The sequence below is a fragment of the Sphaerisporangium album genome (assembly GCF_003323745.1).
Lineage (GTDB): Bacteria > Actinomycetota > Actinomycetes > Streptosporangiales > Streptosporangiaceae > Sphaerisporangium > Sphaerisporangium album.
This window is the reverse complement of record NZ_QOIL01000004.1, coordinates 317,670-428,779: the sequence shown is the minus strand read 5'-3', so window position 1 is coordinate 428,779 and position 111,110 is coordinate 317,670. Positions and strand designations below refer to the sequence as shown.

At 70.3% G+C, this 111,110-nt stretch carries 116 protein-coding genes, 2 tRNA genes and 1 pseudogene (1 of these 119 only partly in view); 45 read left to right on the top strand and 74 right to left on the bottom strand.

The window, feature by feature from the left end:
• The 3 genes from DQ384_RS09675 to DQ384_RS09665 all read right to left on the bottom strand — a co-directional run.
• Positions 1–256 carry the 5' end (the start) of a sensor histidine kinase gene (locus DQ384_RS09675; protein WP_114028361.1) on the bottom strand. It extends 1,169 nt beyond the left edge of the window, so 256 of the gene's 1,425 nt are visible here — the first part of the coding sequence; its start codon is at positions 254–256; the stop codon falls past the left edge of the window.
• A complete protein-coding gene (locus tag DQ384_RS09670; protein WP_114028360.1) occupies positions 256–951 on the bottom strand; it encodes a response regulator transcription factor in 696 nt (231 codons plus the stop codon). Before DQ384_RS09670 ends, DQ384_RS09675 begins: the two co-directional genes overlap by 1 nt.
• A 122-nt stretch (positions 952–1,073) precedes the next feature.
• Positions 1,074–1,946, bottom strand: coding sequence for a LysR family transcriptional regulator (locus DQ384_RS09665; protein WP_114028359.1), 873 nt, complete (start codon positions 1,944–1,946; stop codon positions 1,074–1,076).
• Between the two features lie 82 nt (positions 1,947–2,028).
• Between DQ384_RS09665 and DQ384_RS43610 the strand changes: the two genes are divergently transcribed.
• Together DQ384_RS43610 and DQ384_RS43605 are read left to right on the top strand one after the other, a co-directional pair.
• Positions 2,029–2,544, top strand: a complete 516-nt coding sequence (locus DQ384_RS43610) for an MBL fold metallo-hydrolase (protein WP_220182860.1) — start codon at positions 2,029–2,031, stop codon at positions 2,542–2,544.
• A complete protein-coding gene (locus DQ384_RS43605) occupies positions 2,493–2,921 on the top strand; it encodes an MBL fold metallo-hydrolase (RefSeq protein ID WP_281274029.1) in 429 nt (142 codons plus the stop codon). Before DQ384_RS43610 ends, DQ384_RS43605 begins: the two co-directional genes overlap by 52 nt.
• 255 nt (positions 2,922–3,176) lie before the next feature.
• On the opposite strand, the gene DQ384_RS40350 is transcribed toward DQ384_RS43605, so the two are convergent.
• Positions 3,177–3,698 carry a hypothetical protein gene (locus DQ384_RS40350; protein WP_147268716.1) on the bottom strand — a complete coding sequence of 174 codons (522 nt, stop codon included), beginning with the start codon at positions 3,696–3,698 and terminating at the stop codon, positions 3,177–3,179.
• Between the two features lie 292 nt (positions 3,699–3,990).
• On the bottom strand, positions 3,991–5,061 hold the full coding sequence (locus DQ384_RS09655; RefSeq protein WP_114028358.1) for a saccharopine dehydrogenase NADP-binding domain-containing protein: 1,071 nt from the start codon (positions 5,059–5,061) through the stop codon (positions 3,991–3,993).
• An 82-nt stretch (positions 5,062–5,143) separates the two neighbouring features.
• Here DQ384_RS09655 and DQ384_RS09650 point away from each other — a divergent pair, with 82 nt between their 5' ends.
• Positions 5,144–5,707 (top strand): TetR/AcrR family transcriptional regulator, encoded by a 564-nt coding sequence (locus DQ384_RS09650; RefSeq protein ID WP_114028357.1) that lies wholly within the window; start codon positions 5,144–5,146, stop codon positions 5,705–5,707.
• A gap of 451 nt (positions 5,708–6,158) precedes the next feature.
• Here the strand turns inward: DQ384_RS09650 and DQ384_RS44120 are convergent, their stop codons facing one another.
• The 3 genes from DQ384_RS44120 to DQ384_RS09635 form a co-directional block, all read right to left on the bottom strand.
• Positions 6,159–6,518, bottom strand: coding sequence for a helix-turn-helix domain-containing protein (locus DQ384_RS44120; protein WP_114028356.1), 360 nt, complete (start codon positions 6,516–6,518; stop codon positions 6,159–6,161).
• 59 nt (positions 6,519–6,577) lie between these two features.
• Positions 6,578–7,111, bottom strand: a complete 534-nt coding sequence (locus DQ384_RS09640; RefSeq protein WP_114028355.1) for a hypothetical protein — start codon at positions 7,109–7,111, stop codon at positions 6,578–6,580.
• Between the two features lie 87 nt (positions 7,112–7,198).
• Positions 7,199–9,748, bottom strand: a complete 2,550-nt coding sequence (locus DQ384_RS09635; RefSeq protein ID WP_114028354.1) for a LamG domain-containing protein — start codon at positions 9,746–9,748, stop codon at positions 7,199–7,201.
• 2 nt (positions 9,749–9,750) lie between these two features.
• Here DQ384_RS09635 and DQ384_RS44115 point away from each other — a divergent pair, with 2 nt between their 5' ends.
• On the top strand, positions 9,751–10,182 hold the full coding sequence (locus tag DQ384_RS44115; RefSeq protein ID WP_114028353.1) for a winged helix-turn-helix domain-containing protein: 432 nt from the start codon (positions 9,751–9,753) through the stop codon (positions 10,180–10,182).
• Positions 10,183–10,464: 282 nt separating this feature from the next.
• Here the strand turns inward: DQ384_RS44115 and DQ384_RS09620 are convergent.
• The 3 genes from DQ384_RS09620 to cysS all read right to left on the bottom strand — a co-directional run bounded on the left by DQ384_RS09620 (position 10,465) and on the right by cysS (position 13,014).
• Positions 10,465–10,537, bottom strand: a tRNA-Thr gene (locus tag DQ384_RS09620).
• Between the two features lie 91 nt (positions 10,538–10,628).
• On the bottom strand, positions 10,629–11,597 hold the full coding sequence (gene rlmB, locus DQ384_RS09615) for a 23S rRNA (guanosine(2251)-2'-O)-methyltransferase RlmB (protein WP_114028352.1): 969 nt from the start codon (positions 11,595–11,597) through the stop codon (positions 10,629–10,631).
• Between the two features lie 22 nt (positions 11,598–11,619).
• Positions 11,620–13,014 (bottom strand): cysteine--tRNA ligase, encoded by a 1,395-nt coding sequence (cysS, locus tag DQ384_RS09610; protein WP_114028351.1) that lies wholly within the window; start codon positions 13,012–13,014, stop codon positions 11,620–11,622.
• Positions 13,015–13,442: 428 nt separating this feature from the next.
• Between cysS and DQ384_RS09605 the strand changes: the two genes are divergently transcribed.
• Positions 13,443–14,864: a DUF2637 domain-containing protein gene (locus tag DQ384_RS09605; RefSeq protein WP_114028350.1), complete on the top strand. Its 1,422-nt coding sequence runs from the start codon at positions 13,443–13,445 to the stop codon at positions 14,862–14,864.
• Between the two features lie 318 nt (positions 14,865–15,182).
• Here DQ384_RS09605 and DQ384_RS09600 read toward each other — a convergent pair whose 3' ends face one another.
• The 3 genes from DQ384_RS09600 to DQ384_RS09590 form a co-directional block, all read right to left on the bottom strand.
• The gene (locus tag DQ384_RS09600; RefSeq protein WP_114028349.1) at positions 15,183–15,452 is read right to left on the bottom strand and encodes a GlsB/YeaQ/YmgE family stress response membrane protein; all 270 of its coding nucleotides are present in this window, start codon (positions 15,450–15,452) and stop codon (positions 15,183–15,185) included.
• A gap of 195 nt (positions 15,453–15,647) precedes the next feature.
• Positions 15,648–16,148, bottom strand: a complete 501-nt coding sequence (gene ispF, locus DQ384_RS09595; RefSeq protein WP_114028348.1) for a 2-C-methyl-D-erythritol 2,4-cyclodiphosphate synthase — start codon at positions 16,146–16,148, stop codon at positions 15,648–15,650.
• 17 nt (positions 16,149–16,165) lie between these two features.
• On the bottom strand, positions 16,166–16,648 hold the full coding sequence (locus tag DQ384_RS09590; protein ID WP_114028347.1) for a CarD family transcriptional regulator: 483 nt from the start codon (positions 16,646–16,648) through the stop codon (positions 16,166–16,168).
• A 263-nt stretch (positions 16,649–16,911) separates the two neighbouring features.
• Between DQ384_RS09590 and DQ384_RS09585 the strand changes: the two genes are divergently transcribed.
• Complete coding sequence (locus tag DQ384_RS09585; protein ID WP_245966338.1) at positions 16,912–17,541, top strand: copper chaperone PCu(A)C; 630 nt, start codon at positions 16,912–16,914, stop codon at positions 17,539–17,541.
• 66 nt (positions 17,542–17,607) lie between these two features.
• Here DQ384_RS09585 and DQ384_RS09580 read toward each other — a convergent pair whose 3' ends face one another.
• Together DQ384_RS09580 and DQ384_RS09575 are read right to left on the bottom strand one after the other, a co-directional pair.
• Positions 17,608–18,288 carry a winged helix-turn-helix domain-containing protein gene (locus DQ384_RS09580; RefSeq protein WP_484378255.1) on the bottom strand — a complete coding sequence of 227 codons (681 nt, stop codon included), beginning with the start codon at positions 18,286–18,288 and terminating at the stop codon, positions 17,608–17,610.
• 5 nt (positions 18,289–18,293) lie between these two features.
• Positions 18,294–19,409 carry a sensor histidine kinase gene (locus DQ384_RS09575; RefSeq protein ID WP_114028473.1) on the bottom strand — a complete coding sequence of 372 codons (1,116 nt, stop codon included), beginning with the start codon at positions 19,407–19,409 and terminating at the stop codon, positions 18,294–18,296.
• 175 nt (positions 19,410–19,584) lie between these two features.
• Here DQ384_RS09575 and phoU point away from each other — a divergent pair, with 175 nt between their 5' ends.
• The gene (phoU, locus tag DQ384_RS09570; protein ID WP_114028472.1) at positions 19,585–20,244 is read left to right on the top strand and encodes a phosphate signaling complex protein PhoU; all 660 of its coding nucleotides are present in this window, start codon (positions 19,585–19,587) and stop codon (positions 20,242–20,244) included.
• A gap of 79 nt (positions 20,245–20,323) precedes the next feature.
• Here the strand turns inward: phoU and DQ384_RS09565 are convergent, their stop codons facing one another.
• The 3 genes from DQ384_RS09565 to mshA form a co-directional block, all read right to left on the bottom strand.
• On the bottom strand, positions 20,324–21,067 hold the full coding sequence (locus tag DQ384_RS09565; RefSeq protein ID WP_114028345.1) for a phosphoglyceromutase: 744 nt from the start codon (positions 21,065–21,067) through the stop codon (positions 20,324–20,326).
• A 96-nt stretch (positions 21,068–21,163) separates the two neighbouring features.
• Positions 21,164–21,658, bottom strand: a complete 495-nt coding sequence (locus DQ384_RS09560; protein WP_114028344.1) for a type III secretion system chaperone family protein — start codon at positions 21,656–21,658, stop codon at positions 21,164–21,166.
• A gap of 104 nt (positions 21,659–21,762) precedes the next feature.
• On the bottom strand, positions 21,763–23,055 hold the full coding sequence (gene mshA, locus DQ384_RS09555) for a D-inositol-3-phosphate glycosyltransferase (protein ID WP_281274028.1): 1,293 nt from the start codon (positions 23,053–23,055) through the stop codon (positions 21,763–21,765).
• A 279-nt stretch (positions 23,056–23,334) separates the two neighbouring features.
• Between mshA and DQ384_RS09550 the strand changes: the two genes are divergently transcribed.
• Complete coding sequence (locus DQ384_RS09550) at positions 23,335–24,075, top strand: SDR family NAD(P)-dependent oxidoreductase (RefSeq protein WP_114028342.1); 741 nt, start codon at positions 23,335–23,337, stop codon at positions 24,073–24,075.
• A 13-nt stretch (positions 24,076–24,088) separates the two neighbouring features.
• Positions 24,089–24,928, top strand: coding sequence for a class I SAM-dependent methyltransferase (locus DQ384_RS09545; protein WP_245966337.1), 840 nt, complete (start codon positions 24,089–24,091; stop codon positions 24,926–24,928).
• Here the strand turns inward: DQ384_RS09545 and DQ384_RS09540 are convergent.
• The 7 genes from DQ384_RS09540 to DQ384_RS09510 form a co-directional block, all read right to left on the bottom strand.
• Positions 24,925–25,443, bottom strand: coding sequence for an O-acetyl-ADP-ribose deacetylase (locus DQ384_RS09540; RefSeq protein ID WP_114028341.1), 519 nt, complete (start codon positions 25,441–25,443; stop codon positions 24,925–24,927). The two genes, DQ384_RS09545 and DQ384_RS09540, sit on opposite strands and share 4 nt — an antisense overlap.
• Positions 25,444–25,530: 87 nt before the next feature.
• On the bottom strand, positions 25,531–26,841 hold the full coding sequence (gene melA / locus DQ384_RS09535) for an alpha-glucosidase/alpha-galactosidase (RefSeq protein WP_114028340.1): 1,311 nt from the start codon (positions 26,839–26,841) through the stop codon (positions 25,531–25,533).
• Positions 26,838–27,794 (bottom strand): carbohydrate kinase family protein, encoded by a 957-nt coding sequence (locus DQ384_RS09530; protein ID WP_114028339.1) that lies wholly within the window; start codon positions 27,792–27,794, stop codon positions 26,838–26,840. Before DQ384_RS09530 ends, melA begins: the two co-directional genes overlap by 4 nt.
• Before the next feature lie 34 nt (positions 27,795–27,828).
• Entirely contained in the window at positions 27,829–28,719 is an 891-nt protein-coding gene (locus DQ384_RS09525) for a carbohydrate ABC transporter permease (protein WP_181871114.1), read from the bottom strand.
• Positions 28,716–29,687, bottom strand: coding sequence for a carbohydrate ABC transporter permease (locus DQ384_RS09520; protein WP_114028337.1), 972 nt, complete (start codon positions 29,685–29,687; stop codon positions 28,716–28,718). The genes DQ384_RS09525 and DQ384_RS09520 overlap by 4 nt, the downstream gene beginning before the upstream one ends.
• Positions 29,688–29,705: 18 nt before the next feature.
• The gene (locus DQ384_RS09515) at positions 29,706–31,034 is read right to left on the bottom strand and encodes an ABC transporter substrate-binding protein (RefSeq protein ID WP_114028336.1); all 1,329 of its coding nucleotides are present in this window, start codon (positions 31,032–31,034) and stop codon (positions 29,706–29,708) included.
• 143 nt (positions 31,035–31,177) lie between these two features.
• On the bottom strand, positions 31,178–31,993 hold the full coding sequence (locus DQ384_RS09510) for an endo alpha-1,4 polygalactosaminidase (protein ID WP_114028335.1): 816 nt from the start codon (positions 31,991–31,993) through the stop codon (positions 31,178–31,180).
• A gap of 409 nt (positions 31,994–32,402) precedes the next feature.
• Here DQ384_RS09510 and DQ384_RS09505 point away from each other — a divergent pair, with 409 nt between their 5' ends.
• The 9 genes from DQ384_RS09505 to DQ384_RS09465 all read left to right on the top strand — a co-directional run bounded on the left by DQ384_RS09505 (position 32,403) and on the right by DQ384_RS09465 (position 39,697).
• Positions 32,403–33,287, top strand: a complete 885-nt coding sequence (locus tag DQ384_RS09505; protein ID WP_114028334.1) for an SIS domain-containing protein — start codon at positions 32,403–32,405, stop codon at positions 33,285–33,287.
• A gap of 17 nt (positions 33,288–33,304) precedes the next feature.
• Entirely contained in the window at positions 33,305–34,186 is an 882-nt protein-coding gene (locus tag DQ384_RS09500; RefSeq protein WP_114028470.1) for a 1-phosphofructokinase family hexose kinase, read from the top strand.
• Positions 34,174–34,989, top strand: a complete 816-nt coding sequence (locus tag DQ384_RS09495; RefSeq protein WP_114028333.1) for a class II fructose-bisphosphate aldolase — start codon at positions 34,174–34,176, stop codon at positions 34,987–34,989. Before DQ384_RS09500 ends, DQ384_RS09495 begins: the two co-directional genes overlap by 13 nt.
• Positions 34,990–35,050: 61 nt before the next feature.
• Complete coding sequence (locus DQ384_RS09490; protein ID WP_114028332.1) at positions 35,051–35,407, top strand: BlaI/MecI/CopY family transcriptional regulator; 357 nt, start codon at positions 35,051–35,053, stop codon at positions 35,405–35,407.
• Positions 35,404–36,330, top strand: coding sequence for a M56 family metallopeptidase (locus DQ384_RS09485; RefSeq protein WP_114028331.1), 927 nt, complete (start codon positions 35,404–35,406; stop codon positions 36,328–36,330). Before DQ384_RS09490 ends, DQ384_RS09485 begins: the two co-directional genes overlap by 4 nt.
• 92 nt (positions 36,331–36,422) lie before the next feature.
• Positions 36,423–36,950 carry a helix-turn-helix domain-containing protein gene (locus DQ384_RS43600; protein WP_114028330.1) on the top strand — a complete coding sequence of 176 codons (528 nt, stop codon included), beginning with the start codon at positions 36,423–36,425 and terminating at the stop codon, positions 36,948–36,950.
• Between the two features lie 3 nt (positions 36,951–36,953).
• The gene (locus DQ384_RS09475) at positions 36,954–37,409 is read left to right on the top strand and encodes a hypothetical protein (RefSeq protein WP_114028329.1); all 456 of its coding nucleotides are present in this window, start codon (positions 36,954–36,956) and stop codon (positions 37,407–37,409) included.
• Positions 37,410–37,616: 207 nt separating this feature from the next.
• Positions 37,617–37,943, top strand: coding sequence for a DUF2516 family protein (locus DQ384_RS09470; protein WP_114028469.1), 327 nt, complete (start codon positions 37,617–37,619; stop codon positions 37,941–37,943).
• Positions 37,944–38,056: 113 nt separating this feature from the next.
• The gene (locus DQ384_RS09465; protein ID WP_114028328.1) at positions 38,057–39,697 is read left to right on the top strand and encodes a DUF2207 domain-containing protein; all 1,641 of its coding nucleotides are present in this window, start codon (positions 38,057–38,059) and stop codon (positions 39,695–39,697) included.
• Positions 39,698–39,742: 45 nt separating this feature from the next.
• Here DQ384_RS09465 and DQ384_RS09460 read toward each other — a convergent pair whose 3' ends face one another.
• Positions 39,743–40,678, bottom strand: coding sequence for an asparaginase (locus DQ384_RS09460; RefSeq protein ID WP_245966336.1), 936 nt, complete (start codon positions 40,676–40,678; stop codon positions 39,743–39,745).
• Positions 40,679–40,850: 172 nt separating this feature from the next.
• Between DQ384_RS09460 and dtd the strand changes: the two genes are divergently transcribed.
• Positions 40,851–41,276 carry a D-aminoacyl-tRNA deacylase gene (gene dtd, locus DQ384_RS09455; RefSeq protein WP_114028326.1) on the top strand — a complete coding sequence of 142 codons (426 nt, stop codon included), beginning with the start codon at positions 40,851–40,853 and terminating at the stop codon, positions 41,274–41,276.
• A gap of 33 nt (positions 41,277–41,309) precedes the next feature.
• Here dtd and ygfZ read toward each other — a convergent pair whose 3' ends face one another.
• The 3 genes from ygfZ to DQ384_RS09440 form a co-directional block, all read right to left on the bottom strand.
• On the bottom strand, positions 41,310–42,371 hold the full coding sequence (gene ygfZ, locus DQ384_RS09450) for a CAF17-like 4Fe-4S cluster assembly/insertion protein YgfZ (RefSeq protein WP_114028325.1): 1,062 nt from the start codon (positions 42,369–42,371) through the stop codon (positions 41,310–41,312).
• 134 nt (positions 42,372–42,505) lie between these two features.
• Positions 42,506–42,961 carry a Fur family transcriptional regulator gene (locus DQ384_RS09445; protein ID WP_245966353.1) on the bottom strand — a complete coding sequence of 152 codons (456 nt, stop codon included), beginning with the start codon at positions 42,959–42,961 and terminating at the stop codon, positions 42,506–42,508.
• A gap of 535 nt (positions 42,962–43,496) precedes the next feature.
• A complete protein-coding gene (locus DQ384_RS09440) occupies positions 43,497–43,985 on the bottom strand; it encodes a heme-binding beta-barrel domain-containing protein (RefSeq protein ID WP_114028323.1) in 489 nt (162 codons plus the stop codon).
• A gap of 99 nt (positions 43,986–44,084) precedes the next feature.
• Here DQ384_RS09440 and DQ384_RS09435 point away from each other — a divergent pair, with 99 nt between their 5' ends.
• The gene (locus DQ384_RS09435; protein ID WP_114028322.1) at positions 44,085–44,447 is read left to right on the top strand and encodes a DsrE family protein; all 363 of its coding nucleotides are present in this window, start codon (positions 44,085–44,087) and stop codon (positions 44,445–44,447) included.
• A gap of 91 nt (positions 44,448–44,538) precedes the next feature.
• Here DQ384_RS09435 and DQ384_RS09430 read toward each other — a convergent pair whose 3' ends face one another.
• The 4 genes from DQ384_RS09430 to DQ384_RS09415 all read right to left on the bottom strand — a co-directional run bounded on the left by DQ384_RS09430 (position 44,539) and on the right by DQ384_RS09415 (position 51,621).
• Positions 44,539–45,252, bottom strand: a complete 714-nt coding sequence (locus DQ384_RS09430; protein ID WP_114028321.1) for a type 1 glutamine amidotransferase — start codon at positions 45,250–45,252, stop codon at positions 44,539–44,541.
• Positions 45,242–46,471, bottom strand: coding sequence for a MurT ligase domain-containing protein (locus DQ384_RS09425; RefSeq protein WP_114028320.1), 1,230 nt, complete (start codon positions 46,469–46,471; stop codon positions 45,242–45,244). The genes DQ384_RS09430 and DQ384_RS09425 overlap by 11 nt, the downstream gene beginning before the upstream one ends.
• A gap of 75 nt (positions 46,472–46,546) precedes the next feature.
• Positions 46,547–49,621 (bottom strand): ATP-binding protein, encoded by a 3,075-nt coding sequence (locus tag DQ384_RS09420; RefSeq protein WP_245966335.1) that lies wholly within the window; start codon positions 49,619–49,621, stop codon positions 46,547–46,549.
• A 62-nt stretch (positions 49,622–49,683) separates the two neighbouring features.
• Positions 49,684–51,621: a hypothetical protein gene (locus DQ384_RS09415; protein WP_245966334.1), complete on the bottom strand. Its 1,938-nt coding sequence runs from the start codon at positions 51,619–51,621 to the stop codon at positions 49,684–49,686.
• Between the two features lie 226 nt (positions 51,622–51,847).
• On the opposite strand from DQ384_RS09415, the gene DQ384_RS09410 reads away from it, so the two are divergent.
• From DQ384_RS09410 to DQ384_RS09400, 3 genes are read left to right on the top strand one after another with little or no spacing between them, the layout of a single operon-like run.
• Positions 51,848–52,522 (top strand): hypothetical protein, encoded by a 675-nt coding sequence (locus DQ384_RS09410; RefSeq protein ID WP_114028317.1) that lies wholly within the window; start codon positions 51,848–51,850, stop codon positions 52,520–52,522.
• Positions 52,522–53,217 (top strand): hypothetical protein, encoded by a 696-nt coding sequence (locus DQ384_RS09405; RefSeq protein WP_114028316.1) that lies wholly within the window; start codon positions 52,522–52,524, stop codon positions 53,215–53,217. Before DQ384_RS09410 ends, DQ384_RS09405 begins: the two co-directional genes overlap by 1 nt.
• 4 nt (positions 53,218–53,221) lie before the next feature.
• Positions 53,222–53,893, top strand: coding sequence for a hypothetical protein (locus DQ384_RS09400; protein WP_114028315.1), 672 nt, complete (start codon positions 53,222–53,224; stop codon positions 53,891–53,893).
• Here the strand turns inward: DQ384_RS09400 and DQ384_RS09395 are convergent.
• On the bottom strand, positions 53,857–55,218 hold the full coding sequence (locus DQ384_RS09395) for a hypothetical protein (RefSeq protein WP_147268715.1): 1,362 nt from the start codon (positions 55,216–55,218) through the stop codon (positions 53,857–53,859). The two genes, DQ384_RS09400 and DQ384_RS09395, sit on opposite strands and share 37 nt — an antisense overlap.
• Positions 55,219–55,434: 216 nt before the next feature.
• On the opposite strand from DQ384_RS09395, the gene DQ384_RS09390 reads away from it, so the two are divergent.
• From DQ384_RS09390 to DQ384_RS40345, 3 genes are read left to right on the top strand one after another with little or no spacing between them, the layout of a single operon-like run.
• Positions 55,435–56,109, top strand: a complete 675-nt coding sequence (locus DQ384_RS09390) for a hypothetical protein (protein ID WP_114028313.1) — start codon at positions 55,435–55,437, stop codon at positions 56,107–56,109.
• Positions 56,109–56,765 carry a DUF4843 domain-containing protein gene (locus DQ384_RS09385; protein WP_114028312.1) on the top strand — a complete coding sequence of 219 codons (657 nt, stop codon included), beginning with the start codon at positions 56,109–56,111 and terminating at the stop codon, positions 56,763–56,765. The genes DQ384_RS09390 and DQ384_RS09385 overlap by 1 nt, the downstream gene beginning before the upstream one ends.
• The gene (locus DQ384_RS40345; protein ID WP_147268714.1) at positions 56,765–57,634 is read left to right on the top strand and encodes a hypothetical protein; all 870 of its coding nucleotides are present in this window, start codon (positions 56,765–56,767) and stop codon (positions 57,632–57,634) included. Before DQ384_RS09385 ends, DQ384_RS40345 begins: the two co-directional genes overlap by 1 nt.
• On the opposite strand, the gene DQ384_RS09380 is transcribed toward DQ384_RS40345, so the two are convergent.
• From DQ384_RS09380 to DQ384_RS09340, 9 genes are all read right to left on the bottom strand, one after another.
• Positions 57,519–58,937 carry a hypothetical protein gene (locus DQ384_RS09380; protein ID WP_114028311.1) on the bottom strand — a complete coding sequence of 473 codons (1,419 nt, stop codon included), beginning with the start codon at positions 58,935–58,937 and terminating at the stop codon, positions 57,519–57,521. The two genes, DQ384_RS40345 and DQ384_RS09380, sit on opposite strands and share 116 nt — an antisense overlap.
• 155 nt (positions 58,938–59,092) lie before the next feature.
• Positions 59,093–59,395, bottom strand: coding sequence for a DUF1416 domain-containing protein (locus DQ384_RS09375; RefSeq protein ID WP_114028310.1), 303 nt, complete (start codon positions 59,393–59,395; stop codon positions 59,093–59,095).
• Entirely contained in the window at positions 59,395–60,234 is an 840-nt protein-coding gene (locus DQ384_RS09370; RefSeq protein ID WP_114028309.1) for a sulfurtransferase, read from the bottom strand. Before DQ384_RS09370 ends, DQ384_RS09375 begins: the two co-directional genes overlap by 1 nt.
• A gap of 14 nt (positions 60,235–60,248) precedes the next feature.
• Positions 60,249–60,662, bottom strand: coding sequence for a DUF4395 domain-containing protein (locus tag DQ384_RS09365; RefSeq protein WP_114028308.1), 414 nt, complete (start codon positions 60,660–60,662; stop codon positions 60,249–60,251).
• A gap of 203 nt (positions 60,663–60,865) precedes the next feature.
• A complete protein-coding gene (locus DQ384_RS09360) occupies positions 60,866–61,330 on the bottom strand; it encodes a TlpA family protein disulfide reductase (RefSeq protein WP_245966333.1) in 465 nt (154 codons plus the stop codon).
• A gap of 47 nt (positions 61,331–61,377) precedes the next feature.
• Positions 61,378–62,211, bottom strand: coding sequence for an anti-sigma factor family protein (locus tag DQ384_RS09355; RefSeq protein WP_114028306.1), 834 nt, complete (start codon positions 62,209–62,211; stop codon positions 61,378–61,380).
• Positions 62,208–62,720, bottom strand: a complete 513-nt coding sequence (locus DQ384_RS09350) for a sigma-70 family RNA polymerase sigma factor (RefSeq protein WP_114028305.1) — start codon at positions 62,718–62,720, stop codon at positions 62,208–62,210. Before DQ384_RS09350 ends, DQ384_RS09355 begins: the two co-directional genes overlap by 4 nt.
• A 31-nt stretch (positions 62,721–62,751) precedes the next feature.
• Complete coding sequence (locus DQ384_RS09345) at positions 62,752–63,429, bottom strand: LmeA family phospholipid-binding protein (protein WP_114028304.1); 678 nt, start codon at positions 63,427–63,429, stop codon at positions 62,752–62,754.
• Between the two features lie 124 nt (positions 63,430–63,553).
• Positions 63,554–63,796, bottom strand: a complete 243-nt coding sequence (locus DQ384_RS09340) for a MoaD/ThiS family protein (protein WP_342769388.1) — start codon at positions 63,794–63,796, stop codon at positions 63,554–63,556.
• A gap of 328 nt (positions 63,797–64,124) precedes the next feature.
• Here DQ384_RS09340 and DQ384_RS09335 point away from each other — a divergent pair, with 328 nt between their 5' ends.
• Positions 64,125–64,844 (top strand): response regulator transcription factor, encoded by a 720-nt coding sequence (locus DQ384_RS09335; RefSeq protein ID WP_114028302.1) that lies wholly within the window; start codon positions 64,125–64,127, stop codon positions 64,842–64,844.
• Between the two features lie 76 nt (positions 64,845–64,920).
• Here DQ384_RS09335 and DQ384_RS09330 read toward each other — a convergent pair whose 3' ends face one another.
• Positions 64,921–66,633: a bifunctional metallophosphatase/5'-nucleotidase gene (locus DQ384_RS09330; RefSeq protein ID WP_114028301.1), complete on the bottom strand. Its 1,713-nt coding sequence runs from the start codon at positions 66,631–66,633 to the stop codon at positions 64,921–64,923.
• Positions 66,634–66,733: 100 nt separating this feature from the next.
• Here DQ384_RS09330 and mshD point away from each other — a divergent pair, with 100 nt between their 5' ends.
• Positions 66,734–67,627 carry a mycothiol synthase gene (gene mshD / locus DQ384_RS09325; RefSeq protein WP_114028300.1) on the top strand — a complete coding sequence of 298 codons (894 nt, stop codon included), beginning with the start codon at positions 66,734–66,736 and terminating at the stop codon, positions 67,625–67,627.
• 9 nt (positions 67,628–67,636) lie between these two features.
• Here mshD and DQ384_RS09320 read toward each other — a convergent pair whose 3' ends face one another.
• The 3 genes from DQ384_RS09320 to dcd form a co-directional block, all read right to left on the bottom strand.
• Positions 67,637–68,635: an inorganic phosphate transporter gene (locus tag DQ384_RS09320; protein ID WP_114028299.1), complete on the bottom strand. Its 999-nt coding sequence runs from the start codon at positions 68,633–68,635 to the stop codon at positions 67,637–67,639.
• Positions 68,636–69,253: a DUF47 domain-containing protein gene (locus DQ384_RS09315; RefSeq protein ID WP_114028298.1), complete on the bottom strand. Its 618-nt coding sequence runs from the start codon at positions 69,251–69,253 to the stop codon at positions 68,636–68,638.
• Between the two features lie 446 nt (positions 69,254–69,699).
• Positions 69,700–70,275 (bottom strand): dCTP deaminase, encoded by a 576-nt coding sequence (gene dcd / locus DQ384_RS09310; protein ID WP_114028297.1) that lies wholly within the window; start codon positions 70,273–70,275, stop codon positions 69,700–69,702.
• A 115-nt stretch (positions 70,276–70,390) separates the two neighbouring features.
• Between dcd and DQ384_RS09305 the strand changes: the two genes are divergently transcribed.
• Positions 70,391–70,461 (top strand) — tRNA-Gly (locus DQ384_RS09305).
• 405 nt (positions 70,462–70,866) lie between these two features.
• On the opposite strand, the pseudogene DQ384_RS09295 reads toward DQ384_RS09305, so the two are convergent.
• The 4 genes and pseudogenes from DQ384_RS09295 to DQ384_RS40340 form a co-directional block, all read right to left on the bottom strand.
• Positions 70,867–71,326: pseudogene (locus tag DQ384_RS09295) on the bottom strand (cell division protein FtsK); the annotation flags it as partial.
• A 2-nt stretch (positions 71,327–71,328) separates the two neighbouring features.
• Complete coding sequence (locus tag DQ384_RS09290) at positions 71,329–72,378, bottom strand: pentapeptide repeat-containing protein (RefSeq protein WP_181871112.1); 1,050 nt, start codon at positions 72,376–72,378, stop codon at positions 71,329–71,331.
• Positions 72,379–72,941: 563 nt separating this feature from the next.
• On the bottom strand, positions 72,942–73,367 hold the full coding sequence (locus tag DQ384_RS09285; protein ID WP_114028295.1) for a type II toxin-antitoxin system VapC family toxin: 426 nt from the start codon (positions 73,365–73,367) through the stop codon (positions 72,942–72,944).
• Positions 73,364–73,609 carry a hypothetical protein gene (locus DQ384_RS40340; protein WP_147268713.1) on the bottom strand — a complete coding sequence of 82 codons (246 nt, stop codon included), beginning with the start codon at positions 73,607–73,609 and terminating at the stop codon, positions 73,364–73,366. The genes DQ384_RS09285 and DQ384_RS40340 overlap by 4 nt, the downstream gene beginning before the upstream one ends.
• 752 nt (positions 73,610–74,361) lie before the next feature.
• Between DQ384_RS40340 and DQ384_RS09275 the strand changes: the two genes are divergently transcribed.
• The gene (locus DQ384_RS09275) at positions 74,362–75,813 is read left to right on the top strand and encodes a hypothetical protein (protein WP_114028293.1); all 1,452 of its coding nucleotides are present in this window, start codon (positions 74,362–74,364) and stop codon (positions 75,811–75,813) included.
• 65 nt (positions 75,814–75,878) lie between these two features.
• Here DQ384_RS09275 and DQ384_RS09270 read toward each other — a convergent pair whose 3' ends face one another.
• Positions 75,879–76,088, bottom strand: a complete 210-nt coding sequence (locus tag DQ384_RS09270; protein ID WP_114028292.1) for a hypothetical protein — start codon at positions 76,086–76,088, stop codon at positions 75,879–75,881.
• A 328-nt stretch (positions 76,089–76,416) separates the two neighbouring features.
• On the opposite strand from DQ384_RS09270, the gene DQ384_RS09265 reads away from it, so the two are divergent.
• Complete coding sequence (locus tag DQ384_RS09265; protein WP_114028291.1) at positions 76,417–76,728, top strand: hypothetical protein; 312 nt, start codon at positions 76,417–76,419, stop codon at positions 76,726–76,728.
• Between the two features lie 416 nt (positions 76,729–77,144).
• Here the strand turns inward: DQ384_RS09265 and DQ384_RS09260 are convergent, their stop codons facing one another.
• The 8 genes from DQ384_RS09260 to rpmG form a co-directional block, all read right to left on the bottom strand.
• Positions 77,145–77,612 carry an AAA family ATPase gene (locus DQ384_RS09260; RefSeq protein WP_245966332.1) on the bottom strand — a complete coding sequence of 156 codons (468 nt, stop codon included), beginning with the start codon at positions 77,610–77,612 and terminating at the stop codon, positions 77,145–77,147.
• Between the two features lie 171 nt (positions 77,613–77,783).
• Complete coding sequence (locus DQ384_RS09255; RefSeq protein ID WP_181871111.1) at positions 77,784–79,037, bottom strand: SGNH/GDSL hydrolase family protein; 1,254 nt, start codon at positions 79,035–79,037, stop codon at positions 77,784–77,786.
• 168 nt (positions 79,038–79,205) lie between these two features.
• Positions 79,206–79,709, bottom strand: coding sequence for a class I SAM-dependent methyltransferase (locus tag DQ384_RS09250; protein WP_181871110.1), 504 nt, complete (start codon positions 79,707–79,709; stop codon positions 79,206–79,208).
• Positions 79,710–80,124: 415 nt separating this feature from the next.
• Entirely contained in the window at positions 80,125–80,292 is a 168-nt protein-coding gene (gene rpmF, locus DQ384_RS09245; RefSeq protein WP_114028289.1) for a 50S ribosomal protein L32, read from the bottom strand.
• Positions 80,293–80,294: 2 nt separating this feature from the next.
• The gene (gene rpsN / locus DQ384_RS09240; protein ID WP_114028288.1) at positions 80,295–80,594 is read right to left on the bottom strand and encodes a 30S ribosomal protein S14; all 300 of its coding nucleotides are present in this window, start codon (positions 80,592–80,594) and stop codon (positions 80,295–80,297) included.
• Positions 80,594–80,830 carry a 50S ribosomal protein L28 gene (rpmB, locus tag DQ384_RS09235; RefSeq protein ID WP_114028287.1) on the bottom strand — a complete coding sequence of 79 codons (237 nt, stop codon included), beginning with the start codon at positions 80,828–80,830 and terminating at the stop codon, positions 80,594–80,596. Before rpmB ends, rpsN begins: the two co-directional genes overlap by 1 nt.
• Positions 80,830–81,075, bottom strand: a complete 246-nt coding sequence (locus tag DQ384_RS09230) for a type B 50S ribosomal protein L31 (RefSeq protein WP_114028286.1) — start codon at positions 81,073–81,075, stop codon at positions 80,830–80,832. Before DQ384_RS09230 ends, rpmB begins: the two co-directional genes overlap by 1 nt.
• The gene (gene rpmG / locus DQ384_RS09225; protein ID WP_114028285.1) at positions 81,072–81,236 is read right to left on the bottom strand and encodes a 50S ribosomal protein L33; all 165 of its coding nucleotides are present in this window, start codon (positions 81,234–81,236) and stop codon (positions 81,072–81,074) included. Before rpmG ends, DQ384_RS09230 begins: the two co-directional genes overlap by 4 nt.
• 73 nt (positions 81,237–81,309) lie before the next feature.
• Between rpmG and DQ384_RS09220 the strand changes: the two genes are divergently transcribed.
• Both DQ384_RS09220 and rpsR read left to right on the top strand, forming a co-directional pair.
• A complete protein-coding gene (locus DQ384_RS09220; protein ID WP_245966331.1) occupies positions 81,310–82,431 on the top strand; it encodes a CobW family GTP-binding protein in 1,122 nt (373 codons plus the stop codon).
• On the top strand, positions 82,428–82,655 hold the full coding sequence (gene rpsR, locus DQ384_RS09215; RefSeq protein ID WP_114028283.1) for a 30S ribosomal protein S18: 228 nt from the start codon (positions 82,428–82,430) through the stop codon (positions 82,653–82,655). Before DQ384_RS09220 ends, rpsR begins: the two co-directional genes overlap by 4 nt.
• Before the next feature lie 57 nt (positions 82,656–82,712).
• Here the strand turns inward: rpsR and DQ384_RS09210 are convergent, their stop codons facing one another.
• The 4 genes from DQ384_RS09210 to DQ384_RS09195 all read right to left on the bottom strand — a co-directional run bounded on the left by DQ384_RS09210 (position 82,713) and on the right by DQ384_RS09195 (position 86,534).
• Positions 82,713–83,927, bottom strand: coding sequence for a calcium:cation antiporter (locus tag DQ384_RS09210; protein ID WP_114028282.1), 1,215 nt, complete (start codon positions 83,925–83,927; stop codon positions 82,713–82,715).
• A gap of 79 nt (positions 83,928–84,006) precedes the next feature.
• Positions 84,007–84,663 carry a response regulator gene (locus DQ384_RS09205; RefSeq protein WP_114028281.1) on the bottom strand — a complete coding sequence of 219 codons (657 nt, stop codon included), beginning with the start codon at positions 84,661–84,663 and terminating at the stop codon, positions 84,007–84,009.
• 6 nt (positions 84,664–84,669) lie between these two features.
• Complete coding sequence (locus tag DQ384_RS09200) at positions 84,670–85,707, bottom strand: HAMP domain-containing sensor histidine kinase (protein WP_114028280.1); 1,038 nt, start codon at positions 85,705–85,707, stop codon at positions 84,670–84,672.
• Between the two features lie 329 nt (positions 85,708–86,036).
• On the bottom strand, positions 86,037–86,534 hold the full coding sequence (locus tag DQ384_RS09195) for a hypothetical protein (protein WP_114028279.1): 498 nt from the start codon (positions 86,532–86,534) through the stop codon (positions 86,037–86,039).
• Positions 86,535–86,881: 347 nt separating this feature from the next.
• Here DQ384_RS09195 and DQ384_RS09190 point away from each other — a divergent pair, with 347 nt between their 5' ends.
• The gene (locus DQ384_RS09190) at positions 86,882–87,100 is read left to right on the top strand and encodes a hypothetical protein (RefSeq protein ID WP_147268712.1); all 219 of its coding nucleotides are present in this window, start codon (positions 86,882–86,884) and stop codon (positions 87,098–87,100) included.
• Between the two features lie 50 nt (positions 87,101–87,150).
• Here the strand turns inward: DQ384_RS09190 and DQ384_RS09185 are convergent, their stop codons facing one another.
• Entirely contained in the window at positions 87,151–88,365 is a 1,215-nt protein-coding gene (locus tag DQ384_RS09185; protein ID WP_114028277.1) for a cytochrome P450, read from the bottom strand.
• A 765-nt stretch (positions 88,366–89,130) separates the two neighbouring features.
• On the opposite strand from DQ384_RS09185, the gene DQ384_RS09180 reads away from it, so the two are divergent.
• A complete protein-coding gene (locus DQ384_RS09180; protein WP_114028276.1) occupies positions 89,131–89,358 on the top strand; it encodes a hypothetical protein in 228 nt (75 codons plus the stop codon).
• Between the two features lie 305 nt (positions 89,359–89,663).
• On the opposite strand, the gene DQ384_RS09175 is transcribed toward DQ384_RS09180, so the two are convergent.
• The 5 genes from DQ384_RS09175 to DQ384_RS09155 form a co-directional block, all read right to left on the bottom strand.
• Positions 89,664–90,134 carry a hypothetical protein gene (locus DQ384_RS09175; RefSeq protein ID WP_220182857.1) on the bottom strand — a complete coding sequence of 157 codons (471 nt, stop codon included), beginning with the start codon at positions 90,132–90,134 and terminating at the stop codon, positions 89,664–89,666.
• A gap of 230 nt (positions 90,135–90,364) precedes the next feature.
• The gene (locus DQ384_RS09170; RefSeq protein WP_220182856.1) at positions 90,365–91,999 is read right to left on the bottom strand and encodes a multicopper oxidase family protein; all 1,635 of its coding nucleotides are present in this window, start codon (positions 91,997–91,999) and stop codon (positions 90,365–90,367) included.
• A gap of 1 nt (position 92,000) precedes the next feature.
• A complete protein-coding gene (locus DQ384_RS09165) occupies positions 92,001–92,471 on the bottom strand; it encodes a hypothetical protein (protein WP_114028274.1) in 471 nt (156 codons plus the stop codon).
• A gap of 206 nt (positions 92,472–92,677) precedes the next feature.
• Positions 92,678–93,736 carry an LLM class flavin-dependent oxidoreductase gene (locus tag DQ384_RS09160; protein ID WP_114028273.1) on the bottom strand — a complete coding sequence of 353 codons (1,059 nt, stop codon included), beginning with the start codon at positions 93,734–93,736 and terminating at the stop codon, positions 92,678–92,680.
• 102 nt (positions 93,737–93,838) lie between these two features.
• Positions 93,839–95,632 (bottom strand): discoidin domain-containing protein, encoded by a 1,794-nt coding sequence (locus DQ384_RS09155; RefSeq protein WP_114028272.1) that lies wholly within the window; start codon positions 95,630–95,632, stop codon positions 93,839–93,841.
• Positions 95,633–96,077: 445 nt separating this feature from the next.
• Here DQ384_RS09155 and DQ384_RS09150 point away from each other — a divergent pair, with 445 nt between their 5' ends.
• Positions 96,078–97,493, top strand: coding sequence for an alkaline phosphatase PhoX (locus DQ384_RS09150; protein WP_114028466.1), 1,416 nt, complete (start codon positions 96,078–96,080; stop codon positions 97,491–97,493).
• 43 nt (positions 97,494–97,536) lie between these two features.
• Complete coding sequence (locus DQ384_RS09145) at positions 97,537–97,965, top strand: RidA family protein (RefSeq protein ID WP_114028271.1); 429 nt, start codon at positions 97,537–97,539, stop codon at positions 97,963–97,965.
• Here DQ384_RS09145 and DQ384_RS09140 read toward each other — a convergent pair.
• Positions 97,962–98,207 carry a hypothetical protein gene (locus tag DQ384_RS09140; protein ID WP_114028270.1) on the bottom strand — a complete coding sequence of 82 codons (246 nt, stop codon included), beginning with the start codon at positions 98,205–98,207 and terminating at the stop codon, positions 97,962–97,964. The genes DQ384_RS09145 and DQ384_RS09140 overlap by 4 nt on opposite strands.
• Positions 98,208–98,535: 328 nt before the next feature.
• On the opposite strand from DQ384_RS09140, the gene DQ384_RS09135 reads away from it, so the two are divergent.
• The 4 genes from DQ384_RS09135 (at position 98,536) to DQ384_RS09120 (ending at position 103,297) form a co-directional block, all read left to right on the top strand.
• Positions 98,536–99,585 (top strand): methyltransferase domain-containing protein, encoded by a 1,050-nt coding sequence (locus tag DQ384_RS09135; RefSeq protein ID WP_114028269.1) that lies wholly within the window; start codon positions 98,536–98,538, stop codon positions 99,583–99,585.
• 451 nt (positions 99,586–100,036) lie between these two features.
• Positions 100,037–101,029 carry an alpha/beta fold hydrolase gene (locus DQ384_RS09130; protein ID WP_220182855.1) on the top strand — a complete coding sequence of 331 codons (993 nt, stop codon included), beginning with the start codon at positions 100,037–100,039 and terminating at the stop codon, positions 101,027–101,029.
• Positions 101,030–101,402: 373 nt separating this feature from the next.
• Positions 101,403–102,167, top strand: coding sequence for a ribonuclease HII (locus tag DQ384_RS09125; RefSeq protein ID WP_245966352.1), 765 nt, complete (start codon positions 101,403–101,405; stop codon positions 102,165–102,167).
• Positions 102,168–102,307: 140 nt separating this feature from the next.
• Complete coding sequence (locus DQ384_RS09120) at positions 102,308–103,297, top strand: sulfite exporter TauE/SafE family protein (protein WP_114028464.1); 990 nt, start codon at positions 102,308–102,310, stop codon at positions 103,295–103,297.
• Here the strand turns inward: DQ384_RS09120 and recQ are convergent.
• A complete protein-coding gene (gene recQ, locus DQ384_RS09115) occupies positions 103,244–105,118 on the bottom strand; it encodes a DNA helicase RecQ (protein ID WP_114028267.1) in 1,875 nt (624 codons plus the stop codon). The two genes, DQ384_RS09120 and recQ, sit on opposite strands and share 54 nt — an antisense overlap.
• A 166-nt stretch (positions 105,119–105,284) precedes the next feature.
• On the opposite strand from recQ, the gene DQ384_RS09110 reads away from it, so the two are divergent.
• Complete coding sequence (locus DQ384_RS09110; RefSeq protein ID WP_114028266.1) at positions 105,285–105,599, top strand: hypothetical protein; 315 nt, start codon at positions 105,285–105,287, stop codon at positions 105,597–105,599.
• Between the two features lie 153 nt (positions 105,600–105,752).
• A complete protein-coding gene (locus DQ384_RS09105) occupies positions 105,753–107,723 on the top strand; it encodes a Xaa-Pro dipeptidyl-peptidase (RefSeq protein WP_114028463.1) in 1,971 nt (656 codons plus the stop codon).
• A gap of 84 nt (positions 107,724–107,807) precedes the next feature.
• On the opposite strand, the gene DQ384_RS09100 is transcribed toward DQ384_RS09105, so the two are convergent.
• A complete protein-coding gene (locus tag DQ384_RS09100) occupies positions 107,808–108,101 on the bottom strand; it encodes a hypothetical protein (RefSeq protein ID WP_114028265.1) in 294 nt (97 codons plus the stop codon).
• A 717-nt stretch (positions 108,102–108,818) separates the two neighbouring features.
• On the opposite strand from DQ384_RS09100, the gene aspS reads away from it, so the two are divergent.
• Together aspS and DQ384_RS09090 are read left to right on the top strand one after the other, a co-directional pair.
• A complete protein-coding gene (gene aspS, locus DQ384_RS09095) occupies positions 108,819–110,108 on the top strand; it encodes an aspartate--tRNA(Asn) ligase (RefSeq protein ID WP_114028264.1) in 1,290 nt (429 codons plus the stop codon).
• Positions 110,109–110,153: 45 nt separating this feature from the next.
• The gene (locus DQ384_RS09090) at positions 110,154–111,071 is read left to right on the top strand and encodes an aldose 1-epimerase family protein (protein WP_114028263.1); all 918 of its coding nucleotides are present in this window, start codon (positions 110,154–110,156) and stop codon (positions 111,069–111,071) included.
• The last annotated feature ends 39 nt before the right edge of the window (positions 111,072–111,110 follow it).

The following is a 111,110-nucleotide window of genomic DNA, read 5'->3' as shown; positions in this document are numbered from 1 at the left end:
TGAGGACCTGCGTGACCTGCTCGGATTCGGAGAACTCGCCTCGGTAGTCGCCCCTCTGATCACCGCCGTCCGGGCGTGCGGTCGGCTGGGTCGCGGCGAGCCGGGTCGTCACGGCGTCCCCCCGGGCGCGGAGCGTCTCGTCCAAGGCGGAGTTCAAGCCGGACTGGAGCTGGGCCAGGAAGACCATCCCGGCGATGCCGATCGCGATCGCGATCCCCAGAGTGAACAGCAGCGAGAGCCGCAGCCGCAGCGACATCACCGCTCACCGGACGCCGGGGGAACGGCGACTCGGAGCCGGTAGCCGGCACCACGGACCGTCTCCAGGTGCTTCACGCCGAACGGCCGGTCGATCTTGCGTCGAAGGTAGGCGATGTACTGGTCCACCACATTGGAGACGCCGTCATAGGCGAAGTCCCATACGTGCTCCAGGATGTGGGTGCGGGTGAGCACCTGTCCCGGGTGGCGGAGGAACAACTCCAGCAGCGCGAACTCCTTCGGCGACAGGTCCAGCTCGGTGTCCCCGCGCCAGGCTCTGCGGCTCGCCGGGTCCAGCCGCAGGTCACCGGCCTGCAACGATGTCGGCCGCTCGCGTGCCCCACGGCGGATCAACGCCCGGAGGCGCGCGGACAGCTCGGTGAAGCTGAAGGGCTTGGTCAGATAGTCGTCCGCGCCCGCGTCCAGACCGCGTACCCGATCCGGGACCGCGTCCAGAGCGGTCAGCATCAGCACCGGAGCCCAGCAGCCTTCCGCGCGAAGGCGACGGCACACCTCGAACCCGTCCAGGTCCGGGAGCAGCACGTCAAGGACCACGACGTCGTAACCGAACTCCGTGGCCCGCCACACCGCGCCCTGCCCGTCGGCGGCCACATCGACGGCGTACCCCTCCTCGGCCAGCCCCCGCTGAAGCAGCGCCGACGTCCGAACCTCGTCCTCGACCACCAGCACGCGCACACACACCAAGCTAGACGAACATCTGGCCAGGGTGCGTCCGGCCGACGGCCCGGCCCCCCATGCCGTCGCCCGCGGCGGACGGTCACGATCTTCCGCTGCGACGTAGGGATGCACGATGCCGACTACGTTCGCGCCGATCGGTACGCGTGAACGGCGATGTGGGCGAACGACCTCGTCAGGGGGCTTTCATTCCCGGTCGCCCAGGCGACGACGAGTGAGCTCGGGGGCATGTCGGTCAGAAGCGCCCAGGTCAGCCCATCGGGCAGGGCGTGGGTGAACGGCGCGATGCCGATCATGCCGTTCCAGAGGACGGCCTGCATGCATTCGTTGACGGTGCGCACCACCGGGCCAGCACGCCGCTCGCCGACGGGCCTCGCCCCGTTCCAGTAGGCGCTCCAGACAGGGTCCGTGCCTTCCGGCAGCTGGAACCAGGGACGGTCGGCGACGTCGGCCAGGCACAGGGAGTCGCGACCGGCCAACGGGTCGTCCGCGCGCAGGACCACCCCGACCGGGTCCGACCGCAGCACGCGCATGCTGATTCCGATGTCGTCGAAGGGGGTCCGGGTGAGCGCCACGTCGACCAGGCCGTTGCGCAGTCCCGTGGTCGGGTCGGTGAAGTCCGCCTCACGGATCCGAATCGAGACCTTGGGATGGTGGCGGCGGAAGGTAGCGGCCAGCCGCGTGCTGAATTCTCCGGCGCTGTCAGCCAGCGTGCCGATGGTCAGCGTCGCGGCGCCAACCGTCGCCGTCACCCGCGCGCGTGCCTGCTCGGCCTGTTCCAGCAACGTACGCGCCTCCACGTACAGCACGCTCCCGGCGGGAGTGAGCTCCACGCCGGTGGCCGAACGATGCAACAGCGCGACGCCCAGGTCGGTCTCCAGTTGCTTGATGGCCCGGCTCAGCGGCGGCTGCGTCATGTGCAGCCGGGCGGCGGCCCGCCCGAAATGTCTCTCCTCGGCGATGGCCACGAAGTAGCGCAGCAGGCGAAGCTCCATCACCGGCAAAGATACCCATGCGGTATCGGGACTGCGCAAGCGGTGTTGGACGCCGGGCGGGCGCCGCCGGGAGAGTCGGAGCATGTCTTCCGAAGCCCTCACCCACGAACCGATCGTCGAGATCACCCAGGTCCGGGAACTCGCCCGCGACCTGGTGGTGATCCCCAACCGCAGCGTCGAGCTCGTGCCCAACATCGGCGTCATCGGCGGCAGCCACTCCGTGCTGGTCGTCGAGACCGGCATGGGCCCGCGTAACGCCGAGAAGGTGCTCGCCTTCGCGACCGAGTACGCCAGGGGGCGCAGGCTCTACCTGACCACGACCCACTTTCACCCGGAGCACGCGTTCGGCGCGCAGGCGTTCGCGGGCGAGGCGACGTACCTCGTCAACGGCGCGCAGGCCGCGGACCTGACCGGCAAGGGGCCGGCCTACCTCGAGATGTTCCGCGGCCTCGGCGCGCCGATCGCGCGGCAGTTGGAAGGCGTTGAGCTGGTCACGCCGGACACGGTCTACGAGACGCGTACGAGCTCGACCTGGGCGGCCGGGTCGTGCAGTTGCGTGCCACGGGGCGCGCCCACAGCAAGGGCGACCAGGTGGTGACCGTTCCTGACGCGGGTGTGCTGTTCACTGGTGACCTGGTCGACGCCGGGCAGTTCTCGATCTTCCCATGGTTCCCGCCACACGACACCGACGTCTCGGGACTGCGCTGGATCGAGGTGATGCGCCGCCTGGTCGCCACCGCCCCGGACGTGGTGGTACCCGGCCACGGCGACATCTCCGGCCCGCAGTTGCTGGCCGATGTCCGCGACTATCTCGAGCTCCTGCGCGATGAGACCTGGGTGCGGCGCGACTCGGCCATGCCCCAGGAGACGATCGTCGCAGAGGTCAAGGCCCTGATGATCGAGCGACACCCGGAGTGGGCCGGCCAGAACTGGATCGAACAGGGCGTCGGCTGCTTCTGCGCAGAACACGCCTGACACACGGGAGCACGGCACGCTCGATCATCTTCCGTGAGCGTCTCCACCCGTCTCGCGACGCAGCCGGCATCCGCGTCAGCGAGATCTCGGCCTTCCCACCCCTTCGGTGCGACCTGCGGGCGGGGCCAACGTCAATGCCTCATCGACCTGCTCAGGGGTGTGTCGACAGCTGATCGCGTACGCCCTTGAAGGCTGTGATGCTGTTCAGGCCACCGGTCGAACGCCGCCGCATCCGTCAGCACCAACGATCGCGCTTCACTGTTGAGCCGACTTCTCTCCATCCCCCGCCTCACCCTGTTGACCTTCCACCGGCAACGGCGGCCGTGCCGCCAGACGCGACACTGGCTCGCGTTGATCAGCCAGTTGGCGACGCGCATGATTGATGAAGCTGAGACGCGCATTTTCAAGGGCACTGCGCACCAGAGCCCAGTCCTCCTCCGAGGTGATCTCCCGTGCGCTTATCTTACGGTTGGTCTCCCAGAAGACCTGATCGATCTGTTGAGCTGCCGAGACCATGTCGGGCCCGGTGACCAGCGTGAGAACTGTTAGCGCTTCGTTCCAGGGGACCCAGTCTGGCCTGGTCCCGTCTCGCCAGGCAGACCGTAGAGCGAATTGCACCCTGTTCGATTCGCGCATGATGCCCAAACACGCATCTACTTGGTGATCACGCAGCCAGTGCTGCACCTGGGCACGTCTCGTGAGCATCCCACCCATCACCACCCCGAGCACCGTCGCACAAATTCCGCCGAGCACCGGAACAATCACACTGAGCTGCATAGGCCCTCCCCGTGACTATGTCCACGAGTCCTACGTGAGGATCTCGCATTCAGCAATGCCTAAGGAAGAGCTCTAAGAGCACCGCTATGAGGAGAGTCCCGCATCATGAGAGCGACTGCTGTATGGCTTACGCGGTATCAAGCATCAATGCTCTGCTCAGCTACCATCGCTCACAGAATTATCCCTGCATGTCTGCACCCCCTGAATCAGGGGATGCGTCCGCTCGCCGGCGGGCAGCGGGACGCCTCCCGCGAACGGCTCGTGGTCCTCGAATGCGTACAGCGCCATACCGTCAAACTACGTATTCGGCCCCGCACGCCTGGGCCAAGGACGGGCCGAACAGCGCGGCGGGGGTGAACGCGCCCGGCTTGCCCTCGCCCGCCAGCAGGCGCCGCACCACCTCGGCAGGCACCGCGCCGGTCCACTCCTGGGCCTCGCCGAGCCGCAGCCAGCCCTCGCGCGTCGTGCCGTCGGGCCAGCGCACGACCGCGTGCCCCCACGAGTGCTCGCGCGGCTTCGGCTTGGCTGCGACCTTCACCGCGGCCAGCCGCCGGATCGCGAACTCCCGCACCGGGCGGATGCCCAGCACCGCCGTGGCCACCGGCAGGATCGCCCGGACCACCGGCGAGGACGGCGCCTCGCTCGACGCCGCGACGACATTCGGCGCGCCGCTCGCGCGCTGGGCCGCGATCAGCTCGCCGAGCGGCATGCCGGCCGTGGTGACCACGCCGCCGTCGGGCAGTGTCAGCCGCACCGGGTCACCGCCGATCGGTGCCGCCACCAGCCGTCCGTCGCGGTATCGCCGCCCCTGGAACCGGCCGCCGCCCGCGACGCCCGGGATCCCGTCGAGGATGGTGGCGGCGAGGGCCTCGCCGAGCACCCCCGCCTGGGTTTCGAGCGACGGCACCATGTCGACCCTCACCTGCTCGGGCGCGGCGCGCCCTTCGCAGAGCTTCACGACCACGCTTTCCGTTGCGGTCACGCCGAACCCGGCGCCGGTCACGACCGTACGCCCGGAAGCCGCGACCGAATCGCCCAGCGCTAACGTCGTGGCCACTGCGGAGAGGTCGTTGGCCAGATCGAGGTAGTCGCTGCCCCCGTCGAGGCAGGCCCGGATCGTCGGCGTCGCGGTGCGGGTGAACGGGCCGACCGTGTTGACGACCGCGGCCGGGCGCTGCCGGCGAATCTCGGCCGCCATCGCCTCGGCCGAACCGGCCACCACCGTGCGGTCGCCCTCGGCCACCGCGACCAGGCGCGCGGCGTCCCGCCCGACCAGCACCGGCCGGATGCCCTGCGCGCGCAACTGGGCAGCGATTGCCCGGCCGCTGCGACCGGTCCCGCCCAGGATCCATACGTCTGTCATGTCCGCGCTCCGCCCTGTGATGACACGTCGTGTCATCACCATAACCGACGACGACATGACATGTCATCACTAGACTGGGGACGTGAGCAGATGGCGGCCCGACGCGCGTGAGCGCCTTCAGCAGGCTGCGCTGGATCTCTTCGCCGAACAGGGCTTCGCCGCCACAACCGTTCCCGAGATCACCGCCCGGGCCGGGCTGACCACGCGCACGTTCTTCCGGCACTTCGCCGACAAGCGGGAGGTCCTCTACGCCGACGACGCCGAGGTGCCGGCCATGGTCGCCACGATGATGGCCGAGGCTCCCCCGTCGGCCGAGCCGCTGGCCCTGATCGTCGAGGGCCTGCGGACGGTCGCCGAGACCCGCTTCGAGCCCCGCAAGGCGGCCCTGCTGGCCCGGCGCGAGCTGGTGCGCACCGACGCCGGCCTGCAGGAACGCGACCTGCGCAAGCGAGCGGTCATGTCCGAGGCGATCCGGGAGGGCTTCCAGGCCCGAGGCGTCGACCCGGCCCGGGCGGCACTGCTCGCCGAGACGTCGGTGACCCTGATCAACGTCTCCCTGGCCGAGTGGCTCGACGCCCCCGACGACCGCAAGCTCTACGACATCATCCTCGAGACCCTGGCGACGCTGCGGAGCGCGCTCGGCTGATCAGTCGACCGGCGTGAAGCTCTCGTAGAGCTCGACCTGATTGCGGCTGAAATCGAACATGCTCGACGCGTATTCCCCGGTCAGTGGCATGTCTTCCCAATCCTGTTCGACGCTCTGAACCAGTCAGCCATTCCGCTTAACGCCTTGTGACGTTTGCGTAGTGGCTTCAGGTGGTTCGGGCGTGGTCGGTGTGGAGGACGACCAGTGCCGCGGCGACGGGGCGGAGCCCCGGGGAGAAACAGCCCTGAGCGGAGCGAAGGACAATATCGACGACCGGGCCGTTCAGCTGGACAGCAGCAGAACGCTCGTTGACAAGAGGCCTCTCATGATCAAGGCGAGGGGCCTTGAGGCTGAAGCTGGAGCCGACGAGGGGAATCGAACCCCTGACCTTCGGTTTACAAGCCGGAAGAGGATCGTCTCCCCACGTCCCTCGCTGTCTCTGCGCTGCTGGTCAAAAGCCTATTTTCTTGATCCTCTTCCACCGATGTCTACGGCCGTCTCGGGACGCATTTAGCATCCGCGTTAGCAAGATCCTCGCCTCCCCTTCGATGCGTAGTTCCTGTTCCAGCGCGGCGAGTTGCCGTTCGCCGAGCCGGGGCAGGGAGGCAGGCCCGTGCGAGCGCAGCGCTCCGTCCCCGCCGGCTCGCCAGTCCCTCTTCCAACGCTGAACGGACCGCAGGCTGATTCGCAGGTCCCGGGCGATGGCCGTGCTGGATTCATCACGGGCGAACCGCTCGGCCGCCTGCAGCCGGAGTCGTTCGCGGAACGCTCTTCGCTCGGCGGACAACCCTCCGCCTTGTGCGTACCTCATGACGTCGGTCTACCCGGTAATCAAGGCTCATCAGGAGCTATGACACCACCAGTTCAACCTCAGTAACCGAGAGGTCGGGCAGCCGGCCAGAACTGGATGCGGAACTCCTCCAAACCCTCCGGGTAGCCACTGTCGTCATCGTCCTCGTCGTCATATGCCTCATCCGATGAGAAGTAGACAACGGCCTGGCTCGCCTTCTTGATCCGCTGGGCGCGGACCGACCACAGGGCGGCCGGCTCTCCCAGGTCGAGGACCGGGCCGCCGTTGCCCATGGAGTTGCCCGCCCGAACCCGGCCCGAACTGCTGCGCATCGGCTCAGCGGCGGTCCCCGCCTGACCCTCCGGGTCGGCAGGCGGCTCGCCGTCCCACAGTTCGAGCGCGACGTCCGCTATGTGGTGGTAACCCTGGCGGCTGCACACGATTGCCATGTTCTCCGTGACGGCGAACCAGGGGTCACCCTGTCTCACCAGCTCGTACAGCTCTTCCGGGGCGAGCGCGACGGACGAGAAGGAGAGCCCGTCGAGGTCCATGACGGTGAATGAGCCATACATCACTAGGAATGGACCCGCGACGCGGGCAATGAGCTTTGACATGGTTCTCCGTAAACGTCGCGCCGACACAGCTTGACGCAAGGATAGGCCGAGCGCCCAGCGGTGATCCGCCGGGCGCTCAGTTTTCCGCTATGGCCCCGGGTTCACGAGGTTCCCCGCGGCGTTGTAGAGATGCAGGATGAAGTTCTCGTTGTAGAGGATCCGGTCGTTCATGTAGAAGCGCCCGAGCCCCGCGAGATGGTAGGTCGCCCCCCAGTTGGTGTTCTGCTGCTTGGGGATCAGTGACACCGAGACCGCCACTCCCGGCTTGTAGGGCGCGCCCTTGTCAGCGGGCTTGTTCGCCTGCCAGCTCACCCAGGAACCCTGGTAGGTGCTCTGGAAGGGATACTCGTCGCACTCCTTCAGCGAAGTGTCCCAGGGAGCGGCGCCACCCTTCCAGCTGGACTTGTAGTCGATCGCGCATATTCTGAAGGATCGATAGTAGTTCCGCGATGCCCGGTTCTTGATGACGTTCGGATCGCTGTCCTTCTTGTTGAGCCGAGTCAGCGGCGTGTTGGTGCTGAATCCGGGGAACTCCTTGCCGGTTCCGAAGGGGACATGTTTCGGCCACAACCTCGGGTTCGTCGTGGTCGTTTCCGGAGTGGTGAGGTTAGGAGTTTTGTAGGCCTTGTAGATGTGCGCGTAGGCGTCCGGGAAGGTGTTTTCATGCAGTTCGACAGCGCGCATCTTGTGGTCGAAGATGCAGCCACGCGGGAAGAGTTGGTTCTCCCTCGCGGAGTCACATCGAACCACTCCCTTCGCCATGGCGCCCTTGTACATCAACGGAAGATCCCGCACAGTCAGCTTCAACTGGATGGTGCACTGGGACAGCCATTGCGAAGTGTCGGCCGGTGTCCACCCGCTCTCCGGTGATTCGATCTTGAAGGCGACCTTCCTGTTGTTCCAGTAGCTCTCGTTCCCGGCATAGACCGAGAGGTGGCTGGAGTCGACCACCTGCCGGCACGAGAAAGCGGGGGAACCCTGCACGTCGAGGCCGAGGGCGAAGACCTGGCCGTCGAAGACCGATCCCTGCACGGTGTCGTCCAACTGCAGGTTGATCACTTCGATCTCGGCGGTCCGGGAGTCGTTGAAGACCCGCCCGATCGTCATGAGCACCATGCTCGCCTCGTCGGTCACCCGCGACCGCAACGTGCGCGGATTGGTGACCTCGACAGTGAATCTGGGCTTCTGAGACACGCACCAGTCGTGCGGGCCGGGGTTCCAGCCCTTCGGGTTCCTGACCGGGACCGGGAATCTGGGTGGGAAGTAGAAGCTGGAGTTCTCCTTGATGCAGTCCTCGGGAGCGATCCGATGGTAGGTAGGAGTCGCGGACGCGGCCGCAGCGGCCTTCACCGAGCTCTTGACGCGCGCAGCCGATGCCGTCACCCCCGCCGCGACCGCCGCCTCCTCCGCGGTAATGGCCTTGTCGTAGATCCAGATGTCGTCGAGGGACCCATTCAGCCTGGTGCCCAGCGTGGTCACGCCGTCGGCGCGCCAGGTGGTGAAGCCGAGCGTGGCCGACTCGATCGCGACCCCGTTGAGGTATAGGGTCGCTCGCTTCGTGGCCGCGTCGTACGCGCCCGCCAGGTGGAACCACTGGTTGACCGGCGGCTCCACCTGCGAGAGCACACCGCCGGTGCTCGCCTCGCGCGTGTCCGCGCTTGCGAAGGTGAAGACCAACCCGTCTTCGGCGGTGTTGCCCAGCCGGAAGGCGGCTTGATGCGTGCCTCGCTGCTCGATGACGGTGTAGTCACCGTCCTTGTCCGCCCAGCGAACCCACGCGCCGACGGTGAAGCTCGACTCCGAAGGGACAAGGGCCGTCGTGGCCTCCGCCAGCGGCTCCTCGCCTGGCAGGATGAGGTCAACCTTGACCGTCAGCCAGGATGACCAGCCCGCGGAGACACCTCCGGCCACGGCGCGGGCACGCCACCGGATCAGCCAGCCATCGGTCAGCTTCCCTGCCGGGATGGTCAGGGCCGCCGGGCCTCCCGAGGCGATGTCGTCCACGCCACCGGTCCAGATCTGCCCGCTCCCTTGGTTCTCGGGAGCGGCCGGGTCGTGCTCGACCTGGAACTCGACTCGTGAGACCGCCGCCTGCGGATGGGTGGCGATCGCGCTCAAGGTGGGGGTGAGGGATTCGGTGGCGGTTACCCCGTCCACCGTCCTGGCCGGTGTGAGCTGCAGTCCAGCCACGTCCGGCTTGGGAAGGTCGACCGTGAACAGCCGCCAGTCCGACCAGTCAGAAGCCGCGGTCTCCGAGGTCGCGCGGACTCGCCACCGGACCTGCCAGCCGTCGATCAGCTTTCCGCTGGGTACGGCGAGCACAGCCCGGCTGTTCACGGCGATGCCGTGCACGCTCCCAGCCCAGATCTGCCCGCTCCCTTGGTTCTCGGGGGCGGCCGGATCGTGCTCGACCTCGAACTCGGCGGTGAGCGCGTCACCGCGCGGGTCGGTCAGCGTCGCGCGCAACTCGGGGGTCAACGACAGGGCGAGAGTCTTGCCACCGACCGTCTGCGCGGGTGTGACCTGCGGGTCGTTCACTTCTGGCGCTGAGGCTGGTCGCTTGACGGTGAGCTGCTGCCAGGCCGACCACGGAGAGGTGAGCGTCCCGGCGATCGAACGGGCGCGCCAGCGCACCACCCATCGCCCGGGACCTGCGAATCAGCCTGCGGTCCGTTCAGCGTTGGAAGAGGGACTGGCGAGCCGGCGGGGACGGAGCGCTGCGCTCGCACGGGCCTGCCTCCCTGCCCCGGCTCGGCGAACGGCAACTCGCCGCGCTGGAACAGGAACTACGCAAGGAACCCGTCTGGCACGGCTGGTCCGACCAGCGCTGGACCCTGTCTCGGGTCAAGACCGTGATCGGCGGGCGCTTCCATCTGACCTACACCCTGCAAGGAGTGCGTAAGCTGCTGCTCCGCAACGGCTACTCCTGCCAGGTCCCGGCCCGCCGCGCCCTGGAGCGAGATGAAGCGGCGGTGACAGGGTGGGTGAAGGAGGCCTGGCCGAGCGTGGAAGATCCGCGGCGGCGCTCGGCGCCGGTCTCGTCTTCGAAGACGAGACCGGCCTGTCGATGATGCCGCCCCGTCGCGCGCACCTGGGCACCCCGAGGCCATACCCCGGTCATCACCGTGCGGGGCCGTTCTCGGCGCCGGATCTCGATCGCGGCGCTGGCGGAGCGTGATCGCAGGGTCAGCGTGCCCCAGCCGGGCCGTGTACGCGCACGTGATCAATGAGCAGATGGCGACGGCGGCCGACATCTTCGCCACCGCGGTCAAGGAAGTCGTCGCATAGCGCGTGTTAGCAAGTCTGTTAGCAAAAGGCCCCTTGTGATCATGGCGAGGGGCCTTTGAGCTGGGAGCCGACGAGGGGAATCGAACCCCTGACCTACGGTTTACAAGACCGTTGCTCTGCCGATTGAGCTACGTCGGCGGGTGGTGCTCTACGAGTTTAGTGGCATGGGGTGGGGCCTGGCACCGGCGTTGTGGTGTCAGGCCCGTTGAGGAATTGTCCAGGGCCGGCGTCAGCGGCGGCGAAGGCGGGAGATCTCGTAGAGGGCTATGCCCGTGGCCACGCCGGCGTTCAGGGACTCGGCGGCGGCTCGCATGGGGATGCGGGCGACCACGTCGCAGGACTCGCGGACGAGGCGGGACAGGCCCTTGCCCTCGGAGCCGATGACGATGACGAGGGGCTCGGTGGCGAGGTCGACGTCGCCGATCTCGACGGGGCCCTCACCGTCGAGGCCGATGACGAACAGGCCCCGCTCGCGGTACTCGCGCAGGCTGTTCGTGAGGTTGGCGGCCCGGGCCACGGGCATGTGGGCCAGGGTGCCCGCGGAGGTCTTCCAGGCCCCGGCGGTGACGCCGGCCGAGCGGCGGGAGGGGACGAGGATGCCGTGGGCGCCGAAGGCGGTGGCGGAGCGGGCGATGGCGCCGAGGTTGCGCGGGTCGGTGACGCCGTCGAGGGCGACGATGAGCGGGACCTCGGCGGCGTCCTGCGCCTGCTCGACCAGGTCGTCGGGGTGGGCGTAGTCGTAGGGCGGGAGCTGGAGGCCGATGCCCTGGTGGATGGTGCCCTCGGTGAGCCGGTCGAGCTTGTCGCGGCTGATCTCGAGCAGGGCGATGCCGCGGTTGGAGGCTATCTTGATGGCCTCGCGGGTGCGGTCGTCGTGGTCGATGCGCTGGGCGACGTACAGCGTGTTCGCCGGCACCTCGGCGCGCAGGGCCTCGACGACGGGGTTGCGGCCGCCGATGACCTCCGGGGCGTCGTCCCGCCGGGGGCCGCGCGCCGGGCGGGCCGGGGCGGTGCCCTCCTTGGGGCGGGCCGCCGCCGCGCCTGCGGCGCGCTGGCGGTCCTTGAACCAGTGCCGCTCGCTCGCCGGAGGCGTCGCTCCCCGGCCCGCGAGCGTCTTGCGGCCCTGACCGCCGGTGCCTCGCGTGGCGCCTTGCCGCTTACCGCCGGATCTACCGGACCCTTTACCCGCACCTGCCATGTCTGCAAGCCTACCGGCGCGATCAGCGCGCCAGTTCCCATCGAGGGCCCTGGGGGGTGTCCTCGACGATCACGCCGGCGGCCGCGAGCTGGTCGCGGATGGCGTCGGCGGCGGCGTAGTCCTTGCGGGCGCGGGCGGCCTGGCGCTGCTCCAGGGCGACCTTGACCAGCGCGTCCACCGTCTCATGCAGGCCGGCGTCGGCGGCGGAGCCCCGCCACTGCGGCGAGCGCGGGTCGAGGCCGAGGACGTCGAGCATGTTCTGGGTCTCGGCGAGAAGGCGGGCGACCTGCTCCTTGTTGCCGTGGGCCAGGGCGACGTTGCCCTCGCGGACGACCTCATGGACGACGGCGAGCGCCTGGGGCACCCCGAGGTCGTCGTCGAGCGCGTCGACGAACGCCTGCGGAAGGGGGGCGGCGGCGTCGACGTCGTGGATGACCTCGGCGGCGCGGGTGACGAAGCCCTCGATGCGCTGGTAGCCGGCGGCGGCCTCGGCCAGGGCCTCCTCGGAGTAGTCGATCGAGGAGCGGTAGTGGGCGGCGACGAGGTAGTAGCGCAGCTCGACGGCGCGGACCTTGGTGAGCATCGCGGGGACGAGCAGCGAGTTGCCGAGCGACTTGCTCATCTTCTCGGCGCCGACCTTGAGCATGCCGTTGTGCAGCCAGTAGCGGGCGAAGCCGTCGCCGGCGGCCTGGGACTGGGCGACCTCGTTCTCGTGGTGCGGGAAGATCAGGTCGACCCCGCCGCCGTGGATGTCGAAGGTCTCGCCGAGGTACTTCGTGGCCATGGCCGAGCATTCGATGTGCCAGCCGGGACGGCCGGAACCCCACGGGGTGGGCCAGGTGGGCTCGCCGGGCTTGGCGCCCTTCCACAGGGCGAAGTCGCGGGGGTCGCGCTTGCAGTCGGCGTCGGTGTCGGCCGCGGCGCGCATGTTCTCGGGGCGCTGGTTGGAGAGCCTGCCGTAGCGCTCGGCGTAGGACATGACGTCGAAGTACACGTCGCCGCCCGCGGCGTAGGCGTGGCCCTTGTCGATCAGCCGTTGGATCAGCTCGACCATCTCGGGGATGTGGCCCATCGCCCGGGGCTCGACGGTGGGCGGCAGGCACCCGAGGGCCTCGTACGCCCACGTGAAGGCGCGCTGGTTGCGCTCGGAGACGACGAACCACGGGACGCCTTCCTCGGCGGCCACACGGAGGATCTTGTCGTCGAGGTCGGTGACGTTGCGGCAGAACGACACGTCGTAGCCCGAGCGTGTCAGCCAGCGGCGCATGACGTCGAAGTTGACGCCGGACCGAATGTGCCCGATATGGGGCGGAGCCTGCACAGTAGCCCCGCACAGGTAGATCGAGACCCGCCCGGGCTGGATGGGGACGAAGTCGCGGACCGCACGGGTGCTGGTGTCGTATAGGCGCAGACTCACGAACGCAAGGCTAATGCCTCGCAGGCCCTGACAGGACTGGTTGCCCGACCTCACTCGCCGCCAATGCGAATGTGAACCGGACGGCGTTTCCGGACGTCCGGCGTGAGCAGCCAAGTCCTCCCATATGGCGGCCGTTGTCCGGAATGATTTGTACAGGTCCAAGGCATGACATCCCCATGCGCACGTAAATCGGAGACCATGCGGCGTGCCCGTATCGGCGATTGAGGACCGGTAAGTGTCCTGTAAGGCCGCGGAGTCGGACGGCCGTCACTTCACATGACAACCGCACCGCCGTTTCGCGCCGTCACAATTGCCGCACCACGCCCCTCCCGGCCCTCGCGGTGACCGCGGACGCAGGGCGGTCGCGTGGCGTGGCGCGGCCGCGCCGACCGGTTATCGGAACGCCGATTCTGTAGGCTCGAACCGCCATGGACGTGACTCCCCCGCTGCCGGCAGGCCGCTCCGCCCGCCGGTTCGAGCTCCCACCACCCCCAGCCGCCCAGCCGACCGGGGCGGCCCTCGTGCTGCGCCGCCTGGGCACCGCCGTAGCGGCGCTCGCGGTCACCGGGCTGGCCGCCGCCGCCTGCGTGCTGTCCTTCGACGCCCTGCGCTTCCTCGCTCTGGCGGGAGGCGCCCGCGCCGACTTCGCCTACCTGTACCCCGCCGGGTTCGACGCGCTGCTGGCCATCGCGCTGATCAGCGTTTTGCTCCTGCGCCCTGCGCGGTTTCTGATACGTCTCCAGGCCGTGATCGTCCTGGCGTTGCTGATCGTGGTCGCCGCCGCCGCGAACGTCGTCGTCGCCACGGACACGGCCGTCTCGGCCGACCAGGCGACCGTGGGCATCGCCGTGACGCCCTGGGTGATGCTGGTCGTCGGCCTGTGGCTCTTCCTGCTCCCCGCGCGGCGCTTCCCCGCGTACGCCACGACGGACGCGGCGTCGCCGGCCGAGCGCGACATCGTGCCCTTCGGGGGCGAGGAGCGCGACCCGGACCTGGCGCCGCCGCTCGAAGCCCTCCCCCACGGCCCGCACAGCGTCGCCGTACGCCACCACGAGCGGGACGCTCCGGCGGCGGACCCGACCGAGCCCGAGATCACGCCTGTGGTCCCTCCGACTCCCGCCCCGGAGACTCCCACCGTGGACGAGCTTCCGCCGCTGGAGACGGCCGATCAGGGGCGCGCCGACCCCGAGCGGGACGTCCAGCCGCCCGCCGCGTCCACGACCGGCCAGGCCGCGGCCGCGGAGGAACCCCTCACGGCCACGACCGGTCAGGCCGCCGCGACCGGACACACGGGTGTGGTTCAGGAGCACGCGGTTCCCGAGCCGGAGCCCGAGCAGCGCCTCGTGCCACAACCGCGTCCCGGGACACCGGCCGCGCCGCCCCGCCGCGACCCCGACCGTCCGCTCCGCTGGGGCGACCTCGTACGGCCCGCCAGCGGCGACGTGCTGGTCCACCCGCTGCCCAAGCCCGCCGCCGGACGGGAGTTGGGCGACACGCAGCCTTACCCGAACATCACCGACCCTGTGTCCGATCGGGACGAGCCCGGCGAGACGCATGGTCAGGTGGAGGAGTCCGCCGAGACGCATGGCCATGCGGACGAGCCCGGCGACGCGACGCCGGTGGAGACGGACACCCAGCCGTACCCGCACCTGCGCGAGGATGCCTCCGCGCTGCCGGAGACGCGGACCTCCGCCGAGCCCTCCTCGGACGCGCCGAACGACACTCCGGGGCACGAGGGCGACGTCCCCGCAGGCGAGGAGCAGGCCGGGCCTCAGGCCTACGGCCGCGGGGAGATCGCGGCCCCGCCGTCGGGGCGCATGCGCAGCACGCCGCTCCCGCCAGAGGAGTGACGCCGGAGCGATGAGGCCCGAGCGATGAGGCCGGAGCGATGAGGCCCGAGCGATGAACTCGCGATCAAGAGGTCGCAGGTCGCTCGGACGCCCCGGCGCCGAGAAGCCCCCGGGTCCCAGAACGGATGTCGACAGACGAGAAGACCCGCCCGGTCCGGGGAGGATCGGGCGGGTCTTCTCGTCTATCCGGGGCGCAGTCACCGCTCCCTGCACGTGACCGCCGTGCCCGCGGGCCGACCTTGGTCAGGCCGCTGCCGCCACCGGGTCGCCGCCGCCGTCGTGGGGGCGGGCGAGGGTCACGGTGCGCTCCGCCCGAGGTCAGACCCTCGTGCGGCCGCGGAGCCCGGCGACCAGGGCGACACCGATGATGGCGACGACCACCTGGAGTACGAGTTCGATCCAGTCGATGCCATCGGTGGTGGCGACGCCGAGCACCTGGGCGATGGCGGTACCGATCAGGGCGGCGACGATGCCGACGATGATCGTGACGAGCCACCCGATGGGCTGACGGCCGGGAAGGACGAGGCGTCCGAGGGCACCGATGATCGCACCGATGACGATCGCGCCGAGGATGGTCTGGATGGTCATATTGAGCCTCCACTTGAGGGTCAAGCCTTCACGCTGAAATGACGGCTACCCACACGTGGACGGCTAATCATAAAGAGTAAAAGTGCCTGGTCAGAGGCACGAAAGGGAGGACGACGCCCCGCGCCGCGCCGGTCAGCGGGGCGCCGTCCTCCGGTTTCGCGAGCAGTTGGACCAACTCGCCTTGGGATCCCGCTATTAAGACGTACGCGAGGCCCGTTCGGTTGGCGCGGGCGGCGTGTCGGCCGGGAAGACGAGCGCGGTGGCGATGGCCGCGACGCCCTCGCCCCGCCCGGTGAGGCCGAGCCCGTCGGTCGTGGTGGCGCTGACGCTCACCGGCGCGGCGACGGCCTCGCCGAGGACCTTCTCGGCCTCGGCGCGCCGCGGCGCGAGTTTGGGACGGTTGCCGATGATCTGCACGGCGATGTTGCCGACCTCGAAACCGGCCGCGCGGACGTGCCGTGCGGCCTCTTCGAGGAGCGTGACGCCCGAGGCGCCGGCCCATCGGGGGTCGGACGTGCCGAAAAGCCCTCCGATGTCGCCGAGGCCCGCGGCGGACAGCAGGGCGTCGCAGCACGCGTGCGCCGCGGCGTCGCCGTCGGAGTGGCCCGCGAGCCCGGTCTCGCCCGGCCAGTGCAGACCGGCCAGGTGGAGATCACGGCCCGATGCGAACGGGTGGACGTCGACCCCGACGCCCACCCGTGGATGTATAGATTTCAGGAGTTGAGAACCTCGTCGAGTAGAGCCTCGGCCTTGTCCTCGTTGGTCTTCTCGGCCAGAGCGAGCTCGCTGACCAGAATCTGCCTGGCCTTGGCGAGCATGCGCTTCTCGCCCGCGGACAGGCCGCGCTCCTTGTCGCGCCGCCAGAGATCGCGCACCACTTCGGCCACCTTGTTGACGTCGCCGGACGCCAGTTTTTCGAGGTTGGCCTTGTAGCGGCGGGACCAGTTGGTGGGCTCTTCCGTGTGCGGCATGCGCAGAACATCGAAGACACGCTCTAGGCCTTCCTGGCCTACAACGTCACGCACACCAACGAGTTCGGCGTTTTCCGCCGGCACCTGAACGGTAAGGTCGCCCTTGTCGACCTTCAGCACCAGATAGGTTCTGTCCTCGCCCTTAATCGTGCGGGTTGTGATGGCTTCGATTCGAGCAGCCCCGTGGTGGGGGTAGACGACAGTGTCGCCGACCTGGAAAGTCATGTGACAAGTACCCCTTCCGCTGTCCTCCAGGATACCACGCGCCAGTCCCCTCCCGGAACAGTGAAATCAACATAACTGCAGGTCAAAGCCTCGATTTGGGACTTGACAACTGCTGGACCCTATGAATCGCAATCTCTTACATGCGCAATGACCTGCGGCTGAGGGGGCGCTCCGGTGATCACCGGCCCGGCTCGGTGAGGGGTGCGGGGCACGGATAAGGTTGCCGTTGGCCCTGTCCATGTGTATCAAGGAGAGCTCGAACTGTGACCAGCACCAGCCGTCGCAGGGTGATCATCGCCACCGCGCTGCTCGCAGCCGGCCCGGCGCTGGCCGCGTGCGGAGCGGGAAGCGACGCCAACACCAGCAACGCGTACGCGCCGACCGAGGCCAACGTGCTGATCGACGGCGCCGACTCGGGCAAGACCTACGGCCGCAACGGCATCAAGATCGCCCAGGCGTTCGCCCTCGGCCCCGCCTCGGGGCAGCAGATCGCACCGGGCGGCTCCGTCCCGCTGTACCTCTCGATGGTCAACTACGGCACCAACTCCGACACCCTGGAGGGCGTGGCCGTCAACGACCGCAGCGCCACCTCGGTCAAGTCGGGCGGCCCGATCACGCTGCCCCCGGGGCAGCTGGTCAACACCGGCAGGCCAGCCTCCCAGGTCGTCCTGGAAGGCACTCAGAAGGCCCTGCGCGGCGGCGAGAGCCTCTCCCTGACCCTCCGGTTCACCAACGCCGGAGACATCGCCATGACGATCCCCGTGATCACCCGCAGCCGCGAGTACGCGAGCCTTTCCCCCGCGCCCAGCCCGTCGCCGTCGGCCACCCCCTCGGCCGTCCCGTCGGCGTCCCAGACCGCTACCCCCGCCGCGAGCCCCACGGCGAACGGCTAGAACGCACGCCTGAGGCCCGGTGGCGCCACCAGCGCACCACCGGGCCTCGTCAGCTGAGAAACCGGCTCAGACCTCGGCGGGGTCGAACTTGTAGCCGAGCCCGCGGACGGTGAGGATGCACCGGGGGTTGGACGGGTCCGCCTCGATCTTGGCGCGCAGCCGCTTGACGTGGACGTCGAGCGTCTTGGTGTCGCCCACGTAGTCGGCGCCCCACACACGGTCGATCAGCTGCCCCCGGGTGAGCACGCGGCCCGCGTTGCGCAGCAGGACCTCCAGCAGCTCGAACTCCTTCAACGGGAGCTGCACCTGCCGCCCGCGGACCGCGACGATGTGCCGGTCGACGTCCATGCGCACCGGGCCGGCGGTGAGGACGGCGGGCTCGATCTCCTCGACGTCGCCCTGCCGGCGCAGCACCGCGCGAATGCGGGCCACCAGCTCGCGCGACGAGAACGGCTTGGTGACATAGTCGTCGGCGCCGAGTTCGAGCCCGACCACCTTGTCGATCTCGCTGTCCTTGGCGGTCAGCATGATCACCGGGACCTTGGACCGCTGGCGCAGCGACCGGCAGACCTCCGTGCCGGGCAGCCCGGGAAGCATCAGGTCGAGCAGGACGAGGTCGGCTCCGTTACGGTCGAAGGTGTCGAGCGCCTCGGGGCCGGTGGCCGCGACCGCGACCTCGAAGCCTTCCTTGCGAAGCATGTAGGACAGGGCGTCGGAGAACGACTCCTCGTCCTCGACGACGAGCACGCGGGTCACTTCGCGGCCTCCAGGGGGATCGATGTGGTGCTGGGTACGGCTATCGCCGTTCCGCCGAAGGCCGGCAGACGGAGGGTGAAGGTGGAGCCGGAGCCTTCTTTGCTCCAGACCGCCACCTCGCCGCCGTGGGCGACGGCGACGTGCTTGACGATGGCGAGGCCCAGGCCGGTGCCGCCGGTGGCCCGCGAGCGGGCGGCGTCGACGCGGAAGAACCTCTCGAAGATGCGCTCCAGGGAGCTCTCGGGGATGCCGATGCCCTGGTCGCTGACGCTGACCTCGACGACCTCGCCGGCCGGCCGGGCGCTGACCACGACGCGCGTGCTCTCGGGGCTGTAGGCGACGGCGTTGTCGATCAGGTTGCGCAGCGCGGTGACGAGCAGCTCGTCGTCGCCCCACACGCGCAGGCCCTCGGTGCCGCCCGCGACCAGGACGATCTCCTTGGCGGCGGCCTTGGTGTTGCAGCGGTCGATGGCCTCGTGGACGACCTCGTCCACGGGCACGCAGCCGGGGGTGGGGATCGGCTCGCCGCCCTGGATGCGCGACAGCGTGATCAGGTCCTGGACGAGGTAGGTGAGGCGCGCGGCCTCGTGCTGCATGCGCCCGGCGAAGCGGGTGACCGCGACGGGGTCCTCGGCGGCGTCCTGGATGGTCTCCGCGAGCAGGCTGAGCGCCCCGACGGGCGTCTTGAGCTCGTGGCTGACGTTGGCGACGAAGTCGCGGCGCACGGCCTCGACCCGGCGGCGCTCGGTCTGGTCCTCGGCGAGGACGAGCACCTGGCCGTGGCTGCCGAGCGGGGCGACCCGGACGGCGAAGGTGGTGGCCTCCATGCCGAACTTGTGGCCCGCGACCTCGAACTCGCTCTCGCGGATCTCGCCGTCCCTGCGCACCTGGCGCGCCAGGGCGAGCAGCTCTGCCGCCATCAGGTGGTCGCCCTTGACCAGCCCGAACGCGCGCGCGGCCGAGCTGGCGCGCAGCACGCGGTCGTCGCGGTCGAGGACGACCGCGGAGGAGGGCAGCACGGCGAGGACGGACGCCACCCCCTGCGGCAAGGTGGAGTCAGAATTCTCAGGAATGTCGGTGCGACGTCTGTCCCGTGGGCGCACCGCCACCATGACGATCGCCCCGACAACAAACCCCGCCAGTGCGGCCAGGCTCGTCACGATCTCACTCACGCCTCCCAGAGTAGGTGGCTCTCTTCGCCGGTCAGACCCCCCGAGGTGCCTCTTTCCGGCAGAGTTCATCTGACGGACGTGGTTCGTTCACGAACGCGCGCGTAGCGTGATCCGCATGCGCGATGCCTTCCACGACGAACTCAACGCCCTCAACGACCGGCTGATGCAGATGACCAACCTGGTCCGCTCGGCCATCTCGCGGGCGACCACCGCGCTGCTGGACGCCGACCTGCAGCTGGCCGAGAGCGTGATCTCCCAGGACGCCGAGGTCAACCGGCTTTACGCGGAGATCGAGACGTCCATCTACGAGCTGATGGCGACGCAGCAGCCCGTCGCCGTCGACCTGCGCACGGCGATCACCGCGCTGCGCATGGGCGCCGACCTGGAGCGCATGGGCGACCTCGCCGAGCACGTGGCGAAGATCGCCCGGATGCGCCACCCCGTCTCGGCCATCCCGGTGGAGGTCCGCGACACGATCGTGGAGATGGGCCAGATCGCCGAGCGCCTGGTCACCAAGACCGGGAGCTGCATCGCCACGCGGGACGTCGACCTGGCCAAGGAGCTGGAGGACGACGACGACGCGATGGACCGGCTGCACCGCCGGCTGTTCCGCGTGCTGCTGTCGAAGGACTGGCCGCACGGCATCGAGCCCGCCGTGGACATCACGCTCATCGGCCGCTACTACGAGCGGTACGCCGACCACGCCGTCCGGGTCGCCCGGGACGTGGTCTACCTGGTGACCGGCAGCCGCGAGTTCGACGACTCGGCGTCCTGACCGGCCTGATCCTCCGCACACGAGAAAGCCCCGGACCGCGAAGTCCGGGGCTTTCTCGTGTCCATGAGCCTGCGGGGTGTTACCTGCCCTGGTTGGCGACGGCCTCGATCGCGGCCTCGGCGGCGGCCGGGTCGAGGTATTCGCCGCCCGCCTTGACCGGCTTGAAGGCGGAGTCCAGCTCGTAGCGCAGGGGGATGCCGGTCGGGATGTTCAGCTTGGCGATCTCGGCGTCGCCGATGCCGTCCAGGTGCTTGACCAGCGCGCGCAGCGAGTTGCCGTGGGCCACCACCAGGACGGTGCGGCCGGCGGCGAGGTCGGGGACGATCGAGTCGTACCAGTACGGGAGCATGCGCTGGACGACGTCCTTGAGGCATTCGGTCCGCGGCATGAGCTCGGGGGGCAGCAGGTCGTACCGGAGGTCGCCCACCTGCGAGTACTCGTCATCGTCCGCCAGCGGGGGCGGCGGCACGTCGTACGAGCGGCGCCACAGCGTGAACTGCTCGTCGCCGAACTCCTCGCGGGTCTGCGCCTTGTTCTTGCCCTGGAGGGCGCCGTAGTGGCGCTCGTTGAGCCTCCAGGACCGGGAGACGGGGAGCCACAACAGCCCGGCCGCCCCCAGGGCGTGGTCGGCGGTCTGGATCGCGCGGGTGAGGACGGAGGTGTGCACCACGTCGGGCCGCACGCCAGCCTCCACCATGAGCCTGCCGCCGCGCCGGGCCTCCTCTTCGCCCGTGGGCGAGAGGGTGACGTCGACCCAGCCGGTGAACAGGCCCTTCGCGTTCCACTCACTCTCACCGTGCCGCAATAGCACCAAAGTAGCCATGCGCCCAAGCTTAGGGTCTGCGGCGCGAGGCCCGCAGCGCGCGAACACCAGGTGAGACGCGCCCCGCTGCGCCTGCCACAGCGCCTGTCGCGGGGCTCAGTCCTCGCGCCTGCCGCGCTCGACGATGCCCTGGAAGGCCCGCAGGTTGGCCAGCGACTCCCCGCGCTTGACCCGCCAGTCCCACTCGCGGCGGATCGACGAGGCGAAGCCCAGTTCCAGGGCGCGGTCGAACCACTCGTCGGCGTACGTCAGGACGCAGCCGAGCAGGCGGTCGATCTCGTCCTCACGGACCGAGGACAACGGCAGGTGCCCGACGAGGTGGACGTCGCCGACGCCGTCGAGGGCGAAGTGGACGCCGTACATGGACCCGTTCTTGGACAGGAGCCACCGGTAGAACTCCAGGTGGTTCTCGTCTGGTTTGCGGCAGAAGAACGCCTCGACGTGCAGGGCCTGGTCGGACAGGGTGAGCCAGGTCATGGTGGCCAGCTTGTGATGGCCGGGCAGTTTGACCAGGAAAGCCCCCGGCCGGGGCCGTTCGTAGCTGACGTCGGACGCCTTCAGCGCCGCCTCGACGACCGTCTCGTGATCCATGGCAGCGCTCACCCTGCCCACCTCGCCCACCTCGTGCTCACCTCGTGCCCACTTCCCGCTCGATCCCGGCTCAGTCCCCGGCCACACCTTATGTGTCAGGTCTGTCAGGCGGTGATCAGAAGCCCTCCGTGATGGCCTCCGGTGCGCCGCCGGGCGACGGCCGCCCCGTACACGTCCATCAGGCGCGTGGCGGTGGCCGACCAGCCGAAGCCGGCGGCGTGCTCCCGGGCCCCCGTAGCCATCGCGTCGCGCCAGCCAGGCAGGTCGACGAAGCGGCGCAGGGCGGCGGCCCAGGCGGGCGGCTCGTGCCCGTCGACGAGCAGCCCGGACACGCCGTGCCGAACGGCCGTACGGAGCCCGCCCACGGAGGCGGCGGCCACCGGGGTGCCGCACGCCTGCGACTCCAGGGCGACCAGGCCGAAGGACTCGTTGTAGGACGGGACCACGGTGACGTCGGCGGCGCGGTACCAGTCGGCCAGCTCCTCCTGCGGGGCGGGCGGGGCGAGGCGGACGACGTCGGAGATGCCGAGCTGGGCCGCGAGGTCGGTGAGGTAGGACGGACGGGCGAGGCCGTTTCCGCTCGGGCCGCCCACGCAGGCGATGACCAGCCGGGACCGCAGCGAGGGGTCCTCGGCGAGCATCCGGGCGGCTGCCCTGAGCAGGACGTCCGGCGCCTTGAGCGGCTGGATGCGCCCGACGAAGAGCATGACGTGGCCGTCCTGGGGGAGGCCGAGCCGGCGGCGGGCGGCCCCCTTGGAGGCCGGCTGGAACACCTGGAGGTTGACCCCGGGGTTCACCACGGCCACGCGGGCGGCCGGGGCGCCGTAGAGGTCGATCAGCTCGCGGGCCTCCGCGTCGGTGTTGGCGACCAGGCGGTCGGCGACCTCGACGACGTGCTCCTCGCCGACCACGCGGGCCACGGGCTCGGGCCTGTCGCCCTCGGCGAGCAGGTAGTTCTTGACCTTGGCCATGGTGTGCATGGTGTGCACCAGCGGGACGCCCCAGCGCTCCTTGGCCAGCCATCCGACCTGGCCCGACAGCCAGTAGTGCGAGTGGATCAGGTCGTAGTGCCCCGGGTCGTACATCGCCTCGGTGCGCAGCACGCCGTGGAGGAACGCGCACAACTGCCCGGGAAGGTCGCCCTTGTCGAGCTCCTCGTACGGCCCGGCGGTGACGTGGCGTACGGTGACGCCCGGCGTCAGCTCGACGGCGGGGGGAAGGTCGCGGGCGGTCTGGCGGGTGAAGATCTCGATCTCGACGCCGAGGGCGGCGAGCCGTTTGGCGACCTCGACGATGTACACGTTCATGCCACCGGCGTCGCCGGTGCCCGGCTGGTCCAGCGGGGACGTGTGCATGCTGATCGTCGCGATCCGGTTGATCCGGCGTGCGACCGGCACTCCCGGCACCTGACACCACCTCCAGAGGGGATATAACCGCCAGAAACCACACGAGATTCCCAGCCGTCGCGCCATGGGGTCCCCGCTACCCCCGCCCGCGCGCGCTGGCAGGATGACGGGCGGGCGCCCGCGCGCGGGATCAGGGACGCGTCGTGGGCCTTGGGGACCGGCGTGGACCCTGCGTACCGAACGGATGACCGGGCCCTGGGCGACACTGGCCGGGGCACAACGGTCAGAAAGCAAGAACAGAGCACTAAAAGGCGAACATAAGGACGGCGAATGAGCAAGACAGCGGTGGTGACGGGAGCGAGCAGCGGCATCGGCGAGGCGACGGCGCGCAGGCTCGCGGCGGAGGGGTACGAGGTCGTGGCCGCCGCCCGGCGCCGCGACCGCCTGGACAAGCTCGCCACCGAGGTGCCCGCGATCCGTCCCGTCACGCTGGATGTCACCTCCGACGAGTCCGTGGCGGAGCTCGCGGCCTCGCTGGACCGGTGCGACGTGCTGATCAACAACGCGGGCGGCGCGGTGGGCCTGGAGCCGGTGGCCGAGGGCCTGGTGGACGACTGGCAGCGCATGTACGAGGTCAACGTGCTCGGCTCGCTGCGGATGACGCGGGCGCTGCTGCCCAAGCTGATCGAGTCGGGCGACGGCGTGCTGCTCATGCTGACCTCGGTGGCCGGGCTGGTCTCCTACGAGGGGGGCGGCGGCTACTGCGCGGCCAAGCACGCGCAGACGTCCATGACCGAGACGCTGCGCCTGGAGCTGGTCGGCGAGCCGGTGCGGATCATCGAGGTCGCCCCCGGCATGGTGCACACCGAGGAGTTCTCGCTCACCCGCTTCCGGGGCGACGCCGACCGCGCCGAGAAGGTGTACGAGGGCGTGCCGGACCCGCTGACGGCCGACGACGTCGCCGACGCGATCGCCTGGTGCGTCACCCGGCCCGCCCACGTCAACGTCGACCGGCTGGTGATCCGCCCGCGCGCCCAGGCGGCGCAGCACAAGGTGCACCGGGTCTCGTGATCACCGATCTGCTTTGACCGGCGGCGCGGCGGGCATGGACGGGCGGGCCGCGCGGGCCCGGCGTCCCGTGGGCGAGATCACCCGGGGCACGACCGGGCACAACCGGCTGCGGCGGTCCGACCGCTGGGTCGCCGAGGTCTGCCGCCCGTTGCTGCTGTCCGCCGACCGGCCGCTGGTGGTTGACCTCGGGTACGGGGCGTCGCCGGTCACGACGTCCGAGATGTTCGCCCGGCTGCGCCGCGTCCGGCCGGACGTCGAGGTGGTGGGCGTCGAGATCGACCCGGTCCGCGTCGCGGCGGCCAGGCCGCACGAGCGGCAGGGGCTGTCGTTCGTGCGGGGCGGCTTCGAGCTGCCGGTGGGCGGGCGGCCGCTGATCGTGCGGGCGTTCAACGTGCTGCGGCAGTATGGCGAGGCGCAGGCGTGGGAGGCGTGGGACCTGCTGCGCTCGCGCCTGGCCCCCGGCGGGGTGATCGTCGAGGGCACGTGCTCGGAGATCGGCCACCGCGCCGCCTGGGTTGCCCTGGACGCGCGGGGCCCGCGCACGCTGACCCTGTCCACGCGCCTTTCGGGGTTCGAGCGCCCGTCCGACCTCGCTGAACGGCTGCCGAAGACGCTGATCCACCGCAACGTGCCCGGCGAGCGCGTGCACGCCTTCCTGCGCGACTTCGACCACGCCTGGGACGTGTCGGCGCCCTACGGCGCGTACGGCATGCGTCCCCGGTGGATCGCGTCGGTGGAGCGGCTGGCCGGGCGCTGGCCCGTGGCCACGACTCCCCCGCTCGGCGGGCGGCGGCGCTGGCGGCTCGGCGAGCTGACGATCCCCTGGCAGGCGCTGGCCCCGGACCGGCCCTAGGCGGTCAGCCGCGTGAGCGCCTCGTCGAAGACGGCGTACGCCGTCGCGTCGAACAGGACGAAACGGGCCTCGGCCACGCGGGTGGACGCGCCGCGCACGGCCGACAGGGCGATGCGGGCGCCGTCGTCCATGGGCCAGCCGTAGACGCCCGTGGAGACGGCGGGGAAGGCGACGGTCGCGGCGCCGAGCTCGTCGGCGACCTTGAGCGACTCGGTGTAGCAGGAGGCCAGCAGGGAGGATCGGTCCTCCTTCCTGGCGTACACCGGCCCGACCGTGTGGATCACCCAGCGCGCCGGCAGCCTCCCGGCCGTGGTGGCCACCGCCTGGCCGGTGGGCAGCCCGCCGCCGTACCGGGAGGCCCGCAGGACCCGGCATTCCTCGAGGATCTGCGGCCCACCGCGCCGGTGGATCGCGCCGTCCACGCCTCCGCCGCCCAGCAGCGAGGAGTTGGCGGCGTTCACGATCGCGTCCACGGCCTGCTCGGTGATGTCGCCCCGCACCAGCGTTATCTCCACGCGCTCCGACCTCCCACGGCGATCGCCCCCTTCCCGTCGAAGGCGGCCCCGCCACCCACGGTAAGCCGCCCCGCGAGCCCGCGGACGTCAGGTGCCGAGGACGGCGCGCAGGGAGGGTTGGAGGCGGTCGGCGTGGGCCCGCACCATGTCGTCGCAGAGCGCCCAGATGCTCTCGACCGGCAGGGCCGCGGCGGTCGCGGGGTCGGCCATGGCGGCGTGGCGGATGTGGCGGGGGTCGTCCTCGATCGCGGCGCGTACGACGAGGTCGTTCATGCTGAGGTAGGCGCGGTTGAGCGCGGCCAGTTGCGGAGGCAGCGCGCCGACGTGCGTGGGCTGGACGCCGAGGGCGTCGACGAGGCAGGGCACCTCGACCACGCCGTGCGCGGGCAGGTTGTCGATCAGGCCGTGGTTGGGGACGTTGCCGTAGACGGTGCGCGGGGTGCCGGTGACGACGCTGTGGATGATCTGGGGGGCGTACTCCAGGGTGCCCTCGACGTGCAGCGGGGCTCCGGCGGCCAGAGCCTCGCGGGTCTTCTCGTACTCGCGCACGTTCTCCTCGACGATGCCGAGATAGGCCCCCACGGGCAGCCGCAGCCGCTCGATCTCGCCGTCGTGGTGCAGGTACCACGGCACGTACTCGGAGGAGTGCTCGCTGGTCTCCGTCGGGTAGTAGCCCAGGCGGCGGTACATGTCGACGCGGACCCTGCGGCGCAGCTGCTCGTCCTCGGCGATCAGGGCGTCGAGACGCGGGTACAGGTCGGCGCCGTCGTGCTCGAAGCGCAGCACCCACGCCTGGTGGTTGACCCCCGCCGCGCGGTAGGTGACCTCCTCGTACGGCACCTGGAGCAGGTCGGAGAGACCGCGCATGGTCCAGTACACCGAGTGGCACAGGCCCACGACGCGCGTCAGGCCGGTGGCCTGCGTGAGGTACTGGACGTTCATCGCCATGGGATTGGTGTAGTTGAGCAGCCACGCCTCGGGGCAGACGGCGGCGATGTCCTCTCCCAGCGCCTTGAGCAGTGGGAAGGTGCGCAGCGCGCGGAAGATGCCGCCGACGCCGAGGGTGTCGCCGATCGTCTGGCGCAGGCCGTGGCGGGCGGGGACGTCGAAGTCCATGCGGGTCGCCTCGCCCATGCCGACCTGCACGATGTTGATCACGAAGTCGGCGTCCACGAGCGATTCACGCCGGTCGAGGTGGGCGGTGACGCGCGGGCTCGCCCCGAGGCGGGACGCGATGTGGAGGGCGGCGGCCGCCGCTGTGGCGAGCCGTTCCGCGTCGATGTCGTGCAGCGAGATGTGGGCGTTCCTCAACTCGGGGAAGGCGAAGAGATCCGCGAGCAGACCTTGGGTGAAGACGACGCTCCCGGCGCCGATGAAGGTGATCTTGGGGCTGGTCATCTGCGGTTCTCTCCGTTGCGGGTGATATGGGCGGCGGCCTCGTCCCAGGTGGGCTGGGCCGTTGTGCCGCCGTGGGCGCGGGTCGACAGGGCGCCGCAGACGGCGGCGAACTCCAGGGCGCCTTCGACGGGCATCCCGTTCAGGGTCGCGGCGACGAAGCCGGCGTCGAAGCTGTCCCCGGCGCCGACGGTGTCGGCGGGTGTCACGGCGATACCGGCGGTGGTGACGAGGGTGTGGCCGTCGTGGCAGAGAGCGCCGTCGGCGCCGTTCTTGACGGCCACCAGCGGCCCGCGCGCCGCCAGGTCGGCCGCGGCCGTCTCCAGCGCCCCGGCGGCACCCGTGGCGAGGTGGCGCGCCTCGTGGGCGTTCGGCAGCAGGATGTCGGTCTCGGCGAGGACCGCGGCGAGCCCGGCGGGGTCCCATCGGCCGGTGGGGTCGTCGTTGGTGTCGAGGGACGTGGTGGCGCCGTGGGCGCGCGCGGCGCGGAACAGGCCGGGCAGGGCGCCGGCGAGCCGCGGCATCAGGAAGTACGAGGCGGCGTGCACGTGCCGGCTGCCGCTCAGCAGCCGCTCGGGAACGACCCCGGCGGTGGTGGCCGCGAGCGTGCCGGGGGCGGTCAGGATCGCGCGGTCGCCCTCGCGTGTGATCACCACGGTGAGCGGGGTCGGCAGGCCGGGGTCCATGCGCAGGGCGGCGACGTCGACGCCGCATGCGGCCAGGGTGTCGCGCACGTAGCGGCCGGCGTCGTCGTCGCCCACCAGCCCGGCGAAGGCGACCCTGAGGCCCAGGCGCGCCGCGCCGCAGGCCATGATCGCCCCGGATCCGCCGAGCGTGAGCGCGCCGGTGCCGACGAGCTGTTCGCGCTGGCCGAAGGCCAGGGGGGCGTCCAGCGGGCCGAGGATCACGTCGGGGTTGGCGTCCCCGATGACGAGCAGGTCGAAAGTGGGCGGCATCCGGTTTCCTCTGGATCGTGCGCGTACGGAGCGGTCAGCCCTTGAGGCCGCTGGAGGTGATGGACTGGATGAACGCCTTCTGCGCGCCGAGGAAGGCGAGCAGCACCGGCACCACCGTGATGACGTTGCCCGCCATCACGGCGGCCCACTTCGTGTGGTGCCGGCCCTGGAAGGTCGCCAGTCCCAGCTGGAGGGTGTACTGGGTGTCGTGGTTGATGGCGATCAGCGGCCAGGTCAGGTCGTTCCAGGTGGCCAGGAACGTCAGGACCGCGACCGTGCTCAGCGCCGGGCGTGACAGCGGCAGCACCACGCGGACCAGCACCCGTAGCCGCGAGCAGCCGTCGATCCAGGCGGCCTCCTCCAGTTCCCTGGGCAGGGAGAGGAAGAACTGCCGCAACAGGAAGACGGCGAACGGCGTGACCAGCGAGGGGATGATCAGCGCGCCCAGCGTGTCGATGAGCCCGAGGCGCTTCATGACGAGAAACGTCGGGATCATGGTGAGCTGGAAGGGGATCACCATCGTGGCCAGGATCAGCACCAGGAGCACGCGGGAGCCGGCGAACCGCATACGGGCGAACGCGTAGCCTCCGAGCGCGCCGAACACCAGGTTGGCCACGACGGCGGTGACCGAGACGATCAGCGAGTTGGCGAACCAGCGGGGGAACCCGGCGTTGTTCAGCACGTACTGGTATCCGCCGAGGTCGATGCCGGAGGGCCAGAGCGCGGGAGGGAAGCGGTTGATCTCCGCGTCGCTCATGACGGAGCTGAGCAGCAGCCAGATCAGCGGAATCGCAAATATCAGCGCCAGCGGGGCGAGAAGGAGGTGCCAGGCGCTGAACGGCGGCCTGATGCCGCCTCGCCGGGGCCCGGAGGCCGGGGCCGCCTGGCGGTGCGTGCGCTGGGACACGCCTGCCGTCGTGATCAAGATGTCGCTCCTTCGAGGCGGCGGCGCTCACGGCCGCGGACCACCCGCAGGCCGACGCCGACCACGAGCAGGGCCAGCGCCAGGACGTAGGCCGCCGCGGCGCCGTATCCGGCGGAGAAGTTCTTGAACGCCTGCTCCCAGATGAAGTAGACGATCACGGTGGTGGCGCCGAGCGGCCCTCCCTTGGTCGTCACGTACACCAGGTCGAAGACCTGCAGGGCGTTGATGGTCTGCCAGAGCACCAGGAACACGCTGACCGGCGCGAGTGTGGGCAGGGTGATGTGGCGCAGCAGGCGCACCCGGCCTGCCCCGTCGAGCCGCGCCGCCTCGATCAGGGACGGCGACACGTCCTGCAGGGCCGCGAGGTACACGACCACGCAGAATCCCGTGCCGCTCCACAAGGTGATCCCCACCAGGACGAGCAGGGCCTGGGCGGGGTCGGTGAGGAACCCCTGGGGGGAGACGCCGAGGGAGTGCAGCACGGAGTTGGCCGCGCCGAACTCGGGGTCCAGGATGAACGAGAACAGCGTGCCCTGAGCCGTGGGCGAGATGACGAACGGCACGAAGATCAATGTGCGGTACAGCCCGACCAGCTTGACGGGCCGGTTCAGCGCGAGGGCCAGCCCCAGCCCGAGGCCGATGCTGAGCGGCACGTACATCGCGGTGTACAGCAGGGTGTTGCGCACGGCCTGGCCGAAGTTCGGGTCCTCGGCCAGGGCCCGGTAGTTGTCCAGCCCGACCCAGACGCTCGGCGTGACCAGGTCGTCAGCCTGGAAGGACAGCAGCAGCGACCACACCACGGGCACGACGCTGAGCCCGATGATGATCAGGACGGCGGGAGAGATGAACGCCCAGGCGGTCGTGGCCTCCTGGCGGCGCTGGGAGTACCAGGGCCCGGTCGGCCGGCGCGGGGTGGATCGTTCCTTGGCACGGTCGGCGATGGTGATCGGCGTGGGCAGGCTAGGCATGGAGGCTCCTCGGCATGCTCAGCGCGGGACGCGCAGCGCGGTGTTGGCCTTGTCCACGCAGTCACGCAGAGCGTCGGCGGGGGTGCTCCTGCCGAGCAGCACGGCGACGATGGCCTGGGCGAGCGCGCTGGAGATCTGCGGGTAGCCGGGATGGTTGGGCCGCACGCGCGCCGTCTCCAGTGTCTTGGTGAACACCGCCAGCCCTTCGGTGCCCGCGACCTTCTCGCGCCAGGCGGGCAGGTTCTCGGTCCGCTTGCTCAGCGGCAGGCTGCCCGCCTCCACGTCCCACCGCACGTCCTGCTCGGGCTGCGTCAGCCAGGTCAGGAAGGTGCCGGCGGCGCGCACCCGCGCCGGGCCGTTGTCGAACACCGTCCAGGTGTCGGGCCCCGAGATCGTGACCGGCCGCCCGCTGAAGCTCGGCAGCGGCACCACGTGATAGTCGATCTTGGCGTCGGCGATGTCCGGGAGCTGCCAGGGGCCGGTGACCACCATGCCCATACGGCCGGAGTTGAACACCTGGTACATCTGCTCGCTGCCCGGCTTGGGGTCGATGTAGACGCTCGCGTCCTGGGCCAGCGTCCGCACCACTCCGAGCGCCCGCTCACCCGCGCCCGCGAACCCGACCTCGCGTCCGTCCGCGGTGACCACGTCGCCGCCGAGGTCCCAGAGCAGCGGCCACAGCCGCCACACCGTGTCCTCGTCGCCCGCCCCCGGCCAGCCGGTGCCGAAGGTGCCACGCTTCGCGTCGGTCAGCCGCTTGGCCGTGTCCGTGAACTCCTGCCACGTCCAGCCCTCCTTGGGCAGCGGGACTCCGGCCGCGCGGAACAGCTTCTTGTTGCAGACCACGGCGAGCGAGTCGAGCAGGGCGGGAACCGCCTTGACCCGGCCTTTGACGGTGACGGCCTCGCGCGCGGGCGCCCAGTAGTCAGTCCATGGCGTGGGGCCGGAGTTCACCAGCTCGGTCAGGTCCGCCACCTGGGGACTGCGGGCGACGTTGGCGAGGTCCGACCCGAAGATGTAGGCGATGTCCGGGTAGGAACCGGCGGCGAGCCCGGCCGTCACCTTCTGCAGCATCGCGTCGGCGAGCACTCCCCCGCCCGTGTCGATGCGGATGCCGGGATGGGTGCGCTCGAAGTCCTTCACCAGCCGTTCGATGGCCTTGCGGCCGGTGTCGGTCTGCCCGTGCCAGAGCTCGATCGTGACCGGCCCGCCGGTGTCGGCGGCGTCGTCGGAGCCCGAGGCGCACCCGGACAGCGACGCGCTGGCGATCGCGGCCAGCGTGAGCGCTCCGCCGCGCAGGACGCCGCGCCGCGAAGGAAGTGAGGCGTTGTGATGGACTGCACCCATCTTTACTCCAAGAACAGATAAGACACGGACGAGCCGGTTCGGGCTCGGCGGGTGGCGATGCCGTGGCCGGTGAGTGAGGGACGCCACCCGCCGTCGCCGGTGCGCTCAGGGCCGCCTGGACGGCGGCCCTGATCGGCGGGTGCTCAGCAGGTACGGCGGACGTATCCGCCACTGCCGATGGGAGAGACGTCCACGTCGCGGCGGACGATGCTCAGCGTGGTGCCCCAGCCCGAGCAGGCCCTCGACAGGCCCGTCGCGTTGTACTCGATCACGATCACGTTGTCGCCGAACGCCGCGGTGTAGTCGCCGCACTCCCTGTAGTAGCCGCACTCCTCGGCGACCGCGAAGTCGAGCCCGTTCGCCACACGTGAGCCGGCCAGCTCCACGGTGTTCTTCTGGGCTATCGCCAGGCCCTCGCCGTGTGCGTGCGCGGAGAGCAGCTTGATGTACGCCTGGGCGTTCGCCGCCGTCAGCAACTTCTTGGAACGGCTGTAGCTGTCGTAGTTGTCGGGCTCCACCGCCTGGAACCCCTTGCTCCTGCAGCCGTCGATCCAGCCGTTCACCTTGGCGGCGATCCGCCGCCGCTTGGCGTCGGTACGCAGGTCGAGCAGCGCCTCCCCCCACCCCTCGTCGATGACGACGTTACCGGCGGCGTCGCGCAGCAGCAGGTCGGAGTCCCACGTCCCCTCCTCGCCCGGCTGCACCTGGAAGGCGTTGACGTAGCAGATGTTGTACAGCCCGGCGGCGGGACTCGCCGTGCGGTCGCGGCTGACGACCGTGACTCCGGCGGGCGGGGCGTAGGCGCCGCCGATCTGGTAGTCGAACCCGGCGTGCGCCGGGGGCGGGGTGACGGTGGCCGCCGAAGCGGCGGGCGTCGCGAGCAGGGGGGCGACCAGCGCCGCGGCGAGGAGGGCCGCCGCGCTGAGACACGTACGGATGCGGATACGACCGGGGATCATTCTCGCACTCCAGACGATAGAGGGTACGGCCCCGCCTCGGACGCTGACGTGCGGTCCTGGCGACTCAGGCCGGGCTGGTGGCGGGGCCACTTACCGGCTAGGCGTACCTCTGACACCGAAGCTCGTAGTCGGCGTTCCCCGGAGTAAATCGAGCAGAAGTGGTCATGTCAAGAGTGCGTATTTGCACAGTAACGCTCGCATTCACGGCGTTGCGGGCTGAAAAAATCATCGATGGCGGCACACGGCCGGAGCCGCGCGCCCGCCGTCGCGCGGACGACGAGGACCGGAGGAGGCTGACCAGGGCCGACCTCCGGGCGCAAGGATCACCTGCGCGAACCTTGCCGACGACTGAGCGTTCTTGTACGTTCAGTGCACAGATCGAGCAAGTTTGTGCACCAGGGAGTGTGAGATGACGTTCGTATCGGACGAGATCGCGAGCCAGCCGTCCTGCTGGGAGCGGGCGATCGAGCTGGCGGGTGACGTCTCGGGGCTGCCCTCGACGGGAGAGCGGGTCGCGGTCGTCGGCTGCGGGACGTCCCTGTTCATCGCCCAGGCGTACGCCGGGTTGCGCGAGTCCGCCGGGCTGGGCGAGACCGACGCGTTCGCGGCCTCGGAGTTTCCGCACCGGCGCGCGTACGACCGGGTGGTGGCTATCTGCCGCTCCGGCACCACGACCGAGGTGCTGTCGCTGCTGAGGGCCTGCTCGACGCCCACCGTCGCGCTGACCGGCGACCCGTCCACGCCGATCTCGCAGGTGACCGACGTGCTCGTCGGCCTGGAGTTCGCCGACGAGGTGTCGGTCGTGCAGACGCGGTTCGCGACCACCGCCCTGACCCTGCTGCGCGCCCATCTGGCGCTGGCCGAGCCGTCGCTGCTGCCCGCCGATCTGGTGGCCCAGGCCGCCGCGGCGGTGGGCGCGCCGCTGCCGTCCGGCGCCGCCGAGCGCGGGCAGTTCACGTTCCTCGGCGCGGGATGGACCAACGGGCTCGCGAACGAGGCGGCGCTGAAGGTGCGCGAGGCGTCCGGATCGTGGACCGAGTCGTACCCGGCGATGGAGTACCGGCACGGGCCGATCAGCGTGACGGACGAGAACAGCGTCACGTGGTTCTTCGGCGAGCCCCCGGCCGGGCTGGCCGCCGACGTGGAGCGGACCGGCGCGGTGGTCTCCGTATCGGACCTCGACCCCGTCGCGGACCTGATCCGGGCGCAGCGGCTGGCGGTCGCGCTGGCCGAGCGCAAGGGCCTCAATCCGGACGAGCCTCGCAACCTGACCCGCTCGGTCATCCTGACCTGATCGCGGTGCCGGCCGGCATGATCCTCACCGTCACGCTGAACCTCGCCCTCGACGTCACCTACGAGGTCCCGGCCCTCGCCCGCCACACCACCCACCGCATCCGGGCCACGCGCTCCCGGGCCGGCGGCAAGGGCGTCAACGTGACCCGCGTGCTCACGACGCTCGGCCATCAGGCGCTCGCCACCGGGTTGTGCGGGGGGCCGACCGGTGCGATGGTCTCGCGCGAGCTGGCGGGCGCGGCCGTGCCGCACGACTTCGTCCCGATCGGCGGCGACACCCGCCGGGTGGTGACGGTCACCGACACCGACGCCACGGTCTTCTCCGAACCCGGCCCGGCCGTCACCCCCGGCGAGTGGCACGACTTCCAGGCACGCTTCGCCGCCCACGCCTCGCGGGCCAGAGTGGTCGTCCTGTCGGGCAGCCTTCCCCGGGGGCTGCCGGACGACGCCTACGCCGTGCTCGTCCGCCTGGCCCGCGAGGCGGGGGCGAAGGTGCTCCTGGACAGCAGCGGACCGGCGCTGCGCTCGGGTTCGGCGGCCCGTCCCGACCTCGTCAAGCCGAACGCCGCCGAGCTCGCGGAGGCGGCGCTCGACCCGCGCGCCGTGCCCCTGGTCGTCTCACGCGGGCCGGCGGGCATGCTCGCCCGCACCCCCGGCGGGTGCTGGGAGGCCGCGCCGCCGGAGGTGCTGCGCGGCAACCCCACCGGGGCGGGCGACGCGGCGGCGGCGGCCCTCGCCGTGGCGCTCCGCGACGACGTCCCATGGCCCGCCGCCCTGGCCGACGCCGTCGCCCTTTCGGCCTCGGCGGTCGTCACACCGGTCGCCGGCGAGGTGGACCTGGCCACCTACCACCGACTCAAGCAGCACGTGACCGTGAAGGAAGTCCCATGCCCCTGGTGAGAACCGCCGACCTCGTGACCTTCGGCCGCGGCGTCGCCGCCTTCAACGTGATCACCCTGGAACACGCCGAGGCCGTCATCGCGGGCGCGGAGACGGCCGGCGCCGCGGTCATCTGCCAGATCAGCGAGAACGCGGTCAAGTTCCACCACGGCCGCCTCGGCCCCATCGCCGCCGCGACCGTCGCGCTCGCCGAGAACTCCTCCGTCCCGGTCGGCCTCCATCTGGACCACGTCACCGACGTCGCCCTGCTCCACCAGGCGGCCGGCCACGGCTTCGGCTCGGTCATGTACGACGGCTCGCACCACGACTACGCGGAGAACGTGGCCCGCACGGCCGAGGCCGCCGCCTGGGCGCACGCGCACGGCCTCTGGCTGGAGGCCGAGCTCGGCGAGGTCGGCGGCAAGGACGGCGCTCACGCCCATGGCGCGCGCACCGACCCCGGTGAGGCCACGGCCTTCGTCGCGGCCACCGGTGTGGACGCCCTGGCCGTCGCCGTCGGCAGCTCCCACGCCATGACCGACAGGACCGCCACCCTCGACCACGCCCTCATCCGGGAGCTACGTGCCGCCCTTCCCGTCCCGCTGGTCCTGCACGGCTCCTCCGGCGTGCCCGACGACGAGCTCCGCCAGGCCGTCCTCGGCGGCATGGCGAAGATCAACATCGGCACGGCGCTCAACGTCGCCTTCACCGGCGCCGTCCGCGAATCCGTCCAGGCCCACGTGGACCCCCGCAAGTACCTCGCCCCGGCTCGCGACGCCATGTCGGCCGTCGTGGCCCACCTGCTCAAGGTCATCGCAGGCTAGCGCGGACGACACCCACGGAGCCTCTACACGACGTAGTACTACTCAAGGTAGGCTGACCTGCGTGAAGGGTCTCGGCGAGCTTGAACGCAGCATCATGGACATCCTCTGGGCACACGAAGGCCCTCTGACCGCCAGGGAGGTCGGCCGTCTCATCGCCGATCGGGATCTCGCCCCGACCACGGTGATGACCGTTCTCGACCGATTGACCCGGAAAAGCTTCCTCACCCGCACCCGTGACGGCCGCGCCTGGCGTTACGAACCGGCCGCAAGCCGTGACGCGTACGTCGCGGAGCTTATGCTGGAAGCGCTCGACATGACCGGGGACCGCTCGGCCGCGCTCACGCGCTTCGCTCAGACGGTCTCGGGCTCTGAGGCCGAAATCCTGCGTAAAGCACTCACGGAGCTGGAAGAAGAGTGATCACAGCCGCTGTCCTGACCGCGCTCGCCGTCGCGTGCGCCGTCGGTGCATGGCGACTCACGTCGGCGCGCTGGCCGTGGCGGGCTCCGCGCGCCGCCATCCTGCTCTGGCAGTCCCTGGGCGTCACCTGGGGCCTGGCCACCGTCGGCGCGATGCTCGCGTACGCGCTGGAGCCGTACGGCGCCGGCGTCGTGTACGGCCTGCACGCCTTCGCCGACTCGGCGATCTCGTTCGGCATGGGCTTCGGCCTGCTCCAGCCGTACGACCTGCCCCGCGTCGCCGCCCTCGTGGCCGGGCTGACGCTGCTGGCGGTGCTGGTCACGGTGCTGCTCGCGGCCGGTGCGCTGACGCTGCGCGCCCGGCGGCGCCACCGCGTGCTGCTGTCCCTGATCGCCCGCGACGACCCGGGCGTGCCCGGCGTGCGCGTGGTCGACCACCCGGGCGCGGCGGCGTACTGCCTGCCGGGCCTGCGGTCGGAGGTCGTGGTGAGCGCGGGCACGCTGTCCTTGCTGCATCCGGACGAGCTGACCGCCGTCCTCGCCCACGAGGTGGCCCACGCGCGCGAGCGGCACGATCTCGTGCTGCTGCCGTTCAGCGCGCTCACCTGGATGCTCCCCTGGCTGCGCGTCGTGCGCGACGCGCACTCCTCGGTCGCCCTGCTGGTCGAGATGGCCGCCGACGACCGCGCCCGCCGCTACTGCTCGCCGCGCCGCCTGGCGACCGCGCTCCTGCGGTTCGGCACGGCGGGGGCCGTCCCCGCCCCGAACGGCGCGCTGGGCGCGGGGGGCGAGCAGGTGATGGCCCGGGTGAACCGCCTGATCAAGCCCGGCGCCACGCTGCCGAGGCGCTTCCGCTACAGCCTGGTCACGTTCTCGGTCCTGCTGTCGGCCTCCGCACCGCTGCTCTGGATCTACCCGGGCTGAACCGTCCCGCGTCGATCGGGCCACCGACACGGCGCTTGCTGGTGTTAGCTGATGAGTTTGCAACTGCAAGCACCATGATGCAGACTGGAGTCATGGAACTACCGAAGGTCGGCTCGATCGGCGAGTACATCCGCGATCAGCGGAAGCAGGCGAAGATCTCGCTGCGCCAGCTCGCCACTCAGGCGGGGGTCTCCAACCCCTACCTGAGCCAGATCGAGCGGGGGCTGCGCAAGCCGAGCGCGGAGATCCTCAACCAGATCGCCAAGGGGCTGCGCATCTCGTCGCAGGCGCTGTACGTGCAGGCGGGGCTCATCGAGGACCGCGAGCCCGACAGCGACGTGCTCGCCGCGATCCGGGCCGACCGCGGCCTGACCGAACGGCAACGTCAGGTGCTGATCGACATCTACGAGTCGTTCCGCAAGGAGAACCTCGTCGAGGCCCCGACCCGGGCCGAGCAGACCGACGCCGGGCACACCGGCACCGGGCACACCGACGCCTGGCCCGCGAACGAGGGCGCTCAGGCCGGGCCGGAGCCTCACAGGGTCGACGCGGTTCCCGCGGAGGAGGGTGCGACCTCCTCGCCGAACGGCCGCATTCAACCGGAACCCAAGGAAGGTTAACCCATGCCTATCAATGACGAGGTCAAGAAGCTCGCCGAGTCCAAGCCGTTCTACGCCGTCGCCGGCGCGGGCGACTTCGCGATGGAGAAGCTGCGCGAGCTGCCCGGGCAGTTCCAGCGCCTGCAGTCCCGCCGGACCGAGGTGGGCGAGGTCGCCCGCGACCTCCCGACCATGGCCCGCAGGTACGCCGGGAACGTCCAGGTCAAGGCCGAGGCCGTGGCCCGCGACCTGCCCGGCAAGGCCCGCGAGTACGCCGACACGCTGGGCAGCAAGGCCTCCGAGCTGTACGACGACTTCGCGAACCGCGGCCGCAAGGTCGTCAGCCGGGTGACCGGCGAGGCCGCGCTGGAGCTCGAAGAGGTCTCCTCCAGCGCCCAGCCCGCGACCGCCGATCGTCCGCAGGCCCGCAAGACCGGGGCCCGCAGCACCACCGGCGGCACCACCGCCACCAAGCGCTGACACCTTCGCCGGCGCGGTCGTGACGTGCGGGTGCGGCCCGTCCCGGAACCCGGGGCGGGCCGTGTGCGTTGTCTGGGGGACGGCTCGGCGACGAATCCCCCGCGCCGCCGCGTTCAGATGAGGTCACGATGATCGTCGAGGCCCTCCGAGCGCCTTCCTATCCGGGCTAGGCTGAACCTGGCCGAACACATGACCCTGGGAGAGGCGATGTTCGAGGTTCACGGCGTCCTGGATCTCATATTCTGGCTGCTCGCCGTCGCGGCGCTCGTCATGTGCGTCTGGGCCCTGGTGCACGCGGTCGCCACGCCCGCCCGGGCGTTCGCGGTCGCCGGCAAGCTGAGCAAGCAGCTCTGGCTGCTGATCCTGGGGTTCGCCACCTTGTTCGCGTTCGCCGCGGCCGTGCGCTACCTCTCGGTGCTGAGCATCTTCACGATCGCGTCGGTCATCGGCTCGGGCATCTACCTTGCCGACGTGAAGCCGGCCGTGAAGGACATCGGCAAGGGCGGCAACAGCGGCCCGTACGGGCCCTGGTGAGCCGCTGATCCGGTCAGGGCGGCCCCAGGGATTTCCGGGGCTGTCCTGTTCGTGTGGGTTCGGCCGGTGGTGCGCACCTCCCGAGGCTTCGTGGACCGCTAGGCTCACACGCCATGGTTGATCTCGCCCGTCGGCTGACGCTCGCCATCGCGCTGAGCGTCCTCGCCGCCGCCCCGGCCCACGCCGAGGCGGACAGCGTGAACAGAACGGACGTCACCGTAGAGCTGCGCCCGGACGGCGTGCTGCACGTCAAGGAGCAGATCTCCTATACCGGACAGGTCCGGCGCACGCTGCTCACCCGCACCCGCCACGACGACGCCAACGACCGCCTCTACCGCGTCACCGGCTTCAAGGGCGACGGCGCCCTGTCCGGCGACACCATCACAGTGACGGGCTCGGCGAAGGGCGCCGGCGAGGCCACCATCGAGTACGACGTGGCGGGCGCCGTCACGCCGCTCAGCGACGGCACCGAGGAACTGCGCTGGTACGTCGTCAACGGCTGGTCGGCCCCCGTCAAGGACGCCGTCGTCAAGCTGTCCGGCCCGGCACCCATGATCAACCTCTCCTGCTTCGCCGGGGACATCACCTCGGCCACCGGCTGCACCTCGGCCGCGATGCTGGACGAGACCGGCGGCAGCGCGGAGTTCCAGCAGCAGAACCTCGGCGCCGGGCAGGCGTTCACCATCGTCGCCGGCTTCCCCAAGGGGACGAGCCGCGGCGTGCCCATCCTGGAACGGCGGTTCGAGCTCGCCGGCGCCTTCACGCTCAGCCCGGTCACCGGCGGCGCGCTCGCCGGGCTGCTGGTGCTCATGCTCGGCGGTCTCGCGCTGCTGTACCGCACGCGGGGCAGGGACGCCCGCATCATCGACAGCGAGTCCGGCGGGGCGGTCACCCCGCTGCGCGACGGCCGGTTCGCCCCGCCCGACGGCGTCCGCCCGGGGCAGATCGGCACGCTGATCGACGAGCAGGCCGACGTCGTGGACGTCACCGCGAGCATCGTGGACCTGGCCGTACGCGGGTACATCCGCATCGACGAGCAGCCGCGCGGCGCGTACGACGCCCCCGACTGGCTGCTGGTCCGGGTGCCGGACGCCCCCCTGGAGGACCTGCTCGACTACGAGCGGGCGCTGCACCAGGCCATCTTCGACGGGCGCGACGCCGTCCTGCTGTCGCACCTGCACGGCTCGTTCGCCTCGCGGCTCGGCAAGGTGCGCGACGCGCTGTACCGCGACGTCGTGGCGCAGGGCTGGTTCGCGCGGCGCCCCGACTCCGTCCGGACCCGCTGGACCACGCTCGGGGTGATCCTCGTCGGCGTGGGCGTGCTGGCCACCGTGCTGCTGGCCTGGTTCACGACGTACGGGCTGCTCGGGCTGGCGGTGATCATCGCGGGCGCGGCGCTGTCGGTGGGCGGGCAGTACATGCCGGCCAAGACCGTGCGCGGCTCCACGGCCCTGGCCCACACGCTCGGCTTCCGCGACTACCTCGCGGCGGGCGAGATCGGCGACGTGCCCGCGGCGCAGCGCATCGAGCTGTTCTCGCGCTACCTGCCCTACGCCGTGGTCTTCGACAACGTGGACCGGTGGGCGCGCGTGGTCTCCTCGATCGACGGCAACGGGCACCGCGCCGACCACCTGTACTGGTACCAGGGCCCCGCCGAATGGGACCTGTCCAAGTTCGCCGACTCGATGCGCACCTTCACCCTGACCACCTCGGGCGCGATCTCGGCCTCCCGCCCGTTCCGCCGCTCGGTCTGACCCTCATGGACTTCGGCGGGTCGCCGGCCCGGGTGTCCGGACGGCTCACACCTCGCCGCGCACGCGGACCTCGCCGACGGGGCGTCCGCCGCCGAACTGCGGCGGGGTGGCGAGGGCCTCAAGCTCGGCGGAGTCGACTCCGAGGCCGAGGGCCCGCAGGGCGGCGACCGTCACCGGCACGCGCGCCCGCTGGCCGCCGTCCACGATCTTGACGGTGGCCGCGCGGCCGTCCTCGTAGGCGAAGGCGTCGAACGCCTCGGCGCCCGCCTTCAGCATCAGCCCGGGGACGGCCCGCATGAGCGCCGCCTCGGGCCGGGAGGTCCCGGACGTCCACGCGGGGTGGGCGCGCATGGCGTCGGCGATCCGCCGCTCGGGGGTGCCCGGCGCGGCGAGGGTGAACGTCCGGAACGCCCGGGCGACCCCCGCCATGGACGCGAAGAACAGCGGCGCCCCGCACCCGTCCACACCGGTCGCGGCGACCCGCTCGCCGGTCAGCTCCTCGACGGTGGCGCGGATGGCGCGCTGGAGGGGATGGCGGGGGTGGAGGTAGTCGCCGGTCGGCCAGTCGTTGACCACGCAGGTGGCGAGCATGGCGGCGTGCTTGCCGGAGCAGTTCATGGTGACGCGGGCCGGCCCGCCGCCCGCGCGGAGCACCCGGTGCGCGGTCGCGGTGTCGCCGGGAAGGTCCTCGGGACACAGCAGCGCGCTCTCGTCGAGCCCGGCGTCCACGAGGATCTTGGAGACCCCCGCGACGTGGAAGTCCTCGCCCGCGTGGCTGGCGCAGGCCAGCGCCAGCAGCTCGTCCTCCAGGCCGAGACCCGCGCGGAGCATGCCGAGCGCCTGCAAAGGCTTCATCGAGGACCTGGGCGAGGCCGCTGCGGCGACGTCACCGTGAACCGCGACCGGCGCCCCCTCGGCGTCCACGGCGAACACCCACGCCTGGTGGACGGATTCCACAAATCCGGAACGGACGACTTCCACGACCAAAGGCTCAAAGGACAACTCATTTCTCCTTTCGCCCCCGAGTGTACGGACGCCCTCAACCCCGGTCGCACCGCCACGGCCCCAGGAACGCGCACCCCGCCTACTGCCCGGCGACGACCACGGCCCGCCGTACCCGCGCCACTCCACGACGGTGGAAGAATCAGGGACCATGCGTGCCGTGGTTCAGCGGGTGACGTCCGCGTCGGTGGTGGTCGACGGGCGGACGGTCGGGGCGATCGACGAGCCCGGTCTGCTCGTCCTCGTGGGCGTCACCCACGACGACGGCCCCGGCGAGGCCGCGCGGCTCGCCGCCAAGCTGTGGGGGCTGCGCATCCTCTCCGGCGAGAAGTCCTGCTCGGACATCGGCGCGCCGCTGCTCGTCGTCAGCCAGTTCACGCTCTACGGCGACGCCAGGAAGGGCCGGCGCCCCACCTGGCAGGCGGCGGCGCCCGGCCCGGTGGCCGAGCCGCTGGTCGAGGCCGTGATCGCCGAGCTACGCGCCCTCGGCGCCCGCGTCGAGACCGGCGTGTTCGGCGCGGACATGAAGGTCCACCTCGTCAACGACGGCCCGATCACGCTGATCATCGACATCTGACCCGCCTCGCCGGTGGTCGGCCCGTCGGGTGCCTCAGCGGATGCGGCGGCGGAGGGCGGGGTCGATCGTCACGTTCCGGCCGGCGTCCGGGGGCACGATGACCTCCTGGGACGCCGCGACGCCGCCCGCCGTCAGGACCGCGTCGACCGGAACCGTCCGCTTGACCACCGCCAGGGCGATGGGGCCGAGCTCGTGGTGGCGGGCCGAAGTGCCGACGAAGCCGATCTGCCCCGGCTGCCCGCCGTCCTCCCCGTCCCCCTCGCTCGACGCCCCGGCGCCGAGCGTGACCGGCGCGCCGTGCGGCGGCAGGGTGTCCACGCTGCCGTCCAGATGCAGGAACACCAGGCGGCGCGGCGGGTGACCGAGGTTGTGCACCCGGGCCACCGTCTCCTGCCCCCGGTAGCAGCCCTTGGTCAGGTGAACGGCCGCGCCGATCCAGCCGACCTCGTGCGGGATGGCCTTGTGATCGGTCTCGAACCCGGCCCGCGGCAGGTGGGCCTCGACCCGCAGCGCCTCGTACGCCCACAACCCGGCCGGCCGCAGCTCGAGCTCCTCGGGAAGCCCCGCCAGCCGCTCACGCGGCACCAGCACGTCCCCCCCGATCGCGATGGCCCCCTCCGGAACCGTGAGCGTGGCGGGCTGTTCCGGCGACCCGGCGGGGCGCGGCGGCGCGACCGTCACCACGGCGTACGCGGAGGTCTCGTCGGCGACCTCGACGCGCAGCATGAACCGCATCTTCTCCAGATACGCGATCAGCGCGGCGGACGACCCCGGCTCGACATGCCCCCAGACCGACGTACCGTCGTCCACGAGCGTCAGATGGTGCTCCACCCGCCCCTGCGGATCCAGGAACAAGGTCTGCGTCGCCACCCCGGGCGCCAGCGTGTCGAGCTTCTGCGAGCTCAGATCGTTCAGCCACTTCAGCCGATCGGGCCCCGTGATCCTGACGACCTCGCGGTCACTCCGGTCGACCATGGCCTGCCCGGCCACCAGCGCACGCTGCTCGGCGTACGGCTCCCCGTAGTGCGCCGCGACGGTCTCATCGGGCGCCTCCGCGACCACCGCACCCGACCTGTCCAACAAAGGGCTTCGCATGCCTCAAGGCTAAGCCTCTCAAGCCACTCCTGAGAGGCGCTGCCCGACGTGGTCCACGAGAGTGCGACTAGGGTGTGTCAGCCGCCAGCGCCTTGCGCTCCACGAGCGTGACGCTGCGGCGGCGGGACCCGTGGTCAGGAGCGGCAGGTGTGGCAGCGGCCGAAGATCGTTAGGTGTTGGACGTCGGTTTCGAAGCCGAGTCTTTCGTCCAGGGTGGAGACCAGGCCGTCGACCAGGTCGGGGCTGACCTCGGTGATCTGGCCGCAGTCGCGGCAGACCAGGTGGACGTGGTCGGCCTCGCTGGCCAGGTGGTAGGTGGGGGCGCCGTGGCCGAGGTGGGTGTGGGTGACCATGCCGAGCTGTTCGAGCAGTTCGAGCGTGCGGTAGACGGTCGAGATGTTGACGCCTCTGGCGGTCTCCTGGACCTCGCCGCAGATGTCCTCGGGGGTGGCGTGGCCGAGCTTGGTCACCGCCTCCAGTACGAGCTGCCGCTGCGGCGTGACGCGGTACCCGCGCGCGCGGAGCTCCTCGTGCCAGGTCGACGGCGTGGGCGACGCCGGCGGCCCGGAGGACGCCGACGCCGGCGACAACCCCGGGGACGCGGACGGCCCCGAGGAGGCTGACGGTGTCGGCGGGGTTCGCGATGGCTGCCGGGTCCCGGTCATGGCTCCGAGTCTACGAGCATCGACCCGGCCGCGAGATCCCTTACACGGGTGTGGTGGGGCCGGGGTGGCCGGCTGGGGGTGGGCAGGGCGCGGGAGGGGGGTGGGGTTATTCGCTTGCCTCGCCTAGAACGCTCGCATAATCTGCGAAGCACGCAGAAGGGAGGTGGTCCAAACAATGGTTGATCATTATTGGGCTAGCGAGGTGGCTGTCCGCTAGGGCATCGCCAGGTCAGGACCTTCCGTCCAGACGTCGTGCCCCCCTCGGGGCACCGGCGACGTCCGGCGAATCCAAGACAGACACCGGAACCCCGGGCAGCCGGCGGGGGCAGAGGATTTCCCCTTTCCCCCTTGGTCCAGCCGGCCCGTCTCACCGTGAGACGGAGCACGCCCGGGGTTCTTTTTCGCCCGGAAACTCCCGGGCCTTCCGACCTCGCGGACGACGACTTCGCGGGCCGACGGGTCAGCCGACCTTCCTCAGTTCCGCGGACAGGTGTGAGGTCAGCGGGTGGCCTTCGGCGGCCATGTCGTAGGCGTACATCAGGTTGCCGTTGACCAGGCCGTAGAGCCGGTGGCCCGCCGTGTACTCCTTGGCGCTCTCCGTACGGGCGACGACGTCCGTACGCAGCTCGATCTTGTGGAACACGACCTCGCCGAGGTAGATCTCGACGATGCCGGTCGGGTGGGACAGCAGCACTTCGAGCTGGCGCTCCGGCCGCGCCCGCCAGTACCCCGACTCGGTGGCGAGCGGGCGCACCATGTTGCCCTCGTCGTCGAGCAGCCAGGTCTTGCTGAGGTAGCTCAGGAACGGCTTGCCGTTGTGCTCGAAGGTGATCTCCTGACCGAACCGGAAGCTCTCGATCGTCGGGTAGCCGCCGACGCCGGCGCCCTCCCACCTGCCGAGGAGGAAGGCGATCGGTTCGAGGTCGGGATGTATTGACTGGGAGTCCATGGCACATGAGCCTAAATGCCCGGAGCGGAACGCGGTGCGCCGACACCTGGCATGACGATGACCTGGTGGATCGGCGTCGGCGCCGCATAGGCTCAGATCATGGCACGATCAATGGTGATAAAAGTGACGGCCGGTTCTGATGCCCCCGAACGTTGCAATCAGGCTTTCACCGTGGCCGCCGCCGCGCTCGCGAGCGGCGTGCCCGTCTCCCTGTGGCTCACCGGCGAGTCGGCGTGGTACGGCCTGCCCGGGCGGGCGAAGGAGTTCACCCTTCCGGAGGCCGTCCCCCTGACCGACCTGCTGGACGCCGTGCTCGCGGGGGGCACGGTGACGGTGTGCACCCAGTGCGCGGCGCGCCGCGGCATCAGGCGGGAGGACCTGATCGAGGGCGTTCGCATCGCCGGCGCCTCGACGTTCGTGGAGGAGGCGCTCGGCGAGGGCGTCCAGGCCCTCGTCTACTGAGCACCTGCCTGCTGAGATCGGTCCGCTGCCCGGACCGAGCCGCAGTCCCGCATGGGGGACACGGCCCGGACGACGGGTCATGGGGGTCGGGTCAGCGGGGCAGGACGGCCTTCAGGCGTTCGTCGCGGAGCCGGTCGTACCAGGCGTCCTCGATCGGCGCGAGCCGGCCCACCGTCCAGCCCAGGAACACGTCCGCGAGCCAGGGGTTGCGGGCCAGCGCCGGCCCGTGCAGGTACGTCCCCACGATCTTGCCGGCGTGGCAGCCCTCGGTGCCGTCGCCGTTGCCCGTGCCGACCACCGTGCGTGACAGGGGACGCACGCCCGGCCCGAGCCGCGTCACGCCCATGTGGTTCTCGAAGCCGGTGAGCATGTGCCCGCCGAGGCCGGTGTCGACCTCGGCGGCGAGCTCGCCGACCGCGCGGGCGGGGCCGCGGGAGCTCTGGATGTCGAGCAGGCCGATACCGGCCACCGGCTGGCCTTCCTCGCCGCCGAACACCGAGCCCATGATCTGGTAGCCCGCGCAGACGGCCAGCAGGGACGCCCCGCGGTCGATGGCCCGGGCGAGCCCGCCGTCGCGGCGCAGGCGCTCGGCGGCGAGGATCTGCGGACGGTCCTCGCCGCCGCCGATGAGGTAGATGTCCCCCGAGTCGGGCACCGGGTCGGCCGACCGGACGTACACCGTCTCGACCGGGATGCCGCGCTTGCGGGCTCGCTGTTCGAGGATCAGGACGTTGCCCTGGTCACCGTACGTGCTGAGCAGGTCGGGGTAGATCCAAACGATGCGCAGGGCGCTGTCAGACGGCACGGCCGAACTCCGCTCGAATCTGCTGGAAGGCTGTGTAGTTGGCGATCACGTCGATGCCGCCCGGCGCCTGGCGCACCACGGCGTCGTCGAACGTCTCGCAGAGCTGGAAGGGCACCTCGGCGACGTGGAGCCGCAGCGCCAGGTCGAGCCGCCTCTCGCCGGTGACGTACACCGGGCGGCCGCGCAGGATGCGGTAGTCGACGTCCCACAGCCACGAGGTGTCGCGGCCGTCGGGCCCCTGCGCGTTGACCGACAGGATGATGGGCAGCCCGGCGTCGGAGACCTCGAACGCCTCCAGCCACCCGGCGGGGTTCTTGGCGAGCAGCAGCCGCAGCGACCGCCCGTCCCGCTCCACCGTGGTGTAGCGGCCGGCGACCGAGCGGACCTCGCGCAGCCTCGGCAGCGCCCGCTCGACGGGCAGGCCGAACGTCTCGGCGGTGGCCAGGGCGATGGCGGCGTTGGCGCGGTTGGCCCGGCCGGGCAGTTGCAGGTCGAGCACCCAGCGCTGCCGCCGGGGGTCGATCACCGCGTCGTCGTCCAGTACCCACGCGGGCTCGGGGCGCCGGAAGGAGCACTCGCGGCACGCCCAGTCGTCGCCCTTGCGGTCGAGCGGTCCGCCGCAGCGGGGGCAGCACCAGGAATCTTCCTTCCAGGGCTGCCCGCACGACACCCACGTCACCCGCGTGGCGGTCGAGGCGCCCCAGGTGACCAGCGGGTCGTCGCAGTTGGCGATCACGTGCGTGTCCGTGCCGGTGAGGGCGCGTTGCCATTTCTGGGCCAGCAGCCAGATCTCGGCCGCGCGGTCCATCTGGTCGCGGCTGAGGTTCATCAGGCAGACGACCGAGGCGCCGGTGGTGTCGAGGACCTCGGGGAGGTACTTCTCGTCGACCTCCAGGACCGCGAGCGGCGCCTGCTTGGCCTGGGAGAGCGCGGACACGTGCCCGGCGGGCATGTTGGCGCCGAACGCGTTCGTGGCGACCTCCCCGACCTCCTGCAGCGCCGAGGTGATCAGCCGGGTGGTCGTGGTCTTGCCGTTGGTGGCGCTGACCAGCACGAGCTTGCGGTCGGCGGCCAGCTTGCGCAGCAGGTCCGGCTCCAGCATGAGCCCGACGCGCCCACCGATCACCGATCCGTCGCCACGCCCGGTCACCCGGGACAGGGTGGCAGCCGTACGCCCGAGGGCGGTCGCGAGCTGAGCCCGCAGCGGTAGCTGGGTCATGCCCGAGATCCTAGTGCGGCCCGCCCGATGAACACCCAACCCAATCCCAAAGCACCCCTTTTCCCACGGGAAGAGTCAGTCGATGAAGGACAGTTTCGCGTCCTTCTCGCCGCCCTCCTCGAACGTCATGACGAACCGTTCTGGCCACGACAGGACGGTCTCCAGCCAGGCGGCGCCCATCGTTTGGGCGATGTGGCGCACCCGGTCGCGGGGGTCGACGCCGAGGGCGACGGTGGCGAAGTCCTTCTCGATGCCCTCGTGCTCGTCGTCGCCGAGCAGCACCCGCCAGGCGAGCGCGCGGTTGCGCTCGATCTCCATCGACAGCGGGTGGTGGCGCAGCGCCTTGGCGCGGTGGCCGAGCAGCTCGGTGCGGGCCTGGGCGGCCTGCCCGTCGCCCTCGGGACGCGGGGACGGACGCCCGGCCGGGTCGGTGCCGAACAGGCCGTACTCCATGGCCGGGGCGGGGCTGCGCAGGTTCGGCGCCTGGTGCCCGTACGGGAACAGCCGGTCGACCTCGTGCAGCCAGCGGACCTGCGGGATCACCCACGCGGCGCCCATGCGCTCCCCCGCCGGCGACCGGGTGCCGGCCGCAGGGTCGAGCAGCGCCGCCGCGACCTCGGCGGCCTTCACCGTGAGCAGGGACGGGTCGTAGAACGTGCGCAGCGACCACGCCCGGACGGCCACCGCGCGTTCGACGAGCGTGGCCAGCAGGCATTCGCGGCGGCGCGGCGGCAGCTCGGCCCAGAGGTCGGCGAGCACGCGCGGCACGCCGGGCAGTGACCGGTTCGCGCAGAAGGCCAGCACCACGGTGTCGGTCCAGATGCGCAGCCACGCCCACTCGGGGGCGTCGGCGAGCAGGTCGGCCTCCCGCAGCTCGAACAGCGTGCACGCCTTGCCCTCGGTGCACTCGTGCCCGCACGCGGCCGAGCGGCGGCCGCGGATGGGCGGAGTGGGGCCGAGCAGCGTGTGCTCGCGGTCCTCGCCGAGGGGCACCTGGATGCGCAGCGGGCGGTCCATGCCGTCGGCGAAGACGGCGGCGATGCCGGGCTGGAGGGACACGACCTGGCGGGACTGCTCCTCGCTCAGGTTGATGGCGGCGCCGACCAGCCTGCGGTCGTCCTCGGCCGGCAGACGGTGGACGACCTTGAGCGCGGTGTTCTTCACGACGTCGGCGATGAGCTTGGTGGGGATCTGCTCGGCGACGACGATGCCCTCGCCGTAGGCGCGGATCTCGGCCAGCATCCCGGCGAGCAGCTCGACGGCGTGGGTGGCGGCCCGCTGGGAGCCCCGGTCTCGCAGAAGCCGGTGGGCCTCCTCGATCACGATGACGTGCTGGAGCCCCTTGGCCTTCTCCTGGCGGGCGCGCATCCGCAGGTGCTCGACGATTCGGATGATCAGCGTGCCCATGAGGAACGCCTTGTCCTCGTCGTTGGCGACGTCCTCGATCGCGAAGACGACGTTGCGCTGTAACAGGCCCCCGATGTCGGCGGGGTGGCCGCCCTCGAAGAACCGTCCCGCCGAGCCGACGCGCAGGCTCCTGAGCCGCAGGCTGATGAAGCCCTCGACGTCGGCCTGCACCTCGTTGCCGTACCCGATCTCCTGGATCACCTCCAGGGCGTGGGTCTGTAACTGCGCGAGCGTCGGGACGGCCGGCTGGACGGCGGCGCCGGGGACGCCGCCGCCGGTGACGACGTCCCACCCGTTGGCCTCGTACACCCGCTGGAGCGCCAGCGACATGATCTGCGGGAACGGCTCCTCGGCGTCGAAGGCCGCCATGAACAGGGCCCTGACCATGTCGATGTGCGCCTGCACCGGGTACCCGGGCTCGGGGGCCAGCGGGTTGACGCTGAACGGCACGTTGTCGGGCGCGGAGGGGTTGATCACCGTCAGCGGCGCCCGGTGGCCGACGCGCCCGGCCATGGCGGCGTACTCGGACTTGGCGGGCTCGATCGCCAGCCACGGGATGCCGGCGTCGGTGAGCTGTTCGAGCAGGTGGCGGACGGTCTGCGACTTGCCCGAGCCGGTCGCGCCGGTGACGAAGGCGTGCCGGTTGAGCGTGGCCAGCGGGACGCGGAACTTGCCGACCGCGCGGTCCTGCCCATCGATGATCGCGCCGAGGTCGAGGACCGGCTCGCCGGTGTTGCGGACGTCGGCCTCGCTGGTCACGTCGAAGAACCCGGCGTCGAGCACGCGGACGCCCGGCACCTCGCGGCGGGGCAGCCCGGCCAGGGCGGCGAGCGCCCCCGCGGTGGCGGCGAACGGGGCCGCCGCGCCGTCGGAGGGGTCCTGCAGGGTCACGCCCAGCACCTCGGCGAAGCCGTACAGCGGCTCCACGGTGGTGGAGCGCCCGAAGCCGGCGAGGATCGGCAGCGACAGGGCGCTGCGCAGCCGGTAGGGGTGGTGGCTCATCTCGACCGAGCCGACCAGCACGGGCGCGATCTGCCGCAGCTCGTCGGGGCCCGCCGCGCCGGCCAGGACGCGGACGTTCCACAGGCCCGCCTCGCGGAAGGCGTCGAGCTCCTGCATGCGCCGCTCGGCCCGCTCGGCGTCGTACCGGCTGCGCTCGGAGGCGTCGCCGTACTGGCGCAGCACGTTGAGCTGGGTGCGCAGGTGGGCGACCTCGGCGTCGAGCAGGTCGGTGGGCTCGGCCACGACCAGCCAGGCGAACGGGCGGGACATCAGCGTGACCAGCGTCGACTCGAACAGGGTGGGCCGCAGCAGATCGTCGGGGCCCGGTTCCCTTCGCCCGCCGAGCGGCGGCGCCTGGCGGCCGGGGCACGGCGTCCAGGTGAGGTCGGCGAGGTCGGCCAGCCAGTCGTCGCCGATCTCGACGCCGCGCGCGCCGCCGGGGAACAGCAGCGGCTGCGGGCCCTGCGGCGGCTCCTCGACGGTGGCGGTGGACGCGCGGCGGGGCGGGCGCGGCGGCGTGAGCGGACCGGCGTTGGTGATGAGTTCGAGCGGCGCGCCGGAACCCCGGGAGAGCCAGCCGATGACGAAGGGCCGGTTGCGCTGGGCGGCGGAGAGCACGGCGGGCAGGACGGTGACGAAGTCCCACTCGGCCGACGAGCTGCGCGAGGGCGCCGTGATCGCCTGGATGCGATACCACGGACCACTCAGCGGGAACGGCGCGCTGGGCGCTGCGGAGGACACGCTTGCCTGCATATCAAGCTCAAATCCCTTATGCCACCGGCGTTTGCCAGGGGATTACCTGTTCAATGCGTTTTCCTCCAGTCCAGCCGCTCGGGCGGCGGACCGAGGTTGGGGGCGAACGAGTCCTCCTCGGGGTCCGGCTCGGGCTGCGGGGCCGGGGTGAGCATGACCCGGCGCACCTCCTCGAACTCCCCCAAAGTGGTCTTGGGGAAGGTGAGGATGGCCGGGTTGGCGTCGGCGAGCCTTACCTGGCGTCCCTCGACGGTGGCGTGGGTGACGATCACCGACGTGGTGGGCAACTGCTGCAACTGGTGCGGCTCGACCAGGAACTCGCGGCTGCGGTGCAGCACGCGCTCCTCGCCCATGGCCTTCCTGGCGCTGCGCCCCCACTCGGTGGACTCGGTGATGCTCTCCTTCAGGTCGCCCTCGGCCTTCTCGTGGCCGCCGGCGCCGCCCCGGCCCGCGCCGTCGCCGACGGTGGAGGTGTAGGAGCCGTTCAGGCCGTCCACGGTGGGGCTGATGGACTCGGTGAGCTGGGCCAGCTCCAGGCGGTGCTCGGTGCCCATGTGCTCGCTGGCGACCCGGGCGTCCTCGGCGTTGCCGAGGCGCATGAACGCGACGGCGGCGTGGCCCCGCCCGAGGCGCTCCCGGACGGTCGGCGTGAGGGAGCGGTAGGTGAGCACGAGGCCCGTCTGGGAGGTCTCACAGGCGTCCATGAGCCGGTCCAGGACGTCGCCGCGCAGCTTGTCCGCGCCCGCGACGATGATCGTGTGGTACCAGGGCCGCTCGGAGGCCGGGGACTGGCGCAGGATGTGCGTGAGCGCGGTCGCGACGTACGTGCCGAGGACGCGGTTGCCGAAGACCCCGGCCTGGCGGTCCATCGACACCACGCGCAGCCGCGCGGGCGGCAGCCGTACCGCCTCCGAGCCCAGGGTCTCCAGCTTGCGGAGCTGGGACTCCAGGGCCCAGGCGCGCTCGATGACGACGCGGTCGGTGACGCCCCGGCCGAACAGCGTGCCGATGCGTTCGAGCTGGGTGGCGGTGAGCAGGCCGTACCGCAGGTCGTCGCGCGGGTCGCCGACCTGGGCGAGGGCGCGCAGGGCGGCGGTGACCTGGTTGATCGTGGCGTTCTCGCCGAGGACTTCGAGCACCCGCTCCAGGATCGCGTTGTCGAAGCTCAGGTCGCGGGTGGTGCGGTGCTCCTCGCTGACGCTGACGACGTGCGCGAGGACGTCGGCGAACGCCTCCGGCGGCAGCGTGGCGCCGAGGTCGAGCCTCGGCAGGTCGGTGGGCAGCACCCACACCAGCGGGTCGTCGCCGCCGCGCCGGGCCAGCTCGATCAGGTCCTTGGCGATGGCGCCCTCGGACAGGTCCAGGACGGTGAGGTGGCCGCCGCTGTACAGCCGCGTGGCGCCGAGCAGCGTGATGAGGGCCGACCAGCCGGGCAGGGTGCCGCCGGCGACGTCGATGCGGTCGATCTCGTCGGGGACCGCGACGGCGTACCAGGTGAGCTGCCGGTCGTACTGCTCCTTCTTGGCGGCCCACGCGCGGTAGCGCTCGGCGTGCCGCTCCTGGGCGTCGAACAGGTCGCGCTCTCGGCGCCTGCGCCGGTCGTCGGCGCGCGCCTCCTGCTCCTTGATGCGGGAGCGCAGCGCGCGCTCGCCCTGGTGGACGGCGTACCAGCAGATCGCCGCGACGCCGCAGGTGACGACGAGCCCGGCGGTCACGAACGTCCAGTCCATGGTCTCGGTGACGCCGAGGACGACCATGACGAGCGCGAGGACGACCATGAAGACGCCGACGATCTTCATGGGACGGTTGAGCAGGTCCTCCTTGAGGCGCTCGCGGCGCACCCAGGCGGGGTCGACCTCCGCGGGCTCCTCGGGGACGTCCTCGGGCGAGGGACGTTTGGGCGGCGGGCCGGGCTCTGGATACAGCATCGCGTACTGCCAGCCCAGATAGATCCGATCAGCTTGCAGCTGCGCATGCTCTGGGTGCACGTCCGCCACCGGACCTCCACCTGTCAATGGTCGCGCTCGCCGGGGAGCCACGACCGTCTCGTGCCGCTCTTGCCGCTTGGTCGGCTCTCCAACTGTGACAGCGTATGAGGTGTCCCTCGCATTCGGGCACGGTTCTCGTCATTCGGCCCGAATTCCTCACCCTCAGCCCCTGTTAATGGGACAAACGAGGCGGATGGGATAGGGCAACCTATTACGATCGTGGAACATGACGTCCCCCGCCCCGCGCGGCAGCCGTCGCCGGCGTCCGGTCCTCGTCCCGGTCACCGCGCTGCTCGCCACCGCCGCCGTCGCCGTCACCGCGGCCTTCGGCGGGCTCGGCGAGGCCCCTTCCGAGGGGCCCGAGCGGCGTCAGGCGGGCCAGGAGGTCGACCAGGACCTGTTCCGCACCCGGATCGCGGACGCCGTCACCCGGACCCTGCCCGGCGACGACCGGCCCTTCGTCGAGATGACCCTGAAGGTCTACAACGAGGCCGAATCCAGCGTTCCCCTCCCCTACCTCGAAAAATCCCTCCTGCGGATCACCACGCGCGACGGGGAACGGCTCATCGACCCCTCGGTGACCCCCGGCGAGCAGACGTGGGTGTACGAACTGTGGGTGCCGGGCGAAGGCGGGTCGAGCCGGATCCTGCCGCCCAAGCGCACCTCCACCGTGCTGCTGCGCCTCATCCGCAAGGCCACCCCGGAGGAGAGGGCGGCGGGCGCCGGACCGGACGCCGCCTCGGCGAAGCCCGCCCCAAGCCTCCTCGACGTGGACCTCGGCCTGTACGAGAACCACGAGGACGCCCTCACCGGACGGCACCGCGCCCAGCTCGTCATCGGCGACGACGGCGAGCCGGAGATCGCCGCCCGGGTCACCGTCCTGATCCGGAAGCAGGTGTGATGTCCCAGGGACCCGCCACCGCACCGGTGCGGGAGGAACCCGCGAGGAGTCCGTGGCGGCGGGCCGGCAGCGCGCTGGTGGCCCTCGCGGTCGGCGCCGCGGCCGTGTACGCGCACACCTTCGTCATGAACAAGGACCAGCTCGACGCACCGCTCACCACCACGGCCGCCCCGGGGGCGGTCGCCGAGACGGGAAGGTTCAGCGTGCGCCTGGACGACGTCGTCGCGGCCTCGTCCCTGAGCCTGATCACCACCGGAACCGACCCGGACACCGGAGGCACGACCATCGAGAACTCCACCGCGATCCGCACCCACGACCTGTTCGTCGTCGCCACCGTCAGCGCGACCTCGCCCAAGGACCCGACGTGGCTGCCGGACGCGTGGCTGCGCACGCGCGACGGGATCGAGTACGCGGCCACCGACCGCACCGGCCAGGCGTTCACGCCGCCGCGCCCCGTGCAGAACGGCTGGTGGACGAGCCTGGAGTACGTCTTCGAGGTCCCCAGGGAGGCCGTCGCGGGCGCGTCGATCGTGGTGTCGGCGCCGTCTACCAACGGCATCTACGACGACATCTACCCGGGCCGCTACGACCAGCTCCTCCCCGAGGCCAGGCTGGCGCTGACCGCCGACGACGCGGCCGCCCGGCGGCTGCTCCAGGACGTGAAGCCGAGCTGGCGCGTGACGGCGCGGGGGTGAGGATGTGAGCGAGCACGACACCGGCTCCTGGGACGCGTTCACTCCCCGGGACGGCGACACGGGCACCTCGGAGGCGTTCACCCCCCGGGACGGCGACACGGGGACCTGGGACGCGTTCACCCCGGTGAACCGCGCCGAGCCCGCGCCGGCCGCCCTCGCACCCGCTCCCGCCGAGACCCGCCGCCCGCTGCGCCGGGCCGTACGAGGGCTCGCGCTCGCCGTGGCGGCGGTCGCGGTGACCGGGGCGGCGGTGGGCGTGCAGTGGCAGGACCGGCAGCGGTGGATCGCCGACCGGTACCCGGCCGAGGTGGTCAAGGACGTCGCGCACGGCGCGAGCGCCACGCTGCACGGCATGAGCTGGCAGGTCGTCACGGTCGTCCCTCGCCAGGTGGAGGGCGGCGGCGAGTCCGGCACCGCCCCCCTGCGCGCGACCGTCCAGGTGACACCGGTCTCCGCGCAGGCGATCGGCGGCTACCTCACCCCGGACTTCGCGATGCGCGACCGCGCCGGGCACAGCTGGCAGGCGCTGCCCGTCGACACGCCGATCCCCTCCGACCTGAAGCCGGGCAGGGCCACACGGTTCGACGTGGAGACCGCCGTGCCGGGAAGCCTCTCCGGCACGGCCGAACTGGTGCTCTCCTACGCGCCCGGCGAGACGCTGCGCTTCGCCCGCTGACGGGCCGCCGCGAGGTCGAAGGTCGCGGCGAACAGGCAGAGGGTCAGGGTGGTGAACAGCAGGTCCCTGCCGAAGTGGACGGGGATCTGGTAGGCCTCCCAGTCGAGCTGCCGGTGCGCGGTGCCGATCAGGTAGTACGCCCCGCGCTCGGCATAGTCCGCGGCGACGACCAGCGCCGTGTGGCACAGGCACATCACCGCGAACAGCGGGGCGCCGGCGCGCAGCGTCAGGCGCAGGGCGTGCAGCACGGGCGGCCACCGGTCCAGGCCCGCCCGGACGGCGACGATGCCCGCGCCGCGGCGGGTCAGCCGGTGCGTCCGGTTCTGGACGGATCCGGCGGCCGCGTCCAGCCGGGTGCCGCTGATCAGCGCGCGGCCGTCCTCGGAGTAGGCGCCGTAGACCAGGATGGCCAGCGTGAGCCCGACGAGCGGGAGGACCAGGGCGGCGAAGAGGTGCGGGCGGGCCTCTCCCAGCCACTCCATCGCGGTACGCCAGCCGGGCAGCGTCCTCTCCAGCGCCTGCCACCGGTCGTTCCACCACACGGTGACGTTCCGCCCGCTCAACCAGGCCGACCGCTCGTCGGCGAGCCGGAGCAGGAGCACGGCGCCGTAGAAGGTGTAGGCCAGCTCGCAGAACGCGGCGCCGAACGCGAGCCTCGGCCCGCCCCTGCGCTCGTGGAGCGCGGAGAGGACGTAGCGGGCCACCAGCGCCACGGCCGCGAAGGCCAGCGCCACCTTCACGTCCAGCACCAGGTTGGTCCCGGCGTCCGGGCGGACGGGCTGGACGGGCGGGGTGCCGCCGGCGGCCAGCGCGTTTTCGAGACGCGCGGCCACGAACCGGTCGTACTGGACGGCGTAGCGTTCCATGTCCGCGTCCGCGAACTCCCGCGCGTCGGCCGTCTGGAATCCCCAGGCCAGGTATATGGCGACGTAGACGATGATCGCCCGGCCGAGGCCGGTGAGCAGCGTCTCGGGCTCCTCACCCTCGGCGCGCCGGGCGCGGGTGCCGGCCGCCGCGCCGCGCAGGGAGTGCAGCATGCCGACGGTCACGATCATGCCGAGCATCACCATCACGATGAAGATCAGCATGACGCCGGCGAGACGCCAGTCCCGGTGGGAGCCGTGCGACAGCTCCGACCCCGCCACCAGCAGCCCGAACCGGCCCAGCTCGCCGGCGGAGAACCACAGCACGAGCGGGACGAGGCGGCGCGCCCACAGCTCCACCGCGTAGAGCGGCAGGCCGTACGGAGAGCGCCGCCACCAGCGCGGCGACGCCTGCGCGGGTACGGGCCGTGACCCAGCCCCCAAGGCCAACGAATCGGACATCGTGCGCATGCTACCGATCACACGACAGGACCCGCAGGACAACTCCACAACGAGCGGTCAAACCACCAGAAAGGCCTCATCAATGGACTGATCCTTCAGCGTTCATGAAGTGTCCCGTCGGCGATGCCAGCTTTCCTGGGGTTTCTCCGCACGAATCCCGCTCGCATGGGACGAACGAGGCAGAAGGGAAAGAAGCAACGACTACCATCCTGTCCCATGACGTCCGCCGCCCCTACCGACGCCCCGCGCAGACGGCCGATCCTCGTCCCTGTCCTGGCCGTCCTCGCGGCGGCGACCGTAGGAGTGAGCGCCGCCTTCGGCGGCCTGGAGGACGCGCCCGAGCCCAAGGCCGATCAACTCGGCAAGGGCGCGACGTTGGACCAGGGCAAGATGAAGACGGTCTTCGAGGACGCGGTGGTCCGGCCCGGCAAGAACGGGCTCGGCGTCCCGGACAAGCGCTACCTACAGCTCATCCTGAAGGTCACCAACCAGACGGACCGCACCATTCTCGCCCAGGGCATGAACTCCGCGCTGGTCGCCGTTCGCGCCGACGGCAAGACGATCAAGCCGTCGTCCGACCCCGCCGACTTCGGCCCGCGGATCGTGGTGCTCGCCGGGGGCAAGACCTACGGACAGCTCCACCCGAACGTGCCCGAGACGGTCGTGATGGCCTTCGAGCTCCGCTCTGGGGCCCCGGCTCCCAAGACGGTCAGCATCGATGCCGGCACCTTCGAGTGGTACAAGTGGTTCTCCAACCAGACCCACGACTGGGTGCCCGTCGAGGAGCTGGGCCCGCCGACCCCCGAAGACCTCAAGAGGGGCAAGAAGTCGAGCAGCATGCCGGTCGTCGCCGCCCGGATCACCATGCCGGTCAGGGTGGAGGACGCGTGATGGTGACCCATCCCGGCTTCGTCCCGGACGCCCCCGCCCGGCCGTCCCCCCAAGGCGCCCCCCGTGCCCGGGTTCCCGTATGGCGCAGGGTGCTCGGCGCCATCGCCGGCCTGGCGCTGGCGTGCGGCGCGGTGTACGTCCAGTCGCTCGTCCTCACTCCCGATCAGCTGAACGACCCGATCACCACCTCCGGCGGCATGCACGACGAACTCGTCACCGACAGGTTCTCGACCCGCGTGGAAAGGCTGGAGTTCGCCAGAACCGTGCGCGTCAAGCAGACCTACACCACCGACGAAGCCACCACCGACAACATCTTCCTGATCGTCAAGGTGGGGGCCACCACACCGCGCCGTCCCACGCGGCTCGACGCGCACCTGCTCACCGCGGACGGCCTGCGCTTCGAGCCGACGGATCGCGTGGCCGCCACCGCGTCGATGGCAGACAAGTGGGTGCAGCCGGGCTGGTGGCGGTCGGGTTTCTTCTTCTTCGAGGTGCCGAAGCCCGCGGTCGCCGGCCTGCGCCTCGTCGTCGCCGAGCCGGAGACGCTCTTCGGCGACACGTGGGTCGCCGAGACCTCGGCCGATCTCGGGCTGGACGAGACCGAGGCGGAGCGGATGGTCGGCGCGGCCAAGGACGTCTACGAGGTGACCGGCTGATGACGGAGCAGAACCCGGACGACACCGGCGTGTGGCGGCACCCCGCCGCGGGCGAACCCTCGTGGTTCACCCCCTCCAAGCGCGTGCCCCGGCCCGACGCGCGGGTCTGGCCGCCCCCGCCCCCGCCGAGCGAGCCGCCGGGAAGCTCGACGGTGCCGATCCCCGTCGTCCGACACGCGTCGCGCAACCAGCCCTGGCCGCCTCCCGCCCGGCCGATGGCCGTTCCCCCCGCGATGCCGGAGGCGCCCGCTCCCCGGCCGCCGGAGCCGCCCGTCGAGGCGGCCTTCGCCCCCGAGCCCGCCTCCGAGCCCACCCCCGTGCCCGTGGCGGCACGCAGGCGCAGGCGCAGGCGTCCGATGCCGAAGGCCGCGAAGATCGGGATCCAGTTCTCCGGGGCCGTGATCCTTGCGTGCGCGTTCGTGGGGGTGCGGGGCTACGACGCCCTCGGCCAGTATCGGGAGAAGGTGCCCGCCGCTTCCGAACGGCACGTCCCCAAGGGCCGGTCCGCGCCGCTGGGGAATGCCACCTGGCGGCTTGTCGGCATCGCGCTCGCGCCGTCCCAGTTTCAGACCCCGGAGACGCCCGACCGGGAGATGATGCAGATCGAGGTGGAGGCCACCGGGCTGAACGCCGACGCCAAGTACTACACGAGCTCGCTGCCGGGCTTCTACCTGAGCGACAAGGCGGGCCGCATGTGGCTGGCGCTGGCCTCCAAGACCCCGGAGGAGCTCGGGGCGGGGAAGACCGGCCGCTTCACCTTGATGAGCGCCGTCCCGAAGGCACTGGAGGACCAAGTGGAGCTGGTGATGTGGCCGAGCGAGCACGAGGGGAAGGATCAGTCGGGGCCGTCTCTGCGGTTCGCTCGCTGACCGCGGCGGCGCGGCGCCTGCGCTCGGCGCTCGCGGCGATGTCGAACGTCGCCGCCAGGAGGCAGGTGGTCAGCACCGTCACCACCAGGTCGACGGAGAAGTCCAGGGGGACGAAGATCACATCCCAGTACTGCAGGGGGTGATCGGTGCCCGCCAGGTATTCGAGACCCCGCCGCGCGTACCCCTCGCCGAGGTGCAACGCGGCGAAGCACAGCGCGAACAACCCGAACAGGGGCGCGCCGCCCCGGACTGCGAGGCGGACGGTGTGCGCGATCGGCACCCAGTGCCCCCAGCGGCCGAAGAACCTCGACAGGCCGCGGCGGGTCAGCGAGTGCGTCCGCTCGGTGATCGCCGCGCCGGCCTGCGCGGCCGTGGTCTCCAGCCGCGTGCCCTTGATCACCGTGCCGGCGTCCTCGGCGTAGGCGCCGTACATGAGGATGGCGACGGTCAGCCAGACGGCGGGCAGCACGAGCGCGTCCCACGCGTACGGCTTGACCTCGCCGACCAGCCCCCAGAACGTCTCCCACCCGGGGACGCGCAGGTCCAGTTTGCCGAGCAGGTCCTGCCACCAGCCGTAGGCCATCCGGCCGCTCACCCAGTCGCCGCGCGAGACGACCACCTGAACGCCGTAGTAGAAGAAGGAGAGCTCGCAGAAGGCGACGGCGAAGGCCGCGGTGCGGCTCTGGTTCCGCTCGTACCAGACGGTGAAGAAGTAGCGGCCGACGAAGGCGACGATCATGACGGCCAGCGTGGTGGTGTAGCTGAGCCCGATGAGCCCCTGGGCCGTGTCACGGGCCTGCCCGGTGCCGAAGTCGCTGAACGCGCCCAGATAGCCGTACTGCGTGCTCTGCCGCTGAATGTCGATGTTGACGAAGTCGCGCACGTCCTGCTGGTACCAGCCCCAGCTCAGGTACAGCACGACGAACGGGATGATGACCCGCCCGATGCCGTCGACGAAGCCCTCCGGCTCGTCGCCGTCCGCGCGCCTGGCGCGCATCTCCCACAGTGATCCGCGCAGCGAGTAGAACATGCCCGCGCTGACGATCAGGCCGGCCATGACCATGATGATGAAGACGAGCATGGTCAGCGCCAGCCGCACGTCGGGCATGGAGCCGTGGGACATCTCGGTGCCGCCGACGAGCAGCCCGAACCGTACGAGTTGCCCCGCCGAGTACCACATCACCAGCGGCAGGACGCAGCGCCCGGCCAGGCGCAGCGTCTGCCAGGGCAGCGACCATACGGACGGTGCGTAAGGGACGCCTGAGGTGCCGGGGGTGCTCTGTGTACGGAGGGATTCGGACATCCGGTGCATCCTATCGACGGCCTCCCGGAACCCGCAGCAGCATCGGGCCAAGCGGGGGCCCATTTCAGACTGCGTTGGAACGAAGGTCCGGCGGACACGCGAAAGGCCGGCGTCCCCGACGCGGGGACACCGGCCTTCTCGTTGGGTTCAGCGGGTCAGACGGCGACCTGGAGCTGCGAGACCTCGCCGAGGCGGGCCTCCACCGCGATGTCCTTGGTGACACCGCCGCCCGCGATGATGCGGACGGTCCAGGAGCCGGGAGCGGCGAAGAAGCGGAAGATGCCCTCGTCGGACACCACGACCTCGCCGGTGAACTCACCGGAGTGGTCGAGCAGGCGGGCGTAGGCGGTGCCGGCGCCGGTCACGACGCCCTGGATCACGGCCTGGCTCGCCAGGTCGATCCCCGCGGGCAGCGCGATGGTCTGCTCCGGCGCGGCGCATCCCTGGATGGCGGTCATCAGCGGGCCTCCCCCAGCTCGATCGGCACGCCCACGAGCGAGCCGTATTCGGTCCACGAGCCGTCGTAGTTCTTGACGTTCGCCTGGCCGAGGATCTCGTGCAGGACGAACCAGGTGTGCGCGGAACGCTCGCCGATGCGGCAGTAGGCGATGGTGTCCTTGCCGAAGTCGACGCCGGCCTCGCCGTACAGCGTGCGGAGCTCGTCGTCCGAGCGGAACGTGCCATCGTCGTTGGCCGCCTTGGACCACGGGATGTTGCGCGCGGTGGGGATGTGCCCGCCGCGCTGCGCGGCCTCCTGCGGAAGGTGGGCCGGGGCGAGGAGCTTGCCGGTGAACTCGTCGGGCGAGCGGACGTCGACCAGGTTCAGCTTGCCGATCGCGGCGACGACGTCGTCACGGAAGGCGCGCAGCGAGTGGTCCTGGTCCTTGGCGGCGTACTGCGTCTCGGGACGGGACGGCACCTCGGTGACCAGCTCGCGCGAGTCGAGCTCCCATTTCTTACGGCCGCCGTCGAGCAGGCGCACGTTCTCGTGGCCGTAGAGCTTGAAGTACCAGTACGCGTAGGCGGCGAACCAGTTGTTGTTGCCACCGTAGAGGACCACGGTGTCGTCGTTGCCGATGCCCCGAGCCGAGAGAAGGGCCTGGAAGCCCTCGCGGTCCACGAAGTCGCGGCGGACCGGGTCCTGCAGATCCTTCTTCCAGTCGATCTTCACGGCGCCACGGATGTGGCCCTTGTCATAGGCGCTGGCGTCCTCGTCGACTTCGACGAGCACGACGCCAGGAGTGTCGAGGTTGGCCTCGACCCATTCGGCGTCCACCAGTACGGCGGAGCGGCTCATTAGGGAACCTCCCGTTATCGGGTTGCGGCGGGCATTAGACGGCGGATGATCAAGTACATTTCGCAGCCCAGGCAGTAGCCGAAGGCGGCGTTCAGGAAGGCGGCCAGCAGGGCCGCGGCGGTCGCGCCGAGCGCGAGCGGTGTGATCTGCGCGGCGAAACCGGCCACCCCGGCGAGCGCGAAGATCAGGCCCACACCCTGCGCGAAGCGGGGCGGAGCGGCGTCTTCCATCTCTGCCGGCGGGCCGAGCCTCGGCCGCACCAACCGTCTGAAAAGCAACCCGTACGGCGGGGCGCCGGCCAGTCCCAGGGCGAAGACGACCGCCTGGGCGAGCAGCAGCCAGACGTTGCCCGTGAGTAGGACCAGCGCCAAGATGAGCGTCGTGACGGCCGCGGCGAACCGCGTGCTTCTTGGATCTACCTGCTGCATGGCGAGGAGCTCCTGAAGGTTCGTGCCGGAAACGCGTGATCGGGCACTATTCAGATCGGTGCGGCAAGAAAGGCCGCGAGATCGCCCTCAGGCCATACGACAGAGCGCGGTGGCGACGCGGCAGAAATCAACCGCGCGCCGCTTGGTCAGCAGCTCTGCCGAGGGTGTCATGCCCACGACAGTACCCGCCGTCTCGCCGTCTGTCACGTCCCGTCCGTTTCGTGAGATGTGGTGAAACCGAGCGCGGCGATCACATCCGCCTTGCGGGGCTGCCCGGACGCCTTCTTGACCACCCGCCCGTCGTGGTCGAGGACCAGGACGGTCGGTGTGCGCAGGACGTCGAAGCGACGCACCAGGTCGAGCCGGGACTCGGCGTCGATCTCGACGTGCCGCACTCCGTCCACCATGCCGGACACCTCCGACAGGATGCGCCGGGTCGCCCGGCAGGGCTGGCAGAAGGCGGTGGAGAACTGGACGAGCGTGGCGCGCGGGCCGAGGTCGTGGCCGAGGTCGCCGGCCGCCATGACGGGCGTGTCGTCCATGCCCCTCCTTGTCACGCGTGCCGGGCGCACGCGCCCGCCGCGGGCCTTCATCACCACCCCGGCGAGGAGGCCCACGGCGAGCGTGGCGCACAGCACCACCAGTCCTGTCATCGCCTGCGACAACACGCGCCCCCTCCGTGCCATTCCCGCCGCGCCCGCGGAGCCGCGCCCGCCTAGCGGTTGGGGACCGACACCAGCAGACGGCCCGCCGGGGTGCGGAAGTCGAACCTGATGATGCGGTCGATGCTGAGGTCGGTGTGCCCCACGAAGCTGGCGCTGGCGGTCCGGCCACGGGGGTAGTCGGCGGGGTCGATCGTCCAACTCCCGGCCCCGGACTCGGTGCCGTCGGCGGCCACCGCGAACACCCGGCACGAGGTGCCCTGGCTCACCCCGGAGATGCTGATGTTCAGGCTGGTGCCCCCGCCGCTCTGGACCGGCGTGATGCGCGCCTCGACCCCCGCCTTCCTGCCGGTGAGCGGCACGGCGGGGGCCACGAGGGTGTCGGCCCTCTGTTCGGAGGCGACGGGGGGAGCTTCCGAGGGACCACCGGAGGGGGCGAGCGCCCCACCGCTTCCGGACGACCCCGGGGCGTTCTTCAGGGCCTGCGGCCCGGCCTGATCGACCTCCGTGCTGACCGACGGGGCGTTCGCCGCGGTGGTGCGCTGCGGCTCCCCGCTGTCCTGCACGGCCATCAACGCCGCGCCGCCGACCACGACCGCGCCCACTGTGGCCGCGAGGCCCATCAGGAGCCGGTTGACGCGGCGACGCCGGGCCGAGGCGGCGATCAGGCGGTCAAGCACGGCCGTGGGCGGGCTGGCGACCTGCTCGATGTCCTCCTCCGAGACGCGCGAGAGCAGCGCGGTGAGCCCGCGGAGCTCCTCGAACTCGGCCCGGCATTCCGGACATGTCTCCATATGGGTCTCGACCCGGGCGGCCTCGTCCGCCTCGAGAGCTCCCAGCATGTGCGCCCCGAGCGACATCCGTACATCCTCACAACAGCTGCTCATGGCGCGAGTCCCCGCTCCTCCAGCGCCAGCTTCAGCGCGCGAAGCGCGTAGTACGTGCGCGACTTGACCGTGCCGGGCGGAATGCCCAGCACCTCGGCGGTCTCCTTGACCGACCGGCCCCGGTAGTAGGTCTCCAGCAGCACCGCGCGATGCTCCGGCCTGAGGGCCGCGATGGCGTCGGCGACGCCCCAGGACTCCACCGCGCGCTCCAGTTCGTCCTCGGCGGGCAGCACGGCGAGGGCCTCGTCCGTGGTCTCCTGTGGCCTGGACTTGCGGGCGCGGTGATGGTCGACGACGAGATTGCGGGCCACCGTGAACAGCCACGCCCGTATCGGCCGGTCGGCGAGCACGTCAGGATGTTTCCACGCCCGCAGAAGCGTCTCCTGTACCACGTCCTCCGCCTTGCCCGGATCGCCCGTCAATCGCAACACGTACCCATAGAGTGACCCCGCGTGCTCGTCGAAAAGGCTGCGGATCAACTGCTCGTCGGCGGTTCCGGCGGGACTCACATCCTCAAGACGTACGGCCGCGCGCTCCGGTTCAGGCACGCAGGGGTACGTCCCTCCCGAGCCCTTGGACGACGAGACCCTCCGACGTGGTGCGCACGCTCTGGATCCGCAGGTTGAGCGGCAGATCCTTGATGGGGACGGTGAAGCCCAGCGTCTTGGCGGCGTCGGGCACCCGGACGCCGTTGACGTCGGACGGGGTGAGCCGCACGCCGCCGGGGACGATCTGTATCTTCATCCGCGCCGAGACCGGGACCGAGAGGCCCGCGACGGTGAGGTTTCCGGTGACGGTCAGCGAGTTGTCGCCGTTGCCGTGCAGTTTCAGCCCCCGCGGCGCCCGCGCGTCCAGGGTCTCGCGGGAGATCACGATGGTGCCCGTCACCTTGTCGGCGCGGACGTCCGCGGTCGCGGAGTTCTGGATCAGGTCCATGAGCGGGGCGTTCACCCCGTGCAGGACGGCGTCGATGCGGGAGAGCTTGGCGCCGTCGGACGTTGTCATCTCGCCGATGTGGACGCGGATCTCCTCGTACCGCCCGGAGACGGCCTGCGTGAGGAACGGGATGCCCTCCACCTTGACGGTGGGCGGCGAGGACAGGTCGTACCGCGCGGCGATCTGGCGGGCGACCTCTTTCTCGACCCCCGCCACGGCGACGCGGTCCAGGACGGCAAGGAGGATTCCGAGCAGGACGAGGAACACGATGAGCTTGCGCATCCGACTCCTCCTGGGGTCCACCTGCCGTCCAGACTAACCGCGCGCCGACCTACTCCCCCGCGCTATCACTGCAAAACGCCGGTTTGCCGGTATTCGCCTGGACCGCCCGCCACCGCCCCGGACGTCAGCCCCCGGCGAAGGGCGGCAGGACCTCGACCGTCGCCCCCTCGGGAAGCTCGACCGTGCTCGGGTCGCGGGTGCCCGCCGGATGCCCGTCCACGAGGAACGACGACCGCCCGAGAATTCTCGGCAAGTCGGATTTTCCATGGTTTTGCGTGATTTTCGCCACGAGGTCACCAAGGGTATTCGCCTCGAACGTTTCCTCGTCGACCCCCGCGGCCTCCCTGGCCGCGGCCCAGTAGCGCACAGTACCCCTTGCCACCAGGCACCTCCCGTGTTACCCATGAGTACCGCACAGGCTGATGTCACTCACCGCGAGGGAACGGTTACGGTTATTTCCCACGTGATGGAGTGTTCACCCCGCGGACTCCGCTATGGACGCCGGTTTCCTGTGGGCTATCCTCACGTACTGACGGGACCTGGGCGACGTAGCCCCCGGGTCCTTTACGTGTTTGTACGGCTACCGCCGTTACAACGCGGGGAGGAGGCCGATGCGGTGAGTGAGCGAAGCTGTGCCGCCACTGTGTCGCCGTGCCGCCCTCACCCCCTGATCAGCCTCTGGACTAGGAGGTGCTGTGAGTAACCTGCTCTTGCTCACCAATGCTCTGGAACCCTCGGCGGAGGTCTTGCCCGCCCTCGGACTACTACTCCACTCCGTACGTGTCGCGCCCGCGGAGGCATCCGCGCTCATCGACGCCCCACCGGCGGACGCCGTGCTGGTCGACGCGCGAAGGGAGCTCGTCCACGCGAAGAGCCTGTGCCGCCTCCTGCGCACGACCGGCGTCGACTGCCCGCTGATGGTGATCGTCACCGAGGGCGGGCTGGCCGCGATGACCGCCGAGTGGGGGGCCGACGACGTCCTGCTCGACACGGCGGGTCCCGCGGAGGTCGAGGCCCGGCTCCGGCTGGCCGTCGGCAGGCTCTCGATCGCCGCCACGGAGGAGGTGCCGGACGAGATCCGCAGCGGTGACCTGTCGATCGACGAGGCCACCTACACCGCCCGGCTGCGCACCCGCGCCCTGGACCTCACGTTCAAGGAGTTCGAGCTCCTCAAGTACCTCGCGCAGCACCCCGGCCGGGTCTTCACCCGCGCCCAACTGCTGCAGGAGGTCTGGGGCTACGACTACTTCGGCGGCACGCGGACGGTGGACGTCCACGTGCGGCGGCTTCGCGCCAAGCTCGGCGCCGAGTACGAGTCGCTGATCGGCACCGTCCGCAACGTCGGGTACCGCTTCGTGCCCGACCGCGGCGGCGAGCAGATCGACGACCGCGAGCCGGCGCCCGCGCACCACTGACCGGCCCTGACGGGCCAGGGGCCCGCCCCACACCGCTCGGGCGTGGAGCGAGCCCCCGTACGTCAGGCGCGCGCGCCTAGCCGGCGAGCGTGATCCGGTTGACGGCCGGCGGGGCCACCGGCGAGTGGCCGCCGAAGTAGGCGACCAGCGCGTCGATGTCCAGCGGACCGCTCCACAGGTCGGTGCCCTCCTTGAAGACGCTGAAGCCGTCGCCGCCTCCGACGAGGAAGTTGTTGGCGGCGACGCGGATGGTCTGCGCGTCCGTCACCGGCGTCCCGTTGATCTTGATGTTCGAGATCCGCGAGCCGATCGGCTGCGACAGGTTCATCGTGTAGGTCAGCGAGGCGGACGGCTGCAGGATGCGGGTGGTCGCACCGCCGTTCTGCCACTGCTGCTCCAGCAGCGCGTCCAGCTTGGCGCCCGTCAGCGTGACGACCTGCATGAGGTTGTTGAACGGCTGCACGGTGAACGCCTCGCCGTAGGTCACGACGCCCGCGCCCTCGGACCCGCTCGGCGCGTAGGTGAAGTCGGCGCGCACGCCGCCCGGGTTCATCAGCGCGATCTCGGCGTTGCCGCCGGTCTTCGTCGCCTCGAGCTGCGCGTCGGCGATCACGTCGCCGAGGATGGTCTCGCCCGTCGGGCCGCTGCTGCGGGTGAGGTCGGCGGTGATGCTGCCGACCGGCTTGTTGGCGACGGTCGCGACCCGGTCCTTCCACGTCTGCACGTACTGCGTGGTGAACGCGTCCGGGGTGACGTCACGGGTGACGACGTGGTTGTCCGGCGTGACCGAGGAGCGGACGACCTCGCCGGTCTTCTTGTCCACCTGGAAGTCGATCGTGGTCAGCACGCGACCGAAGGACGACCCCTGGGTGTAGTAGCGGTCCTGGCCCGCAGGGTCCTTGGTCTTGCAGATGTAGGCCTGGTGCGAGTGACCCATGACGACCACGTCGAAGTCCGGGCTGAGGCCCTGGGCGATCCGGGTGCCGGCGCCGGGGGTGACCGGGCAGGCGTCCGGGCTCTGGTTCGGGGTGATGCTGTCGCCCTCGTGGACGAGCGCCACGATCGCCTTCACGCCCGCCGCGCGCAGCAGCCGGGCCGCGCGGTTGCCCGCCGCGACCTCTTCGGTGAACTTCAGGCCCGCGATGCCGGAGGCGGTGACGATGGTCGGCGTGGTCTGGGTGACCAGGCCGACGAAGCCCACCTTGACGCCGTTGACCTTCTTGATCGCGACCGGGGGCAGGGCGTACCTGTCGCTCTTCTCCTTCAGGATGTTGGCGCCGACGTAGTCGTAGTCGGAGCCCTTCCACTTGCCCGCCGGGGAGCAGCCGTCGGTCGGGTGGCAGCCGCCGTCCTGGATGCGCTTCAGCTCGGTGATGCCCTCGTCGAACTCGTGGTTGCCGACGGAGGAGACGTCCAGGCCGAGCTTGCCGAGCAGGTCGACGGTGGGCTCGTCGTGGTACGCCGCGGAGATCAGCGGCGTGGCGCCGATGAGGTCACCCGCGGCCACCATGACGGTGTCCTTGTTGGCCAGGGACTTGATGTGGGTGGCCATGTAGGCCGCGCCGCCCGCGGGGACGGACACCCCGCTCTCGTTGACGATCGCGCCGCCGGAGCCGGTCGGGGGCTCCAGGTTGCCGTGGAAGTCGTTGATGGCGAGCAGCCGGACGGGGACGGTCTTGGCCGGCTTCGGCGGTTTAGGATGGGCCAACGCGGGGGCGGCCGCGAATGCGAGACCGGTGGCCGCGACGAGCGAGGCCAGGCCGATCCGCGTGAGGGTAGGTGCACTCATAGCCAACGAGGTTAGAGACACCACCTCAGCACAAAACGACGCGGAGGTAACGATTTACCCCACTAAACAATGGCGTCTTTTGCCAGATTAGAGTTTGACCATGACCATCGCGGTGAAGATCCGGGAGCGCTTGGACGACCAGGAAGTGACCGGCGTGATCGCCCTGGTCGACGCCGCCGCCGAGGCCGACTCCGTGAGCCCGCTCAACGAGCACGTCATGCTCCGGCTCCGCTACGGGGCCGACGCCGGGACGCGTGCCCTGCTCGCCTACGACGGCGACGCACTGGCGGGCTTCGCCCACCTCGACCCGCCCGACTCCGAAGGCGCGACCGGCGAGCTCGTCGTCCACCCCGCCCACCGGCGGCGGGGGGTCGGACGCCGGCTGCTGGAGTCCGCGCTCGCCGAGAGCGGCGGCCGGCTGCGCCTGTGGACGCACGGCGACCACCCCGGCGCCGGGCGGCTCGCCACCGCCCTCGGCTTCACCCGCGCCCGCTCCCTCTGGCGGATGCGCCGCCCGCTCGCCGACCCCCTTCCCCCCGCCGTCCTGCCCGACGGGGTCCGGCTGCGCGCGTTCGAGCCCGGTGCCGACGAGGACGCCTGGCTCGCCGTGAACGCCCGCGCGTTCGCCCACCACCCCGAGCAGGGCGCCTGGACCGCCGACGACCTGCTGCGCCGCGAGCGCGAGCCCTGGTTCGACCCGTCCGGCTTCTTCCTCGCCGTGCGCGGCGACCGGATCGTCGGCTTCCACTGGACCAAGGTGCACGACGACGAGGCCGAGCCGATCGGCGAGGTGTACGTCGTCGGGGTCGATCCGTCCGAGCAGGGCGGCGGCCTCGGCCGGGCGCTCACGATCGCCGGCCTGGAACACCTGCGCTCCCGGGGGCTCGCTCAGGTCATCCTGTACGTCGACGAGGACAACCCCTCGGCCGTCCGCCTGTACGAACGCCTGGGCTTCACACGCTTCGCCGTCGACGTCATGTACCGCCACCCGTAGGGCCGGTGTCTACTCGACGATCCAGTGCAGGAGGTAATAGGACAACGCGGCCACCAGCGCGGCCGCCGGGATCGTCAGCACCCACGCCGTGACGATGCTGCCCGCCACACCCCACCGGACCGCCGAGAGCCGCTTGGTCGCCCCGACCCCCATGATCGCGCTGGTGATGGTGTGGGTGGTCGAGATGGGCGCCTTCGCGGCGATGGCCATCGTGTACAGCACGATGGACGCCGCCGTCTCGGCCGCGAACCCCTGCGCCGGGGACAGGTGGATGATGCGGCGGCCCAGCGTCCGCATGATGCGCCAGCCGCCGGCGTACGTGCCGAGCGAGATCGCCGCGGCCGCGGCCAGGATGACCCACTGCGGGATCGGGTCCTTCGCCGCCACATACCCGCCGGTGTAGAGCGCCAGGAAGATGACGCCCATCGTCTTCTGCGCGTCCTGCAGGCCGTGGCCCAGCGCCATGGCGGCGGCCGAGACCGTCTGCGCGTACCGGAACCCCCGGCCCGCGCGGTGCGGGTTGGCCCGGCGGAAGATCCACAGAATGGCGATCATGATGATCGCGCCGAGAAGGAAACCGACGACCGGTGAGAGGATCATCGGGATGACGACCTTCTGCACCACGCCGGCCCAGTGGATGCCGCTGGACGCGGCCAGCGCGGACCCGACGAGCCCTCCGATCAGCCCGTGGCTGCTCGACGACGGAAGTCCGAAGTACCAGGTGATGAGGTTCCACACGATCGCGCCGATCAGGCCGGCCCCCACGATCACCAGCCCGTGCGCGCCGGACGGCGGCTCGATGATGCCCGTGCCGACCGTCCTCGCGACCTCCGTGCTGATGTGCGCGCCGACGAAGTTCATCGCCGCGGCCATGAACAGCGCGGAGCGGGGAGTGAGGGCGCGGGTCGAGACCGAGGTCGCGATCGCGTTCGCGGCGTCGTGGAAGCCGTTGGTGTAGTCGAACACCAGGGCGATCACGATCACGCCGACGACAAGTGCAAGCTCCACTTAGCTTTCCTTGACCGCGATCGACTCGATCGTGTTCGCCACGTGCTCGAACGCGTCCGCGGCCATCTCCAACTGGTCGATGACCTCTTTCATCTTCATGACCGTGAGCGCGTCGTACTCGCCGCTGAACAACTTGGCGAGCAGACGCCGGTAGACCTGGTCCGCCTGGTTCTCCAGACGGTTGATCTCGATCCAGTACTCGTTCAGGTTGTTCATCGACCGCAGCCGCGGCATGGCCTCGGCGGTCAGCTCGGCGGCACGTTCCAGCACCTCGACCTGCCGCACGACCTCCTTGGGGAGGTGGTCGATCTGGTAGAGGCCGATCAGATCGGCTGCGGCCTCCATGTAGTCCATCACGTCGTCGAGATTCGAGGCGAGACGGTAGATGTCCTCGCGGTCGAAGGGCGTGATGAAGCTCTCGTTGAGACGGTTCATGATCGCGTGAGTACGCTCGTCGCCCGCGTGCTCGCACGCGCGCATCTTTTCGGCCAGGGCCTCCCGGTCCGAACCCTCACTGATGATCTCCACCAGTAGCCGGGATGCGGTGACGAGATTGTTCGCCGAATCGGCGAACAAGTCGTAGTAGCTGTCCTCACGCGGGGTGAGACGCAGGCGCACGTCGTTCTCCAGATGTGCGGGGACTGTCCGCAGAGAAGAGTAAGGGGTACCGGCTGAAATGCGAAGTTCGCTGGTGCAACACCATCTCGTAACCTTCCCTACTCCCCGCCGACACCTTCCGTTCGCCCAACCACACAGACGGCGCCAGGGCTCCCCGAAGGACCTCCCCCGGCACGGGCTTCCCACGCACACCAGGCATTTCGACACCACCCCCGCCCGCCCCAAGACGTGACCGAAACTACCGACCCCGCTCAAACGGCACCGCCCCGGGGTCCCCCCACTTCCGACCCACCACCCCTACGTCCACCCCTAACGGTCCGGCACCCACCGTCCGGCACCCGCCACCGCAGCCACCCCGCCGCGCCGAGAAGCCGTCGTCGGACGATCACCCTCGGCGACACCGGCCGCACCACGCCTACTCCGGGGCGCGATGAAGGAGGACTCGATCACACGGGGGTGCGATGGAAATTCATGAACGAGCGGCTCGGGGTCGGGCCGCGCTGCCCCTGATACCGCGAGCCGTACCGCTCACTGCCATAGGGATGCTCGGCCGGGGCGCTCAGGCGGAACATGCACAACTGCCCGATCTTCATCCCGGGCCACAACTTGATCGGCAACGTGGCGACGTTCGAGAGCTCCAGCGTGACGTGCCCCTCGAACCCCGGATCGATGAACCCCGCCGTCGAATGCGTCAGCAACCCCAGTCGCCCGAGGCTCGACTTGCCCTCCAGCCTGCCGGCGATGTCGTCCGGCAGGCCGATGACCTCGAAGGTGGACGCCAGCACGAACTCCCCCGGATGAAGGATGAACGGCTCCTCCCCGTCCGGCACCACGAGCCGCGTCAGCTCCGCCTGCTCGATCGACGGATCGATGTGCGGGTAACGGTGGTTCTCGAAGACCCGGAAGAACCGGTCCAGCCGGACGTCGACGCTCGACGGCTGGATCATCTCCGCGTCGAACGGGTCGACTTTGACCCTGCCCGACTGTATTTCGGCACGGATGTCACCATCGGATAGCAGCACCTCAGCAACCTACCAACCCCCCACCCCACCCCACGGCCCAACCGACCTCCCTCTCAGGGAGGTGCCACGCGCCAAGTTCCGCTAGAGTTATCTCCGTCGTCAGTCACTGACCGACGCGGGTGTAGTTCAATGGCAGAACATCAGCTTCCCAAGCTGACAGCGCGGGTTCGATTCCCGTCACCCGCTCTACACGCGAAGGCCCAGGTCAGGAAGCAGATTCCGACCCGGGCCTTATTCATTTCCGCCACCTTGTCGATCTTCCGTGCCCGTTACGTGCCCTATGCCCAATGATCTTCGCTCCTGCTCATGATCCGCTCGGCCGGCCTGCCCATGCCGTCAGCGATCAGCTTGTCCCGCTCGTCCTCGGTGTGGAGATAGATCAACGCGGCCCGCGTGGTCGAGTGCCCCATGCGGTTCATGAGCTCGCGGAGGGTCGCGCCCGACTGCGCGGCGAACTTGTTGCCCGTGTGCCGGAGATCGTGAAAGTGGAACCCCGTGAGCCCACTTGATCAGGCGATCTTCTACTGCCGTGTTGAAGATCGTCTTGAGCAGCCGGTACGCCTTCGCCACCGTCACCGCGCCCACCCCTTTGTCGCCGAGCACGAGATCCACCTGGGACGGCTCGTCCAGCCGTAGGGCGATCTTGTCGGGGAACAGGTTGCGGACGTTCAGCACTTCCTTGCGCAGGTCCTGCAACGCCGCCAGCACCCTGACACCGACCGCACGGCCCTGGGTGGTCAAGGTGGCCAGCGCGGCGGTGATGCGCTCTTTGAGCTTGCGGTCGGTCTGGTAGGCGGTCAGGAACGCCACCTCATCCACCACCACCAGCACGAAGGGTCATGGACGGTGGGGACGTGGTTGCGCTGGACGCCGGCGAAGCGGCCCGCGCGTTCCTGCATGACCTTCACGGCCATCTCCAGCAGCTCCGCGCACGCCTCCGGGTGGCGGCGTAGTGGTCGAACAGCGCGCGGCCGTAGGACAGCTCCATCAGCTTGGGGTCCAGCGCCCAGATCTCCACCAGCCCGGCCCGCTCAGCAGGACCCAAGGGCCTGCTCAGAACCGCGTCGTCTCATCGACACGGGCATAGCGCCGTATCTCCTGCTCGGTGACACCGAGCACGCCACGCAAATCCGCGCCACGCAAGTCCGCTCTACTCAGGTTCGCGCCACTCAGATCTGCCCCGCGCAGGTCCACGCTGACCAATGCCGCTTTGCTCAGGTCCACGCTGACCAGGTCCGCGCCGACCATGTAGGCGCCGATCCAATATGAGTTGCTCAGGTTTGCCCCACGCATCGCAGCGGATTCCGTTCGTGCATAGAATAGGCTTGCGCCGCGCAGGTCCGCGCCACGCAAATCCGCGCCAGTCAGGTCTGAACGGTTCAATTGGGCTTGTTTTAGCTTCGCGCCGTCTAAGTAAACACGGCGCAGATCCGCATCCTCTAGGTCAACCGCGTCGAGGTGTGCGCCGGACAAATCCGCGAAAGGAACGATAATGTTCTGTAGCGCGAGTCGATCGAGATCGAGTTCGACGTCGCGTCGGCCGATGACAGTGAGTGCGGCCTGAATATCGGTGGAGGGTCGTGGAATACCTCCCGGGGGCAGCTCAGTCACTCCGACGCCAGTAGGCCTCTCTTTGGGATCATGTTCACGTACGAACGCGGCGAGGACGTTATAGATAGTCTGGTGATCTCGCAAAGAATCCTTTCCTAGGCGTTCTAGCGCGTAGATGCCGCCAAGACGGACGTCCAGGGCAGGTTGGCCTAGTTGTTCGACGGCCTTGGTGTAGCGGTCAGTGATCTGGGTCTGCTGGGCGGTATCCAAAGTTTGAGCGGTGTACCACAGGCCAGCCGCAGTGAAGGCTACGCCGCCGATCACCACCACCCCGGTCGCGGCCTGGATCAGGGTATTTCGAGCGGCGTTGACCGCCTCGACCTGCTCGGTAACGGTCATCTTCTCGCGCTGGGCCGCAGTGAGCGGGCGAGGCAGCCCTACCAGGCGACGGGCGCCGGGGCCGAGCAAGGCGGCGATACCCAGACTCGAGGCTCCGGCCAGAGCAGTGCCAGCCAGCGTCCAGCGCGCCCAGTCCGGCGCTGGTACGATCACCGCCGCCGCCCCCGTGAGTGCGATGATGGCTAGGGCCGGTAATAGCCATAGGAGTCGCCGTAATCGTCGCTGGAGAGAACTCGGCGGGGCCGAGCTCAGATCGGACGGCAATGGGGCCTCAGCAGATGTGGGGATGGACACGGCCTGGACAGCGCGGCGGGCTTTGGCCGCTGCTGCTGATGCAATAACCGCGCGGGCCGATGCCCGCGGATGCCTGCTGCTCGTCATGTCCCCATTGCACCCCACCACCAGGTGCCTGAAAAGACCGTCGGGGTGCTCTAAGCCAGGCTTGAGACCTTGCGCCTCCGAGGGAGCGCTCCGAGCTCCGAAATAGAGGACTGGCATACCGAGTAAGCCCCAATCCTGCCAAGGTCCGACGCCAATCGAGGTCGCGTGCCCGTACGGTCGGCAACCAGCGGGGAACCATGGGGACTCACGGTCTTCGGACCGGCATATGCCCAGCTCAACGTTTCCGCAGCTCATCCGGCATAATCTTGAAAGACCTCCCAAGCTGACAGCGCGGGTTCGATTCCCGTCACCCGCTCCATGCTCGTGAGACCAGGTCAGCCAAGCACTTCCGGTAGAAGTGTGAACGCCCGTACATGCCGAGGTCGGATCAACGTGAAGTCACGTCGGTCCAACGTCGCGATCTGCGTGACGTTCAGCCGTTCCGCGATGGCAACCACGGACACATCAGCTGGGTCCAGCCGAGCGTCTTGGTACATACGGACAAGCTCTGCCATTCGTCGCACATCGACCGGCAGCAGGTCGGCCAGTTCGAACTCCTCGCTCGCCAGATCGAGAAACTGTGCATGCACGCGGGGCCCCATGTGCCTGTTAATGGTCCACCCTGCCTCGATCAGGATGGTCGAAGGCAGGAGGAGTGGACCCTCCAGCTCCTCGAGCAGGCGGACGCACGAGGCATGGTGCTTGTCATCCCGGTCGACTACAGCGATCAAGGGGCCTGTATCCAGGAGCGTGGCAGTCACGTTGACCGATTGAACCGCTCCGCCAGCAGATCTTCGACCCGTTCCGAAAGATTGCCCTCACCGGAGGCGCCGATCCCTGCGATCGACAGGCGACGACGACGAACCGGCTCAGACGGTTCCTCCCCCGCCGCCTCAGCCAAGTCAGGATCCGTCTTCACCAAACGCAGGAGACGACGCGCCTGGTCCGGCGACAGCCGGTCCACCAGGTGGTGAAGCTCCTCATGCGCATGCCCGGCGCTCATAGCCATGAGTCTACGCAAGCGGCCGCGCTTGCGTCAGTGACACGCCCCTGGCCAGCTCTGGGTGTAACACTTCATCCGTCGTAAGGCGTTTGCGTCGAGATTCACGCCGTACTCATCGGCGTAGGCAAGCGCAGGTCATGAGCTGATCCGCGGGCCATTAGCGGGCCAGCCCGCTACGTGCCCGATCCCTCTCGATCTTCGCTCCTGCCCATGATCTCCTCGGCCGGCTTGCCCATGCCCTCAGCGATCAGCTTTTCTCGCTCGCTCCCGGTGGTCAGGTAGATCAACGCGGCCCGAGTAGTCGAGTGGCCCATGACTGGGGACGACTGAGGCGCCCTCCCCCGGCGGTGCCTTGTCATGTCTGGATCACCGCCGACTTTCGGTTGCATGTATCCGAATCCGGCCACGCCACCATTGTGTGCTCTGCGGAGTATGTCGGTATTTCCAGGATGACGTACTCCATCGCTGTCTCATCCACACCTGCATGATGCGCTTCATTCGCGTAGTGGCTGATGGATGGCACAAAGTCTTGTCAAGACGCTAAGGGTATCGCCGAAGCGCCTGGTCATGCCCCCCTTGAGTGCTCTTGTTGCGCTCTCATCCTGACGTTTGGATCTAGGGAGGCTCTTCTGTGGTGCGTCACAAGCGGCGGTTCCGGACGCCTTACCCGTGCTGCCGCCTGTTCTGCCTGGTCCTCTCGTAGTGCGCAGGGCATCGCCCTGCGCTGTTCGCCAAGAGAAGGAGTCTTGAGAATGAGTGCACTGACCTACACCGTCCTCACCGACCCAACGTCGCTGGAGGCGTCAGTGGACGGGCGGACCCCGTCCACAGGGACGGTGTATCTGATGGTCACCAACACCGGAGAGGAGGTGGCCTGGTTGAGGATCGAGGTGAGGGTGCCTGTCGGCGACCGCGCAGGCCACCTGACCCGGGAAATCAGCACCATCAATCTGAAGGGCGAATACACCGACACCCTGGGCACTCAGACGGACTTCCGAATCGAGCCCGACACCCAGCCGGTGAACATCCAGCAGCAGGGCACCAACGTTCTCGAGGTAACCCCCCAGAGCGGTCGCATAGCCGCTTTCGAACCCGGCGACTACATGTTACTGACACTGGAGAACGTCACCGTCGCCCCCACCGCCGGGGTGGCTGTGCTGATAGTGAGAGAAATCCTCAAAACCGATACCGGGTGGGAGACCAAGTACGCGGCGGTGCCGCTGGTGAAGGCGACAGCAAAGGAGATTCCGGCACCGCGCGACTTCCGCCCGGACAAGGCGATGCTGGACACCGGTGAAAACCTCACGCTGAGCTGGGACGGGTCTCCCGACTTCACCTATGAGATCGTGTTCCCGGGCGGGCGGAGCCCCGTCTCGGGGGGTACCTGGTCACCGCCCACCCCGCAGCGGGCTACCACCTACATCCTCGTCGCCACCGACCCCATCACCCGGAAGCAGCACTTCCTCACCACCACCGTGCAGGTGCGCCATCCCGTGCTGGAATCGCTCACCGCCACCGCCGGCATCGACACACCCTGGGTCCAGGGGACGGCCCACAAGGGGCGCGTCACCTTCACCGACACAGGGGCGGAGATCTTCGATAACACGGGCGGGCAGGGTACCGTGACGGCCGACAAGGCCCTCTTGAACGGCGTCAACACCGAATGGGTGCAAGGGCGAAGCGCCGACGACGGAAAGATCACCTTCCCCAAGGATGGGCTCGACGTCCGCCAAGGAAGCGGAGCGTGGGGAAACGTGCACGCCGACAAGGCGGACGTCAACGGCGTCAACACCAAGTGGGTGCAGGGACGGCACAGTGACGACGGATGGATCAGCTTCCCCAAGGAAGGGCTGAACGTGTATCGGGCGGGCACCCATGAATGGGGGACCGTGTTCGCGAAGCACGGCCGAATGGCTTCAGGAAAGACTCGCCCCGGACAGGGCTGGAGGGCTTACGCTCCCGACAGTATCTGCATCGACGTGGACACCAGCGCAGGTGAGTTCACCGGCGACCCCGTCTACCTCACCTCCATCGGAGGCGCCGGCGGCATGCAGTATGACCTGGTCGGCACCAGTGCGGTCTACGACATCACCGCCAACAAGTTCAGCGTCTACCTCAAATGGCGCGACGACCGCGAACTGACTCCCGCCATGGCCCAGCAGTTCGGCTGGTACATCAACTGGATCGGCTACGACACCCCCTGACCTCGCACTGATCCCTGGAGCAGAAGTTCAGCGGCGCCCAGGCTGTCCAATGCTTGACGGGCACCCTAAGAAACATGACCGGCCTTGCGGGGCCGGGCCGCTTTGATGCTGCGGACAGGTTGGGCGGTGGTGCGGCGCACCACGCGGGTGTCGTCGGGGAGTTCGATGGTGAATATGGTGTCGCTGACGCGGATGGTGACGATCGCGCGGGCGTGGATGCGGCCGAGGGTGACCTTCTGCCCTGCCACCATGATCACGCCGATGATGCCGGCCACTCGCTGCACCGTGATCGGCTCGATCAGGGCAGGCGAGGTGCGCGCGGTGCGCCCGAGACCAGCTCCGAGGCTTGATCGTCGTGCAATTAGGCAGGGTGAAGAGGGGGCAACCACGGTCACGCAGGACCGACCTCACGCCCAGGTCAGCGGACCTACGTGGCCGGATCCGCACGATTCCCAAGCTGACAGCGCGGGTTCGATTCCCGTCACCTGCTCCACCTACGAAGGCCCAGGTCAGGACGTCAAGCCAGACCCGGGCCTCGATCGTTTCAGGGGCTGTTCGATCTTCGCGTCCCATTTCAGCACGTCCGAGTGCGATCATGGTCGCGTGGTTGACGTGACGCTGGACGATTCCGATGGCTCCACGGTTGTGGTGAAGCTCCAGACCGAGACGTGGGAACTCAACATCCGGGCGCCTCTAGCGGACTTGGCCCGTCTTCACGACATCAGGCAGGCGGATTGGGCTTCTCGTCGTTCCCTCGCCGTGGGCACCTGTGCCGGTTCTCCCGTCTTCTGGACAGCAAACGAAGACCAGGCGACCATCCTCATCGGGCATGACGACGAGACCTGGGACATCGGGATCAGCCTGCCGATCGAAACCGTAGATGAGATCGTCCGTCTCGCCGGTGAGCGCATCTGACATGCCTTTCCCCCAAGTTGTGATCAACCTGCGGGAACGACGAGACCAGACGGATCGCCCTCGTCGCCGGCCCGCTGATGTGCCGGTCGATGGCATCCGTGATCGCCCTGCCGGCACCACGTAGAGCGTGCTGGTAGATCATTGCCGCCCGGACGTTGTCGTGCTCCATCCGGGCCATGTGGTCCTCGAGGCCCGCGCCGGACTCGGCGACGAGTATGTTCCCGTGTGCCGCAGATCGTGGAAGTGCAGCCCCGGTCCGCCCATGCCCTTGACCACGTCCACCCACCACGTACGGGTGTTGAAGCCGCTCCGCCGCAGCGCACCACCCTTCACACCCGGGAAGAGCAAAGCGCCCGGCCCCATCCCGCAGCTTGCGCACATTGCCGATCGGTCGACGGCCCACGAACGGATTGCAGTCAGGCAAGCCCCTCAAGCTGCTGGACGACCTGCTCTATCGGAGCACGCGCGTCGATCTCCATGGTCGCGGTAGCTCGCAGCAACGGCTCGACAATGCGAAGGTTCTCCAGGATGGCGTCTCGTTCCTCTGGTCGCTTGCCATACGGATTGTTAGTCCGTGCCATGACTCGGGCCAACAGCACGTCAGCAGGCGCGCTCAACAACACGACATGGTCGAACCGCGGATAGAACTTCCCCTGGTTGCTCTTACAGCCGGCCACGAACAAGGCGCCCTCCTTGTGGCCAGCGAGCAGATCAACCATCGCCTCCTCGCGCCATACCCAGTCCGGCGACCCGTCCGGGAGGGTGACCCAGTGGCTCCACTGGCCGTAGTCCGTGTCCACAACCCGGTGCCCTCGTGAGCCCAAAATCTGCAATGCGGTCGATTTGCCAGTCCCCGACATTCCGGTGATCAAGATTTTGGGCACGGCATCACCCTAAGCGGAATCGACGGCCATGCTTCTGCCTCTGAACCGCTTCCGGCGCCCGTGGGTCTGGAGTTCTCTCAAGACCGAGTCCGACGACCTACGGCCGTCGCGGCATGCGGGACGGCGCGCGCCCCGGAGGCAGGGCGCGCTGTCGCGTATCGAGAGGAGACGTCAGGAGATGGTGAGCGTGCCGTTCGCGTTACGGGCGCACGTGACGATCGTGCGGGCGGCGGCGGTGAGGGCGCCGGTCAGGCACTGGCCGAGGACGGCGTGGCCCGCGGCGTTAGGGTGCCAGGACTCCTGGCAGGTCTGGAAGTAGGTGACGCAGGTGTTCGCCAGCCGCTGGATGCCGATCTTTTCCCAGCCGGACAGGCTGGTGATGAAGGTGCCGGACGGCCCGTCCTGCACCCGCAGCGGCGTGGCGAGCGCGCCCGTCGGGCTGCCGGGGTTCTCGCAGAGCCGGGCCCCGTCGAAGGCCCTCTGGACGTCCAGCACGCGCAGGTCGGCCGTGGGACGCTCGGCCGCCAGCGTGGTGTAGGCGTTCTTGACCAGGGAGCCGAGGTTCTGGGAGAACACATGCCCGGGGGCGAGGCTCGCGCGGTGGATCGGGCAGCCGGCGGCGTACCGCTCGGCGCCGAGGGCGCGGAACTTGTCGCGGGTGTCGGTGCGGCCGTCCTCGTCCCAGTACTGCGGGGCGACGTCGAGCGGCAGCGGGTTGGTGTAGGTCTGCAGGACTACTTGGTGGACGCCATCGGCGTCGATTTGGGCGAGAGTGTCGAGGATCTGGCGCAGGGCGGCGGTGGTCTCGGTGGTGGCGGCGGCGACCTCGGCGTCGGTGGCCAGGTCCGAGACGGTGCAGGGCTCCTGCGGCACCGGGCCGTTCAGGTAGGCCCAGAACTCCCACCAGCCCGTCCAGGCGTCGGCGATGAAGCGGTTGGCGCACAGCGTGGCCACGTCGCCGAAGGTGAACTGAGCGTTGTTGGAGCCGAGGCCGATGAGGACGACGTCGATGTCGTGGGTCTGGGCAACGGCGCGCAGCTGGTCGAGTTGCGAGGCGACGGAGCGGCCGTCGGCGCGGGCGCTGGAGGGGCTGGCGATGTCCGCGGGCCGGCCACCGGAGCATGCGAGGTTGAAGCGGTCCTGAATGCCCGGGAGTGACGCCTTGAACAACGAGGCGTTCGCCGACCGGTGGCAGAAGTAGGCGTTGCTGTTGGCCGCGGACCAGCCGGGGAAGGCCTGTGCCGTCCCGGAGGCGTCGAGGACGGGCTGGTAGTCCCCCGCGCCCTCCCCGCTGACGAAGCTGTCGCCGAGCACGACGGCGGCGGTGGGCAGGGCCGCCTGCGCCGCTCCCCCCTGGACGGCTTGGATGCCGACCGCGCCCACCAGGAGCGCGGCGATCGCGGCCACACGCCGGAGAACCCTCACAACTCCCCATTTCCCACTAAATACGTATGGAATAACGGATAGCCCGATCACAACACGCCGCGCCAATGGCGTCAAGATCTCCATGAGGCCCGGCCGCTACACCTAAGAGATCGCGTATCGCCCTGATCGTCAAGCATGCGTTTGCTCGCTCGCAGTGTCCCCCCTCACTCAGGTGAGGTGCCAGGCGAGGAGCCCGTCAGGCGCGTCGGTTTGGGTGAAACCGGCCGCGACCAGTTCCTTCTGGATCACCTCCCACGCGGGGCGGTAGGCGTGGCCGACGATTTCCTCCTCACTGATGACCTTGTCGCCCTCGGTGATTCGGTAGAGGTAACGGGCCTTGCACTCCTCCTCGTCCGACTCAAGGATCTCCGACAGGACCATGTAGGTGTGCCGGCCCACCTGGCGCGATTCCAGCTCCTGAAGAGGACGAGGCGCCGGAGGTCCGCCATCGCGCCAGGTGAAGACCAGGAGGCCGCCGGGCTCCAGATGAGCCGCCAGCACCGGCCAAAGTCGCCTTCGGTAGTCCGGCTCCAAGGCGTACATCACATTGATCATCACCATGGCCTCGACCGGCTCGCCCAGGTCCACGCTCAGCGCGTCACAGGAGAGCACCGTTACCCGCTTCAGCAGTTCCGGGCGCGCGCTCAGCCTCGACAGCAGAATCCCGCGCATGCCGGCCGAGGGTTCCAGCGCGAAGATCTCGGCCGGGGGGCCTCGGTCGGACGCGCGGCGCCGACACCTGTAGCTGACCCAAGAGCACCCACCACCATGGCTCACGGTGATCCCCCACAGCGCACGGCGTCCAGGGGCGGTCGCCTGTGGAAGCTCTGGATGTCCGGGAGGGCCTTCGGTTCCGGCGGTGACCATGCGACGTGTGATCATCACCACGGCGGCAATCCAGACCGTGGCTCCGATCGGTCTCCATGCCGCCGCGAGGGCCGGTCGGCTGGGGGTGACCGCGCGCCGGAGGTGCTGATCGGCGGCGCGTGTGCCTGGCCTGTGGCCGGAACGGCCACCGGGCATCCGGCCGTGCTGCCGCGCCCGGCTTGTTCCATGCGCGACCGAGGTGCCCGGTGGCCGGGGCGCCTCAGTCGGCCATGATGAGTCCTCGCTGGTAGGCCCGGACGAGACGGCGTGGGATCAGCATTTCCCGTCCGTTGACGGTGATGGGGACGAGGTCGGGGGCGGTCGCCTTCCACTGGCTGCGGCGATGGCGGGTGTTGCTGCGTGAGGTCTTGCGTTTGGGCACGGCCATGGCTACCAGCTCGCTTTCGTGATGCCGGGGAGTTCGCCGCGGTGCGCCATCTCGCGGAAGCGAACCCGGGAGAGCCCGAACTTGGTCAGGTGGCCGCGTGGGCGGCCGTCGACCGAGTCGCGGTTACGCACCCGGGTGCGGCTGGCATCGCGCGGCTGACGGGCCAGTTCCCGTACGGCCTCGGCCCGTTCGTCCGGCGTGCCGGTGCGGATGATGTCCTTCAGCTCGGCCCGCCGCGTGGCGTACCGCTGGACGACGACCTTGCGCCGCTCGTTGGCGGCGATCTTGCTTTTCTTGGCCATCAGACCTTGTCTCCCCGGGCCCGGATCCGCGCGACGGCCCTGTCGATGCCGATCTTGTCGATGGTCTTGATCGCACGGGCGCTGAGCGTGAGCCGGACATAGCGGCCCTCGCTCGGCAGCCAGTAGCGGCGTTGCTGGATGTTGGGGTTCCACCGGCGCCGGGTGCGGCGGTGGGAGTGGGAGATGTTGTTGCCGAAGACCGGCTTGACGCCGGTGAGCTGGCAGTGGGCGGACATCAGTTCCTCCCGTAGCGCTGGTTGAACCGCTCGACGCGACCGGCGGTGTCCAGGACGCGGCTGCGGCCGGTGTAGAAGGGGTGGCTTGCCGAGGAGACGTCGACGTCCACCACCGGGTAGGTGTTGCCGTCGGTCCACTCGATCGTCTTGCCGCTGCTGATCGTGGACCGGGTGAGGAAGGCGAAGCCGGCGCCCGGATCGCGGAAGACGACCGGGTGGTAGGCGGGGTGGATTCCCTTCTTCATCGTTCCTCCCGGAAGAGCACGTGCCGGCGGATGGTCGGGTCGTACTTGCGAAGGGTGAGCCTGTCGGGGGTGTTGCGCCGGTTCTTCCTGGTCACGTAGGTGTAGCCGGTCCCGGCGGTCGATCGGAGCTTGATCACCGGCCGGAGCTCATTTCGGGGCAATTCGGGTCCTCCCTGGTCGCGGACATGTGCCATGATAACGATAACGGTTTTCATTACTGCAACTGGAGGCGCCGTGCCCATCCCCGTCGTCCTCGTCGCGGGCCTGCACGCCTCGGCCCGCACGGCCACCGTCGACCGGCTACTGGCCGGGCATCCCGGATCGGTCGCGGTCCACCACGACCTGCGCGACGTCAGCCAGGGGCTCGTCCAGCGCACCGTCCGCGACGCGACGCACGTACTGGACACGGCCGAGGTGCGGCTCGCCCACGGCTGCGTCACCTGCACCGTGCGCGAGGACCTGCTGCCCCAGCTCATCAGGCTGGCGCCCGGCGCGGCGCTGGTGATCGTGGACCTTTGGGACTCGGTGGAACCGAGGTCGGTGGCCGAGGCGATCGACCATCAGGAAGCAAGGGACGTCCTGCGGTTCACCGGCGTTCTCACCGCACTGAACGCAGCGGCCACGCCCGAGGACATCACCCGCGGCGAACGCCTCAGCGAGATCGGCAAGCCCGCCGCCGCGGGCGATCAGCGCTACCTGGCCGAGGTCCTGACCCGGCAGCTCGAGTACGCCACCGGCCTCGTGCTGGACGACGGCGACGAGGAGGACCACGAACTGTCGCGTCTGGTGCTCGCACACCTCGCCCCGCTCACGCCGATCCACACCCTCGACACCCTGCCGCACGTCACCGGGGCCGCCGTGTGCACCGCGGAACTCGCCGAACGTGTGGATCCCGCCACCGCGCAGCTCCCCGCGGACGCGCAGACCGACGAGATCACCACCACGGTGTGGCGCAGCCGCCGCCCGCTGCACCCCGGCCGCCTGTTCGAGGCCGTCGATGAGCTGGTCACCGAGTCCGTACGCTCACGCGGCCGGTTCTGGCTGGCCACCAGGCCCAGCCGTCTGCTGGCCTGGGACGCCGTGGCCGGAATCATCTCCATCGAGGACGCCGGTCCGTGGCTGGCCGCGCTGCCCGAGGCCGCCTGGGATCTGGTCTCCCCCGCCCGCCGCCTGGCCGCCGCCCTCGACTGGGACGGCGAGCGTGGCGACCGCGTCCAGCACCTCGTCTTCACCGGCCCCGACCTCGACACCGACCGCCTGCACACCCTGCTCGACTCCTGCCTGCTGGCCGAGGGCGAACACCCCGGTCACGACGACCCCTTCGCCCCCCTACTCGACCTCAAGGAGATCGCGTGAAGACTCGCCGCGCCCCGCGCAAGAAGCCCAACCCCCTCCTGCACGTCGACCGCATCGACTACAAGGACACCAACCTGCTCCGCAAGTTCGTCTCCGACCGCGGCAAGATCCGCAGCCGTCGCGTCACCGGCGTCACCGTCCAGCAGCAACGTCAGATCGCCAAGGCCGTCAAGAACGCCCGGGAGATGGCCCTGCTCCCCTACGCCTCCCGGCCCTGCGCCTGAACAAGCTGCCGGTGACCGTACCTTCGCGATTCCTCGGCGGCCTGGCCGCTGGTCCGCTCAGGGGTTGGCGGCCAGGAGGAGGTAGGCGGCGCACAGGCACAGGTGGACCGCCGCCTGCAGCAGCGTGGCTCTGCCGGGCATGACGGTGAGGATGCCAACGCCGGCGGTGAGGGCCAGAAGCACGATCTGGGTGGCGCCCAGGCCGAGCAGCAGCGGACCGCCCAGCCAGATCGAGGCGACCGCGATGGCGGGGATGGTCAGGCCGATGCTCGCCATGGCCGAGCCGAGGGCGAGGTTGAGGCTGATCTGGGTGCGGCCACGACGGGCGTTGCGTCCCGCGGCGAGGGTTTCGGGCAGCAGGACCAGCAGGGCGATGACGACACCGACCACTGCCTGCGGCAGGCCGGCGGCGGCGACCGCCCGTTCGATCGTGGCGGATTCGACCTTGGCCAGGCCGACGACGCCGATCAGAGCGGCCAGGAGCAGGCCCAGGCTGGTAAGCGTGCTCTTCAGCGAGGGGATGGGAGCGTGCTCGTCGTCCGTGACGGTGCCGTCGCCGGTCGCGGTGCCGCTCGTGGTGGCGGTGCCGCTCGTGGTGGCGGTGCCGCTCGTGGTGGCGGTGCCGTCGCCGGCCGGGGCGGGCGGGTGGTCGGGTGTGTGGACGGGGAGGAAGTAGTCGCGATGGCGGACGTTCTGCACGAATACGAACAGCCCGTACAGAGCCAGGGACGTCGCGGCGGCGAAGAGCAGTTGAGGGCCGGAGAATTCGGGTCCCGGCGTGCTGGTGGTGAAGGCGGGAAGGACCAGGCCCAGGGTCGCCAGCGTGATCACGGTGGCCAGCGCCGCGCCGGTGCCTTCGGGGTTGAACTGGGCCGTCCGGTCGCGTAGCGCGCTGAGCAGAAGTGACAGGCCGACGATGCCGTTACAGGTGATCATGACGGCCGCGAACACGGTGTCGCGCGCGAGTGAGGCGGCCGAGGAGCCCCCGGAGGTCATGAGACTGATGATGAGGCCGACCTCGATGACGGTGACGGCCACGGCGAGGATGAGGGAGCCGAAGGGCTCGCCGACGCGGTGGGCCACCACCTCGGCGTGGTGCACCGCGGCCAGGACCGAGCAGGTCAGCAGGGCCACGATGAAGATCTCGGCTATGGCGGGCAGGTGGCGCCCCCACAGCGCGGCCAGTACCACCACCGCCAGGACCGGCACGGCGGCCGCGGCCAGTCCGAGGGGAGAACGGATGGACGCCGGAGCCGGGGCGGGGCCGCTCATGTGACCCTCGTGGGGGCGAGGCGGACGTGCGGCGAGGGGCGGGCGGCTGTGTTCATCCTGGCCTCCGTACTGTTGGTGATCATGGTTCGACGAGCCCGGCGCGGATGGCATAGCGGGTCAGTTCCAGCCGGTCGCGCAGGCCCAGCTTGGCCAGAACGTTGGCGCGGTGCCGCTCGACGGTCTTGACGCTGATGACCAGCAGGTCGGCGATGTCCTTGGAGGAGTGACCTTCGGCGACGAGTTTGACGATCTCCTCCTCGCGCGGGGTCAAGATGGCGGCGGGCCCCCGTTCGCCCTGCTCGTCACGGCGCAGGAAGTCGCGGATGAGGGTGGTGACGGCGCCGGGGTAGAGGAAGGGCTCCCCGCGCATCGCGGCCCGGCAGGCTTCCAGAAGGTCGCGGTCGGCGACGGATTTCAGCACGTACCCGCAGGCTCCCGCCTTGAGGGACTCGAACAGGTACTGCTCGTTGTCGTACATCGACAGCATCAGCAGCCGCACCTCGGGCGCGCGTCGGGCGATCTCCCTTGCGGCCTGGATGCCGGTCATGCGCGGCATGGCGATATCCAGGATGGCAAGGTCGATCTCGCCACCGCAGCCCAGTTCGACCGCCGCGGCGCCGTCGGCCGCCTCGGCCACCACGGTCAGGTCGGGTTCGGCGTCCAGGATCAGGCGCAGGCCGTGGCGGACGAGCGCGTGGTCGTCGGCGAGCAGGATGCGGGTCGGTGGGGCAGGCATCGCCGATCACCTTCCTTCCGTGCCGGTGGGTACGGTGAGGCGCACCGTGGTGCCACCCGCGTACGGGTGAGTGATGTCGAGACGGGCGCCGACCAGCAGGGCGCGCTCACGCATACCACGGATGCCGGCGCCCTCGGCGATCGGACCGCCCCGCCCGTCGTCGCCGACCGCCAGCACCACGCTGTCGCCGTCCCGGCCCAGGGTGATCGCGACATGGCGGGCGTCGGCGTGGCGGGCGATGTTGGTCAACGCCTCCTGGGCGATGCGATACAGCACCAGTTCGGCCTGCTCGCTCAGCGGCGGCAGCCGGGCGTCCAGGTGGCGGGTCACCGAGACGCCGCGGAGCTGGGAGATCTCGATGGCCAGGGCGCTCAGGGCGCTGGTCAGGCCGAGGTCCTCCAGTACGCCGGGCCGCAGCCGGCGGGCGACCTGGCCGACCTCGTCCAGGCTCGCGCGAACCGTCTCGGTGATGGTGCGCAACTCCTCGCGCAGGTCGGACGGGGCGCGGTCGGCGGCGCGTTTGAGACCCAGCAGTACCACGGTCAGGCTCTGGCCGATCTCGTCGTGCAGCTCGCGGGCGATGCGCCGGCGTTCGCCTTCCTGGGCCGCCAACGCGTGGGCGGCGGCGGTGCCGCGTTCGGCCTCCAAACGGTCCAGCATCGCGTTGAAGGCCGCGATCACTCCGGCCAGGTCGCCGTTGCCGCTGAATCGCAGCCGGCCGCTGGGGCGCAGCACATCGACCCGTTCCATGAGGCCGGTCAACGCCTGCAGCGGAGCCAGGCTCCGGCGCAGCAGCACCGCGTTGGCGGTGAGGATCGCCACCAGGCCGACGGCCAGCACCGGCAGCTCGGCCAGGTGAACCGGGGTGGACACCGTGGCCGGTGAGAGCGCCAGGACGAAGGTGGCCGCGGTGAAGACCACACCGTTGATCGCGAAGATCCGCCAGAACAGGGCTTTGGCCGGCGCACGCCGAGACGGGACCGCCCCTGCCGGCTCACCGGCGGGCGGCCGCACGACGGTGTCCGGGTCGGTGCGAGCGCTCATATCCCCCACCCTCGCCGCAGCAAGCCGTGCCTGTCCATCCGGCACGACTCCCATTACCCCTGCTCACCTGCGGCTCGAACGCGTGAGCGCCTACAGGGCGCACCCCCACCTGAATGGGGGGCCCACGAGCGAGGCCTGCGCCACGGTCCGCGGGCTCGGCCGTGGTACGGCGCCGGATCTCGTGCGCGTACGGGACCACGGCCGCTTCTGCCCATGTCGTGTGGAGGACGAGGAACCCGGTGTCCACACGGTCACTGATCTTCACCTTGACCCGAAACGGCCCTCGGCCACGGGCAGGATCGGAGGGGGCGGCCGCCGGGGCGATCGGTTCAGGTGCAACGGATGTCCCAGCCTTGACCGTGGCCGCGGTCCTGAACCTCGACGATCATCGGCCGACGGCCGAAGGTATCGGATGATGGCGGCACGTCAGAGGATGTCCACACCCTGACCTCCAAAGTTCCGTGGCCGTCGCCCCCGACAGCCGCGATCTTCGCCTTCTTGTAGTAGTCCCGGACCTCATCCGCTGAGAGCTTCGTCTCCACGGCGAAACGAAGGCGATAGCGGCAGAGGTCTTTCTGCCCCTCCTCCACCCCTACAGAACCGTCCACCTCATCCTCGTTGACATGGGTCTCCGGCGGAGGGGGGTAGGTCAAGAAGCGGCCGGCCAGGCCGTCCATCTGGTGATCGTGGATCCACTGCGGGATCTGGTACACGGCGCACAAAAGAAGGATCGGCACCGCGATCGCCGTCAGGCACCACCATATCCACCTCCTGCTGGGCACTGATTGCGGACGCACGACCCGAAGCTCATCCAGATCAGCCGACATGGCTACCAGCCTCCTGCGATCTATACCGTTGGATGGCTATCCTCCAGGCTGCGAAAGCCGATCGGAAGAACTGCCCGGTCCCGGTCCAGTGGGGCGCCGCCACCGACGGGCAGCGCGTGTTCTTCACCGGAGCGTCGCCGGCGACATCTCGCACCGGCTGCCCGATGTTCAGACGATCAACTACAGCTCTTCGGAAAGTTTCAAGAATTGCGGCTCGCCTGCCCAGTGCCGTCGCAGGTCATCTCGTCAGAGGGCCGCGGCAATGGACCGTGAGCTGTACTCATATTGCCTGCGCTGTAATGCTCGGCGATGGGAGTTCGGCACGTCATCCACTCGAAGGAGGATTGGTGCGCAAAATCCGAGCTTTGGCCGTCGCGGGCGCCTTGGTCAGCGGACTGGCGGTCGTCGCGAGCGCCACGCCCGCGCACGCGGAGACGCTTCGCAACGTCTACTACTCCTCGTCCGACTGCTACCGATACGGGGACTACGGCGTCCAGAACCACATGTGGACCTCGTACCGCTGCGATAACCAGTACAACCTGTGGTTCCTGTGGAGCGTTCCGTAAAGATCGGACATCCGCAGCCTGGCTTACCCGCGCCCGTGGTCGTCAGCACGTCATTCGCCCGTGGTGACGTGCATGGCGACCGGTCGATAGACCAGGCCATCGGTCCACGTGACCGATTCGGGTGAGGCCGTGAGGCGGAGGGTGGGGCGCTGGGTGACCAGGGCTCTGATCGCCTCGGTGAGCTCGACTCTGGCGAGGCTCGCGGCCAGGCAGCGGTGCGCACCGTAGCCGAACGCCACATGCGGGTTGGGGGGATGGTCGGTGAATCGGTGGATGTCGAACCGGCCGGGGTCGGGAAACGCCTGCGGGTCGTGGTTCGCCGCGTTCAGGTTCGGCATGACGACCGTCCCCGCGCTCAGCGAGCCGCTGGGGAGGTCGAGGTCCTTCGTGACGCGGCGCATGAAGGCGCTGGCGGGCGGCCCGTCGTAGCGCAGGATCTCCTCGACGGCGGTGGCCGTCAGGGCCGGGTCCGCAACCAGCTCGGCCCACTGGCCCGGGTACAGGAGCAGCCGGAAGACGCCGCGGGAGATCATCGAGGCCGTCGTCTCGTGACCGGCGGTGATCAGCGAGAACACGGTGTTGACCAGCTCGCCCTCCGACAGCCGGTCGTCCTCGTCCCTGGCCTGGATGAGCAGGTCGATGAGATCCCCGCCGGGCTCGGCGCGGTGCTGGGCGACCAGATCGGTGGAATAGGCCATGAATTCGTTGTAGCCCTCGTACCGCGCCTGCTCGGTCACCGTGGACGTGGTCAGGAACATGTCCGTCCACCGGACGAACCGCTCGTAGTGGTCCAGCGGCACGCCGAGCATCTCGCAGATGACACGGCCCGGTAGTTGCAGCGCGTATTCCTGCACCAGATCGAACTCCTCGCCCTGGCCGTCGAGGAGTTCCCGGGCGATCTTCGCGATGCGGGGGCGCCACGGCTCGATCTGGCGCGGGGTGAAGGTGCCCTGCATGATCCGGCGGTAGCGGGTGTGCTCCGGCGGGTCCTGGTTGATCAGCGCGTCCGGGTCGTCGTCGATGCCGATGCCGCTCACGAACCGCGGCAACCCGGGCAGGCGCAGGTTGCGGCTGCAGGTGGGCGACGCCAGCAAGGCGCGGACGTCGTCGTACCTGACGGCCACGGGGACGTGGTCACCGCTGGGCATGGGCGCCGGCTCCAGCGGCGCTGACTCGCGTCTGCGGGTGAACTCCGGCGGCGGCGTGGCAAGTGGTCCGGGCACGATGTCCGGCCAGGCCTCGTTCGGATCCAGCTCGGTGGCCATCGCAACCCCTTCCGGCTCCGGGCGCGCAGCGGACGGCCCACGCGGAACGTACGAAATGCCGAGCCGACCGTCAACAGGCAAATCAAGCGCGTCCGGAAATCAGAACCTCATTCCAGTCACCAGCAGCGGACGTCCCGACTCGGCTCGTGGCCGTAATCCTGTACTTCGAGAATGACGGACAACCGATCGATTGCGATTGTGGGCCCAGATCGGCGCCATGGCCAGTACATACAGCAGAAGAATCGGCGCCAACACAATCACCGCGCGCCGGATCCACTGTCGCTTCGGCACGGACCGGGGAAGGGGACCGTCTTTCACGCTGCCGGGCGGAGCAATGGACACGGCTGGTACCACCCTCTTCTGGAATGGATCAGGATCTTCATTCCTTCGTGCCCGATGATCGCGCGGAAGACCTGCGTCCCCCAGGCCACTTGCGATCCCGTGCCGGATCCGCACCGGAACAGGGCCGAACCGCGGTCGCTCCTGGGTCGACCGGCCAGGTCTCCTCTTTACCCCGCCGCATCGATCGCCCATCCCCGGTCACACCCGCGAGGGGCGAGCGCCCGCCTTCGCTGTCAGGCCATGAGGGGGCCGACGTGCGGCAACGATGTGATTTCCGGGCGCGGCGCGGGTTCGATCCGCATGACACCCTCTACCATGGAGGCCCGGGTCAGGAGCCAGACGCTCAGTCGTGCCCTGATTGTTTCGGTAGGTTTGTCGATCTTTGGTCGCGAGTGTGCTCCCGGGCGGCACATACTGGTGGGGATGAAGCCATCCAGCGGCGAGCCCCGTCGCCACCTGTCCACAAGTCCCTTCAAACCCCCGCCTCCCGCCCCGCCGGCCGAGCGGTTCAGCGTGAACGACCGGGTGACCCACGACCGGTACGGCCTTGGCGTCGTCGTCGGCGTAGAAGACGAGGTCGCCGTGGTCGTCGATTTCGGATCACGGCAGGAACGAATCACGACACCGTTCAACAAGCTGTACAAACTCTGAGACCTGATCCTCAGCTGATCAGCCACGGCCGGCATCCGCGGGACCGCGGCTGACCTGTGGCGCCCGCAGGAGCGGTTCCGCGCCGGTCATTTCGGCCCGTACGCCGGGCCGCGGCGCGGCGCGCCGTCCGAGCGCCCGTAATGTCGCATGGGTGAACTCAGGCCGCCTAACGTCGACGTTGTCCGGTGCGGCCGTTTCCGGGCAGCGTGGGTCCCCCCTCGACCTGCCCGCCGCGAGCCCGCCCGGTACGGCGGAGAGCCGGGCCGGGCTCGGTCATTGATCTCCGTGTGACCTCCCCTGGCCTTTCACCGAGGACGGGAAGACGCCAACGCGTCGCCTCCTGTAGGCGGGCGACGTGAGGACGTGAGCAGGACGAGTGCGGTCGCCACCGCGATGATCGCGATGCCGTTCCCGAAAGCCCACCACACCGCCCGGTTGTGAACGAATTCGGGGCTCAGGGCGGGATCGCGGAACACGGGGTTGACCTGGGTGATGAGGATCATCTTCGTGACCACGCCGACGGCGATGGAGCCGATCGCACCATTCCAGGCACGACGCACCCGGGCCGGCGCGCTGTGGCCGAAGCGCAGCCGCAGGACGACCGCCAGGACGACGCAGAAGGGCGCCCAGGGCAGGTAGTAGTAGACGGGACTTCCCACGGCGAATGCGCCAACGAGGGTGCCCGGCCGGGGATTCGCGATCAACTGCGGGTTGGTGACGAGCTCCTCATAGAGGTTGCCGAAAAGCCACATGCACAGCAAGGCCGTCAGAGTCACCGACAGCACTCTCGTACGCCGCAGTAATTCCGGGCTCACCACACCACCGCCTAGCTGACCGATGTGCCGTCCCCGCCGCTCGACGCCGCCGTTGCCACCACAGCCACTCGGGGCAAGCGCACGGGTCCGGCGATGTCTGGGCGAGAAATCGCCTGTCAAATCACGATCATCCTGGTCCCATCACTCCCGTTATGGGAAGGCCGGTGGAGGCGGTAGGGCGCGGGCGCGGGCTATTCGGGTCTGTTGCCGGGTGGGCCTCCTATGGTGAACGGGGTGGTGACTCCCTCGTACATCAGGTGGGCGACGAGGCCCTCGGCGGCGTGGGGCAGGTTGTGGCAGTGGTCCATCCAGATGCCGGGGTTGTCGGCGACGAAGGCGATGTCGTACCACTCGCCGTTGCCGACCTCCAGCGAGTCCACCCACCACGGGCTTCCCGTCGCGCGCACGCCGCCGCGGCTCAGTACCACGGCGTGGTGACCGTGCAGGTGCATCGGGTGGGTCTCGCCGCTGTGGTTGCCGATGCGCATCCGTACGACATCGCCGGGCGCGACGACGTACATCGGCACGTCCGGGAACATGTGGCCGTTGACGGTCCACCAGAGCCCGGGACGCCCGTCGAGGAAGCCCGGACGGCGCCCGATGTCGTACACGAACCGCCGGTCGGCCGCGTCCGGGTCGAACCCGATCGGCGCCGGCGCGCCATAGGAGAGCAGGTCCAGCGTCGCGGCGGGCCGGGGGACGGCGGGCGCGTCGTAGGCGCGCGAGCCGAGCACGACGCCGGTGGGGCCGCCGATGTGGACGCGCACCGGCGAGCCGTCCTCGGGCATGGCGACCTCGAGGTCGGCGCGGCCTCCCGCGGTGACCATGACGGCGGTGCCACGGACGGGACCGGGCTCGTTCAGGTCGGTGCCGTCGACCGCGACGAGCCGGAACGGCGCGCCGCCGACCCACACGGGCGTCTGGCCGTTCTCGGTGTTGATCACGCGCACGCGGGCCCGCGCGCCCGGACTCGCCTCGACGCGGACGTCCCCCTCCCGCCCGTTGACTGTGCGGACGCCGTCGTACAGGTGCAGCAGCGCCACGCCGTCGACGGCGCCCGTCCCCTTGGCCGGGGCCACCACCAGGGCGCCGAGCAGACCGCGGCGGACCTGCTCGTGGGACATCTGGTGGGAGTGGTACCAGAACGTGCCCGCCCGGTCGGCGACGAAGCGGTAGGTGAAGGACCCGCCGACGCCGACCGCGTCCTGCGTGACGCCCGCGACCCCGTCCGCGGCGTTGGGCACGTCGACGCCGTGCCAGTGCAGCGTGATGCCGTCCGGCACCGACTCGTTGACGAGCCTCACCTCGACCAACTGGCCGGCGGTCGCGTGGATCACCGGGCCGGGCGAGGTGCCGTTCAGCGTGTACCCGTCGACCAGACGGCCCGCAGCCGGCCGGAACCGCTGCTTGCGCGCGGTGAGGGTGACCCTGACGTCGGCCTCGCGGCGCGGGTCGGCGGTGAGGGACGTGACGTCGCGTCCGGGCGCCGGCACGTGGTCTGCGGGGGCCGCAACGTCACGCCCCATCGCCGTGACACCGTGCCCCGCCGCCGCGTGCCCGGCGTGCCCCGGCGCGGCGGCAGCCGAGTGCGCCTCGTGGCCCGTCGCGCGGGCCGGCCCGTGAGCCGAGTGGACCGGTGAGCCGCCCACCTGGCCGGCTTCGCGCGAACCTCCGCCGTGGTCGGCGTACCCCATGTCCATCACGGAGTACGCGTCCGGCATCAGGCTGTCCTGCCGGAGCCAGGTCAGCGGGCCGAGTACGGCGACGGCCGCGGCGCACGCGACGACGAGACGGGCGCGGGCGCCGCGCCGGCGAGTCGCGTCCATGTCAGCCGGCGGACCCGACGCGCACGTCCGGCCGGGCGGGCGTGGTCACGGCGGCGGCGCGGTCACGACGTGCGGCGTACACGGCCGCGCTGAACAGCAGCAAGGCGTTGAGGCCGTGCAGCGCGCCGAGGCCCGGGATGTCGTGACCCAGGATGCCGAGGGAGACCTGGAGCACGACGAGCAGGAGCACCAGGCCGGCCGCCTTCACCGCTCCCGGGATCTTCGTGAAGAACGAGGAGACCAGCAGGAGCAGCGCGACCACCGGAATGACCATGATGCCGTTCATGCCGTGGACCATGAGGCCGACGACCTCGGGGAACGGCGGCGCGTCGCTCTCCATGACCGCCTTGTCGAGCACCCCGCCCTGCTCGACCCACTTGCCCATGCCGGCGTCGGCGAAGACGACCGCCATCGCCTGCACGGCGACCTCGGCCGCGATCAGGTAGGCCAGTACCTTGTAGAGGACTTTCATGACATTGTTCCCATCCGGGCCCGAGCGGCCCTGTCGCCCCGCGTGCGATCCCCCGTCTCGGACGGTCTCCGTCCCGCGCACGCCGGTTGCCTTACGCGGGCGACGTTAGGCAACCGGCCTTGGCGACCACTTGTCGATGAGTTGGATGGGAATGCGAGGCGTCTTCCGCCCGGGACCCGCCTGACGGGTGGCGACGACGGCGGCGGTCAGCCCGCGGGCGCCGCGGCCGGGGTCTCGGACAGGAGTTCGCGGACGCGGGGGACGACCTCCTCGCCGTAGAGGCGGATCGTGGTCATGAGGCTTTCGTGCGGGAGCGTCCCGGAGCTGTACTTGAGCTCGAAGCGGTCGACGCCGAGCCCGCCCACGGTCTTCGCGATCTTCGCGGCCACCGTCTCGGGCGAGCCGACGTACAGCGCCCCCTCGTCCGCCTCCGCCTCGAAGCGCGCCCGCGTCGTGGGACCCCAGCCGCGCTCGCGGCCGATGCGGTCGTGCATGGCCTTGTAGTGCGGCCACAGTTCCTCGCGCGCGCCCGCGTCGGTCTCGGCGATGTGGCCCGGCGAGTGGACGCCGACCGGCAGCAGCGGGACCTCCAGCTTGGCGAGGGCGCGGTGGTACAGGTCGACGTACGGCGCGAAACGCTCGGGCTGCCCGCCGATGATCGCGAGCATGAGCGGCATCCGGTAGCGCGCCGCCCGCACCACGGACTCGGGGCTTCCGCCGACGCCGACCCACGTCCGCAGCCGGCCGGACTCGGTCTTGGGGTACACGTGCTGGCCGGTCAGCCCGGGACGCAGCCGCCCCTGCCAGGTGACCGGGCCCTCGTCGAGCAGGTGGGAGAGCAGGTCCAGCTTCTCCTCGAACAGCTCCTCGTACTGGGAGAGGTCGTAGCCGAACAGCGGGAACGATTCGGTGAACGAGCCGCGGCCGAGAATGATCTCCGCCCGACCGTTCGACACCGCGTCCAGCGTGGCGAACTTCTCGAAGACCCGCACCGGGTCGTCCGAGCTGAGCACGGTCACGGCGGTGAAGAGGCGGATGCGCTCGGTGCGGCCGGCGATCGTCGCCAGCACGATCTCGGGCGCCGAGACGGCGAAGTCGTCGCGGTGGTGCTCGCCGATGCCGAACGCGTCGATGCCCACGCTGTCGGCGAGCACGGCCTCCTCGACGACGTTGCGGATCACCTGCGCGTACGGCAGCCGGTTCCCGTCCGCGCCGACGGTGACGTCACCGAACGTGTCGATCGCGAACTCAAGGTGTGCGGACATCGTGGCCTTCCTCTCCAGCAATGAGCCGTACACGCAACCATGACACCGCGACGGGCATTCCGTTCCGAGGGGCCCCGGCGTGCGGGGCCCCTCGGCGTCAGGTCACCAGCCGACGGCGATCAGCAGCCACTGCGGGTTCCCGTGGGAGACGAACGACGACTGGTTCGCGAAGTCGTCGTAGGGGAATCCGTAGGACAGGCGGTTGATCGAGTGGTCGTGCCAGAACTTGGAGTAGTAGTTCGCCGGCGCGGCCTGGTAGTACAGGCTCGGCGTCGACCACTGCGACTGCGGCAGGTGCGCCACGTGCCGGTTGAGCGCGGAGCACATTCCCGGGTCGTTGGCCAGTGAGCCGGCGCAGCCGAAGATGTCGGAGGTCGCGGCGTTGACCCCCACCGACTGCGCGTAGGCGGTGAAGTAGTTCGCGTACTGGCCGCCCGCCCGGAAGGCGCTGTCGCTGCCCGGAGCGGGGATCCGATACGGGGCCTGCACCTGGGCCAGGCGCTTGAACTCGGTCGGCACCTCGTTGATGAACTTCTGGAACGTGACCGCGCGGTCCTCCTGGAAGGTGGCGAGATCCTCGCCCACGGACACGTCGTAGCCGTCCTGTGCGTGCAGGCGCATCGCCAGCTTGAGGCCGAAGGCGTCGACGCGCGTGGTGTTGCCGTTGAAGACCGCGGGGCCGACGGTGAACTCGATGAAGTCGTAGTACTGGCTGTTGGGCGAGCCGAGGTAGAAGTACATGCGGCCGGCGGTGTTCACCGGCATGTCGAAGTACGGCTGCTCGGCGATCGAGTGGACCTGCCCGTTGTAGCTCCAGTACACCTGGCTGTCGGGGTACTTGCCGTTCGTCCGGTTGAGGATCTTCAGCATGACGACGTTACGGGCGGGCGGGATGGTCGTGGTGTCGCCCCAGAACGATCCGGGCGGGTCGGTCGGGGTGACCGTCGGGGTCGCGGTGGGGGTGGTCGTCGGCCCTCCCGAGGTGCGGACGGCGAACTCCCACAGGGAGTAGCCGTACGCGGTGGCGCGGGCGGTGCCGTACATGCGGATGTACCGCCCGGTCCCGCTCACGTCGAGGGTCTGGGTGCCCCCGGTGCCGGTCGTGGTCGAGTAGACGCTCGTCCAGGTCGTGCCGTTCGGGGACACCTGGATCTGGAAGGCCCGCGCGTACGCCGCCTCCCAGGTCAGCACCACCTGGCAGATGGTGACCGAGGACCCGAGGTCGACCTGGAGCCACTGCGGGTCGGCGAACAGGCTCGACCAGCGGGTGCCGGCGTTGCCGTCGACGGCGAACGAGGCGGCCGACGCGGCGTTCTCCTGCGACGAGGCGGTGGCGGGCCTGCCCTGCGCGGCGTTGGCGGTGCCGCAGCCGGACCCGCCGCCGATGCTGCCGTACACCTGGAACTCCCACAGGGAGTAGCCGTACGCGGTGCCGCGGGCGGTGCCGTACATGCGCACGTACCGGCCGGATCCGGTGACGTTGAGGGTCTGGACGCCCCCGGTGCCGGTCGTGGTCGAGTAGACGCTCGTCCAGGTCGTGCCGTTGGCCGAGACCTGGATCTGGAAGGCGCGGCCGTACGCCGCCTCCCAGTTCAGCACCACCTGGCTGATGTCGGCGGTGGCGCCGAGGTCGACCTGCAACCACTGCGGGTCGCTGAACGGGCTCGACCAGCGGGTGCCGGGGTCGCCGTCGAAGGCCAGCCCGGGGCCCGACGCGGCGTTCTCGGAGCCGGAGGCGGTGGCCGGGCGGCCTTGGGAGAGCAGGGTCGCGGCGGCGTGGGCGGGCATCGTGACGAGGCTGTAGGCGGCCATCACGAGGACGACGAGCGAGGCGAGCACGGCCGTGAGCAGGGCCCGCCTTCTGGGGGCGGCGATGGAACGGGGTGGGGGTGACATCAGTGGCACAGCAGCTCCTGACGTGGGCAGGGATCACCGCGCGGCGTCGCTCGCGTCGCCCTTCCCTGGAGGGCCACGCCGGCGTCGCGACGGGTCGGCAACACGCAAGAGAGCGCTCTCTCGACTAGCAGCTTCACGGACGCGCGCCTGGACGTCAAGATGAACCGTCCGAAACATTCACATCACATGGCGGTGCCGAAGGCAGGCGACCGCCTGTACGGTGGAGCGGTCGCCCCCCCGTCACCCCGACCCGAGCGCGGGGCCTCGCCCCCCTCTTCCGCAGGTCACGTGCGTGTGCGAGCATGCGACTGGAGTGACCACACAGACGCAGGCAGACCATCGTCGGACACACGTTCATCTCGGAGTCGGTGCCGCGGAGGAGCGCGTTGACACGCGAGGTATCAGGTCCTAGTGCTCACCTATTCATGCCGAAAAGGTGCTTTACGTGACTTCACCCATTTCTCGCCGTGACCTGCTCCGTTCCGGAGCCGCGGGCGGCCTGGGCATCGCCATCGCCGGCAGCATCGAGGCGATCGCCGGCCCCGCCGCCGCGCAGGCCGGCCTCGGCAGGACGGCCGGCTACGGCCCCGTCGTCGCCGACCCCAAGGGACTTCTCGCCCTTCCCAAGGGCTTCTCCTACAAGATCGTCGCCCAGGCCGGCAAGACCCTCCTGGAGACGGGCGAGCCCACCCCGAGCGACGCCGACGGCACCGGCTGCTTCCGCGGCCCCAAGGGCTTCGTCCTGGTCAACAACCACGAGATCGGCGGCGGCGAGCCCTACGGCGTGCCGGCCCTGCCCGGCCTGACCTACGACCCCGGAGCCAAGGGCGGCACCACCAACATCGAGGTCGACTCGCGCGGCGACCGCATCCGCGAGTACGTCAGCGTGGCGGGCACGCACAACAACTGCGCGGGTGGCATCACCCCGTGGGCTACCTGGCTGACCTGTGAGGAGACCGAGCAGCGCGCCGGCGGCGTCTACCAGAAGGACCACGGCTACGTCTTCGAGGTCGACCCGTTCGACCGCCAGGCCAACCAGGACCCGGTTGCGCTGAAGTTCCTCGGCCGTTACGCGCACGAGGCCGTCGCCGTCGACCCGCGCGACTCCCGGATCTACCTGACCGAGGACGCCGGCACGCCCAACGGCCTGTACTACCGCTGGACCCCGCCGCGCGGATTCCGCGGCCGCAAGGGCGCGCTGCGCGCGCTCGCGCTGAGCCAGGGCGGCGACACCGCGGGCACCCTTGAGGCGCTGAGCGCCCACAAGGGCTCCAAGCACGTCAAGGACCTGTCCGAGGCCACCCGGCCGGGTACGAAGTACAAGGTCACGTGGGTCGACGTCCCCGACCGTCTCGCCACGGCCGTCTCGGTGCGCAAGCAGTTCACCGACGACCAGATCACCCGCAGCCGCAAGCTGGAGGGCGCCTGGTGGGCCGACGGCGGCGCCTACTTCGTCGCCAGCTTCGCCCGTCACGACGACGGCAGCCTCAACGAGCACGACGGCCAGGTCTGGTTCTACGACCCGGAGTCGGAGACGATCACGCTCAAGACCATCTTCGGCGTGAACCCGGACCCGGAGCAGGATACGAACTACGACGGACCTGACAACATCACGGTCTCCCCCTACGGCGGCGTCATCCTCGCCGAGGACGGCGAGGGCATCTCGCACCTGGTGGGCGTCACCGACAGGGGCAAGGCCTACCCGATGGCGCGTAACGAGCTGAACGAGAGCGAGTTCACCGGCCCGACGTTCAGCCAGGACGGGAAGATCCTCTTCGCGAACATCCAGACCCCCGGCTACGTCTTCGCCATCACCGGCCCGTGGAGCGGCCACCACGACGGCCACGACGCCCACCACTGACCCCGTTGGACACGGCTTTCGGGGTGCTGTGAGGATGCTCGGCATGACAGAGCGGGTGCTGATCTCCAGCGGGTCGGAGTTCGAGAGGGCCATCGGATACTCCCGGGCCGTCGTCGTCGACGGGTGGGTGCACGTCTCCGGGACGACGGGGTTCGACTACGCGTCGATGACGATCTCCGACGACGTGGTCGCGCAGGTCGAGCAGTGCATGGCGAACATCGAGACGGCCCTGCGCGAGGCGGGCTCGTCTCTCGCCGACGTCGTGCGCGTGACGTACATCCTGCCCGATCCCGCCGATTTCGAGCCCTGCTGGCCGACCCTGCGGCGTTGCTTCGAGGACGTGCGCCCCGCCGCGACGATGATCTCCTGCAAGCTGGTGGACCCGCGCATCCGCATCGAGATCGAGGTAACGGCGCGCATCGGCAGCGTCCCCGCCGTCCGCGAGGCGGTGGGGAGGCCCGCGGAACGCTAGGCGCGCCGGTCCGGCGACTCGTTGGCGACGCCCAGGTCGGCGTCCAGGTCGTAGGCCGCCGCGGTGTGGTGCCGGGTGGGGTGTCCGAGGTCGGCGTCCAGGTCGAAGCCCACGCTGTCGGCGGCCTCGGCCAGTTCCTCTTCCTCGCGACGATGCGCGGCGCGCTCGTGGTGCTCACTGATCCGCTCGGCAAGGCCGTGGAGGAGTCCGTGGTGGCCAGGCTGCTGCTCGGCATCGCTCATGGCCGCCATCGTCGGTGTACGGAGGTCGTTCGGGCAACTAACACGGCGTGAAGACAGGCGATCCAGTAGGCATACGCCCCACGTCGTGCCCTGTGACGGTCCATCGAGCCGCTGGGGCGCTCAATTCGGTGGCGCCCGCGTGCCGCCGCCGCTATGTTCGCGGCGTGTTCTTCTTCCACCTGCGTTAGCGACCCGCCGGCGGGTCGCGGCCCGGCCCACCGCCGGCGATGCGGGACGGCATGCCGCCGCCCCGGGTCGCGACGTGGGAGAAGAAGAGCAGGTGCGTCATCACGCGATCACGCGTGCCGATTCTCACCCGGGGCCCGCGATGCTGGCGCGCGCGACGCGCGGCATCGAGCCCCTGCTGGCGGACGAGATCCGCCCCATCGGCGTCGTCACGCACGTCCGTCACCGCGAGGTCTGGTTCCGGGTGCGGGAACCCGGCCCGCACGTCCTCCGGCTCCGCACCGCGGACGACGTCTTCGTCCTCGCGGCGGTCGCGGACGGCGTCGGTCCGTCGAAGGCGTGCCTGCCGCGCCTGGCGGCCGCCGTCCGCGCGACGGACCTCGAGGAGCTGCGCGACCTGCGCGGGCGCTGCGGCGGCGGCCCCGAGGTGACGGGAGTGGACGTGTCCGCGTCCTTCCTCGGCCGCCGCGCGTACACGCGGTTCGACGTCGAGGACGCGGTCGGCGCGGAGGTCGCCCGTGCGCTCGGCGTCCGGTACCACCCGCGCCGGGGCGGCGGCGTGCCCCCGGCAGGGACGATGTCGTGGCGCGTCACCGTCGAGGGCGAGCGGGCGACGCTGGCGGTGCGGATCGCGGCCAGGCCGCTGCACCGAAGGCCGTACAAGCAGGCGTCCGTACCGGGCACGCTGCACCCCCCGGTGGCCGCGGCCATGGCACGGCTGGCCCTCCTGGACGGCGCCCGCACCGTACTCGACCCCTGCTGCGGGGCCGGGACGCTGCTCGTCGAGGCGAGCGCGATCGCCGCGCGGGCCCGCCTGGTGGGGTTGGACCGCGATCCGGACGCCGTCCGCGCAGCGGCGCGCAACGGGTCACCGGGGATCGCCTGGGCGGTCGCGGACGCGGGGCGGCTCCCCCTGCCCGGCGCGAGCGTCGAGCGGGTGCTGGTCAACCCACCCTGGCGGCGGCAGGTCGCCGCGTCCGGCACGCTGCTGCGCGGCGACCGTCCGCTGTGGCGGGAACTTGGACGGGTGCTCGCGCCGGGCGGGCGCGTCGTCGCCCTCGTCCACGAGCCCGGCGCCCGGCCGCGACTGGCCGATCTCGCCGCCGAAGCGGGGCTGACGGTGCGCCGGACGATCGAGGTGAGCCTGTCCGGGGCGCATCCCCTGATCGCCGTCCTCACCCCCTCACCGTGAGTGCCGGTGTGAGACGGAACTGGGGTGGGGTCGAATCGGATGCCCCCTATGGACGCCTCCGTTGCGTTCGGAGGCCGCGCCGGCCCTCCGAGACGCCGAAACCGCCGATTCCGCAGGTGGTCAGGCTTCCCATGATCCTGATGATTCCTCAGCGACTTCAGGTGTCGATGTGAATAGCACGCTCGAAGAAGACGTCGGCATCGTGCGTCGTGCACGCTTCACTCGGACCACATGGTTACGGCAGGTAACTGGTGCGTTTCCGCCGACGTCCGGCAGATGGCATGGGCGGGCGCGGAGACGACCGGGGTTCAGCGCACCAAAGAAGTGGACCCTCAGGCTCGAAACCGAACCGGCCTGTGGTTCGCGGGTCCACGGGAAGGAACTTGCTATGCCGTCGGAGAACATCATCCCGCGTGACGCCGGGCGGGCACCGAGAACACGAGGCCGCGCCATGAGCGTCGGACGCGCCACGAGCGCGCTGGCCGCCCTGGTGATCGCCCTCTTCGCCATGACCGCCGGCGCCGGTGCGAGCACCGCCGCGCCCGAGCCGTCGACGGGCCGGGCACAATTTTCCACGATCTTCACCCACGGCAGGGTCTCCGTCGACGGCGGCAGCACCCTGCACTACGTCAAGGGCGGATCCGGCCCCGCCATCGTGCTCCTGCACGGCTGGCCGCAGACCTGGTGGATCTGGCGCAACGTGATGCCGGAGCTCGCCCGCACCAACACCGTGATCGCCTTCGACCTGCCGGGCCTCGGCGACTCGACCGCCCAGACCGGCGGCTACGACAAGGCCACCACCGCCAAGCGGATCCACCAGGCCGTCGTCAAGCTCGGCTTCAACTCGGTCGCCCTGCTGGGCCACGACCTCGGCGCCCTCATCGCCTACCCCTACGCCCGTGACTTCCCGACCGAGGTCACCAAGGTCGGCGTCATAGAGACCCCGCTCGCCGGGTTCGGCCTCGAGAACCTGTACGGCATCAGCTTCCACTTCAAGTTCAACATGGCGCCGGCGCCCGTCCCCGAGACGATCCTGGACAACGACGACGTCCCGACCTACCTCGGCCACATGTTCGGCTTCAGCACGCATCCCGAGCTGATCGACAAGAACGCCTACTACCAGGCGTACTCGAGTCCGGCCAAGCGCAGCTCCGGCTACGAGTACTACCGGGCCTTCGAGGCCGACGGCGCCAACAACACGGCCAACGCCTCCCGGCGTCTCACCCAGCCGGTGCTCGCGCTCGGCGGGGCGAACTCCTTCGGGCCAGGCGTCGCCGACTCCTTCCGCCTGGTGGCCAACGACGTCCGCCCGGTGATCGTCCCCGACTCCGGCCACTACATCCCCGAAGAGAACCCGACCTTCCTGGCGGACTGCGCGAAGCTCTTCTTCGGCCCCCCGACCACCACGCCGCCGCCGGCCTCGCTCGCCGCCTGCGCGCCCTGACCCGGCACGGTTCGCACGGGTGACCGTACGGCCCGAACCGCGCCCGACTCTGCCTGACGCGCCCGACACGGCGTGAACGGGCTCGACACGGCCTGAACGGGTCCGCCCCGTCCACCGCAACACACTGAAGGCCCGGCCCCTCGCCACCAACAGGGACCGGGCCTTCAGCCTTTCCCCCGCCCACAGACGCGCGATAACCCCTGGCCCGACCGCCGGGAACTGCCATCATGAACGGATGGCGACCACCCCCACCCCCGAGACCGCGCCGGGCACCGAACCCGAGGCGCTCCCCGGACTGGAGTCGACCACACCGCCCGCGAAGCCCGAGGACGGGGCCGCTCGGCGGGAACGCGGACACGCGGCCCTCCCCGGGCTGGAACCGGCTACGCGATCGGCGGGGGCCAAGGGCGGCGCGGCGCGGCGGGGGGCCGGGTACGAGCTCGAGCGGCAGCTGCGGGGCGGCGGGGCGGTCGTGATCGCGGGGGTGGACGAGGTCGGCCGGGGGGCGTGGGCAGGGCCGGTGCTCGTGTGCGCGGCGGTCACCGACCTGACGCCGCCACCGGAGCTGCCCGGGCGCGGCGGGCGTACCGTCCGGCTCACCGACTCCAAGCTGCTCACGCGAGCCCACCGCGAGGCGTTCGCCGAGATCCTGCCGAACTGGCTTTCCTGCCACGCCTTCGGCGAGGCGGGCGCGGCGGAGATCGACGAGGTCGGCATGACCGAGGCGCTGCGCCGTGCCACCGAGCGCGCCCTCGCCGCCCTTCCTCGCCGTCCGGACGTCGTCATCCTGGACGGTGCCCACGACTTCCTCCGCAGACCAGCGGCGTCGGGCGCGGCATGGCGTGTGCGGTGCGAGGTCAAGGCGGACCAGCGCTCCGTGACCGTGGCCGCGGCCTCGGTGCTGGCCAAGGTACGGCGCGACCGCCTCATGGGAGCCCTCGGCGCCGACCACCCGGCCTTCGGCTTCGCCGACAACGCCGGCTACCCCTCCCCCCAGCACCAGCAGGCCCTCGCGAGCGACGGCCCGACGCCCCACCACCGCCTGTCCTGGTCCTACCTGGACGACCTCCCCCAGTGGCGCCACCTCAAGAAGACCCGCAGCCTCCAACCCCCATCCGGCCAGCTGACCCTCCTCTGACCCACGCACCCGCCGCCCGCTGGACAGGCCCTCGCCGATCCCTCAGCGCGCAGGTGTGGTCGGGGTTTCGGTATTTGAGATGGGTAATGAGGGGTTTCAGGGGTCTTGGGTAGGTTAAGTGGGTGTCCTTCGACTACACCATGGCCCTTGGGTCGTTTCTCGTCGCGATCGTCGTCGGGCTCACCGGCATGGGCGGTGGAGCCTTGATGACGCCGATGCTGGTGACGTTCTTCGGGGTGCCGCCGCTCACGGCGGTGTCGAGCGACCTCGTGGCGGCCGCCGTGATGAAGCCGGTCGGCAGCCTGGTCCACCTGCGTCGCGGGACCGTGAACCTGAGGCTGGTCGGCTGGCTGTGCGCGGGCTCGGTGCCGGCCGCGTTCTGCGGCGTGCTGGTCGCCAAGGCGCTCGGCGACGGCAAGGACGTCCAGGATGTGATCCAGAAGGCGCTCGGGGTAGCCCTGCTCATCGCGGCGGCGGGCCTGGCCGTCCGGGGTTACCTCGCCATGAGGGACCGCGCCGAGGGGCGCACGCCCGCCAACGGCCGCCGCACCGCACTGCCCGGCGAGCCCGCCGCCACGGACCTGCCGCCGATCACGGTGCGCCCGCTGCCGACCGTCCTGGTGGGGATCATCGGCGGGCTGGTGGTCGGGATCACCTCCGTCGGGTCGGGTTCGCTGATCATCGTGGCCCTGCTGGCGATGTACCCGGTGCTGAAGGCGAACCAGCTCGTCGGCACCGACCTGGTGCAGGCCGTTCCGCTGGTCATGTCGGCGGCGCTCGGGCACCTGCTGTTCGGGGACTTCAAGCTGTCGGTCACCGTCGCTCTGCTCGTCGGCTCGATTCCCGGGGTCTACATCGGCTCGCGGATCTCCTCCCGGGCGCCCGGCGGTCTGATCCGCCGAGCGCTGGCGTTCGTGCTGCTCGCCTCGGCGCTGAAGATGTTCGGCGTGGGCACTGCCGCGACCGCGTGGGTGCTCGTCGGCGTCCTGCTCGCGGCCCCTCTCTTCTGGATGTTCCTGCGCACCCGGCACGGCCTTCCCGCGATGCCGTGGCCGCGCACGGCCGCCGAGACGGAGTCAGGGGCCGTCACCGGTGACCGGATCCGTGACGGGCGCATCGGCGACGGCTAAGGTGTCGAGGACCTGCTGGCCGTACTTGGCCAGTTTGTTCTCGCCGACGCCGCTGACCTCCCCGAGCTCGGCCAGCGAGGTGGGCGCCCCGGCGGCGATCTCGCGCAGCGTGGAGTCGTGGAAGATCACGTAGGCGGGAACGCCCTGCTCTTTGGCCGTGGCGGCGCGCCAGGCGCGCAGCCGCTCGAAGACCGGCACGGCCTCCTCGGTCAGGTCGGCCGCGGGTGAGGCGGAACGGCGCGGCTTCGGGGCGCGGGCGGGCTTCTCGGGCTCGCGCCGGAACAGGACCTCGCGCCTGCGGCCCAGCACGTCGCCGCTGGCCTCGGTGAGCACCAGCGTTCCGTAGTCGCCCTCGACGCCGAGGAGCCCCTGGGCGAGCAGCTGGCGCACCACGCCGCGCCACTCGGGCTCGCTCAGCTCGGTGCCGACGCCGAAGACCGTCAGCGAGTCGTGGCCGAACTGGGTGACCTTGGGGGTCTGCCGCCCGAGCAGGATGTCGATGATCTGCCCGGCGCCGAACTTCTGCCGCCGCTCGCGTTGCAGCCGCACCACCGTGGAGAGGAGCTTCTGGGCAGCGATCGTCCCGTCCCAGGACTCCGGCGGGGTGAGGCAGGTGTCACAGTTGCCGCAGGAGGTGGCGGTCTGCCCGAAGTAGTCGAGAATGCGGGCCCGGCGGCATTCGATCGTCTCGCAGAGCGCGAGCATGGCGTTGAGGTGGACGCCGAGGCGGCGGCGGTGGGCGTCGTCGCCCTCGGAGGTGTCGATCAACCTGCGCTGCTGGACGACGTCGCTCAGCCCGTACGCCAGCCAGGCGGTGGAGGGCAGCCCGTCGCGCCCCGCGCGGCCGGTCTCCTGGTAGTAGCCCTCGACGGACTTGGGGAGGTCGAGGTGGGCGACGAACCGGACGTCCGGCTTGTCGATGCCCATGCCGAACGCGATCGTGGCGACCATGATCAGGCCGTCCTCGCGCAGGAAACGGGACTGGTTCTCGGCGCGGGTGCGGGCGTCGAGCCCGGCGTGGTAGGGCAGCGCCTGGATGCCGTTCTGGACGAGGAACTCGGCCGTCTTCTCGACCGAGGCGCGGGACAGGCAGTAGACGATGCCCGCGTCGCCGGGATGCTCGTCGCGCAGCAGCTTGAGCAACTGCCGCTTGGGCTCGTTCTTCGGCACGATGCGGTACTGGATGTTGGGGCGGTCGAAGCTCGCGACGAAGTGGCGCGCCTCGCGCAGGCCGAGCCGAGCGGCGATCTCGGCCCGGGTGGCCTCGGTCGCGGTCGCGGTGAGCGCGATGCGGGGCACCGTGGGCCAGCGCTCCTGGAGCACGGAGAGGGCGAGGTAGTCGGGCCGGAAGTCGTGCCCCCACTGGGCGACGCAGTGGGCCTCGTCGATCGCGAAGACCGAGATCGCGCCGCGGGCGAGCAGTGCCAGGGTGGACTCGACGCGCAGGCGCTCGGGCGCGAGGTAGAGCAGGTCCAGCTCGCCCGCGAGGAACGCCGACTCGACCCGCCGGCGCTCCTCGGACTCCTGTGTGGAGTTGAGGAACCCCGCCCGCACGCCGAGCGCCGTCAGGGCGTGGACCTGATCTTGCATGAGGGCGATCAGCGGCGAGACGACGACGCCGACGCCCTCGCGCACCAGCGCGGGGATTTGGTAGCACAGCGACTTTCCGCCGCCGGTCGGCATCAGCACCAGCGCGTCGTCACCGCCGACGACGTGCTCGATGATCTCCTGCTGGCCTTCGCGGAACGAGGCGTAGCCGAAGACGCGGTTCAGCACGCGCAGCGCGTCGTCCGCTCGGGTGTCGGTGTCAGGGGAGGTCACCGCGCCAGTTTACGAGCCCGTCCCGCCCCCGCCGGACGTATGAGCGCGGTTGTGGACAACCTTTCCTTCATCCACAGGACGGCGTACTACCAGGCCGTTCTCGCATTCATATCAAGGGCATGTCAATGACTTTCATGGCATTTCCGGATATGCCATGCTTCGAGCCATGAGCGACCCGGACATCTCCGCCTCGGACGACGTGGAAGTTCCGGACGCCGGGCCCGCCGTCGAGCCCAGGAACGGGAAGGTCCCGGGAGCTCTGCGGGGCGCGGACGAGGGCGCGCACGCCGGAACCGTCAGCGACGCGCGGCTGGTGCGGTCGTGGGGAACCCTCGCCCTGCTGACGGCCCCGCTGGTCCTCCTGATCGCTCTGCTGTTCACGCGCGAGCTCCCGCTCAGCCTGATCGGCGTGGTGCTGATCCTCGCGATGGTCGGGGTCGGCCTGCGCATCGAGGCGGCCATCCGCCTGCGCGACCGCTGAACCCCGGCGGATCCGGTCTCCCCGAGGCAGTCCACCGGACCACGCCGCGCACACCCGCTCGCCGATGGGTTGGTGTGCACCTATTTACACAGTTTGTCCTCTGGGATACGTGTTTTACGTACATGATCCGTGCTGATCCCCCGGAGGCACACCTTGCGGCAATCATCTAGATTGCTCTGCGCCGTCGGCGTTACCCTCGCGCTGACGGCGACGACGGGCGGCGTCGCGTCCGCCCAGGCAGGACCCCAGATCAACGTGGCGAACGGCAGGACGCAACCCGTCTTCTCCTACGCCGACGCCATTCGCGAGCACATCGCCGTCGAGACGCCCATCGACGGCGACGGCGACGGCAAGAAGGACCTCGCGAACATTGACATCATCCGGCCCCGCGAGACCGCCCAGGGTCTCAAGGTGCCGGTCATCATGGACGACAGCCCCTACTACGACAACTCCGGGCGCGGCAACGAAGGCGAGCGCAAGCGGTACGACGCCTCCGGTCAGCCGGTGAAGTTCCCGCTGTACTACGACAACTACTTCGTGCCGCGCGGGTACGCCGTCGTGCTCGTCGACATGCTCGGGACGACCAGGTCCGAAGGCTGCGTGGACGTGGGCGGCGCCTCGGACGTCGCGGCGGGCAAGGCGGTCGTCGACTGGCTGAACGGCCGCGCCAAGGGCTACAACCCCGACGGCTCACCGGCCACGGCGAGCTGGACCACGGGCAAGGTCGGCATGATCGGCAAGTCCTACGACGGCACGCTCGCCAACGCGGTCGCGGCCACCGGCGTGCGGGGCCTGGAGACGATCGTCCCGATCTCGGCGATCAGCAGCTGGTACCGGTACACGCGCATGAACGGCGTGCTGTACACCGACGACTACATGCCCTGGCTCGCCGACTACGTCGACACCGACCCGCCCGCCAAGTGCGCGGCCGTGCGGCAGCGGCTGCACGAGGAGCAGGACGACGCGACCGGCAACTACAACGCGTTCTGGGACGAGCGCAATTACGTCTCCGGCACTCTCGGCGACGTCGGCAAGGTGCGGGCGAGCGTGTTCGCCGTGCACGGGCTCGGCGACCTGAACGTCAAGGCCGACCACTTCAGCACCTACTGGGAGGCACTGGCCAGGCGCGGGGTGCCGCGCAAGCTGTGGCTGTCGCAGTACGCGCACGTCGACCCGTTCGACTTCCGGCGCGAGGAGTGGATCGACACCCTGCACGCCTGGTTCGACCGCTGGCTCCACAACATCGACAACGGCATCACCCGCGAGCCCAAGGTGGACCTGCAGCTGACCTCCGGCCAGTGGGTGAAGCAGACGGACTGGCCGTCGCGCTCGCTGAACGTGCCGCTGTGGCTGCGCCCGGGCGACGACGCGCAGGGCGGCCTCGGCCTGCTGCCCGCACGCAGGGGCACGACGCTCTCGTTCACCGACGACCCGGCCCAGTCCGAGAACGCGATGGTCTCCGACCCGACGGCCGTCTCGCCGAACCGGCTGGCGTTCCTGACCCCGCCGCTGAAGCGGGCCGTGCGCTTCTCGGGCACGCCGACCATCGACATCCGCGCCAAGCTCGACCAGCCGGACACCAACCTCACCGCGCTGGTCGTCGACTACGGCGAGGACGACCGCGTCGACCACTACGGGCGCGCGGGCGGCATCAGGACGCTCACCACCGAGAGCTGCCACGGGGAGAGCACGGCCGACGACGACGCCTGCTACCGGCAGACGGAGACCGTCATCGCCAGGAGGCCGGTGGAGATCGTGGCCAAGGGCTGGCTGGACGCCCACAACCGCCGTTCCCTGACGACCTCCGAGACGCTCACGCCGGGCACGAACTACCAGTTCACCTGGAAGACCCTGCCGGGCGACTACATCGTGAAGCCGGGGCACCGGCTCGCGGTGATCCTGGCCGGCAGCGACGTCACCGAGACCTTCCCCGACCAGCCGGCGGCGGCCACGGTCACTGTCGACCTGGCGGCGAGCAGGATCTGGCTGCCGCTCGCCTCCGTTGACGCTGTCCAGGACGCGAACCCGCCGGCCACGCTGGACTTCGCCCCCGCTCCGGCGGACGGGGAGTGGAAGGGGCCGAAGGACGTCGTCCTTCCCCTCCAGTCCCGCGACTTCTTCTGACCGGACCGGAGCCGGCCCGATCCGGCCGGACCGGATGAACCCGGCGGGGGATCACGAACGATCCCCCGCCGGACCCGGCCTCCGTCAGAAGACCCGCCCGCTGATGTAGTCGGCCAGCACGAGCGCGGCGCCCGCGGCGTCGCACACCGGGTGCCGCTTCTCGGCCGACTGCCAGGAGTAGTACGCGCCGCCGTACCCGACGAAGACCCACAGCGGCAGGCCGACGTCCGGGCGCTGCACCAGCAGCGCGGTCCTGGCGTCACAGAGCTCGGACATCAGCCCGAGCCGCCCCAGATGGTCACGCAGCCGCAGGAGTTCGGCCCCCTCGGCGGGGGCCTCGGGTTTCTCCTCGCGCGCCGCCCCAGTGATCGTTCTCATGCCACGTCCCTCCGACCCCGTAGCGCCGAGACGGTACGTACCTCGGGCAGGCGGCGAGCGACGCGCGCGAGGGGACGCGCGGGGAGCGCCCGTGCGGTGGCATGCCGCGCCGGGCGCGCGGGTGCGACGTGGCGCCGCCGGCCACGATGGCCTCGCCGGTCACCACCGAGCGTCGCAGGACCCGCTATCGCCGGATCACCGTACGCATATCCTCAGCCGATCCGCGTTCCCGGCGTCCACCGGGAGACGGGCTCGGAAGTACCGTCGTATTACATGCTTCAAGACAAACACCGCATCTCTCCCATGCAGACCCCAATACCCGCCCCTCATCCGTTTTGTCGGGTGCCCCTAGCCCGAAACCCCGGTGTCCGGGGCCATCTGCAGGTGCCGCCACAAGCCGCCATAACCGGAGGCGTCCCGGCGGCGGAGGGCGGTAACATCCACTCCAACGCGATGAAGGAGCCGAGTAGCTCCGGGAGCGCGCGAGCCAGAGAGCCGCCGGGAGCTGGGAAGGCGGTCTCGCGTCCCGGAACGAAGACCCTCCCGAGCGCGGGGAGGAACGGCGGGCCGAAACCCCGTCCAATGCCCCGCCGGCCGGCCCCCGTCACAGGGCCACGTGAGGCCGCCGCCCGGGCGGCGGCGAAAGCGCGGTGGCACCGGGAGTTCCCTTCTCCCCCGCGCTCCCAAGGGATCGCTCATATTCCTCCAAGGAGTGGGATGATCTCGCGAATCCTCGCCGCCGACCTGCCCGCGCACGCGGGCCGGCGCGTCCGTCTCGCCGGCTGGCTGCACCGCCGGCGCGACCTCAAGTCCGTTTCGTTCCTGGTCCTGCGCGACCGCTCGGGGCTGGCGCAGATCGTGCTGCGCGAGCCGTTGCCGGAGGCCGCCGAGGAGACGGTCCTCGCCGTGACCGGCACGGTGGTCCTCAACGACCAGGCCCCCGGCGGGGCCGAGGTGACGGACCCGGAGGTCGAGGTGCTGTCGGCGCCCGTCGCGCCGCCGCCGTTCGACCTGTACCGGCCGGTCGTGGGCGGCACGCTGCCGACGATCCTCGACCACGCCCCCGCCGCGCTGCGGCACCCCCGGCTCCGCGCCCCGTTCGAGATCGCCGCCGCCGCGGTGGCCGGGTTCCGCGCCGCGCTGGACGGGCTCGGCTTCGTCGAGACCTCGACCCCGAAGATCGTCGCCTCGGCGACGGAGTCGGGGGCGAACGTCTTCGGCATCGACTACTTCGGCAGGCCCGCCTTCCTCGCCCAGTCGCCGCAGTTCTTCAAGCAGGCGCTGGTCGGGGTGTTCGAGCGGGTCTACGAGGTCGGCCCGGTGTTCCGCGCCGAGCCGCACGACACGGCCCGCCACCTGGCGCAGTACACCAGCCTGGACGCCGAGCTGGGCTTCGTCGAGGACCACCGGGACGTCATGGCCGTGCTGACCGCGGCGCTCACCGGCATGCACGCCTCCGTCGCGGAGCGGGCGGGGTCCGCCACGGCGCTGCTGGAGCTGGACGTGCCCGAGGTGCCCGGGGAGATCCCGTCCATCCACTTCGCCGAGGCCCAGGAGCTCGTGGCCCGGCACACCGGCGAGGACCCGCGCGGCGAGCCGGACCTGGCCCCCGCGCACGAGCGCTTCCTCGGCGAGTGGGCGCGGCGCGAGCACGGCTCGGAGTTCCTGTTCGTCACGGGATATCCCATGGTCAAGCGGCCGTTCTACACCCACCCCGACCCGGAGCGGCCGGAGTTCTCCCGCAGCTTCGACCTGTTGTTCCGCGGGCTGGAGCTGGTGACGGGCGGGCAGCGGCTGCACCGGCACGCCGACTACCTGGCGGCCCTGGCCGCCCGGGGCGAGGACCCGGAGGCCTACGGGGGCTACCTGGCCGCGTTCGCCCACGGTATGCCGCCGCACGGCGGGTTCGCGATCGGGCTGGAGCGCTGGACGGCGCGCTTCACGGGCGCGGCCAACGTGCGCCAGACCACGCTCTTCCCCCGTGACCTGCACCGTCTGACGCCATAAGAACCACTTCGATGTGAATTGACCCCGGTGGTGTTGAATTGACGGGTGACGACCATCGCGCCCACCGGGGTCCAGCACGTCATCGCCGCCGACGGCTACGAGGCCGTCGTCACGGAGGTCGGCGCGGGCCTGCGCCGCCTGACCTTCGACGGCCGGGCGCTGATCGTCGACCATCCCGAGGACCAGCAGCCGCCCGGCTCCGCGGGGGTGCTCCTGCTGCCCTGGCCCAACCGCGTGGACGGCGGCCGGTACACCTTCGACGGGCAGGAGCGGCAGCTCGCGCTGACCGAGCCGAAGTACATGAACGCCGCGCACGGCTTCACCCGGACGCTCCCCTGGCGTCTCGTCTCCGGTGACGAGTCCTCGGTCACCCTCGGCCTGCGGCTGTTCCCGCAGATCGGCTACCCCCACATCCTGGACTTCACGGTCACCTACGCGCTCGGCGCCTCGGGCCTCCGGGTGGAGCTGACCGCCGCGAACAAGGGCACCACCGACGCCCCGTACGGCTTCGGCGCGCATCCGTACCTCACGCTCGGCGAGCCGCTGGAGTCGGCCGTCCTGGAGCTTCCCGCCGGGCGGTGGCTCCAGGTGGACGAGCGCAAGATCCCCGTCGGCGGCAGCGACGTCGAGGGCACCGAGTACGACTTCCGCGCCGCGCGGCCGATCGGCGAGCTGGCGCTGGACACCCCGTTCACCGACCTGACCCGCGAGGACGACGGGCTGGTGCACGTCCGGCTCACCACGGCGGACGGCTCGCGCGGCGTCGAGCTGTGGGCGGGCGAGGGAGTCGGGTGGCTCCAGCTCTTCACCGGGGACGGGCTGACCGGCCCCTACCGCCGCGCCGGGCTCGCGGTCGAGCCGATGAGCTGCCCGCCCAACGCCTTCGGCACGGGTGAGGACGTCATCCGGCTCGCCCCCGGCGACCAGGTGACGCACCGCTGGGGCATCGCCGCCATCGGCTGACCCCCTCCTCCCGGCGCCCTGTCAGGGTTCCGCCATGCC

Bases quoted from the DNA above. Each gene is read 5' to 3' on its own strand.
- DQ384_RS09665 (WP_114028359.1), bottom strand. From the start codon at position 1,946: ATGGAGCTTCGCCTGCTGCGCTACTTCGTGGCCATCGCCGAGGAGAGA.
- DQ384_RS43610 (WP_220182860.1), top strand. From the start codon at position 2,029: ATGTCTTCCGAAGCCCTCACCCACGAACCGATCGTCGAGATCACCCAG.
- DQ384_RS40350 (WP_147268716.1), bottom strand. From the start codon at position 3,698: ATGCAGCTCAGTGTGATTGTTCCGGTGCTCGGCGGAATTTGTGCGACG.
- DQ384_RS09655 (WP_114028358.1), bottom strand. From the start codon at position 5,061: ATGACAGACGTATGGATCCTGGGCGGGACCGGTCGCAGCGGCCGGGCA.
- DQ384_RS44120 (WP_114028356.1), bottom strand. From the start codon at position 6,518: ATGAGGTACGCACAAGGCGGAGGGTTGTCCGCCGAGCGAAGAGCGTTC.
- DQ384_RS09640 (WP_114028355.1), bottom strand. From the start codon at position 7,111: ATGTCAAAGCTCATTGCCCGCGTCGCGGGTCCATTCCTAGTGATGTAT.
- rlmB (WP_114028352.1), bottom strand. From the start codon at position 11,597: ATGGCAGGTGCGGGTAAAGGGTCCGGTAGATCCGGCGGTAAGCGGCAA.
- DQ384_RS09605 (WP_114028350.1), top strand. From the start codon at position 13,443: ATGGACGTGACTCCCCCGCTGCCGGCAGGCCGCTCCGCCCGCCGGTTC.
- DQ384_RS09600 (WP_114028349.1), bottom strand. From the start codon at position 15,452: ATGACCATCCAGACCATCCTCGGCGCGATCGTCATCGGTGCGATCATC.
- DQ384_RS09590 (WP_114028347.1), bottom strand. From the start codon at position 16,648: ATGACTTTCCAGGTCGGCGACACTGTCGTCTACCCCCACCACGGGGCT.
- DQ384_RS09575 (WP_114028473.1), bottom strand. From the start codon at position 19,409: ATGGTGGCGGTGCGCCCACGGGACAGACGTCGCACCGACATTCCTGAG.
- phoU (WP_114028472.1), top strand. From the start codon at position 19,585: ATGCGCGATGCCTTCCACGACGAACTCAACGCCCTCAACGACCGGCTG.
- DQ384_RS09565 (WP_114028345.1), bottom strand. From the start codon at position 21,067: ATGGCTACTTTGGTGCTATTGCGGCACGGTGAGAGTGAGTGGAACGCG.
- DQ384_RS09560 (WP_114028344.1), bottom strand. From the start codon at position 21,658: ATGGATCACGAGACGGTCGTCGAGGCGGCGCTGAAGGCGTCCGACGTC.
- DQ384_RS09550 (WP_114028342.1), top strand. From the start codon at position 23,335: ATGAGCAAGACAGCGGTGGTGACGGGAGCGAGCAGCGGCATCGGCGAG.
- melA (WP_114028340.1), bottom strand. From the start codon at position 26,841: ATGACCAGCCCCAAGATCACCTTCATCGGCGCCGGGAGCGTCGTCTTC.
- DQ384_RS09530 (WP_114028339.1), bottom strand. From the start codon at position 27,794: ATGCCGCCCACTTTCGACCTGCTCGTCATCGGGGACGCCAACCCCGAC.
- DQ384_RS09520 (WP_114028337.1), bottom strand. From the start codon at position 29,687: ATGCCTAGCCTGCCCACGCCGATCACCATCGCCGACCGTGCCAAGGAA.
- DQ384_RS09515 (WP_114028336.1), bottom strand. From the start codon at position 31,034: ATGGGTGCAGTCCATCACAACGCCTCACTTCCTTCGCGGCGCGGCGTC.
- DQ384_RS09510 (WP_114028335.1), bottom strand. From the start codon at position 31,993: ATGATCCCCGGTCGTATCCGCATCCGTACGTGTCTCAGCGCGGCGGCC.
- DQ384_RS09505 (WP_114028334.1), top strand. From the start codon at position 32,403: ATGACGTTCGTATCGGACGAGATCGCGAGCCAGCCGTCCTGCTGGGAG.
- DQ384_RS09500 (WP_114028470.1), top strand. From the start codon at position 33,305: ATGATCCTCACCGTCACGCTGAACCTCGCCCTCGACGTCACCTACGAG.
- DQ384_RS09495 (WP_114028333.1), top strand. From the start codon at position 34,174: ATGCCCCTGGTGAGAACCGCCGACCTCGTGACCTTCGGCCGCGGCGTC.
- DQ384_RS43600 (WP_114028330.1), top strand. From the start codon at position 36,423: ATGGAACTACCGAAGGTCGGCTCGATCGGCGAGTACATCCGCGATCAG.
- DQ384_RS09475 (WP_114028329.1), top strand. From the start codon at position 36,954: ATGCCTATCAATGACGAGGTCAAGAAGCTCGCCGAGTCCAAGCCGTTC.
- DQ384_RS09470 (WP_114028469.1), top strand. From the start codon at position 37,617: ATGTTCGAGGTTCACGGCGTCCTGGATCTCATATTCTGGCTGCTCGCC.
- DQ384_RS09465 (WP_114028328.1), top strand. From the start codon at position 38,057: ATGGTTGATCTCGCCCGTCGGCTGACGCTCGCCATCGCGCTGAGCGTC.
- dtd (WP_114028326.1), top strand. From the start codon at position 40,851: ATGCGTGCCGTGGTTCAGCGGGTGACGTCCGCGTCGGTGGTGGTCGAC.
- ygfZ (WP_114028325.1), bottom strand. From the start codon at position 42,371: ATGCGAAGCCCTTTGTTGGACAGGTCGGGTGCGGTGGTCGCGGAGGCG.
- DQ384_RS09440 (WP_114028323.1), bottom strand. From the start codon at position 43,985: ATGGACTCCCAGTCAATACATCCCGACCTCGAACCGATCGCCTTCCTC.
- DQ384_RS09435 (WP_114028322.1), top strand. From the start codon at position 44,085: ATGGCACGATCAATGGTGATAAAAGTGACGGCCGGTTCTGATGCCCCC.
- DQ384_RS09425 (WP_114028320.1), bottom strand. From the start codon at position 46,471: ATGACCCAGCTACCGCTGCGGGCTCAGCTCGCGACCGCCCTCGGGCGT.
- DQ384_RS09410 (WP_114028317.1), top strand. From the start codon at position 51,848: ATGACGTCCCCCGCCCCGCGCGGCAGCCGTCGCCGGCGTCCGGTCCTC.
- DQ384_RS09405 (WP_114028316.1), top strand. From the start codon at position 52,522: ATGTCCCAGGGACCCGCCACCGCACCGGTGCGGGAGGAACCCGCGAGG.
- DQ384_RS09395 (WP_147268715.1), bottom strand. From the start codon at position 55,218: ATGTCCGATTCGTTGGCCTTGGGGGCTGGGTCACGGCCCGTACCCGCG.
- DQ384_RS09390 (WP_114028313.1), top strand. From the start codon at position 55,435: ATGACGTCCGCCGCCCCTACCGACGCCCCGCGCAGACGGCCGATCCTC.
- DQ384_RS09385 (WP_114028312.1), top strand. From the start codon at position 56,109: ATGGTGACCCATCCCGGCTTCGTCCCGGACGCCCCCGCCCGGCCGTCC.
- DQ384_RS40345 (WP_147268714.1), top strand. From the start codon at position 56,765: ATGACGGAGCAGAACCCGGACGACACCGGCGTGTGGCGGCACCCCGCC.
- DQ384_RS09380 (WP_114028311.1), bottom strand. From the start codon at position 58,937: ATGTCCGAATCCCTCCGTACACAGAGCACCCCCGGCACCTCAGGCGTC.
- DQ384_RS09375 (WP_114028310.1), bottom strand. From the start codon at position 59,395: ATGACCGCCATCCAGGGATGCGCCGCGCCGGAGCAGACCATCGCGCTG.
- DQ384_RS09370 (WP_114028309.1), bottom strand. From the start codon at position 60,234: ATGAGCCGCTCCGCCGTACTGGTGGACGCCGAATGGGTCGAGGCCAAC.
- DQ384_RS09365 (WP_114028308.1), bottom strand. From the start codon at position 60,662: ATGCAGCAGGTAGATCCAAGAAGCACGCGGTTCGCCGCGGCCGTCACG.
- DQ384_RS09355 (WP_114028306.1), bottom strand. From the start codon at position 62,211: ATGAGCAGCTGTTGTGAGGATGTACGGATGTCGCTCGGGGCGCACATG.
- DQ384_RS09345 (WP_114028304.1), bottom strand. From the start codon at position 63,429: ATGCGCAAGCTCATCGTGTTCCTCGTCCTGCTCGGAATCCTCCTTGCC.
- DQ384_RS09330 (WP_114028301.1), bottom strand. From the start codon at position 66,633: ATGAGTGCACCTACCCTCACGCGGATCGGCCTGGCCTCGCTCGTCGCG.
- mshD (WP_114028300.1), top strand. From the start codon at position 66,734: ATGACCATCGCGGTGAAGATCCGGGAGCGCTTGGACGACCAGGAAGTG.
- DQ384_RS40340 (WP_147268713.1), bottom strand. From the start codon at position 73,609: ATGAGCGCCGGGCATGCGCATGAGGAGCTTCACCACCTGGTGGACCGG.
- DQ384_RS09275 (WP_114028293.1), top strand. From the start codon at position 74,362: ATGAGTGCACTGACCTACACCGTCCTCACCGACCCAACGTCGCTGGAG.
- DQ384_RS09250 (WP_181871110.1), bottom strand. From the start codon at position 79,709: ATGCGCGGGATTCTGCTGTCGAGGCTGAGCGCGCGCCCGGAACTGCTG.
- rpmF (WP_114028289.1), bottom strand. From the start codon at position 80,292: ATGGCCGTGCCCAAACGCAAGACCTCACGCAGCAACACCCGCCATCGC.
- rpsN (WP_114028288.1), bottom strand. From the start codon at position 80,594: ATGGCCAAGAAAAGCAAGATCGCCGCCAACGAGCGGCGCAAGGTCGTC.
- rpmB (WP_114028287.1), bottom strand. From the start codon at position 80,830: ATGTCCGCCCACTGCCAGCTCACCGGCGTCAAGCCGGTCTTCGGCAAC.
- DQ384_RS09230 (WP_114028286.1), bottom strand. From the start codon at position 81,075: ATGAAGAAGGGAATCCACCCCGCCTACCACCCGGTCGTCTTCCGCGAT.
- DQ384_RS09210 (WP_114028282.1), bottom strand. From the start codon at position 83,927: ATGAGCGGCCCCGCCCCGGCTCCGGCGTCCATCCGTTCTCCCCTCGGA.
- DQ384_RS09205 (WP_114028281.1), bottom strand. From the start codon at position 84,663: ATGCCTGCCCCACCGACCCGCATCCTGCTCGCCGACGACCACGCGCTC.
- DQ384_RS09200 (WP_114028280.1), bottom strand. From the start codon at position 85,707: ATGAGCGCTCGCACCGACCCGGACACCGTCGTGCGGCCGCCCGCCGGT.
- DQ384_RS09195 (WP_114028279.1), bottom strand. From the start codon at position 86,534: ATGTCGGCTGATCTGGATGAGCTTCGGGTCGTGCGTCCGCAATCAGTG.
- DQ384_RS09185 (WP_114028277.1), bottom strand. From the start codon at position 88,365: ATGGCCACCGAGCTGGATCCGAACGAGGCCTGGCCGGACATCGTGCCC.
- DQ384_RS09180 (WP_114028276.1), top strand. From the start codon at position 89,131: ATGAAGCCATCCAGCGGCGAGCCCCGTCGCCACCTGTCCACAAGTCCC.
- DQ384_RS09170 (WP_220182856.1), bottom strand. From the start codon at position 91,999: ATGGACGCGACTCGCCGGCGCGGCGCCCGCGCCCGTCTCGTCGTCGCG.
- DQ384_RS09165 (WP_114028274.1), bottom strand. From the start codon at position 92,471: ATGAAAGTCCTCTACAAGGTACTGGCCTACCTGATCGCGGCCGAGGTC.
- DQ384_RS09160 (WP_114028273.1), bottom strand. From the start codon at position 93,736: ATGTCCGCACACCTTGAGTTCGCGATCGACACGTTCGGTGACGTCACC.
- DQ384_RS09155 (WP_114028272.1), bottom strand. From the start codon at position 95,632: ATGTCACCCCCACCCCGTTCCATCGCCGCCCCCAGAAGGCGGGCCCTG.
- DQ384_RS09145 (WP_114028271.1), top strand. From the start codon at position 97,537: ATGACAGAGCGGGTGCTGATCTCCAGCGGGTCGGAGTTCGAGAGGGCC.
- DQ384_RS09140 (WP_114028270.1), bottom strand. From the start codon at position 98,207: ATGAGCGATGCCGAGCAGCAGCCTGGCCACCACGGACTCCTCCACGGC.
- DQ384_RS09135 (WP_114028269.1), top strand. From the start codon at position 98,536: ATGCTGGCGCGCGCGACGCGCGGCATCGAGCCCCTGCTGGCGGACGAG.
- DQ384_RS09130 (WP_220182855.1), top strand. From the start codon at position 100,037: ATGAGCGTCGGACGCGCCACGAGCGCGCTGGCCGCCCTGGTGATCGCC.
- DQ384_RS09120 (WP_114028464.1), top strand. From the start codon at position 102,308: ATGGCCCTTGGGTCGTTTCTCGTCGCGATCGTCGTCGGGCTCACCGGC.
- DQ384_RS09110 (WP_114028266.1), top strand. From the start codon at position 105,285: ATGAGCGACCCGGACATCTCCGCCTCGGACGACGTGGAAGTTCCGGAC.
- DQ384_RS09100 (WP_114028265.1), bottom strand. From the start codon at position 108,101: ATGAGAACGATCACTGGGGCGGCGCGCGAGGAGAAACCCGAGGCCCCC.
- aspS (WP_114028264.1), top strand. From the start codon at position 108,819: ATGATCTCGCGAATCCTCGCCGCCGACCTGCCCGCGCACGCGGGCCGG.